The organism is Nocardia sp. NPDC051981, assembly GCF_040680715.1.
Lineage (GTDB): Bacteria > Actinomycetota > Actinomycetes > Mycobacteriales > Mycobacteriaceae > Nocardia.
Genome location: NZ_JBFAXK010000005.1, coordinates 1 through 112723, shown reverse-complemented (window position 1 = coordinate 112723; position 112723 = coordinate 1). Strand labels below are relative to the sequence as shown.

105 protein-coding genes, 8 pseudogenes and 1 riboswitch are annotated in these 112723 nt (G+C 68.3%); of the genes and pseudogenes, 49 read left to right on the top strand and 64 right to left on the bottom strand.

Annotated elements, in window-relative coordinates:
* The first annotated feature begins 225 nt into the window (after positions 1-225).
* Positions 226-588, top strand: coding sequence for a hypothetical protein (locus AB0L60_RS11840; RefSeq protein ID WP_364611220.1), 363 nt, complete (start codon positions 226-228; stop codon positions 586-588).
* Positions 589-712: 124 nt separating this feature from the next.
* Here the strand turns inward: AB0L60_RS11840 and AB0L60_RS11835 are convergent, their stop codons facing one another.
* Both AB0L60_RS11835 and AB0L60_RS11830 read right to left on the bottom strand, forming a co-directional pair.
* Positions 713-2581 (bottom strand): Na+/H+ antiporter, encoded by a 1869-nt coding sequence (locus AB0L60_RS11835; RefSeq protein WP_364611217.1) that lies wholly within the window; start codon positions 2579-2581, stop codon positions 713-715.
* Positions 2582-2699: 118 nt separating this feature from the next.
* Positions 2700-3017: a hypothetical protein gene (locus AB0L60_RS11830; protein ID WP_364611214.1), complete on the bottom strand. Its 318-nt coding sequence runs from the start codon at positions 3015-3017 to the stop codon at positions 2700-2702.
* A gap of 71 nt (positions 3018-3088) precedes the next feature.
* On the opposite strand from AB0L60_RS11830, the gene AB0L60_RS11825 reads away from it, so the two are divergent.
* Entirely contained in the window at positions 3089-3355 is a 267-nt protein-coding gene (locus AB0L60_RS11825; RefSeq protein WP_364611211.1) for a hypothetical protein, read from the top strand.
* A 71-nt stretch (positions 3356-3426) separates the two neighbouring features.
* Here AB0L60_RS11825 and AB0L60_RS11820 read toward each other — a convergent pair whose 3' ends face one another.
* The 5 genes from AB0L60_RS11820 to AB0L60_RS11800 form a co-directional block, all read right to left on the bottom strand.
* Complete coding sequence (locus tag AB0L60_RS11820) at positions 3427-4761, bottom strand: pyridoxal-phosphate dependent enzyme (RefSeq protein ID WP_364611208.1); 1335 nt, start codon at positions 4759-4761, stop codon at positions 3427-3429.
* Positions 4761-6182, bottom strand: a complete 1422-nt coding sequence (locus AB0L60_RS11815; RefSeq protein ID WP_364611205.1) for a decarboxylase — start codon at positions 6180-6182, stop codon at positions 4761-4763. Before AB0L60_RS11815 ends, AB0L60_RS11820 begins: the two co-directional genes overlap by 1 nt.
* On the bottom strand, positions 6179-7429 hold the full coding sequence (locus tag AB0L60_RS11810) for a heavy-metal-associated domain-containing protein (RefSeq protein WP_364612011.1): 1251 nt from the start codon (positions 7427-7429) through the stop codon (positions 6179-6181). The genes AB0L60_RS11815 and AB0L60_RS11810 overlap by 4 nt, the downstream gene beginning before the upstream one ends.
* A 2-nt stretch (positions 7430-7431) precedes the next feature.
* A complete protein-coding gene (locus AB0L60_RS11805) occupies positions 7432-8712 on the bottom strand; it encodes an aminotransferase class V-fold PLP-dependent enzyme (RefSeq protein WP_364611202.1) in 1281 nt (426 codons plus the stop codon).
* A gap of 128 nt (positions 8713-8840) precedes the next feature.
* Positions 8841-9416 carry a DUF2599 domain-containing protein gene (locus AB0L60_RS11800; protein WP_364611199.1) on the bottom strand — a complete coding sequence of 192 codons (576 nt, stop codon included), beginning with the start codon at positions 9414-9416 and terminating at the stop codon, positions 8841-8843.
* A 238-nt stretch (positions 9417-9654) separates the two neighbouring features.
* On the opposite strand from AB0L60_RS11800, the gene AB0L60_RS11795 reads away from it, so the two are divergent.
* Positions 9655-10113, top strand: coding sequence for a hypothetical protein (locus tag AB0L60_RS11795; protein ID WP_354833010.1), 459 nt, complete (start codon positions 9655-9657; stop codon positions 10111-10113).
* A gap of 89 nt (positions 10114-10202) precedes the next feature.
* Here the strand turns inward: AB0L60_RS11795 and AB0L60_RS11790 are convergent, their stop codons facing one another.
* On the bottom strand, positions 10203-11933 hold the full coding sequence (locus AB0L60_RS11790; protein ID WP_364611195.1) for a GMC family oxidoreductase: 1731 nt from the start codon (positions 11931-11933) through the stop codon (positions 10203-10205).
* A gap of 100 nt (positions 11934-12033) precedes the next feature.
* Here AB0L60_RS11790 and AB0L60_RS11785 point away from each other — a divergent pair, with 100 nt between their 5' ends.
* The gene (locus AB0L60_RS11785) at positions 12034-12711 is read left to right on the top strand and encodes a MerR family transcriptional regulator (RefSeq protein WP_364611192.1); all 678 of its coding nucleotides are present in this window, start codon (positions 12034-12036) and stop codon (positions 12709-12711) included.
* Positions 12712-12726: 15 nt separating this feature from the next.
* Here AB0L60_RS11785 and AB0L60_RS11780 read toward each other — a convergent pair whose 3' ends face one another.
* The 4 genes from AB0L60_RS11780 to AB0L60_RS11765 form a co-directional block, all read right to left on the bottom strand.
* The gene (locus tag AB0L60_RS11780; protein ID WP_364611190.1) at positions 12727-14094 is read right to left on the bottom strand and encodes a family 1 glycosylhydrolase; all 1368 of its coding nucleotides are present in this window, start codon (positions 14092-14094) and stop codon (positions 12727-12729) included.
* A gap of 321 nt (positions 14095-14415) precedes the next feature.
* A complete protein-coding gene (locus AB0L60_RS11775; protein ID WP_364611187.1) occupies positions 14416-15738 on the bottom strand; it encodes a family 1 glycosylhydrolase in 1323 nt (440 codons plus the stop codon).
* 7 nt (positions 15739-15745) lie between these two features.
* Positions 15746-15949, bottom strand: a complete 204-nt coding sequence (locus AB0L60_RS11770) for a hypothetical protein (protein WP_364611184.1) — start codon at positions 15947-15949, stop codon at positions 15746-15748.
* Between the two features lie 99 nt (positions 15950-16048).
* Positions 16049-16567, bottom strand: a complete 519-nt coding sequence (locus AB0L60_RS11765) for a hypothetical protein (RefSeq protein WP_364611181.1) — start codon at positions 16565-16567, stop codon at positions 16049-16051.
* Positions 16568-16696: 129 nt separating this feature from the next.
* On the opposite strand from AB0L60_RS11765, the gene AB0L60_RS11760 reads away from it, so the two are divergent.
* The 3 genes from AB0L60_RS11760 (at position 16697) to AB0L60_RS11750 (ending at position 18468) form a co-directional block, all read left to right on the top strand.
* The gene (locus AB0L60_RS11760) at positions 16697-17434 is read left to right on the top strand and encodes a hypothetical protein (RefSeq protein WP_364611178.1); all 738 of its coding nucleotides are present in this window, start codon (positions 16697-16699) and stop codon (positions 17432-17434) included.
* A gap of 116 nt (positions 17435-17550) precedes the next feature.
* Positions 17551-18000, top strand: a complete 450-nt coding sequence (locus AB0L60_RS11755) for a helix-turn-helix transcriptional regulator (RefSeq protein ID WP_364612008.1) — start codon at positions 17551-17553, stop codon at positions 17998-18000.
* Between the two features lie 84 nt (positions 18001-18084).
* Positions 18085-18468 carry a hypothetical protein gene (locus tag AB0L60_RS11750; protein WP_364611175.1) on the top strand — a complete coding sequence of 128 codons (384 nt, stop codon included), beginning with the start codon at positions 18085-18087 and terminating at the stop codon, positions 18466-18468.
* Here the strand turns inward: AB0L60_RS11750 and AB0L60_RS11745 are convergent.
* Both AB0L60_RS11745 and AB0L60_RS11740 read right to left on the bottom strand, forming a co-directional pair.
* A complete protein-coding gene (locus AB0L60_RS11745; protein WP_364611172.1) occupies positions 18465-19436 on the bottom strand; it encodes an aldo/keto reductase in 972 nt (323 codons plus the stop codon). The genes AB0L60_RS11750 and AB0L60_RS11745 overlap by 4 nt on opposite strands.
* Before the next feature lie 88 nt (positions 19437-19524).
* Positions 19525-20274, bottom strand: a complete 750-nt coding sequence (locus AB0L60_RS11740) for an IclR family transcriptional regulator (protein WP_364611169.1) — start codon at positions 20272-20274, stop codon at positions 19525-19527.
* Positions 20275-20479: 205 nt separating this feature from the next.
* On the opposite strand from AB0L60_RS11740, the gene AB0L60_RS11735 reads away from it, so the two are divergent.
* The 12 genes from AB0L60_RS11735 to AB0L60_RS11680 all read left to right on the top strand — a co-directional run bounded on the left by AB0L60_RS11735 (position 20480) and on the right by AB0L60_RS11680 (position 31982).
* Entirely contained in the window at positions 20480-21517 is a 1038-nt protein-coding gene (locus tag AB0L60_RS11735; RefSeq protein WP_364611166.1) for an NrtA/SsuA/CpmA family ABC transporter substrate-binding protein, read from the top strand.
* Between the two features lies 1 nt (position 21518).
* Complete coding sequence (locus AB0L60_RS11730; RefSeq protein WP_364611162.1) at positions 21519-22493, top strand: ABC transporter permease; 975 nt, start codon at positions 21519-21521, stop codon at positions 22491-22493.
* A complete protein-coding gene (locus tag AB0L60_RS11725; RefSeq protein WP_364611159.1) occupies positions 22490-23260 on the top strand; it encodes an ATP-binding cassette domain-containing protein in 771 nt (256 codons plus the stop codon). The genes AB0L60_RS11730 and AB0L60_RS11725 overlap by 4 nt, the downstream gene beginning before the upstream one ends.
* Positions 23257-24282, top strand: coding sequence for an ABC transporter substrate-binding protein (locus AB0L60_RS11720; protein WP_364611156.1), 1026 nt, complete (start codon positions 23257-23259; stop codon positions 24280-24282). The genes AB0L60_RS11725 and AB0L60_RS11720 overlap by 4 nt, the downstream gene beginning before the upstream one ends.
* Positions 24283-24379: 97 nt before the next feature.
* Positions 24380-25615, top strand: a complete 1236-nt coding sequence (locus tag AB0L60_RS11715) for an LLM class flavin-dependent oxidoreductase (RefSeq protein WP_364611153.1) — start codon at positions 24380-24382, stop codon at positions 25613-25615.
* Positions 25612-26781, top strand: coding sequence for an LLM class flavin-dependent oxidoreductase (locus AB0L60_RS11710; RefSeq protein WP_364611150.1), 1170 nt, complete (start codon positions 25612-25614; stop codon positions 26779-26781). The genes AB0L60_RS11715 and AB0L60_RS11710 overlap by 4 nt, the downstream gene beginning before the upstream one ends.
* Positions 26782-26827: 46 nt before the next feature.
* Positions 26828-27775 (top strand): ABC transporter substrate-binding protein, encoded by a 948-nt coding sequence (locus AB0L60_RS11705; protein WP_364611147.1) that lies wholly within the window; start codon positions 26828-26830, stop codon positions 27773-27775.
* A 394-nt stretch (positions 27776-28169) separates the two neighbouring features.
* Positions 28170-29699 (top strand): sensor histidine kinase, encoded by a 1530-nt coding sequence (locus AB0L60_RS11700; protein WP_364611144.1) that lies wholly within the window; start codon positions 28170-28172, stop codon positions 29697-29699.
* Positions 29696-30130, top strand: a complete 435-nt coding sequence (locus AB0L60_RS11695; RefSeq protein WP_364611141.1) for a roadblock/LC7 domain-containing protein — start codon at positions 29696-29698, stop codon at positions 30128-30130. The genes AB0L60_RS11700 and AB0L60_RS11695 overlap by 4 nt, the downstream gene beginning before the upstream one ends.
* Positions 30127-30474 carry a DUF742 domain-containing protein gene (locus AB0L60_RS11690; protein ID WP_354832974.1) on the top strand — a complete coding sequence of 116 codons (348 nt, stop codon included), beginning with the start codon at positions 30127-30129 and terminating at the stop codon, positions 30472-30474. Before AB0L60_RS11695 ends, AB0L60_RS11690 begins: the two co-directional genes overlap by 4 nt.
* Complete coding sequence (locus AB0L60_RS11685; RefSeq protein ID WP_364611137.1) at positions 30449-31045, top strand: ATP/GTP-binding protein; 597 nt, start codon at positions 30449-30451, stop codon at positions 31043-31045. The genes AB0L60_RS11690 and AB0L60_RS11685 overlap by 26 nt, the downstream gene beginning before the upstream one ends.
* A gap of 145 nt (positions 31046-31190) precedes the next feature.
* Positions 31191-31982 carry an alpha/beta hydrolase gene (locus AB0L60_RS11680; RefSeq protein ID WP_364611134.1) on the top strand — a complete coding sequence of 264 codons (792 nt, stop codon included), beginning with the start codon at positions 31191-31193 and terminating at the stop codon, positions 31980-31982.
* On the opposite strand, the gene AB0L60_RS11675 is transcribed toward AB0L60_RS11680, so the two are convergent.
* The gene (locus tag AB0L60_RS11675; protein WP_364611131.1) at positions 31983-32771 is read right to left on the bottom strand and encodes a helix-turn-helix domain-containing protein; all 789 of its coding nucleotides are present in this window, start codon (positions 32769-32771) and stop codon (positions 31983-31985) included.
* Positions 32772-33059: 288 nt separating this feature from the next.
* Here AB0L60_RS11675 and AB0L60_RS11670 point away from each other — a divergent pair, with 288 nt between their 5' ends.
* The 5 genes from AB0L60_RS11670 to AB0L60_RS11650 are packed head-to-tail and all read left to right on the top strand — an operon-like array spanning position 33060 to position 39567.
* On the top strand, positions 33060-34241 hold the full coding sequence (locus tag AB0L60_RS11670; protein WP_364611128.1) for a 2-deoxy-scyllo-inosose synthase: 1182 nt from the start codon (positions 33060-33062) through the stop codon (positions 34239-34241).
* A 7-nt stretch (positions 34242-34248) separates the two neighbouring features.
* Positions 34249-35550, top strand: coding sequence for a DegT/DnrJ/EryC1/StrS family aminotransferase (locus AB0L60_RS11665; RefSeq protein ID WP_364611125.1), 1302 nt, complete (start codon positions 34249-34251; stop codon positions 35548-35550).
* Complete coding sequence (locus AB0L60_RS11660) at positions 35547-36752, top strand: GNAT family N-acetyltransferase (RefSeq protein ID WP_364611122.1); 1206 nt, start codon at positions 35547-35549, stop codon at positions 36750-36752. The genes AB0L60_RS11665 and AB0L60_RS11660 overlap by 4 nt, the downstream gene beginning before the upstream one ends.
* 27 nt (positions 36753-36779) lie before the next feature.
* Positions 36780-37919 carry a cytochrome P450 gene (locus tag AB0L60_RS11655; RefSeq protein WP_364611119.1) on the top strand — a complete coding sequence of 380 codons (1140 nt, stop codon included), beginning with the start codon at positions 36780-36782 and terminating at the stop codon, positions 37917-37919.
* A gap of 28 nt (positions 37920-37947) precedes the next feature.
* The gene (locus AB0L60_RS11650) at positions 37948-39567 is read left to right on the top strand and encodes an MDR family MFS transporter (RefSeq protein ID WP_364611116.1); all 1620 of its coding nucleotides are present in this window, start codon (positions 37948-37950) and stop codon (positions 39565-39567) included.
* Between the two features lie 263 nt (positions 39568-39830).
* Here the strand turns inward: AB0L60_RS11650 and AB0L60_RS11645 are convergent, their stop codons facing one another.
* Both AB0L60_RS11645 and AB0L60_RS11640 read right to left on the bottom strand, forming a co-directional pair.
* Positions 39831-40019: a hypothetical protein gene (locus AB0L60_RS11645; RefSeq protein ID WP_364611113.1), complete on the bottom strand. Its 189-nt coding sequence runs from the start codon at positions 40017-40019 to the stop codon at positions 39831-39833.
* A 233-nt stretch (positions 40020-40252) separates the two neighbouring features.
* On the bottom strand, positions 40253-40462 hold the full coding sequence (locus tag AB0L60_RS11640) for a hypothetical protein (RefSeq protein ID WP_364611110.1): 210 nt from the start codon (positions 40460-40462) through the stop codon (positions 40253-40255).
* A 130-nt stretch (positions 40463-40592) separates the two neighbouring features.
* Here AB0L60_RS11640 and AB0L60_RS11635 point away from each other — a divergent pair, with 130 nt between their 5' ends.
* On the top strand, positions 40593-40922 hold the full coding sequence (locus AB0L60_RS11635) for a pyridoxamine 5'-phosphate oxidase family protein (RefSeq protein WP_364611107.1): 330 nt from the start codon (positions 40593-40595) through the stop codon (positions 40920-40922).
* Positions 40923-41024: 102 nt separating this feature from the next.
* A complete protein-coding gene (locus AB0L60_RS11630; RefSeq protein WP_364612043.1) occupies positions 41025-41177 on the top strand; it encodes a hypothetical protein in 153 nt (50 codons plus the stop codon).
* Here AB0L60_RS11630 and AB0L60_RS11625 read toward each other — a convergent pair.
* Positions 41140-41387, bottom strand: a pseudogene (locus AB0L60_RS11625) (MerR family transcriptional regulator). The gene AB0L60_RS11630 and the pseudogene AB0L60_RS11625 sit on opposite strands and share 38 nt — an antisense overlap.
* 239 nt (positions 41388-41626) lie before the next feature.
* On the opposite strand from AB0L60_RS11625, the gene AB0L60_RS11620 reads away from it, so the two are divergent.
* From AB0L60_RS11620 to AB0L60_RS11605, 4 genes and pseudogenes are all read left to right on the top strand, one after another.
* Complete coding sequence (locus AB0L60_RS11620; RefSeq protein WP_364611104.1) at positions 41627-42049, top strand: HSP20 family small heat-shock protein; 423 nt, start codon at positions 41627-41629, stop codon at positions 42047-42049.
* A gap of 639 nt (positions 42050-42688) precedes the next feature.
* Complete coding sequence (locus AB0L60_RS11615) at positions 42689-42928, top strand: hypothetical protein (RefSeq protein ID WP_364611101.1); 240 nt, start codon at positions 42689-42691, stop codon at positions 42926-42928.
* 40 nt (positions 42929-42968) lie between these two features.
* A pseudogene (locus AB0L60_RS11610) lies at positions 42969-43136 on the top strand (cold shock domain-containing protein); the annotation flags it as partial.
* Between the two features lie 154 nt (positions 43137-43290).
* Positions 43291-43998, top strand: a complete 708-nt coding sequence (locus AB0L60_RS11605) for a PAS and ANTAR domain-containing protein (protein ID WP_364611098.1) — start codon at positions 43291-43293, stop codon at positions 43996-43998.
* A 94-nt stretch (positions 43999-44092) separates the two neighbouring features.
* Here the strand turns inward: AB0L60_RS11605 and AB0L60_RS11600 are convergent, their stop codons facing one another.
* Positions 44093-45313: a helix-turn-helix domain-containing protein gene (locus AB0L60_RS11600; protein ID WP_364612005.1), complete on the bottom strand. Its 1221-nt coding sequence runs from the start codon at positions 45311-45313 to the stop codon at positions 44093-44095.
* Between the two features lie 277 nt (positions 45314-45590).
* On the opposite strand from AB0L60_RS11600, the pseudogene AB0L60_RS11595 reads away from it, so the two are divergent.
* Positions 45591-45920, top strand: a pseudogene (locus tag AB0L60_RS11595) (DUF4158 domain-containing protein); the annotation flags it as partial.
* Positions 45921-45957: 37 nt separating this feature from the next.
* Positions 45958-46107 (top strand): hypothetical protein, encoded by a 150-nt coding sequence (locus tag AB0L60_RS11590; RefSeq protein ID WP_364611095.1) that lies wholly within the window; start codon positions 45958-45960, stop codon positions 46105-46107.
* A gap of 98 nt (positions 46108-46205) precedes the next feature.
* Here AB0L60_RS11590 and AB0L60_RS11585 read toward each other — a convergent pair whose 3' ends face one another.
* Positions 46206-46403, bottom strand: a complete 198-nt coding sequence (locus tag AB0L60_RS11585; RefSeq protein WP_364611092.1) for a hypothetical protein — start codon at positions 46401-46403, stop codon at positions 46206-46208.
* A gap of 141 nt (positions 46404-46544) precedes the next feature.
* A riboswitch (M-box (ykoK) riboswitch) is annotated at positions 46545-46715 on the top strand.
* Between the two features lie 324 nt (positions 46716-47039).
* Here AB0L60_RS11585 and AB0L60_RS11580 point away from each other — a divergent pair.
* A complete protein-coding gene (locus AB0L60_RS11580; protein ID WP_364612041.1) occupies positions 47040-47225 on the top strand; it encodes a hypothetical protein in 186 nt (61 codons plus the stop codon).
* On the opposite strand, the gene AB0L60_RS11575 is transcribed toward AB0L60_RS11580, so the two are convergent.
* Positions 47213-47347, bottom strand: a complete 135-nt coding sequence (locus AB0L60_RS11575) for a hypothetical protein (RefSeq protein WP_364611089.1) — start codon at positions 47345-47347, stop codon at positions 47213-47215. The two genes, AB0L60_RS11580 and AB0L60_RS11575, sit on opposite strands and share 13 nt — an antisense overlap.
* Here AB0L60_RS11575 and AB0L60_RS11570 point away from each other — a divergent pair.
* Positions 47346-49097: an NRAMP family divalent metal transporter gene (locus tag AB0L60_RS11570; protein WP_364611086.1), complete on the top strand. Its 1752-nt coding sequence runs from the start codon at positions 47346-47348 to the stop codon at positions 49095-49097. The genes AB0L60_RS11575 and AB0L60_RS11570 overlap by 2 nt on opposite strands.
* 132 nt (positions 49098-49229) lie before the next feature.
* Here the strand turns inward: AB0L60_RS11570 and AB0L60_RS11565 are convergent, their stop codons facing one another.
* Positions 49230-49721, bottom strand: coding sequence for a hypothetical protein (locus tag AB0L60_RS11565; protein ID WP_364611083.1), 492 nt, complete (start codon positions 49719-49721; stop codon positions 49230-49232).
* A gap of 219 nt (positions 49722-49940) precedes the next feature.
* Between AB0L60_RS11565 and AB0L60_RS11560 the strand changes: the two genes are divergently transcribed.
* A complete protein-coding gene (locus tag AB0L60_RS11560; RefSeq protein WP_364611080.1) occupies positions 49941-52727 on the top strand; it encodes a cation-transporting P-type ATPase in 2787 nt (928 codons plus the stop codon).
* Between the two features lie 211 nt (positions 52728-52938).
* Here the strand turns inward: AB0L60_RS11560 and AB0L60_RS11555 are convergent, their stop codons facing one another.
* The 13 genes from AB0L60_RS11555 to AB0L60_RS11495 form a co-directional block, all read right to left on the bottom strand.
* Positions 52939-53544: a V-type ATP synthase subunit D gene (locus AB0L60_RS11555; protein ID WP_364611077.1), complete on the bottom strand. Its 606-nt coding sequence runs from the start codon at positions 53542-53544 to the stop codon at positions 52939-52941.
* A 15-nt stretch (positions 53545-53559) separates the two neighbouring features.
* Positions 53560-54948 carry a V-type ATP synthase subunit B gene (locus AB0L60_RS11550; RefSeq protein WP_364611074.1) on the bottom strand — a complete coding sequence of 463 codons (1389 nt, stop codon included), beginning with the start codon at positions 54946-54948 and terminating at the stop codon, positions 53560-53562.
* On the bottom strand, positions 54945-56672 hold the full coding sequence (locus tag AB0L60_RS11545) for a V-type ATP synthase subunit A (RefSeq protein WP_364611071.1): 1728 nt from the start codon (positions 56670-56672) through the stop codon (positions 54945-54947). The genes AB0L60_RS11550 and AB0L60_RS11545 overlap by 4 nt, the downstream gene beginning before the upstream one ends.
* Positions 56669-57235, bottom strand: a complete 567-nt coding sequence (locus tag AB0L60_RS11540; protein WP_364611068.1) for a hypothetical protein — start codon at positions 57233-57235, stop codon at positions 56669-56671. The genes AB0L60_RS11545 and AB0L60_RS11540 overlap by 4 nt, the downstream gene beginning before the upstream one ends.
* Complete coding sequence (locus AB0L60_RS11535) at positions 57232-57450, bottom strand: hypothetical protein (RefSeq protein WP_364611065.1); 219 nt, start codon at positions 57448-57450, stop codon at positions 57232-57234. Before AB0L60_RS11535 ends, AB0L60_RS11540 begins: the two co-directional genes overlap by 4 nt.
* A gap of 1 nt (position 57451) precedes the next feature.
* Positions 57452-57745: an ATP synthase subunit C gene (locus AB0L60_RS11530; protein WP_364611062.1), complete on the bottom strand. Its 294-nt coding sequence runs from the start codon at positions 57743-57745 to the stop codon at positions 57452-57454.
* Positions 57739-59037 carry a V-type ATPase 116kDa subunit family protein gene (locus tag AB0L60_RS11525; protein WP_364611059.1) on the bottom strand — a complete coding sequence of 433 codons (1299 nt, stop codon included), beginning with the start codon at positions 59035-59037 and terminating at the stop codon, positions 57739-57741. Before AB0L60_RS11525 ends, AB0L60_RS11530 begins: the two co-directional genes overlap by 7 nt.
* A complete protein-coding gene (locus AB0L60_RS11520) occupies positions 59021-59947 on the bottom strand; it encodes a hypothetical protein (protein ID WP_364611056.1) in 927 nt (308 codons plus the stop codon). The genes AB0L60_RS11525 and AB0L60_RS11520 overlap by 17 nt, the downstream gene beginning before the upstream one ends.
* Positions 59944-60393, bottom strand: coding sequence for a hypothetical protein (locus tag AB0L60_RS11515; RefSeq protein WP_364611053.1), 450 nt, complete (start codon positions 60391-60393; stop codon positions 59944-59946). Before AB0L60_RS11515 ends, AB0L60_RS11520 begins: the two co-directional genes overlap by 4 nt.
* Before the next feature lie 283 nt (positions 60394-60676).
* The gene (locus AB0L60_RS11510; RefSeq protein WP_364611050.1) at positions 60677-62290 is read right to left on the bottom strand and encodes an NRAMP family divalent metal transporter; all 1614 of its coding nucleotides are present in this window, start codon (positions 62288-62290) and stop codon (positions 60677-60679) included.
* Positions 62291-62421: 131 nt separating this feature from the next.
* Positions 62422-63756 carry a CBS domain-containing protein gene (locus tag AB0L60_RS11505; protein ID WP_364611047.1) on the bottom strand — a complete coding sequence of 445 codons (1335 nt, stop codon included), beginning with the start codon at positions 63754-63756 and terminating at the stop codon, positions 62422-62424.
* Positions 63757-64312: 556 nt separating this feature from the next.
* A complete protein-coding gene (locus AB0L60_RS11500; RefSeq protein WP_364611044.1) occupies positions 64313-65326 on the bottom strand; it encodes an AMP-binding protein in 1014 nt (337 codons plus the stop codon).
* A gap of 673 nt (positions 65327-65999) precedes the next feature.
* Positions 66000-66428 carry a response regulator gene (locus tag AB0L60_RS11495; protein WP_364611041.1) on the bottom strand — a complete coding sequence of 143 codons (429 nt, stop codon included), beginning with the start codon at positions 66426-66428 and terminating at the stop codon, positions 66000-66002.
* 158 nt (positions 66429-66586) lie between these two features.
* Here AB0L60_RS11495 and AB0L60_RS11490 point away from each other — a divergent pair, with 158 nt between their 5' ends.
* Positions 66587-66754, top strand: coding sequence for a hypothetical protein (locus AB0L60_RS11490; protein ID WP_364611038.1), 168 nt, complete (start codon positions 66587-66589; stop codon positions 66752-66754).
* Positions 66755-67524: 770 nt separating this feature from the next.
* Positions 67525-68706: an AI-2E family transporter gene (locus AB0L60_RS11485; protein ID WP_364611035.1), complete on the top strand. Its 1182-nt coding sequence runs from the start codon at positions 67525-67527 to the stop codon at positions 68704-68706.
* A 301-nt stretch (positions 68707-69007) separates the two neighbouring features.
* On the opposite strand, the pseudogene AB0L60_RS11480 reads toward AB0L60_RS11485, so the two are convergent.
* From AB0L60_RS11480 to AB0L60_RS11465, 4 genes and pseudogenes are all read right to left on the bottom strand, one after another.
* Positions 69008-70493, bottom strand: a pseudogene (locus AB0L60_RS11480) (biotin carboxylase).
* Positions 70494-71018: 525 nt separating this feature from the next.
* Positions 71019-71444, bottom strand: coding sequence for a hypothetical protein (locus AB0L60_RS11475; protein WP_364611032.1), 426 nt, complete (start codon positions 71442-71444; stop codon positions 71019-71021).
* A 194-nt stretch (positions 71445-71638) separates the two neighbouring features.
* A complete protein-coding gene (locus tag AB0L60_RS11470) occupies positions 71639-72208 on the bottom strand; it encodes a DUF308 domain-containing protein (RefSeq protein ID WP_364611029.1) in 570 nt (189 codons plus the stop codon).
* Positions 72209-72433: 225 nt separating this feature from the next.
* Positions 72434-72835, bottom strand: coding sequence for a transposase (locus AB0L60_RS11465; protein WP_364611026.1), 402 nt, complete (start codon positions 72833-72835; stop codon positions 72434-72436).
* 79 nt (positions 72836-72914) lie between these two features.
* Here AB0L60_RS11465 and AB0L60_RS11460 point away from each other — a divergent pair, with 79 nt between their 5' ends.
* Both AB0L60_RS11460 and AB0L60_RS11455 read left to right on the top strand, forming a co-directional pair.
* On the top strand, positions 72915-73235 hold the full coding sequence (locus AB0L60_RS11460) for a transposase (protein WP_364611023.1): 321 nt from the start codon (positions 72915-72917) through the stop codon (positions 73233-73235).
* Positions 73171-73341, top strand: a pseudogene (locus tag AB0L60_RS11455) (IS3 family transposase); the annotation flags it as partial. The gene AB0L60_RS11460 and the pseudogene AB0L60_RS11455, both read left to right, overlap by 65 nt.
* Before the next feature lie 181 nt (positions 73342-73522).
* Here AB0L60_RS11455 and AB0L60_RS11450 read toward each other — a convergent pair.
* Complete coding sequence (locus AB0L60_RS11450) at positions 73523-74101, bottom strand: recombinase family protein (protein ID WP_364611020.1); 579 nt, start codon at positions 74099-74101, stop codon at positions 73523-73525.
* 126 nt (positions 74102-74227) lie between these two features.
* On the bottom strand, positions 74228-75751 hold the full coding sequence (locus AB0L60_RS11445; RefSeq protein ID WP_364611017.1) for an FAD-dependent oxidoreductase: 1524 nt from the start codon (positions 75749-75751) through the stop codon (positions 74228-74230).
* Between the two features lie 110 nt (positions 75752-75861).
* On the opposite strand from AB0L60_RS11445, the gene AB0L60_RS11440 reads away from it, so the two are divergent.
* Positions 75862-76347, top strand: a complete 486-nt coding sequence (locus AB0L60_RS11440) for a MarR family transcriptional regulator (protein ID WP_364611014.1) — start codon at positions 75862-75864, stop codon at positions 76345-76347.
* Positions 76348-76375: 28 nt separating this feature from the next.
* Here AB0L60_RS11440 and AB0L60_RS11435 read toward each other — a convergent pair.
* The 6 genes and pseudogenes from AB0L60_RS11435 to AB0L60_RS11410 form a co-directional block, all read right to left on the bottom strand.
* Positions 76376-79386, bottom strand: a pseudogene (locus AB0L60_RS11435) (Tn3 family transposase).
* 294 nt (positions 79387-79680) lie between these two features.
* Positions 79681-81291 carry a bifunctional 3-(3-hydroxy-phenyl)propionate/3-hydroxycinnamic acid hydroxylase gene (locus AB0L60_RS11430; RefSeq protein WP_364611011.1) on the bottom strand — a complete coding sequence of 537 codons (1611 nt, stop codon included), beginning with the start codon at positions 81289-81291 and terminating at the stop codon, positions 79681-79683.
* Positions 81288-81644: a DoxX family protein gene (locus AB0L60_RS11425; RefSeq protein ID WP_364611004.1), complete on the bottom strand. Its 357-nt coding sequence runs from the start codon at positions 81642-81644 to the stop codon at positions 81288-81290. The genes AB0L60_RS11430 and AB0L60_RS11425 overlap by 4 nt, the downstream gene beginning before the upstream one ends.
* Positions 81641-83557 (bottom strand): acyl-CoA synthetase, encoded by a 1917-nt coding sequence (locus AB0L60_RS11420; RefSeq protein WP_364611001.1) that lies wholly within the window; start codon positions 83555-83557, stop codon positions 81641-81643. Before AB0L60_RS11420 ends, AB0L60_RS11425 begins: the two co-directional genes overlap by 4 nt.
* A complete protein-coding gene (locus AB0L60_RS11415; protein ID WP_364610997.1) occupies positions 83554-84492 on the bottom strand; it encodes a fumarylacetoacetate hydrolase family protein in 939 nt (312 codons plus the stop codon). The genes AB0L60_RS11420 and AB0L60_RS11415 overlap by 4 nt, the downstream gene beginning before the upstream one ends.
* Positions 84489-85622, bottom strand: a complete 1134-nt coding sequence (locus AB0L60_RS11410; protein WP_364610994.1) for a VOC family protein — start codon at positions 85620-85622, stop codon at positions 84489-84491. Before AB0L60_RS11410 ends, AB0L60_RS11415 begins: the two co-directional genes overlap by 4 nt.
* Before the next feature lie 132 nt (positions 85623-85754).
* Between AB0L60_RS11410 and AB0L60_RS11405 the strand changes: the two genes are divergently transcribed.
* The gene (locus AB0L60_RS11405) at positions 85755-86417 is read left to right on the top strand and encodes a TetR/AcrR family transcriptional regulator (RefSeq protein WP_364610991.1); all 663 of its coding nucleotides are present in this window, start codon (positions 85755-85757) and stop codon (positions 86415-86417) included.
* Position 86418: 1 nt separating this feature from the next.
* Here AB0L60_RS11405 and AB0L60_RS11400 read toward each other — a convergent pair whose 3' ends face one another.
* Positions 86419-88218, bottom strand: coding sequence for an FAD-dependent monooxygenase (locus AB0L60_RS11400; protein WP_364610988.1), 1800 nt, complete (start codon positions 88216-88218; stop codon positions 86419-86421).
* Positions 88219-88366: 148 nt separating this feature from the next.
* On the opposite strand from AB0L60_RS11400, the gene AB0L60_RS11395 reads away from it, so the two are divergent.
* Positions 88367-89050 (top strand): GntR family transcriptional regulator, encoded by a 684-nt coding sequence (locus AB0L60_RS11395; protein ID WP_364610985.1) that lies wholly within the window; start codon positions 88367-88369, stop codon positions 89048-89050.
* 178 nt (positions 89051-89228) lie between these two features.
* Here AB0L60_RS11395 and AB0L60_RS11390 read toward each other — a convergent pair whose 3' ends face one another.
* The 4 genes from AB0L60_RS11390 to AB0L60_RS11375 form a co-directional block, all read right to left on the bottom strand.
* Positions 89229-89603 carry a heme-binding protein gene (locus tag AB0L60_RS11390; RefSeq protein WP_364610982.1) on the bottom strand — a complete coding sequence of 125 codons (375 nt, stop codon included), beginning with the start codon at positions 89601-89603 and terminating at the stop codon, positions 89229-89231.
* A 184-nt stretch (positions 89604-89787) separates the two neighbouring features.
* Positions 89788-90360: a dihydrofolate reductase family protein gene (locus tag AB0L60_RS11385; RefSeq protein WP_364610979.1), complete on the bottom strand. Its 573-nt coding sequence runs from the start codon at positions 90358-90360 to the stop codon at positions 89788-89790.
* Between the two features lie 61 nt (positions 90361-90421).
* The gene (locus AB0L60_RS11380; protein WP_364610976.1) at positions 90422-91156 is read right to left on the bottom strand and encodes an SRPBCC domain-containing protein; all 735 of its coding nucleotides are present in this window, start codon (positions 91154-91156) and stop codon (positions 90422-90424) included.
* A gap of 2 nt (positions 91157-91158) precedes the next feature.
* Entirely contained in the window at positions 91159-91776 is a 618-nt protein-coding gene (locus AB0L60_RS11375) for a helix-turn-helix domain-containing protein (RefSeq protein WP_364610973.1), read from the bottom strand.
* A gap of 69 nt (positions 91777-91845) precedes the next feature.
* Between AB0L60_RS11375 and AB0L60_RS11370 the strand changes: the two genes are divergently transcribed.
* The 3 genes and pseudogenes from AB0L60_RS11370 to AB0L60_RS11360 form a co-directional block, all read left to right on the top strand.
* Complete coding sequence (locus AB0L60_RS11370) at positions 91846-91989, top strand: hypothetical protein (RefSeq protein ID WP_364610970.1); 144 nt, start codon at positions 91846-91848, stop codon at positions 91987-91989.
* Positions 91986-92516 (top strand): hypothetical protein, encoded by a 531-nt coding sequence (locus AB0L60_RS11365; protein ID WP_364610968.1) that lies wholly within the window; start codon positions 91986-91988, stop codon positions 92514-92516. Before AB0L60_RS11370 ends, AB0L60_RS11365 begins: the two co-directional genes overlap by 4 nt.
* 126 nt (positions 92517-92642) lie before the next feature.
* Positions 92643-93223 (top strand): annotated as a pseudogene (locus AB0L60_RS11360) (hypothetical protein); the annotation flags it as partial.
* 20 nt (positions 93224-93243) lie between these two features.
* Here AB0L60_RS11360 and AB0L60_RS11355 read toward each other — a convergent pair.
* Positions 93244-94467, bottom strand: a complete 1224-nt coding sequence (locus tag AB0L60_RS11355; RefSeq protein WP_364610966.1) for a site-specific integrase — start codon at positions 94465-94467, stop codon at positions 93244-93246.
* A 23-nt stretch (positions 94468-94490) separates the two neighbouring features.
* On the opposite strand from AB0L60_RS11355, the gene AB0L60_RS11350 reads away from it, so the two are divergent.
* Positions 94491-95708 carry an epoxide hydrolase gene (locus tag AB0L60_RS11350; protein WP_364610963.1) on the top strand — a complete coding sequence of 406 codons (1218 nt, stop codon included), beginning with the start codon at positions 94491-94493 and terminating at the stop codon, positions 95706-95708.
* A 111-nt stretch (positions 95709-95819) separates the two neighbouring features.
* Here the strand turns inward: AB0L60_RS11350 and AB0L60_RS11345 are convergent, their stop codons facing one another.
* Both AB0L60_RS11345 and AB0L60_RS11340 read right to left on the bottom strand, forming a co-directional pair.
* Positions 95820-96248 (bottom strand): nitroreductase family deazaflavin-dependent oxidoreductase, encoded by a 429-nt coding sequence (locus AB0L60_RS11345; RefSeq protein WP_364610960.1) that lies wholly within the window; start codon positions 96246-96248, stop codon positions 95820-95822.
* A 57-nt stretch (positions 96249-96305) separates the two neighbouring features.
* On the bottom strand, positions 96306-96500 hold the full coding sequence (locus tag AB0L60_RS11340) for a hypothetical protein (protein ID WP_364610957.1): 195 nt from the start codon (positions 96498-96500) through the stop codon (positions 96306-96308).
* 111 nt (positions 96501-96611) lie between these two features.
* Between AB0L60_RS11340 and AB0L60_RS11335 the strand changes: the two genes are divergently transcribed.
* Positions 96612-97484, top strand: coding sequence for a class II glutamine amidotransferase (locus AB0L60_RS11335; protein WP_364610954.1), 873 nt, complete (start codon positions 96612-96614; stop codon positions 97482-97484).
* Between the two features lie 29 nt (positions 97485-97513).
* Here AB0L60_RS11335 and AB0L60_RS11330 read toward each other — a convergent pair whose 3' ends face one another.
* The 3 genes from AB0L60_RS11330 to AB0L60_RS11320 form a co-directional block, all read right to left on the bottom strand.
* Entirely contained in the window at positions 97514-98311 is a 798-nt protein-coding gene (locus AB0L60_RS11330; protein WP_364610951.1) for a DUF2470 domain-containing protein, read from the bottom strand.
* A 36-nt stretch (positions 98312-98347) separates the two neighbouring features.
* The gene (dinB, locus tag AB0L60_RS11325; RefSeq protein WP_364610947.1) at positions 98348-99550 is read right to left on the bottom strand and encodes a DNA polymerase IV; all 1203 of its coding nucleotides are present in this window, start codon (positions 99548-99550) and stop codon (positions 98348-98350) included.
* A gap of 298 nt (positions 99551-99848) precedes the next feature.
* Positions 99849-100484 (bottom strand): TetR/AcrR family transcriptional regulator, encoded by a 636-nt coding sequence (locus AB0L60_RS11320; RefSeq protein WP_364610944.1) that lies wholly within the window; start codon positions 100482-100484, stop codon positions 99849-99851.
* 139 nt (positions 100485-100623) lie between these two features.
* Between AB0L60_RS11320 and AB0L60_RS11315 the strand changes: the two are divergent.
* Positions 100624-102074: pseudogene (locus tag AB0L60_RS11315) on the top strand (FAD-dependent monooxygenase).
* A gap of 118 nt (positions 102075-102192) precedes the next feature.
* On the opposite strand, the gene AB0L60_RS11310 reads toward AB0L60_RS11315, so the two are convergent.
* Positions 102193-104211, bottom strand: a complete 2019-nt coding sequence (locus AB0L60_RS11310) for a glycosyltransferase family 39 protein (protein WP_364610941.1) — start codon at positions 104209-104211, stop codon at positions 102193-102195.
* A gap of 86 nt (positions 104212-104297) precedes the next feature.
* Here AB0L60_RS11310 and AB0L60_RS11305 point away from each other — a divergent pair, with 86 nt between their 5' ends.
* The gene (locus AB0L60_RS11305; protein WP_364610938.1) at positions 104298-105536 is read left to right on the top strand and encodes a serine hydrolase; all 1239 of its coding nucleotides are present in this window, start codon (positions 104298-104300) and stop codon (positions 105534-105536) included.
* A gap of 56 nt (positions 105537-105592) precedes the next feature.
* On the opposite strand, the gene AB0L60_RS11300 is transcribed toward AB0L60_RS11305, so the two are convergent.
* The 5 genes from AB0L60_RS11300 to AB0L60_RS11280 form a co-directional block, all read right to left on the bottom strand.
* On the bottom strand, positions 105593-106264 hold the full coding sequence (locus tag AB0L60_RS11300; RefSeq protein WP_364610935.1) for a TetR family transcriptional regulator: 672 nt from the start codon (positions 106262-106264) through the stop codon (positions 105593-105595).
* A 200-nt stretch (positions 106265-106464) separates the two neighbouring features.
* Complete coding sequence (locus AB0L60_RS11295; RefSeq protein ID WP_364610932.1) at positions 106465-107616, bottom strand: oxygenase MpaB family protein; 1152 nt, start codon at positions 107614-107616, stop codon at positions 106465-106467.
* Between the two features lie 584 nt (positions 107617-108200).
* Complete coding sequence (locus AB0L60_RS11290; RefSeq protein ID WP_364610929.1) at positions 108201-109721, bottom strand: DNA mismatch repair protein; 1521 nt, start codon at positions 109719-109721, stop codon at positions 108201-108203.
* Positions 109712-111244, bottom strand: a complete 1533-nt coding sequence (locus tag AB0L60_RS11285) for a DNA mismatch repair protein MutS (protein ID WP_364610926.1) — start codon at positions 111242-111244, stop codon at positions 109712-109714. Before AB0L60_RS11285 ends, AB0L60_RS11290 begins: the two co-directional genes overlap by 10 nt.
* Before the next feature lie 98 nt (positions 111245-111342).
* A complete protein-coding gene (locus tag AB0L60_RS11280; protein WP_364610923.1) occupies positions 111343-112440 on the bottom strand; it encodes an AraC family transcriptional regulator in 1098 nt (365 codons plus the stop codon).
* Positions 112441-112723 lie beyond the last annotated feature (283 nt).

Here is a 112723-nt window from a genome sequence, read left to right as displayed (position 1 = left end):
CCTGACCGAATGCCGCGACGTCCCACCCGATGCGCCGACCATCCATTTCGCAACGACCCGCTCGCGACCACCCGGCCGAAGGCGGCCGACAGGGGAGACTGTCGGTTATGGCGGATACGATCGAGTGGGGGCCGGCGGATCGAGCGGCCGGAGTGAATCGGTTGTCGCTACGGTTCGTGATGGCGTTCGGTGTGGTGAGCATGCTCGCCGACGTCGTCTACGAGGGTGCTGTCGTTCCACCTGCAGGCCCGTCACGTGCTCCCCGACAGTGTGATCCCGCTCACCTACGCTGCCGCCATGGGTGCGGCCGCACTGGCCGCACTCGCCTCGGGACACCTCGACGACCGAATCGGGTTGCGGGGGCTGGTGATTGCGCTGCCGCTGTCGGCGGTGGTGCCGCTGCTGTCGTTCTCGACCCATGCCGGTCCGGTGTGGGCGGGAGCGATCGTGTGGGGCGCGGCGATGGGCATCCACGAATCCACCCTGCCCCCGCGGTCGCCGACATGGTCCCCGCCGCGCGCCGCGGCACCGGATACGGCGTGTTCACCGCCGTCTACGGTCTGGCATGGCTGGCCGGCGCCACCCTGATCGGTGCGCTCTACGGTCATTCGGTGACCGCGGTCGTCGTGTTCACCCTCGCCACACAGGCGATCGCACTGATGTTGTTCGTGCCCTTGGCCTTCGGCCGCTCATCCCGCCGTCGACCTCGCCGTCAGCCCAGCAGCTCGTCCAGGTAGCACCAGCGCCAGGACTCACCGGGCTCGACGCTGCGCATGACCGGGTGACCGGTGTTGTCGAAGTGCTTGGTGGCGTGATTGCCGGGGGAGGAGTCGCAGCAGGCGACGTGGCCGCAGTCCAGGCACATGCGCAGGTGGACCCAGACCAGGCCCTCGTCGAGACATTCACCGCAGGCGTCGGGGGTGTCGGGGGTACGGACGCAGGGGGCCTCGCGCAGGTGCTCGCAGGCGCCGGCGGTGACGGGGGAGCTCAGGGGGGTGCCATCGTCCGCGTCGGCCTCGGCGACCCGGTCGATGGTGGACTCCTCGATGTCGAGGGTGGCCATGACCGCCTGCAGGACCTCCTGATCGACCTGGCCCGAATCACGGATGCGCAGTACGGCTTCGCGTTCGGCGGCGAGCATGGCCAGGCGCAGGCGCCGGTACTCGCCGCTGGGGGTGACGCGCTGGGATTCGGAGCGGCCCAGCAACTCCCACGCCGCCTGGGCGCGCACCACCACGCGGTTGCGCAGGGCGTCGACCACGTCCGGCGGGGTTTCGGGAGCGATGTTCGCCTCGAGCGCCCCGAGTCCGGCGACGGTGGCCTGTTGCAGCAGATTCGCTTCCTGCAGGAGGTCTTCGGCCTGGCTGGGCCCGCGCAACCGCAGCAGCCGCACCAGCCACGGCAGCGACAAGCCTTGCAGCAGCAGCGTCCCGCCCACCACCACGACCGCCAGCAGCCGCAGCGTCGCCAGCTCCGGGGTGTCGCCGGGCAGCAGCAGCGCCGCGGCCAGCGTCACCACCCCGCGCATGCCCGCCCACGCCACCACCGCCGGACCGGTCCACTCCGGCTTGGGTTTCCCCTGCCGCCGCCCTTCGACCCGCCAGGCCGCGTAGGTTGCCGGGAACACCCACACCGGGCGCACCACGATCACCGTCACCAGCACCGCCGCACAGGTCCACAGCAGCGTCGAATGCGACAGCCCGCTGTGCCAGGCATCCTCGACCAGATGCCGCACCTGCAGGCCGATCAGCAGGAAAACCGCGCTCTCGAGCAGGAATTGGATGGTGCGCCAGTTGGTGTGCTCGGCGATGCGCGAGGCCGCGCTCTGCCACTGCGGGGCGCCGTGACCCAGGATCAGGCCACAGGTCACCACCGCGATCACACCCGAGGCGTGCACCCCTTCGGCGGGCAGATACGCGATCCACGGCGCCAGCAGCGACACGCTCGTGTCCAGCACCGGATCGCTGATGCGCCGGCGCAGGAACGCCAGCACCATCGCCGCCACCCCGCCGATGAGCGCGCCACCACCGGCCGCGCCGACGAAACTCGCGCCCGCCTCCCACATCGTCACGCTGCCGGCCATGGCGGCCACCGCGGTGCGCAGGGTCACCAGCGCGGTCGCGTCGTTGAACAGCGACTCACCCTCGAGCAGCGTCACGATCCGGCGCGGCATCCCGACTCGGCGCGCCACCGCCGTGGCCGCCACCGCATCGGGCGGGGCCACGATCGCCCCGATCGCCACCGCCGCCGAGAACGGCACCGGCAGCAGCCAATACACCACCCCGCCCACCGCGAACGCGGTGAACAGCACCAATCCCACCGACAGCAGGGTGATCGTGGTCTTCTTCGGCCGGAAGTCCACCAGCGACGTGCGGATCGCCGTCGTGTACAGCAGCGGCGGCAGCAACCCCAGCAACACCAGCTCGGGTGCGACATCGAACTCCGGCACCAGCGGCAGATACGAGCCGATCACCCCGGCGACGGTGAGCACGAACGGCTCACCCAGCCCCAGCCGGCGCGCACCGGCGGCCAATGCGACCGCCACCGACACCAGCAATACGAGTCCGAACGCCCACTCCACGAGATCATCGTGCCAGCCGCCATGACCGATTCCGGCACCGGCTCGCCACCAGCGAACAACCCCGCCCGCCATGGGCACGCACGGACCCGGCTGGACGCCCCCCGCCGGGCGACCGGAGCTACTCCGCGTGCCCGGACCGCGACCGGGTGATCGCGAAAACCCCGAACCGGGCGGCCAGCGCCACCAGCCACAGCACCACACCGACGAGGTTGAACACCGTCCCGGCATCGGTATAGGCACCGATCAGGATGGAGACGACACCCGCCGAGAAACAGACGACGGTGGCGGCATGACAGACGGTCAGGGTGATGCGCAGGTCGGTGTCCGGACCGGCGGCTGGCTCGATGTTGATGGTGAAACTCCTGGCAACGCTGGTGAATTCGACCCCCGGCACCTTAGCGCCCCGCACGCCGAAGTGCAGATTCCACGAGTTCACCGACTTCGCACCGGCACGCGGTCCGATCCCGGTTACCCTGTTGCTCAACACGATTCGCGGCCGGGGGACCGATGCACGTCGACATCGATCACCACCGGCCCCTGGCGGCCATCCTCGAGGCGGCACTGCTGGGCAGCTGGCTCGTCGTCGTCGCACGCACCACGGCCCCGGGGAACACCCAGGCCACACCGAGAACCACCGGGGCACGCGGAGAAGGCACTGAGCCACACGGAGATTGGGCGCTGGTGCTCACCCTGCTGCGTGGGCCGCGCTCATCCCCCGACATTCTGCCGGTCCCCAGCGCCAACCGGTCACGAAACTCCCCGGATTCATGCTGATGTACGGCGGCGCCGCGTTATTGGCGCGCGCAGCGGTGCGCACCCCGCCTGGGCTGGCCCGCTCTGCAAGCTCACTCGGGTCGCGGCGCGGATTCCATGGGTTTGCCCGCATCCCGCCACGCGGTGATGCCGCCCGCGAGGCTGTGCGCGTCGTACCCGGCGCGGCGGGCCAGGGCCGCGAAGCGCCGCGACACCTCACCGACCGGGCAGACGAAAACCACCGGGCGCGAACGCGAGAACGGGACGCCCTGGACGAGCATGTCGTCGAGGTGATCGTCGCGGATGTTCATCGCGCCCGGCACATGCGCGATCCGGTAGGCCATCGCGCCCCGGGTATCGACGATGGTCGGGCGGGCCGTGCGGTCGAGCTGCTCGAGCTCATCGGGGGACAGCACCGGGGTGGCCGACAATTCGGCCGCGGTCGGTGCCGGCGCGCGCCCGGGTTTGCCGAACAGTTCCGGACGGCGTTTGCGGATGTAGGACAGATACGGTTCCAGGCGGTCGCAGACGATGACCACCGCGACGAGCGGATCGGCCTGGGCGGCAGGCTGTTCCAGGGTCCCGAGGAACTCGAGGGCCGCGGCATAGGTCGCGCCGCTGGTGGGTCCGGCGAGCACACCGTGCCCCGTGGCCAGTGCGAGCGTCGCGTCGACCGCGCGCCCGGCCTCGACCGCCATGATGCTGTCGTAGAAATCGGGCTGGAACAGGCCCACATCCCACATCTCGGTCTCCGAGCGGATACCGGGAATGAAATCGGAGCGCTCCGACACCACCGCGATGGTCTTCAACTCCGGATTGTGCTTGCGCAGAAATGTCGCCGTGCCGCGCGTCGACCCCGTGGTGCCCAGCCCGCCGACCAGATAGTCGACCCGGGTGATGCCATCGCGCGCCAGATCCTCGTGGATCTCCCGCCCGGTCCCGTGGTGGTGCGCCTCGATGTTCTTCTCGCTGGTGTACTGCGACGGGTGATACCAGCCCCCGGGCGTGCGCGCCATCGTCGATTCGATGACCGAGTACACATCGTTGGGCGCGGTCGGATCCGGGCATTCCGACAAACCGGGCAGCTCCTCGATGTCGGTGCCCAGCAACTGCAACAGCTCCCGCACCTCGGCGACCCTGATCCGATTGGTCACCGCCCGCAACCCGATCCCGTGCATGGCCGTCAGAATGCGCAGCGCCTTGGCGGTATTGCCGCTCGAGGCCTCGATCAGCGTCTTCTTCTGCGCGACGATGTCGTCCAGATCATCGCGGATCATGCCCCACGCCACCCGGTCCTTCACCGACCCGAACGGATTGTAGAACTCCAGTTTCGCGTACAGCTCCACGTGCGCGAGCCCGTGCACGGCCGGATCCAGCCGCAGCAGTGGGGTATTGCCGATCAGCTCGGTGATGTGGTCGTAGCGCATCAGTGCACCTTGTGCCAATCAACGTCGCGGCCCACCGAAATCGTCCCGGACCGCTGCACCACCGCCAGTTTCGGCGGCACCGGATGCATGGATGCACGCGCTGCCGACAAATCCATGTGGTAGGCAGCGGTATTGGGGAAGACCACGAAGTCCCCGGGAGCGGGCAGCCGCGGCAGCCACACCTTGTGATTGGTGATCAGGTCCCGCTCCAGGCACAGACGACCGGCCAGGAACACCCCCACCGCACCGGAATTCGGGTCGGGGCAGTCGCGGGCGGGGACCAGGATCGGGTCCACCATCACCTCCTGATCGGCCGGGGTGACGGTGTCGCGGCTCAGATCCAGATTCACCAGCGTACTGCCGTCCGCGGTCTCCTTCACGAATTCCACCCGCGCCACCGTGATTCCGGCATGATCGACGAGCGCCTTGCCCGGCTCCAGCCAGATCTCGATCGAGTTCTCCCCAGCCACCTGTGCAAAAGTGCGGCCCCCGTGGGATTCCAGCCCCGTATCCAGCAAGTCTGCCAGCATCCGGTCGGCACTCACAATGTTGGCGTATTTGTGAAAAACCGGTGTCCCGTGCACCGCGCCGTCCTCGAGCTGGAACCCGAAGGTGTTGCCGCCCCACGTCATCGGCTCACCACGCCCCACCAGCGATTCCCGCAACGCGTGCACATACGCATCGAACGCATCCGCGTCCGCGGTGAACACCTGCCGGAACCCGCCCCCGATATTCAGCACCGACGGCGCGAGCCCGAACCCGTAGGCGCGTTCAGTTAACATCAGGCAACTCTCCACTGCCCGCACCCGCTCGGCCGGTTCTCCCGAATCCAGGTGAAAGGCGAACCCGCGGAACTCGATCCGCTCCCGCTGCGCCGCCAGCAGCGCCAGCACGGCATCGACGCGATGCAGCGGTACCCCGAACCGGCTGACCGGCGTCCCCGCGAACCCGCACACCCGTACCAGCACCGGCACCCGCGTCGGCGCCAGCGCCGCAATGCGTTCCAGCTCCCACGCATTGTCCACGTTGATCGTCACCCCGCTGCCCACCAGCTCCCGCACGAACCCCTCACCCTTGGGCCCGGTCACCTCGATCCGCTCGGGCTCGAACCCCGCCTTCAGCGCACTGACGATCTCCGCCGCCGAGGCCACATCGATCCCGGCGCCCGCCGCCCGCGCCGCCTCCACGAATGTCCGCGACTGATTCACCTTGTGCGCGTAGCAGATCCGGAAACCCGGCACCCGGGCGGCCAGCTCCGCGCGCAGCCGCTCCAGGTTCTCCGCGAACACCTGCGGAAACACCAGATGTGCGGGTGACCCGAACTCGGCCACCGCGTCGGCCACCGTGTGCGGCGCGGCCACGAACTCCCGCACCAGCGCGTGCATCTTTGCCGGCAGTCCCGGCGGTGCGGCAGCCGTCATACGGCGGATTCGCTGGTCGCGGGTGTGACCGCGGTCGGGTTGTAGCCGCTGTCGCGTAAGGCCTCGAACACGCGATGGCGGTTGCGGGGGCTGCGGAACTCCGCGACCACCCGCTTGCTGTTCAGGTCGATGTCCTGCACGCCCACGCTCATCGACTCCAGCACCCCGGTGATGGTGCGGATGCAGTGCTTGCAGGTCATGTCGGGCACATAGAACACCTGGTCCTCGGCGGCGAGTTCCGCGGTGTCCGAACCGGTGTCGGCCGCCACCTCGGCGACGGTGACCCGGTCCATGATCCGGGTGAACACATCGGTGAACGTGTCGATCACCACCGGCAGGATGCTGTAGTGCTCCCCGTCGAGCTGATGCGGCATGGCCGCCAGGCACGCCGGGCGCGTCCCGGGCGGCAGCAGCGCGTACTGGCGCGAGATCAGATCCAGCTCGTCGTGGTATTTCGTGATGGCCTCGGCCACGCTCAATCCCTCGGTGTGGGTGGCGCGGCGCATGACCCGGTGCGCGTCCTCGATGGTCATGTCCTTCATCGCGCGCAGCGTCGCCACCGTCTCGGCCGAATACCGTACGGTCCCATCGGGTTGGGTGGACAGCCTCACCGCGATCATGCCGCGCCGGTAGCTCGAGGCCTGCAGCTCCCAGAACCAGCGCGTCGCCACCGCGCCGTAGATCCCCGAATCCCGCATGCCGACCGCGAATTCGGCCGGCGTCCGATACGGCGTCCACCGCGCCAGCAGCGCGTGCTGGGCCAGCGCTCGACCCGCCGCCTCGATGCCCACCCGGAAGATCTCCAACGGCTCGTGGTCGGTGGTGGTGCCCTCGAGTACCGCCTCGTCGCGCGGCGTCAGCTCCGAGATGCGCCGGGCCAGTGCGGTATCGGCCTGCAGCGCGTGCCACAGCGTCAGTACCGTCTCGCGCATGGCGATGGGCACGATCGCGCCCAGACCGCCCACCCGGTAGTGCCCGGTATTGGGGATCCCGTCGCTGTCGGTCCAGGCGATGCGATGGGTCGCGCTGGTCACCTGGTCGGCGCGGCACGGGCGCATGAACCGTTCCAGGTACAGCCGCTGCGACAGCGTCAGGTGCGAGCCCGGTTCCGATTGCAGTGCCGCGCAGGTGTATTCGACGTGCCGCGGCGGCGGCAGCACCGGGAGCGCGCCCAGGCCGGGCCGGGCCAGCGCGGCCAGCACCCGGGAGGCGGCACGCCGGTCGTAGCGGGGTTCGGGGCCGGACATGGTCAAGAGACCTCCTCGGCAATCGTGGCGACACACTCGGTGAACCGGTCGATCTCGTCGGCGGTGTTGTAGATGTGGGTGCTGACCCGCACCGAGTCCTCGTCCATCGGCACATCGTCGGCGGGCACACAGTGCGCACCGGTGCGCACCAGGAACCCGAGCTCGCTGAGCACGAACCCGAGATCGGTGGCGGTGATCCCGTCCAGGGTGAAAGACACGATCCCGTAGCCGGTTTCGCACGGCGCGTGCGCCGGACCCGGCAGGAACTCCACGCCCGGTATCGGGCGCAATCCCGCGATCAGTCGCTGTGTCAGCGCCCGATTGTGGGCCGCGACGGCATCCAGGCCCAGGTCGTCGAGCACCTCGAGGGCAGCGCCGAGCGCGAGGATGCCGGGGATATTGTGGGTGCCGCCCTCCAGCAGCTGCGGCATGGAACCGGCCAGCAGCCCCGAATCACCCAGCGACACCGCCGAATTGCCGCCCGGCAGAAACGGCGTCAGCTCATCGTGGCGCCGGCGGCGGCAGTACAGCACGCCGGTCCCGGGCGCCCCGAACATCTTGTGCGCGGAGAACACCGCGAAATCCGCGTCCAGCTCCGCCACCCGCACCGGCAGATGCCCGCCGGACTGGCTGCAGTCGAAACACAGCGCGATCGCCGGATCGATGCGCCCGCGCAACTCCTCGAGGGTGGTCAGCGCCCCGAACACGTGATGCAGATGCCCCACGGTGATCAGCCGGGTGCGCGGGGTGATGCGCGCGGCAACATCCTCGACATCGGCCTCGCCCAGCTCGGTGACCCGGTAGGGTACCAGCCGGATCGTGCGCCCGAACCCGCCCAGCAGCCGCCGCAGGTGATGCCACGGATACACGTTCGAGGCGTGATCGCGTGGGCTGTAGAGGATTTCGTCGCCGTCGCGCAGCGCGGTCAGCCCCCACGACAGTGCCACCGCATTGAGACCGGCCGTGGACCCGCCGGTGAACACCACCTCATCCGGTGCGGCCCCGATGAATTGGGCCATCCGCTCGCGCACCCTCTCGATGCGATGGGTCAGGCTGCTCGCCCAGGGGTAGGTGCCGCGTCCGGCATTGGCGGTGCGTTCACTGTGATAGCGGTGCACCGCGCGGATCACCGGCAGTGGCTTCTGGGTGGTGGACGCCGAATCGAGGTAGATGTCGGAGGTTTCGGTCAGCGCGGGGAAGAGCCTGCGCAGGGCCGGGCGCGCCGGTCCCCGGGCCGCGGCGGGCGGCGTGGGCGTAGAGGTCGCGGCTGCGGAGGCGCGCACCGGAACCCTCCCTCCCAGGAGTTCGCGCTGGACGTCACCAACGATACGCACATTTGCCGGTGCGCTCGAAGGTTCTCGCGGGCAACCGCTTTCGTCGGTACGGCTTCGTTACCGCATCGAACGACCGCTCAGCGCTCGGGTCCGCCCGGATTGCACAGGGCCGCCACCGTCGCGTCGTACCCCACCGCGGGACGCCACGGTTCGAGATTCCAGCTGGTCTTGTCCGGTTGGACCACCCGTGCCCACTCCCAGTGGCAGCGGAACTGGTCGTACATGCCGGGGGAATCGGCATCGGGCGCGGAGGTGAGCACCTCCTGCCAGGCCCGATCCAGCGCGGCGGGGAAGGTGTCGGAGCGCCCGGCCTGGGTCGGATAGACCCGCAACCGGCGGCCGTCGGAATCGTCGGACCACTGGGTGTGGTCGATGAGCGGCTGATCCGGGAACGGATCCGCCGCCGGCACCCCGGGCGTGGTCGGCGACGGACTCGCGATCGGCGCGGACGAACCGGTGGGCTGGAGTGTGTCGGTGGCCTGGACGGAGGCGGTGGGCGGGGAACCGGCGACCGTCGAGGGGTGCGGCGCCAGCGTCAGCGAACTCACCACCACCGGCGGCGAATCCTCGGCCGCGCCGCAACCGGTCAGTACCAGTGCCAGCGCGAGCACAGGTGGGCCACCCGCGAGCTTCCAGCGCCGCCGCATGGGCATTCGCCCCCTTTCTTCCGATCCGTCGGGCCTGGATCCGACGCTACCAGCGGTGATTACGCACATACCGTACTCGCGAGTAGATAGGAACTTCGGCGTTCCGGATTCGCCCGCGCTGGTGCATTGGCCCAGACAGCACCTACGATGTCACGCGCAGGGCGGTTCATGAAAGAGCGGACCGTCCGGCACCCTTGGTACCGGATGGTTGCTGACTGGCAGGGGAACAATGAACGCCGCGACTGTGAAATTGCTTGTGTGGGAGTGCGACAACACCCTGTGGGACGGGGTGGTCTGCGACTCCACCGCAGGCGCGCTGCGCGCCGAGGCCGCGCGCTCACTGCGCATCCTCAACGAGCGCGGCGTCATGCACGCCGTCGCCTCCCGCGGCGAATGGGCCTGGACGGTAGAGCAATTGCGCCGCCACGGCGTGGCCGAGCGTTTCGCCGCCGTCGAGGTCGGCTGGGGCCGCAAGTCCGCGGCCATCACCCGGATCGCCGAAACCCTGGGCGTGGGCCTGGACCAGGTCGGCTACATCGACGCCGAGCCGCTCGAGCGCAGCGAGGTCGCCCACGCCCTGCCGCAGGTGCGCTGCTACGCCGCCCGGCACGTGGATGTGCTTGCCGCGCTGCAAGAATTCCGTGCCCCCGTCGGCGATGTCCCGCCGCCCACCTCCCCGATGGCCCACATCCACGCCCGCTGACCAGCGCTGCGTCACAGCACCGACCGGCGTGACGTCACAGGCCCGCCGATCGGAAACGATCGACGGGCCTGCGCTGTAGCCGGTGTGGATCAGGCGGGGGTGGATTCGGTCCCGCCGCTGCGGATCTCGACGACGGGCAGCACCAGCGCCGCCGGGGCGGTCGCCGGGACCATCGGCTGCACCGGTGCAACGGGTGCGATGCGGGCGTAGCCCGCGGCCTGCGACGGGCGGGTGTCGGCCTCGCCCTTGTTGGGCCACAGCGCCGCCGCGCGCTCGGCCTGCGCGGTGATGGTCAGCGACGGGTTCACGCCCAGGTTCGCCGAGACCGCCGCACCGTCGACCACGCTGAGGGTCGGATAGCCGTAGACGCGGTGGTAGGGGTCGATGACACCGTGGTCGGCGTCCGCGCCGATGGCCGCGCCGCCCAGGAAGTGGGCGGTCAGCGGGATGTTGAACACCTCGCCCCAGGAACCGCCCGCCACACCGCCGATCTTGTCCGCGACGGCGCGGGTGACCTGGTTGCCAACCGGGATCCAGGTCGGATTCGGTTCGCCGTGGCCCTGTTTGGAGGTCAGCTTGCGCCCGAACAGGCCCCGCTTGGTGTAGGTGGTGATGGAGTTGTCCAGATGCTGCATGACCAGCGAGATGATGGTGCGCTCGCTCCAGTTGCGCACCGACAGGAACTGCAGCAGCGTCAGCGGGTGCAGTAGCACCGTCCACAGGAACCGCAGCCAGCGCGGGATCTTGCCGCCGCCGTCGACCATGAGCGTCTGCAGCAGGCCCATCGAGTTCGAGCCCTTGCCGTAGCGGACCGGCTCGATATGGGTGTCGGGGGTGGGGTGGATCGAGGAGGTGATGGCCACGCCGCGGGTGAAGTCCACATCCGGGTTCACCTTGCGGGTGGCCGCGCCCACGATGGACTCGGAGTTGGTGCGGGTCAGCACGCCCAGCCGCGGCGAGAGCTGCGGCAGCACGCCCTTGTCGCGCATGGCGAACAGCAGCTGCTGGGTGCCGCGGGTGCCGGCGGCCAGCACCACGTGCTTGGCGGTGTAGGTCTTGGGCTGTTTGCGCAGCCAGGCGCCGGTGCGCTCGGTCTCCACGTCCCAGGTGCCGTCGGGCAGCGGGCGCACGGTGGTGACCGTGGTCATCGGGAAGACCTGCGCGCCACCCTTTTCCGCCAGGTACAGGTAGTTCTTGACCAGGGTGTTCTTGGCGTTGTGGCGGCAGCCGGTCATGCATTCGCCGCATTCGATGCAGCCGGTGCGGTCCGGGCCCGCGCCGCCGAAGAACGGGTCGGGCACGGTCTTGCCGGCCTCGCCGAAGAACACGCCGACCGGGGTCTGCACGAAGGTGTCGCCCACCCCCATGTCCTCCGCGACCTGCTTGAACACCTCGTCGGCGGGGGTCATGTGCGGGTTGGTGACCACGCCGAGCATCTTGCGGGCCTGGTCGTAGTAGGGCATGAGTTCGTCGTGCCAATCGGTGATCTCGCGCCACTGCGGGTCCTGGAAGAACGGGGCCGGGGGCACGTAGAGGGTGTTGGCGTAGTTCAGTGAGCCGCCGCCCACGCCCGCGCCCGCGAGGATCAGGACATCGCGCAGTGGGTGGATGCGCTGAATCCCGAAGCAGCCCAGCTTCGGCGCCCACAGGAATTTGCGCAGGTCCCAGCTGGTGTCGGGGAGCTGGTCGTCGGCGAATCGCTGACCGGCCTCGAGCACACCGACGGTGTAACCCTTCTCGGTGAGGCGCAGTGCGCTCACACTGCCGCCGAATCCTGACCCGACGATGAGCACGTCGAAATCGGTGTCGCGTTGGGTCATGGATTCTCCCTTGTCGTCGTCGACAGTGTGGCGGCGGTTACGCTAATGCGGACAGTTGTAACTGTCAACGTTCGCCGGTAGCGGTATCTATGCTGTTCGGGTGGATCGATACAGCCGTCTGCAACTCGCCGAACTCAGCGGCGTGGCCACCCGCACCATCCGGTACTACCACTCGGTCGGCGTGCTGCCCAGGCCCGGCCGAGCCGGCAAGGAAGCGGTCTACGGTCCCGAACACCTCGAACGGCTGCACGCCATCACCGCCATGCAGGCGCGCGGGCTGCGCCTGGACGCGATCCGCGAGGTGTTCGAGGCCGAGGTGCCCGGCGATGGCGACTGGCGTGAGGTCTTCGATCCGCGCTACAGCGCCGAGGCCGACACCGGCACGATCCTCGACGACGAGGCCCTGACCGAGTTGCTCGGCGATCGCCGCCCCGAGATCCTCGACGATCTGCTCGCCGCGGGCTATCTCGAGCGCATCGGCGAGCGCTGGCGGGTGCCCGAACCGGCCATGCTCACCGGCGCGCTCATCCTCTACGACGTGGGCACCGACATCGCCCTGTCGGGCGTGCTGCGCAAGCTGATCCGCACCCATATCGCCACCCTGGCCGACGAGATGATCCGGGTCATCCGCGAGGCCGCGGGCGCGGAGTACAGCGGCGAGGGCGTGGACCTGGATCTCGATCGCTTCCGCGACCGGTTCCGGGCCGCGGCCCGGGAAGTCGGCGGGGTCACCCTGGTGGAGGAGATCGAACGCGCGGTGCGTGAACGCGACCGCTGAACCCCGGTGGCAGTGTCAGGGCGCGGGGGCCGGGGCCACGCTGGGGACGGTGACGGGGGAGTCGCAGCTGGCGGGCGGATCCACCAGGTGACAGTCCGAGGGGAAGCGCACCGGTTCGTAGCCGGCGGGCACGCCGCCCGCGGTGATGATCTGGCGGTAGGTGCCCACGGCGTCGGTGGGCTTGCGGGTCAGGCTCGGATCGGTGAGCACGTCGACGGTGTAGAGGCCGAAACGCGGTGTGTAGGAACCCCACTCGTAGTTGTCGGTGAGACTCCAGTAGTTGTAGCCGACGAGGTTCATGCCGTCGGCCTTGGCGCGCTGCAGCCAGTAGACGGTGTCGCGCAGGTGATCCGAGCGGGTGTAGCCGTCGGCGCGGGCGCCGTTCTCGGTGGGCATCCCGTTCTCCACCACCCACAGCGGCTTGCCCGGGAATTTCTGCGAATAGTGTTGCAGCGCATAGTAGATGCCCTCGGGCCGGATGGGCAGCTCCCACATCCCGGGCGGCGGGGCGGCCGAACCGTCGGGCAGATTGACGGCGTTGGTCTTGGGCGGCTCGAGGCCGAAGTAGTAGTCCACGCCGATGAAGTCGAGCTTGTCGCCGATGCGGTCCATGAGCGGGCCGTTGACCTGCGACTCCGAACCGGCCACGTACCCGACATTGCTGGTGACCAGCGCCTTGGGCTGCACCTGGTGGATGTAGTCGTAGATCTGGTTGTGCACCTGGGCGACCTTGTCGAGCATCTGGTCGGCGTCGGTGTCGTTCTGGCGCACCTCGTGCATGATGTAGGCGACCGGCTCGTTCACCGTGACCCACACCGGATTTCGCGCGGCGTAGCGGTCGACCACCTTGCGGGCATTGGCCAGCCAGTCGTCCACCATGCCGGGATTGCGCCAGCCGCCGCGCTCGGCCTCCCAGCCCGGATACACCCAATGGTCCAGTGTCAGCATGGGTTCCATGCCGTTGGCCACGATGTCGTCGACGAGCCGGTCGTAGAAGGCGAACCCGTCCTCGTCCCAGACCCCGGGCTCGGGCTGCAGCCGCGCCCATTCGATGCCGATACGGAACACCTTCGACCCCAGGCTCGCGGCCAGGGCGACATCGCTGGGGTAGCGGGAGCGGAAGTCGATGGAGTCGCGGTAGCGGTCCCAGCCGGGGTTGGCGTCGATGTAGTGCATCCAGTTGCTGTCGGGCGCATGCCCCTCGGACTGGAAGCCCGATGCGGCCACGCCCCACAGGAAGTCCGGGCCCAGGCTGCCGCGCGTGCCGGCCGCGGCCGCGGGCGGGGGTGTGGCCGGGGTAGCGTGGGCGACGCTCGCCACCGGGAGCAGCATCGCGGCGGCCGCGAGCCCGGCCAGGACGAGGCGGTGCAGTCGTCCGCGCATCGGGGCTCCTCCTCCGGGACGGGTGGTCGGAATGTCCCGAATCGGAGCGTAGCTGTCGGTTAACTGAATTTCGGGGCAGCGGCGGGCGTGTCGCGCTGTGCGACCGGTCTCCGCAATCGCCGGTCGGTGTCCGGTCTTCCGGTCCGGAAAACCCGTTCAGGGCCGTCACCAGCCACTTTACCGCTTGCACGCGATCGGCGGCGTCGGTGCCGGTCGGTGGACGCCGACCGTTTCGAGTCGTACCGGCCTGTGGCCCAATCGGTTCCACGAGGGGGAGTCACAGTCCGGTGCAACCAATCGGCTGTCGAGCGTGCTGCGGAGTCAACGGGGCAGGGTGACCGGGTCGGCGCAGCTGTCGAGGGCGTCCACCAGCGAGCAGGACACGGGCGGGCGGGTCGGCAGGTAGCCGGCCGGCACGCCGGAGCCGTGGGTGATGGCGCGGTAGGCGTCCACGGCGTCGGTGGGGCGGCGCGTCAGGCTCGGATCGGTGAGCACGTCGACGGTGTAGAGACCGAAACGCGGTGTGTAGGAACCCCACTCGTAGTTGTCGGTGAGACTCCAGTAGTTGTAGCCGATGACGTTCATGCCGTCGGCCTTGGCACGCTGCAGCCAGTAGACGGTGTCGCGCAGGTCGTCGGCGCGGGTGTAGCCGTCGGCGCGGGGTGTGCCGTCCTCGGTGGGCATGCCGTTCTCCACGATGTAGAGCGGTTTGCCGGGGAAGCGGTGGGCGAAGTGGCGCAGCGTGTAGTACACGCCGTCGGCCTGCGGCGGCAGCTTCCACAGCGCCGAGGAGGCGAAATTGGTGTACTCGGCGGCTGTGTCGGGCGACAGACCGTAGTAGTAGTCGATGCCGACGAAATCCAGCTTGGCCGCGATCGCATCGAGCATGGCGCCGTTGACGATCGGGTCCGCGGCCGGCACGTAGGCGACATTGCTGGTCACCATGGCGTCGGTCTGGCGGGCATGGATGTAGTCGTAGATGCTGTTGTGTGCCTGCGCGAGTCGCGCCTGCATGGCAGGCACGTCGGCGGCGGGCAGCCCGCCGTTGCGGACCTCGTTCAGGAGGTAGGCGAAGGGCTCGTTGATGGTGACCCACATCGGATCGTCGCCGGCGTAGCGGTCGACCACCGTGCGCATGTTCGCCAGCCAGTCCTCGACCATACCCGGATTCGCCCATCCGCCGCGATCGGCTTCCCATCCCGGGTACACCCAGTGGTCGAGGGTGATCATCGGCCGCATCCCGGCGGCCCGGATGCCCGCGATCACCCTGTCGTAGAAGGCGAATCCGTCCTCGTCCCACACCCCCGGCTGCGGCTGCACCCGCGCCCACTCGATGCTGAGCCGGTAGGTGTCGACGCCCAGATTCACGGCCAGTGCGATATCGGAGGCATACCGGTCGTAGAAGTCGACGCTGTCGCCGTAGCGGTCGTAATCCGGGTGGGTGTCCACATACCGGCGCCAATTGCTGTCGGGCGCATGGCCTTCGTTCTGGAACCCCGCCGCGGCCACGCCCCAGTGGAAGCCGGCGCCCAGTGCGGGCAGGTCCGCTGCCGCGGGCGCCGCACCGGCCGGAGCACCGGTCGCGAGCAAGGCGGTGGCGGCGGCCAGGATGGCAACGGCATGGCGGCGGGAGTGCGTGCGCATGGGCTCCTCATTCGGCGGGCAGCGAATCGGGCAGGCGTCCGGCATTATTGCCGACGCGCGCCCACACAACCCGGGGTTCGACCGAATAGTCCGCTCCGGACGCGACGTCGAGATAGCGGGAGGCCAACGCGCACGCGGTCAGATCCGCCCAAACCACCCACCCGGTGTCGCGCAACAGCCGTTCGACACCGGTCGAAGCCTCCGGCCGCATATCGAAGACGATCTCGGCACCGCCAGGGCACTGAGCAGCCGCCGGCGCGCCCGGTCACAGCGGGCGCGCGGGTCCCGGTGGCGGACACGGCGAGGACGCTCACTCGGCGGGCTGGCCGCCGTGCGGATTCGGGCCCCAGTCCGGCCGGCCGGGGCCGCGGTGCTGCGGGTGGTCCGAACCACCCGGTTGCCCGGGCCCGCCGAAGGGCCGGCCCGGAATCTGCGGCATGCCGGGCATTTTCGCCCAGTCGGGCGGCTGCGGCATGGGTGGTAGCTGTGGCATCTCGGGCATGGGCGGGATAGGCGGCGCCGGCGGGATCTGGATGCCCGCGGCGGGCCCGCCGAAGCGCTGGAACGCGGCTTGGCGTGAGGTGCCGAAGATTTCGCCGATCTCGGCCCAGGTGCGGCCCTCCTCGCGGGCCTGGCGGACCAGGGAGCGCAGCACATCGTCGACGACGCCGTCGAGGCTGCGGGCCGCGCGCAGCGCCGCCATGACCGACGGCGCGGGCTTGCCGTCGCCGGGCCGCAGCACCTCGGCGACGAATTCGGCATTGGTGGACAACAGTTTTGCCAGGACCGCGCGTTCGTCAGCGGGGTCTCTGTGGCGGGGATCAGTCATGTGTAAATGCTGCCTTTACATGAAAGCCTCTGTCAAGGAACGATTTACACGCTCGCGGATACTGGCCATTAGCTGAAAGGGGGGCGGCGGGTTTGCCACACCTATAACGTGTGAGTCAGAGATCAGGAGGTGCTGGGTGAGGACACCGACGACATGACCGATCCCGAGAGATGCGCGGCCGAGTACGAGCTGTTCGAGCTGGTCCGCAAGGCCGAATTCGAGGGGCCGACCTGGAAACTGCTGGCGGACAGTCTGGTTCGCCACGCATTGGCGGTGCTGGGGCCATGGGTGCGCACCGGCTGGATTTTCTCGGTGGCCGAGCAGAAGCGCATGCCGCTGGGCCCGACCACGCAGGAACGACTGCTGGTGGAGACCCGCTTCGCCGAGGACTTCGTGCAGGGGACCATCACCCGCGCGCTCGAGCGCTTCCGCCGCAATGCCCGCGACGGCGACGGCTGGAATGCCGACGGCGGCCTCAGCCTGGGCAGGTACTTCATCGGCGCGTGTGTGCTGGCCTTCGTCGAGCACTTCCGCCGCAGCCGCCGCACCGGCGACCTCTATCAGTTCCAGGCCGCGGCCTCGGTGGCCATCGTGACCGAGGACGGCCCGGACCTGATGGAGGTGCTGGCCTCCACCGAGGACGTGGCCGGTGCGGTGGTGGACCGGCTGGCGTTCCGCAGCCGCCTGGCCGGGCTCGGCGACCGCGACCGCGGGCTGGTGTGGGGCAAGGCCATGGGCCTGACCGGCCGTGAAATCCAGCACCTGTTCGACTTCCCGTCCGTGAAGGCGGTAGAACAGCGCTGGGCCCGACTGAAAGGCGACCACGGCTGGATGACCGGCCTCGACGGCAAGGAGGCGGCCGAATGAGCCCCGACCACGCCCCGGACCCGGTGGCCCGCGTCGCCGAGCTGCTCGAGCGGTCCTCGCTGAACGAGCCCGCGCTGCAACGGCTCTACGCCCGCATCCCGCACCGCGCCGCCGAACTGCACGCCACCCCGACCACCGTCCCCGCGCCCGCGTCCGGATTCGCGGCCCGGCTCAACAGGCTCTTCGAGGTCGTTCATGCCCCGGGCGAGCGCCCGCACACCAACTCCGAGGTGGCCGCCCAGCTGACCGCGTGGGGCCATCCCATCTCCAAGCCCTATCTGAGCCAGCTGCGCTCGGGCGCGCGCACCGATCCCTCCCGCGAGACGATCGCCGCGCTGGCCCGCTTCTTCCGGGTCCGGTCCGCCTATTTCGCCGACGACGCCTACACCACCGCTGCCGACCGGGACTCGGAATTGATCGCCCGGCTGCAGTTCCACGGCCTGCGCAAACTGTCCACGCGGGCCTTCGATCTGAGCGAGGAGTCCCAGAACCTGCTGACCGCCATGGCCGATCGTCTGCGTGTCACCGAGGGTCTGCCCGAGGTGGGCGGCGGCGGGGTCGATTGATCGCCGAACCGGGCCGCGCCTGATATACGAAATATCTTGCGGCGACGCGGTCCTGCGCAAGCGCCGGTCTGGCACCGTGTCCGGGTGCCGAACCGCGACCGTCCGCTGGCCAACGCCATGTTCGACCGCACTCCACTGCAGATCGCCACCCACCATCGCGTCACCGGCGGCCACCTGCTCGGCGTAATCCTCGCCGCCGCCGGCTTGATCGCCGTGGGCCTCGCGGCCGCCCGCCACCGTCGCGGTGCGAGCGCCGCGGCCGTGGCCGCCTACCTCGGCTCGGCGATCTGGTTCACCAGTTCGGGTTCCTTCGCCAATCCCGCACTCACCGTGGGCCGCATGCTCTCCGACTCCTTCACCGGCATCGCCCCGGCCTCGGTGCCCGCGTTCGCCACGGCCCAGATCCTCGGCGGCCTGGCCGGCTCGAGCCTGATGACCCTGCTGTACCGGCCGACCGGGGCCGACTAGGGGTTGCGTGTGGTCGAGGGGACCGCGAAGGAGGTGCGGTCACCCGACCAGCCTTCGGGCGGGACCAGCTTGTCGAGCTCGGCAAGATCCTCGGCACCGAGCTCGACCGCGGCGGCCGCGGCATTCTCCAGAATGCGCGCCGCACGGCGGCTGCCGGGAATCGGCATGATGTCCGGTCCCTGGGCCAGCAGCCAGGCCAGCGCCAGCTGCCCGGCCGAGATGCCCAGGCGCGCGGCCAGCTCCCGCAGCGCCGCCACCTGTGCGAGGTTCTCGTCGAGATGCTCGCCCTGGAAGCGGGGGTCGTTGCGCCGGAAGTCGCTGTCGGCGACCGTGGCCGAATCCAGTGTGGCGGTAAGCAATCCGCGCCCGAGTGGGCTGTAGGGCACGATCCCGACCCCGAGTTCACGTGCCACCGGGACGATATCGCGTTCGGGTGCGCGCCACAGCATCGACCACTCGAACTGCACCGCCGCGATCGGATGCTCCGCCACCGCCTCCCGCAGTTGCTGCGGGGTGGCCTCGGAGATGCCCAGGTGCCGCACCTTGCCGGCCTTCACCAATTCGCCCATGGCTCCGACGGTCTCGGCCACCGGCACCTCCGGGTCGATCCGGTGCAGGTAGTACAGGTCGATCGCCTCGCGCCCGAGCCGCTGCAGCGATTCCTCGCAGTACCCGTGCACATGCTCGGGCCTGCCGTCGAGTCCCACGCCGGCCTCGGTCCGCACGATCCCGAACTTGGTGGCCACCAGGGCGTTCGTCCCCGCCAGCGCCTGCCCGACCAGCCGCTCGTTGTGCCCGCGCCCATAGCTCATCGCCGTATCGAACACGGTGATTCCCGCCTCCACCGCGTCCCGGATGGCCGCGGCGGACTCCGCGTCGTCGGCTGCCCCGTACCCCTGGGAGAACCCCATGCACCCCAGGCCGATCGCCGACACCGTCAAACCATTCCCGAGCCGCTGTTCACGCATGCCGCCCATCGTGTCAGCCGCGCCCGCCGTCCACCAATCGGGACTCTAATGAAATCCATTGATTGCCAGATGGATCGGTGCATCCGGGTCAGTCGGCGGCGGCGAAACGGGCGGCGATGTCGGCGGCGGTGATCTTGGCCAGATCGACCAGGAACGGGAGCCGTTCGGGAATCATGAGCGTGGTCGTTCCGCGCAGCCCCAGCGCGAACCGGCAGGGCGCGCCCGGCGTCAGGATGGGGACGGCCAGCGTGCGGAAGCCCGGATCGAGCTCCTCGTCGTTGTAGGCGTAGCCGCGTTCGCGGGTGCGGACCAGCTCGCGCCGGAGTTCGGCCGGGGTGGAGACGGATCGGGCGGTGCCCTCGTCGTAGGGCAGCGCGGCCAGCTCGGCGTCGCCGGTGTCGTTCCATGCCAGCAGGGTCTTGCCGAGCGCGCTGGCATGCAGCGGCAGCCGGACGCCCTGGAGCCGGTGGCCGTCGGTGTCGCGCCAGCGGCTGGTGGCCAGCAACACGGCGTGGATGCTGTGGCGCAAGGCGATCGAGACGCTGGCGCCGGTGGTCGCGGCGAGCTGTTCGAGCGCGGGTTCGGCCAGATAGATGCGGTGCTGGCGATAGGCGATCTGACCGTACCCGGCCAGTGCGCCCCCCATGCGGTAGCGGCCGGAATCCTCACTCTTGTCCAGGAATCCGGCCTGCACCAGCGCGGTGAGCAGCCGGTGGGTGGTGCTGACCGCCAACCCCTGCTGTCGTGCGACCTCCGAGACGCCGCGCTCCGCACCGTCGCGGAAGCAGTCGAGGACCGACAGGGCACGGGCGACGGTCTGCACTCCGGAGGCTTCCACGGTGGGGACGGTAGCACGGCGTGCCCGTCCGGTAGATCTGAGCTTTCCACTATTTGGAAAGCTGAAAGGCAAATGGCCATAAGACCTTCGGCGGAGGCCTGTCAACCCTTCCAATCCTCGGAATGGATTACCTCGCTCCGGTCGCGTGGGATCCCTACTGTCCCAGGGCATCGCTGGACCGTTCCGAATCGAAGAGGTGCCCACCATGTTCCGCACGCGCCGGCCACACCGTTGGCGTCACGCCCTCGTCCTCGCCCCCGTCGTCGCCCTGCTCGCCGCGTGTGGCTCCGGCTCGACCGACACCGGTTCCGGTGAAGTGGTGCTCAAGGTCGTCGATCCGGGCAATGCCGGGCCGCTGGCCGTCGGCAAACGCGACGGCACCTTCGACAAGGCACTCGCGCCACTGCACGCCCGCGTCGAATGGGTCACCACCACACCGGGTTTCAGCTCCATGCTGAAGCTGTTCAACACCAGGGAGCTCGACGTCTCCGACGCCGCGTTCAGTCCCGTGGTGGGCGCACTGTCCAAGGATGTCGCCGTGCGCATCGTGTCGGTGTCCGATCCGGCGGGCAAGGATCAGAGCGGCATCCTGGCCGCCCCGAACTCGGGCATCCACTCCGTCGCCGATCTGGCCGGCAAGCGGGTCGCGGTGAATCCGGCGGGCAAGGGCGAGTACATCCTGCTGCAGGCCCTCGCACAGGCCGGGGTGCCCGCCGACAACGTGACGCGAGTCCCCTTGCAGCAGAAGGACGCCGCCACCGCCTTCGCCACCGGCAAGGTCGACGCGTGGGCCTCGTTCCTGGTGCCCTATCAGGAGGCCAAGGCCAACGGCGGTGTCGAGATCGCCACCGAGCAGTCCATCGGATCCAAGGACAACACGGTGTTCGTGTTCCGCACCGAGGTCGCCGACAAGCACCCCGACATCGCCGCGAAATTCCTGCAGACGGTGCAGCAGCTCACCACCCGGCAGCGTGACAATCCCGCCGACTTCCAGAACGTCTTCGACAAGACCGGTCCCCGCGCGCTGAGCGGCCCGCGCCTGACCGACGCCATCCGCCTGGGCGGCGATGCGACCGTGCCGCACCTCCCGACCGACAGCGACGCCGCCGACCTCGCCACCATCGTCAAGCTCTTCCGCGACAACGGCGTCATCTCCCGCGACATCACCGCCGCCGACATCTTCTACGACCTGAAGTCCAAACTCACCCCGGACCAACTGGCCGGACTGCAGCCGGGGCGCTGACATGGCCACTTCCGCCGCGCCCGCCCCGCAGCGGGCGGGTATCGACGACCCGCCCGGCACGACCGAGCATGAGAACCGTTCGGCCGCAGCCGATCCCGCCTCGGGCGCGACCGGTGACGACACGGCCGGACGTGCGACCGCGGTCGCCCCGGACCTGGGCGCGGATCGGTCCGGATTGGCCCCGCCCCGGGCGCGGGTCGAACGGCACAGGCCCGCATGGGTTTCGCTGCCGCTGCGATTCGTGCTCCCCGCGCTGATCATCGCCGCCTGGTGGATCGGGTCGGCCACCGGGGCATTGTCGCCGCAGGTCCTCGCCGGTCCGCCCAAGGTGTGGTCGGCGCTGCTCGAGCTGGCCCGCAACGGCCAGCTGACGGACTTCGCGCTCGCGTCGTTCACGCGCGCCGCGCTCGGCGTCGCGCTCGGTGTGGCGGTCGGCATGGCGCTGGGCCTGCTGGCCGGATTGTCCAGTCTCGGTGAGGAACTGGTGGATTCGACCCTGCAGATCGTGCGCGCGGTGCCGTTCCTGGCGCTGGTGCCCTTGTTCATCGCCTGGTTCGGCATCGACGAGCTGTACAAGGTACTGCTGATCGCCGTCGCGACGGTGGCCCCGATGTACGCCTACACCTACCTCGGCGTCCGCAACGTGGACCGCAAGATGGTGGAGGCCGCGCGCGGCTTCGGGCTCACCGGAGTCCGGCTGGTCGCGGAGGTGATCCTGCCCGCCGCGTTGCCGGGGGTACTCATGGCCCTGCGCGTGTGCCTGTCCATCAGCATCACCGGCCTCATCGCCGCCGAACAGGTGGGCACCACCGAGGGCGTCGGCTATCTGGTGACCCTCGCCCAGGAATACAACCGCACCGACTACATGGTGCTGTGCGTGGTCCTGTACGCGCTGCTCGGACTGGTCTTCGACGGCGCGGTGCGGCTGGTCGAACGGCTGGCCATGCCGTGGCGGCGACAGGTGGCCATGCGATGACGACCCCGCACGCGACGACCACCCCGCACGACACCGCGTCGCCACTGGCGGTCTCGATCACCGGACTGCGGAAAGCCTTCGGCGAGAAGGTGGTCCTCGACGGTGTCGACCTGACCATCCGCCGCGGCGAGTTCGTGGTGCTGCTGGGCCCCAGCGGCACCGGCAAGACCACCCTGCTGCGTCTGTTGACCGGACTCGAGCAGCCCGACGCCGGCGAGGTGCTGGTCCCGCCCGCCCGCACCACCGTCTACCAGGAGCCGCGCCTGGTCCCGTCCAAGCGGGTGCTGGCGAATGTGACCATCGGGCAGCGCCGTTCGCGTGCGACACGCGAAGCCGGGCTGCGCGCGCTGGCCGAGGTCCAGCTCGCCGACAAGGCCCGCCAATGGCCCGCCACGCTCTCCGGCGGGGAGGCACAGCGGGCCGCCCTGGCCCGGGCGCTCGTCCGCGAGCCCGATCTGCTGCTGCTCGACGAGCCGTTCGCCGCACTCGACGCCCTCACCCGCCTGCGCATGCAGGATCTGGTCGGCGACCTGGTGGCCCGCCACCGCCCGGCGGTGCTCATGGTCACCCACGACGTGGACGAGGCGGTACGGCTGGCCGATCGGGTGCTCATCCTCGATCGCGGCCGCTTCGCCGTGGATCGGGCCATCGACCTGCCGCGGCCGCGCGACCGCACCGATCCGGCCGCCCTGCGCTACCGGTCCGCCTTCCTCGCCCAGCTCGGCGTCGACCGTCCGGACACCGAAAACCCCAGGAGCACTTCATGACCGACACCCTCTGGTACACCCGCTGCCCGGTCCCCACCGCCAGCGGCCTCGCCCACAGCCTCGGCTGGCTCGGCGACACCGCCGAACGCAACGGACTGGCCTTCGGCGTCCTCCAGGACGCCGCACCCGAACTGGCGATCCGCCACTTCGACCACGATCTGCCCGGCCTCATCCGCGAGGGCGGCAATGTGCCCGCCCTGGCCGCCCGCGCTCAGGGCTCGCCGACCCGGCTCATCGGCCTGACCTGGATCGACGAGGCGCAATCCATTGTGGTGGGCCCGGATTCGCCGGTCACCTCCGCCACCGAGCTGGCCGGGCTGCGCGTCGGCATTCCGGCCTGGGCGCGGGATCGGGCGCGCAGTTTCCCGCGCGCGATGGCGCTGCACGGTTTCGCCAGTGCCCTGCGCCTGGGCGGCCTGACGCTGGCCGACGTGCGCGTCATCGAGCTGGGCGTGGAGTCGAATCCCCAGGTGCGCACCGAGGTCCAGCAGCGCGACCGGAGCCTCACCTGGGGCGTGGCGGAACTGCTCGACGGCGGCGTGGACGCCATCTACGTCAAAGGCGCACGCGCACAGGAGGTCGCCCGGCAACACGGGCTGCGGATCGCGGTCGACCTCGACGCCACCGAGTCCAAGCGGCTACGCGTCAACAACGGCACACCCCGCCCGCTGACCGTCCACCAGCACCTGCTCGACACCCGCCCCGACGTGGTGATCGGCTTCCTCGCCCAGACCCTGCGCGCCGCCGACTGGGCCACCACCCACCGCGACGACGCCGCCGAGGTCCTGCAACGCGAAACCCTGTCCGGCCCCGAGGGTGTCACCGCCGCCTACGGCACGGACTTCAACATCGGCCTGCACCCGTCGCTGTCCGACGAGCGCCTCGAGCTGCTCGCCGTCCAACAGCAGTTCCTCTACACCCACGGCTTCCTCGCCGCCGACTTCGACCTCGGCTCCTGGACCGCCCCCGAACCCCTCGAGCAGGCGCGCGCCCTCGTCGCCGCCGGACAGGCCGCATCATGACCGAACCCCGATCGCGCTCAACCGCTCCCGCCGACCTCGCCGCGCGCCACAGGCGCGGCGCGCGCAGATCGACAAGCGCCGCCGCGGAGGTGCGGGCATGACCGAGTACCTGTGGCGGCTGCCCAGCCGTGGCGACGGCCGCCGCGCCGATGCCGGGCTGCGGCACCGCGGCCGGAGCGGCAGTTCGATCCCCGCCGTCGATGCCGATCGGAATCGTGCCGGGCGCAACGGGATCGGCGGCACGCCCGACAACGGCCGAGGACCCGCCCTCAGTGTGGTCGGCGCTGATCCGGCCGAGGTAGGCGGCTCGGCGAGCGTCGAGGCCCGCACGGTGGATCGTGCCGTGACCGATGTCCGGGCCGGGCGGTTCGGGCCGTTCGACTACCTGCACCAGGTGGTGCACGCCGCCGAGTTGTCCGGTCTGGACGGGGTACTCGCGCCCTACGACCCGGCGGGCGAAGAGTCGTGGATCGTCGCGGGCGCGGCGCTGCGGGCCACACGGCACACGCGCGTCGTCGTCGACTTCCCTCCCGGCTTCGGGACGCCGGTCTATGCGGCGAAAGTTTCGGCGTCCCTGCAACGGTTCTCGGCGGGGCGACTGGGCTGGCGGCTGGCGGTGGACACCGAGGCCGACGACGCGCGACAGCGCGGTGACCGCGTCACCGGCGACGACCGGTACGCGCGCGCAGCGGAATTCCTCACCGTGGCGCGCGGTGTCTGGAACGAGAACCCGGTGCCCGCGGCCGGATTCCGCGGCACCGGGTTCGACTACGCGGGGGAGTACTACGACGTCATCGACGGCGGATTCCGGGGGATCCTGTCCGGCCTGCCCTTCCCGACGGTGTACCTGAGCGGGGATTCGACCGCGGCGCTGGAACTTTCGGCACGTCACGGCGATGTGCACGTCTTCACCGAGAAGCCGCAGGGCCTCGACGCGTCCCTCACCGAACTGCGGGCGCTGTCCGCCGCGGCCGGGCGCACCGTGCGGGCGGGCGTCGAAGTGCCCGTCATCGCCCGCGAGACCAAGACCGAGGCGTGGGCCCGGGTCGAAAGGCAATGGCGCGAACTGTATCCGGACGGGCCGGGTGCGGAGGCGCTGGATCTCGGCGACGGGCGCTGGGCGGGCTTCACCCAGCTGGGATATCCGCAGGCCATCGGCTTGGTCGGCAGCTACGAGCAGGTGGCGCGGCGATTGCGGGCATACGCCACGGCCGGCGTCGACACCGTGGTGCTGTCCGGGCACCCGCACCTCGAGGAGGTCTACCGCGCCGGGGAACACCTGCTGTTCCTGGCCGACCCGACCGGCCGCACCCTGAAGGAGGCCACCGCATGACCATCGACATCTATTGGCGCATCGGCATGGAGGGCGATCACGCCTCGCTGCGCACCCCGCGCCGCTACAACCGCGGCCACGCGGGCGGCTACGGTCCCGGCAATATCGCCCCGGCCGTGCGCGCGGGCGAACTCGACGGCTACAGCTACCTCGATCACGCCGCGGCCGTCGCCCGCGCCTCGGAATCGGCCGGCTTCCTCGGTGGCCTGCTGCCGTCGTTCCCCATCACCGAGGACCCGTGGGCGGTGGCCGCCGCCCTGGCCCGCGAGACCACCACCTACCGGTTCATGGTCGCCTTCCAGCCCGGATTCCTGCACCCGGTGCAGGCCGCGCGCATGTCGGCCAGCCTGCAGCGCGCCACCGGCGGGCGGCTGGTCTACAACATCATCAGCGGCGGCGGGGGACCGGCCCAACTGTGGTGGGGCGACAAGGTTTCCCACGACGACCGCTATGCCCGTACCAGCGAATTCCTCGAGGTGCTGCGCGGAGTATGGGACGGCGAACCCCTCGACCACGAGGGCCGTTTCTTCCGCACCGAGGGCGCGGCACTGCCGCCCGCCCTGGCCGGGCAGCCGTTCCCGGAGGTGTACTTCTCCGGCTCCTCACCTGCCGCCGTGCAGGCCGCGGGCCGCCACGCCGACTACTACCTGTCCTGGCTCGAGCCCTTCGCCGACCTGCGCGCCAAATTCGACGGCGTGCGCGCACACGCCGAACGCACCGGCCGCACACCGAAGTTCGCCGTCCGCATCGACATCGTGGCCCGTCACACCGCGGAGGCCGCCTGGGCGGAGATCGAGCAGGGCTGGGCCTTCGTCGATCGGGACGCCGCCAACCGCGCCGCCCAGGGCGATTCGGTCGGTGCGGCCCGCATCCAGGGCTGGGTCCCCGAAACCATTACCGGCTACCGGGATCTGGAGGTCCAGCCCAATGTCTGGTGCGGGTTCAGCCTGATTCGCGGCGGCCCGGCCTTCGGCCTGGTCGGCAGCTACGAGCAGGTCGCCCAGCGCCTCGACGAACTCATCGACCTGGGTGTGGACGCGTTCATCCTGGCCGGGAACCCGCACCTGGAAGAGGCGTACCGGGTCGGTGAGGAGGTGCTGCCGCTGCTCGGCCGCTCCCGCCTCACCGTACCGGGCCCGGCCGCCACTGTCGCAGCCACCCGCTGACCACCGCGACCACATCCTCGAAAACACGCAATCACCAGGAGATTTCATGAGCGTCCGCGTCGGGTACTTCCCGCACAACAACTCCCTGTTCGTCCTGCGCCACCGCGGCATCCTCGAACGCGCCCTGCCCGACGTGGAATGGGTCGATCTGCGGGCACTGCCCGAGCCCGCACCCGTCGACGTGAAAGCCGCCCTGCCGTCCCAGCATTCGGACTGGCTGTTCGCCGAGGGCGGCTACGACTTCATCGGCACCGGCTTCACCCCGCCCATCACCGCCCTGGGCAACGATCGCGGCATCGTCTACGTCGGCATCTCCGGCCCGCGCATCGAGAACGGCCGCCTGGTCGCCCTGGCCGGTAGCGGCATCGAGACCGTCGCGGACCTGGAGGGCAAGCGGGTGGGCATCGCCCACGGCTCCTGGCAGACCACCCTGCTGCTGTTCGCCCTGGACCGCGCCGGCCTCGGCTGGGCCGATATCGAACCGGTCGACACCGATATCCACGATGGTGGAAACCTGCTGCGCACCGGTGAACTCGACGCCTGGGTCGGCGCCTACCCCGCGCTGACGGCGCTCGAGGCCACCACCGAACTGCACACTCTCGTCGACACCGAGTCGGTGTTCAGCCACCCGTCACTGTGGTTCACCCGCCGCGGCTTCGCCGAGCAGCACCGTGCGGAACTGGAGGCGATCATCGCCGCCCTGCAGGAATCCGACGCGTGGATCGCCGAGAACCCCCGCGCGGCCGCACGGTACTTCGTCGACGATATCGTCGCCCGCGGCGGCACCGCCGACCTCGATGCCTGGGAGGGCGCCCTGCGTGGCCGGCCCTTCGGCGTCGGTCCGGTGACCGCGGAGTTCCTCGATGAGCAACAGCGCGCGGCGGACCTGCTGAGCGCCAACGGCTTGCTGCCACGGCGGATCGATGTGCGCGCGGCGGTCGTTCCCTGGATCGCCGATGCGGTCACTGCCACGACGGCGGCCACCACCGGCTGAGGCCCGCGCGAACAGTGCCCGTTGCCGCGGCATCCGGTGGAGACGATTTGCTGATGCGGTCTCCACCGGGTGCCACGCGGGGTTTGCTGCGGGAACCGGGCGGTTGCTGGCGTGCAGGCAGGGCCGGGGGCGCAGGTGAGGGGCGGGGACAGCACGGAATCCGGGGCGGTGGTCGAGTGACCAACTGTCGGGCCGTGGACCTCGGGTTCGGATCGCCCGGGTGACCGGGTCCTTCCGCACCGGGGCTTCGGGGTGCAAATCGCGGTGAAATGCTGTGAGCTGCATAGGCTCCGGGTTGCGGTTTGCTCGGAGATACCGAAAGGTTAGGGGAGACAGAGGATTCTGCTATGGTGGCTCCGCCGATTTCAGGATCGGCCGGACGACAAGAGAATTGATGAATCAAGACAACGCCGTGCTGCTTTCCTGGGTTCTCGCTGCCGCGCTCCTATTCGCCGTGGTCGGGCTGCTGTTTCTGTGGCGTGCCATGCGCGCTGAACGCGGGCGGGTTGCCGCCCTGCGCGCGGAGCAGGCCAACCGCGACGTCGCGGTCGAGGACATGATCGTGAACCTGACCGAGAACGTCGTGCCCGCCATCGGTGCCGCCGTCCGACGCTCGGACCCCGACAACCCCACCGTGGACCTGCCGATCGTGCTCGAGCAGTCGCGCATCGCGGAGCTGGTGTGGCAGTGGACCGCCCGCTGCGGCGAGGAGCTGCAGAAGGTGGCCGCCGAGACCCGCGACCGGGTCCGGCGCGAAGCCGAGACCGAAGCGCAGCTCGCGGTCGCGCAGGCCGAATCCGAGCGGGAGACCGCGGTGGCCCAGGCCGAGGAGGTGGCCCAGCTGGCCATCGCCCAGGCCGAGGAGGCTGCCCGCGTCGCCGTCGCGCAGGCCGGGGAGGCCTCGCGCAGCGCGGTCGCCGAGGCCGCCGACGCCGCACGCGCCCAGGTGGAGGGCTCCGCCCGCGAGGCCACCTCGGCCGCGGTGCGTGCCTTCGGCGCCTCGGTGGTGAGCCTGGGCGCGGACGTCAGCCAGGTGCTCAGCGCCGCGCTGCGTCAGCACCGCAATGACGAGACCTTCGAAACGCTCACCCGCATCGACCATTCCGTGCAGCAGATGATCCGCCAGGCGCAGTCCTATGTGATCGTCTGTGGCGGTCTGCCCGGCCGTCGCTGGCCGCAGCAGACCCTCACCGACGTGGTGGGCGGTGCCACCGGCCGAGTCCGCGACTACACCCGGGTGCGCGCCACCGAGCTGGACCGCCCGGTCGTGAGCCGCGCGGTGGAACCGCTGGTGCACACCATCGCGACGCTGCTCGACAACGCGCTGCGCTACTCGCCGCCGACCTCGTACGTGGACATCGGTTTCCAGGAGGGTCACCACGGCATCACGGTGATCATCGACGACGCGGGTGTGCGGATGAACCCCGAGCAGCTCGAGGAGACCCGCCGCGTGCTCGCGGGCGACCAGCTCGTCGACATCCACGCGCTGGGCCCGACCCCGCGCGTCGGGTTCCCGGGTGTCGCCGCACTCGCGCGCCGCTACGGCTTCTCCGTCTACATCGACGGCCCCAACATGTACGGCGGCATGCGCGCCATGGTCTTCATTCCGGAGACCCTGCTGGCCGCGCCCGCCCCGACACCCGTGGCCGTTGCCGCCCCGACCCCTGTGCCGGCGCCCGCCCGGATCCCGGCACCCGACCCGGAACCCACGGTGGTGGCCATGGATTCGGCGCCTCAGGAACTCACCTCCGGTGGCCTGCCCAAGCGGCGCCGCCGCTCGGCGTCGGTGTCGGTGGCGGCACCCGTGCGCCCGGTCGTCGTGGATGAGACATCCGCGCGACCCGATATCGCCGCTGCCTGGCACAGCGGCTCCCAGCGCGGTCGAGCGGCCGCGTTCGACCACTCCGAAGGGATGACATCGTGACCGGTACGCCCGTGACGGCTGTCAGTGACACCAACCGGCTGGCCTGGTTGCTCGACGATCTCGAAGCGCCGGGGGTCCGGTTCGCCGTTCTGCTATCGGAGGACGGCCTGCGCATCGCGCACACCGGGGGCGTGAGCATCGACGACGCCGAGCGTTTCGCCGCGGCCGCCTCCGGCCTGCGGGCCCTGGGCAAGGCGCTCGCCGAGTTCTGCGGCGGCACCTCCGACAATGCGGTGCGCCAGAACATGACCGAGTACGCCGACGGCATGATCTTCATCACCGCCGCCGGAGCCGGTGCGCTCCTGGGTGTTTCGACCACCCAGGACGTGGATGTCAGCCTGGTCGCGCACCGGATGAACGAACTGGCCCTGCGGGTCGGGCGTGAGCTCGGCAGTATGTCGCGGACCAGGGCGGATCTGCCGCGCTCATGAGCCGGCCGCGGCGCGACCCCGATCTGGTCCGGGCGTATGTGCGCACCGGCGGCCGATCGCGCCCCACGCGGGTGCTGGATCTGGTCAGTCTGGTTGTCGCGGTGGCCGATCCGGCCCCCGGCGCGTCGGCCGACGCCCGCCGCATCATCCAGCTCGCCCGCCGCGGCGTGCTGACGCTGGCCGAGTTGGCGGCCTATCTGGACCTGCCGCCTTCGGTCGTGAAGATCCTGGTGGCGGATCTACTGGACAGCGGCCATCTGGCCGTCCCGACCCCGGTGGAAGCGCTGCCGGGCAAAGCCCTCTTGGAGGAGGTACTCGATGGACTCCGCGCTCTCTCCGCATGAGCGCGTCGTCGACTATGTGCCGCAGACCGTCACCCGCACCGTAAAGTTGCTGGTGGCGGGGAACTTCGGCGTCGGGAAGACCACGTTCGTGGGCAGCGTGTCGGAGATCCGGCCGCTGCGCACCGAGGAGACGATCACCGAGGCCAGCGTCGGCGTCGACGATATGGCCGGGCTGCCGGGCAAGACCACCACCACGGTGGCCATGGACTTCGGCCGCATCACCCTGAATCCGCAACTGGCGCTGTACCTGTTCGGCACGCCCGGCCAGCGCCGGTTCGTGCCCATCTGGGAGGACCTGGCCGTCGGTGCGCTGGGCGCGCTGGTGCTGGTCGATACACGCCGGCTGGAGAAGGCCGACGAATCGCTGTCCATCCTCGAGGAGCGCGGTGTGCCGTTCGCGGTGGCCGTCAACGACTTCGAGGGCGCGCCCAAGCATCCGCTCGACGAGGTCCGCGATGCGCTCGACCTCGACCAGGGCACGCCGCTGATGCGGCTCGACGCCCGGGACCGCAATCCGTGCCTGCATTCGCTGATCACCCTGGTGGAGTACCTGTTGGAGCCGCGCGTTTAGCCGTATTTTCCACGCGCAGAACATTATTCGTGGTGAAACGCCCGGCCGGGCCGCTCGCGTGACGCATCTCGCAACGCCATCCATCCGAGCTGGAATCTGCGCTACGGTGAGCGCTTCCTGCCGGGTGAAGCGAAAGAGTTTCGGAATGCCGTTTGCGAGCCGCGGATCGGTCAAGATCCACTACACCGATACCGGCGGGCCGGGGCCGGCGGTGGTGTTCGGGCACAGCCTGTTCATGGACCAGGAGATGTTCGCCCCGCAGATGGACGCGCTCGCGCCCGACTACCGGATCATCGCCATCGACTCACGCGGGCACGGGGCCAGCGAGGACGACGAAACCCCGTTCAGCTACTGGGATCTCGCCCGTGACGCGTGGGCGGTGGTGGACGAGCTGGGCCTCGAGCGCGTCGTGGTGGGCGGGGTCGCGCACGGCGGGTTCACGGCCGTGCGCATGGCGCTGCTGGCGCGGCCGCGGGTGGCGGGGCTGATCGTGATCGGGTCGAGCGCGGAGTCCATGACGCCGCAGCGGCGTGCCGGGTACCGCGAGGTGCTCGACATGTGGGCGAGCAGCGCGATCCCGGGGCCCACCATCAGAATGGTGTGCTCGCTCATGATCGGGGGCACCGCCGCCGATCAGCAGCCGTGGCGGGCGAAATGGGCCGCCGCACCGCGCAATCGGATGCGGTTGGCGGGCGAGTGCCTGGTCAACCGTGATTCGGTGCACGAGCTGCTCGGCGACATCGACTGTCCGGCGCTGGTGATCCGCGGGCTGGCCGATCAGGCCACCAGCGCCGAGGAGGTCGCGGAACTGGCTGCGGCGCTGGGCAGTCCGGCTCCGGTGCACACCGTCGCCGGGGCCGCCATGACACCGAACCTCACCCACCCCGGCGAGGTCAACGCGCTGCTGCGGGAGTTCCTCGCCGCCCTGCCGTCCTGATCAGGTCTCGACCAGTCCGAGGAACAGCTGGTGCGCCGGACCCGGCGCGGTCCCGCGATAGCGCTGCACCCGCACGTCGAACACGGTGGCGGTGCGCGGATCCCGCAGCGTGAAGGTGGGGTCGTGGCGGCCGATGTGCACATGTCCCGCGGTCCACAGCCGCCGGAAGTCGGATTGCTCGCCCAGTTCCCGTAGCAGCTGGTCGATCTCGTCGCGGTCGCGGGACCCGGCGGCGTAGGCGCGGAAACGCCCGACCATCAACTGAGCCTCGCGCTCCCACTCCTCGACCACGAGGCGTGCCCGCGGGTCGGTGAACATCCACCGCAGCACGTGGCCGTGCCGCGACAATCCCGGCAGCGCCGCGTCGAAGGCGCTGTTGCACGCCACCACATGCCAGCCGCCGTCGAGGGCCGCCGCCAGATGCGGCAGCAGCGCGTCCAGAATGGTGCGCACCGCGCCCACGGCCGGATCCCCGACGCGCATCGCCCGCGCGGACGAGGCGGCCGGACGCTGCTGGGCCAGGTGGTAGAGGTGAATGTGCTCGGCCACATCCAGCTCCAGCACCGCCGCCAGCGAATCCAGAATGGCCGGGCCGGGATTGAGCGCCTCACCCTGTTCGATCTTGGCGATGTAGCCCAGGCTGGCGTGGGTGGCCTCGGCCAGCTGTTTCCGGGTCAGGCCCGCCGGATGCCGGTCGGTGGCCCGGGCGCGCCGCTCGCGCACGAACTCGGCCAGCGTGGGCGCGCGCAGCCCCTCGGCGGTCGGCAGCCCGAATTCGTTGTCGGCCAACGGCATCCCCTCGAACAGATCAGCGTGCCTCCACCCTAGGTGCCCGCCCCCCGCCGGGTGTGGTGGAACGACGAGCCGGGGTGCCCGGATGCGGTGGTACCACCGCCGGTGGTCGCGGTGCGGAAACCTGTTTCGCGCAGTGGTGCTCGCGAATTCACCTGCTCATGACTGGGGTATCCGAGCGGTTGCCAAGCGGGGAGCTCGCATTCGATATTGGCCGTGCGAGGGACGGCAGCGGCGCCGGCCGGGGAGTCGATGGGCGGCGAATAGCGAGGAGCGGCACCGGAAATGGTCAGTACTTCATTGTCGGGCGACGAATCGGGGCTGCGGTCGCGCCCGATAGTGATCGGGGAACAATCGTTTCCCTATTATTTCGGCCGCGACTGCATCACCGAGATCGGTGCGGCCATCGCCGCGCTGGGCGCGGACCGGCTGGTATTCGTCACCGATGACGAGGTGCTGTCCCGCTACCGCCGTGATATCGACCGGCTGGCCGGATCGATTCCGTCCCTGATCCTTTCGCATCCCTCCGGCGAGTCGATGAAAACGCTGACCTGCCTGTCCGGCCACCTGGAAAACGCTTTGCGCGCGGGCATCACGCGACGGTCGGTGGTGGTGTCCTTCGGCGGTGGCGTACCCGGCAATCTGGCGGGGCTGATGGCGAATCTGCTGTTCCGGGGTGTGCGGCTGGTGCACGTACCGACCACGACCATCGCGGCGATGGATTCGGTGCTCTCGCTCAAGCAGGCCATCAACAGCGAAGTGGGCAAGAACCATCTGGGCACCTATTACGCGCCCGAGGCGGTATTCACCGACGTCGAGTTCTTCACCACCCTCCCCGAACGCGAATTGCGTTCGGGCCTGTGCGAAATGGCGAAGAACTGCCTCGCGATCGACCCGTCCGCATTGGCCGGGTTGCGGGCGGTGATCGGGAACATGACCGCACCGGATTCGCTACTATGGCTGCTGGACGCCAGCATTGCCGCGAAATCCGCGGTCACCCGGGATGACACCTACGAGCGCGGCGCGGGGCTGGTCCTCGAATATGGTCACACCGTCGGCCACGCCATCGAGATCTGCGATCATCGCGTGCGCGGCACGGCGGGTTTGCCGCACGGCGCCGCGATTGCGCTGGGAATGCTGGTGGCCGCGCACATCTCGCACGCGCGCGGGTGGCTGTCCGACGACGAGGTGAGCGTCCACTACGAGATCGTCACCGGTCTGGGGGTGGAACCCGCGCTGCCGGATTCGGTGCGTATCGATGATGTGCTCGCGGTGGTCGCCGGCGACAACAAGAGGGGCTATCTGCCGCCTCGGCCCGATGCGGTGCCGTTCGTGCTGCTGCGCGCCCTCGGCCGCCCGGAGTACACCGGCGACCTGCCGCTGGTGCCGGTGGCGGTGCGCGAGATCCGCGCCGCCCTCGACGTGATCGCCCAGCCGTCGGCGTCCGCGCCGGTCGTGGTCGGGTAGGCCCGCCGTGCTCGCGATACTCGGCGGCCCGCCGGTGCGCTCGGCGCGTGCGTGGCCACGCTGGCCCCAGTACGACAATCGCACCGCGGCGGAACTGCTTGCGGCACTGCACTCGTCGCGTTGGTCGGTCACCTGGTACAGCCCGAAGGGCGGCAAGTCCCGCGAGCGGATGTTCGGGGAGGCGTTCGCCCGCTACAACGGCGCGGACTACGGGGTCAGCGTCGACCACGGCTCGAGCGCCCTGGTCATCGCGCTCGAAGCGCTCGGCATCGGCCCCGGCGACGAGGTGATCGTGCCCGCCATGACCTGGGTCGCCCCGGCCACCGCGGTGCTGCGCGTGGGCGCGGTCCCGGTGCTCGTCGACGTCGATCCCGCCACCGGCTGCCTCACCGCCGGCCACCTCGGCGCCGCGATCTCACCACGCACCAGAGCGGTCATCGTGGTGCACCTGGCCTGTACCGCAGCCGAACTCGACCGGATCACCGCGGTCACCGACGCCGCCGGGCTCGCGCTGATCGAGGACTGCTCGCAGGCGCACGGCACCCGATGGGCCGGACGCGCGGTCGGCACCTTCGGCCAGATCGGCATCTTCAGCCTCGGGGCCGCCAAATCCCTCGCCGCCGGGGAGGCCGGGGCCGCGATCACCGGCAGCCACGAGCTCTACCGGCGAATGCTCATGCTGCGCGCCGACTCCCGCGGATACACCGACGACGGTCCCGCGCCCGGCGAATACGAACTCGTCGAGGACGGCACGGTCATGGGCGCGAACTATTGCATGTCCGAACTGACCGCGGCGCTGCTGCTCGACCAGCTGCCGCGCCTGGACGACCAGCACACGATCCGCGAGACGCGCGCCAAGGAACTCGAAGCGGGACTGCCCGCATTCCCCGGCCTGGCACCCATTCCGGTGCCCGCCCCGGTGGATCGGCGTGCCGTCTACGAATACGGAATCCGTTTCGAGCCCGACACTTTCGGTGACGCCACCGTCGACCAGGTGGCCGCGGCCCTCACCGCCGAACTGGGCACCAGGGTCTACCCGCCGCGCGCGCCCCTGCACCGCAGCGCCCTGCTGCGCCCGCACACCAAACCCCGCTTCGCGCGCTGGTGGGGCGACGCCGTCGAACGTGCCGCCGGTCGTCCCTTCACCGGAGCCGACCACTACCGCGACCACACCCTGCTGCTGCACCACAGCGTGCTGCTGGGCCGGCGCTGCGACATCGACGACATCCTGACCGCGCTCGACAAGGTGCGCACCCACGCCGCCGATCTGCCCGTGCACCCCGCTCCCGACCCGAAAGGCATGGCATGACATCGGAACTCATGGCGGACTGGGAGAGCCGCATCATCGACGGCATCATCACCCGCCGGGCCGTCGAATCGGACTGGGACGAGCTGCGCGGGCGGTATGCCCGCGCATTCGGCGGGGTGAAGACCCACGACTTCGAGGCGTGGAAGCGGCAGTTTCGGCTCGAGGACATCGCGGTGGTCGAGGACGTCTCGATCGCGCGGCAACCGCGCATCGTGGGGACCGCCGCGATCATCCGCACCACGGTGACCGTGCCGGGCGGCGCGCAGTTGTCGGTCGCGGCATGCGCGCAGGGCATGGTCGCCACCACCCACCAGAAGCGCGGCATCTACGCCAAGGTCCAGGCCGAGCTCATGACCATCGCCATGGAGACCGAAGCGGACGTGCTGGCTGCCATGCCCGGCCCGGGCGGCAGCTACGCCTATGTCGGGGTCACGACGCACACCCGGCACCTGCGCATCGACCGTGGACGCGCGAAACTGCGCGTCTCCGAGCGGGATTCGGCCTCGGTGCGCGAGGTCGGGCTGGCGGAATCGGTGGGGGAGCTGCGGCAGATCTACGCGTTGTGGCAGCAGGCCACCCCGGGCGCACTGGATCGCGGCGAATCCTGGTGGGCGAGTGCCATCAGCCCGCAGTCCTTCATCATCGTGCACCCGGACGGCTACGTGATCTACGACCTGGCCGGGAATACGGTGCTGGTCAAGGACTTCTGCGCGCTCACCGTCGCCGCGCACCAGGAACTGCTGCGGTGCCTGCTCGGGCAGGGCGAGTACACGGAGATCCGGATGGACACCGCGCTCGACGACCCCACCCAGCTGCTGCTCGAGGACTCCCGTGCGGCCGCGGTGACCGGGATCGACGCGGGCATGTGGATGTGGATCCTGAACCTGCCCAAGGCCATCGCGTCGCGGGAGTTCCGCGGCGACTTCCACGGGGTGGTCGAGGTCGCCGATCCGTGGGGCCTCAGTTCCGGCGCCTACCTGCTCGATATCGCGGGTGGTCGCGGCAGCTGGTCGCCCGTCGAGGAGGCCGGGGCCGATGTCCGCATCGGTCCGCTGGAACTCACCACCGCCTATTTCGGCGCCCATACCCTCGGCGAGCTCGCGCGCGCCGGCCGCGTGGAGGAGATCGCCACCGGAGCCCTCGAGGCACTGGACCGCGCCTTCACCCCCGCGCGGAAACCGTTCAACACCACGCCGTTCTGATCGAACTCCCCTGAGGACAGCACCGCCATGACAATGCCGCTCCCTCCGTCCATCTGCCCGGTGACCGGGGTCGTCGGATCCGGAGTCACCCGGGTCACCACGCCCACGGGCGATCCGGCCTGGCTGGCCACCGGTTACGAGCTGGTGCGCGACCTGTTCACCGATCCGCGGCTGGGCCGCGCGCATCGCACGCCGGAAACCGCGGCGCGGCTGGGGGAGTCGGCCTTCTCGGGCGGGCCGATCGGCAATTTCGACACCGAGCTCGAGGATCACGCGCGCATGCGCACCCTGCTGCAGCCGCACTTCTCGCCCAGGCGGATGCGGGAGTTGCGGCCGCGGGTCGAGCAACTCACCTCGGAGCTGCTCGACGCGATGGCCGACCAGGGCTCGCCCGCCGATCTGCAGGCCGCGCTGGCCCTGCCGCTGCCGCTGCTGGTGATCTGCGAGCTGCTCGGGGTGCCGTACGAAGACCGGAACCTGTTCCGGGACTGGGTCGACGCGGTCGGCAATGTCGCCGACCGCGCCAAGGTCGAGCAGGGTGTGGCCGAGCTGTTCGCCTACTGCCTGGAGCTGGTCGGGGAGAAGCGGCGCGATCCCGGCGACGACGTCGTGTCCCGGCTGTGCGCGATCGACGGCGTCGCAGACACCGAAATCGCCACGCATGCCATGGTTCTGCTGTTCGCCGGGCACGAGACCTCGGCGGTGCAGATCGGGGTCGGAGTGCGCATGCTGCTGGAGAATCCCGGCCAGTGGCGGCTGCTGCACGAACGGCCCGAACTGGTGGCCTCGGCCGCCGAGGAACTGCTGCGCGCCTGCGACGCCAGCAGCCTGCCCCGGTACGCGCGCAGTGCGCTCGAAGTCGCCGATGTGGAGATCGCGGCCGGTGATCTGGTGCTGCTGGGCATCGCCTCCGCCAATCACGACCGGGCGCTGTTCACCGATCCCGAGCGCGTGGACATCACCCGGCAGGAGGCCGCGCACTTCCTGTTCGGCTACGGCCCCCGCTACTGCCTCGGCGCGCCGCTGGCTCGGCTCGAATTGCAGATCGCCTTCGGGCAACTCGTGCGCCGATTCCCCACCCTGACCCTCGCCGTCGACCCGGCTACCCTCGCCGAGCGGGATGAGGTCTTCACCGGCGGACTGACCGCGCTACCCGTGCGCTGGTGACCACCCTTCAGCACCGAGGACTGACGAAATGGCTCTCGCCACCACCGCTTCCGCGCCCCTGGTCATGACACAGCGGCGCATCTGGCTCATCTTCGTGGCCCTGTCCGCCGGACTGCTGCTCGCCAGCCTCGATCAGATGATCACCGGCGCGGCCATGCCCACCATCGTCGGCCAGCTCGGCGGCGTCCCGCACATGGCCTGGACCACCACCGCCTACCTGCTGGCCACCACCCTCGTCATGCCGCTGTACGGCAAGTTCGGCGACCTGTTCGGGCGGCGCCGGCTCTTCCTGTTCGCCATCACCGTGTTCACGGCGGCCTCGTTCGGGGCGGCGATGTCGACCGGGTTCTGGGAGTTCATCGCCTTCCGGGCGCTGCAGGGCGTGGGCGGCGGCGGGCTGATGATTCTCGCCCAGGCCACCATGGCCGATGTGGTGCCCGCCCGGGAACTCGGCAAATATGGTGCGCCGATGGGCGCGATCTACGGGCTCACGGCGGTCGGCGGACCCATCCTCGGGGGCGAGTTCGCCGATCACCTGGGCTGGCGGTGGTGCTTCTGGATCAATGTGCCGATCGGGTTGGCGGCCTTGATCATCGCCGCACGACATCTGACCCTGCCCAGCAAGCGACCGGCCGTGCGGCCGGACTATCTCGGGGCGGCGCTGATGAGCGTGGGCACCACCCTGCTCATCCTGATCAGCGACTGGGGTGGCAAACGCTACGGGTGGGGCTCGCCGACGATAGTCGCCATGATGGTGACCGTGGCGGTGGTGATCTCGGTATTCATCGGCGTGGAATCGCGAGCCGCGGAACCGATGCTGCCGCTGCGACTGTTCCGCAACCGCACCTTCGCGACCACCTCGCTGCTCGGGTTCATCATGGGGCTGATCATGTTCGCGTCGGTGGCCTTCGTGCCGACATTTCTCCAAATGGCCACAGGCGTCTCGGCGTCGGCGTCCGGGCTGCTGTCGATCCCCATGACCATCGGCATGTTCCTGACCGTGTCCGTCACCCTGGGCGCGGTGACCCGCACCGGCCGCTACCGGGTCTACCCGCCACTGGGCGTGGTCATCATCGCCGCCGGCATGATCTGGATGACGCGCCTGGACGCACACACCCCGGCGTGGGTGGTGTCGGCGATGCTGTTCGTCATCGGGCTGGGGCTCGGCATGGTCATGCAGCTGCTGGTGCTGCTGGTCCAGAACGCCGTTCCCGCAACGGATGTCGGGACCGCGACGAGTGCGAACAACTACTTCCGTGAGATGGGCGGCGCGCTGGGCGTCGCCATCTTCGGTTCCATCTTCACCCACCGTCTCACCGGCAATCTCGACGCCGCCTTCCGGGCACACCCGCGCGAGGTGCTGTCCACCGGGGCCAACCCGGCGGCACTGCCGCCGGCGGTCGTCAACCACCTTCCGGCGCCACTGCGCGATGCCATCGTCGGGGCCTACGCCCATGCGCTGGTTCCGGTATTCGCCTACCTGCTCCCCGGCCTGGCGATCGCTTTCCTTGTGGCCCTGCTGATTCCACACATCCCGCTGGCGGACGTATCCGGCCTGGTGGCCCGCAAGGAAGCGGTCCACGACGCCGACCGCGATCCGCGCGACGAGAAGGAACCCACGACGATCCTGGGCACCCCGCCCGCCTGACCCTCTCCCGCCGCCCATTTCTGGGACCGCCTGATGGTGAACATCGGCATCGTCCTGATCCTCCCAGCCTTCTACCTCAGGTTCCTGAAGAGCTAGCAGAGCGGGTGTCGGGGGCGCCGAATCGCGCACCGAGACCCCAGGTCTGGAATCCGTCGACCGGCCACACCGAACCCGGTGCGGAGACGCCACGCCAGCACAGGACACACGCTGGACGACCGGCCCGGAAGTAGCCGATCGCCGGCAATCGAACCGACGAAACTCGGTCAGTCTGCGTGCGGGCCGAGTTCCTTGTCGAAGCCTTCCTCGACGCGGGTCAGGAAGTCGGCGATCAGAGTGAGTTCCTCGACCGTGTAGGCGGACAGGGCGCGCCGCCAGGTGCCGAGGAGGGGGCCGTAGAGGGGGGCGATGTCGGCCCGAGCGCGGGCATCGTTCAGGTGGATCAGGACACTCATCTCCCGCGGCGACACCGCCAAACTCGATCCCCCCGCCCAAACCTGCACTCAGGGCGATTCCGCTGTAACACTACGTTTCTGGACCATTGCCGACTCAGGCGATCACCAGATCTCGACCATGACCGGCGCCGACGCCAAGGGTGAACCCATCATGATCAACAGCGAGCTCACCCGGGACTGAGGGATGTTTTCACCCTCTCACGGCCCCCAACCGACCGGCGGCCACCCATAGATCAGACGAGTTCGACCTCGTCGAAGCGGACGGTGAAGCTGTGGCGGCGTTCGCGCAGGACGCCGCCCTCCCGGTGGACCAGGCCTTCGCTGAAGTCGATGCGTAGTTCTTCCCGGTGCTTGTCGACGGTGCGCACGACGCCGCAGATTCCGATGAACGGCCCCTCCTGGAAGTACACGACGTCGCCCGGACCGAATTCGGTAAAGCCCACGCGGCCACAGTAATCCACGCAGCTGTTCTTCGCGTGTGGGCGCGCTGGCGTGGTCGCCGCCGTTGCGGCCGACCGATGCGACATGGTGGACCGATGGCCACCTGGAGAGAGTTCGAGCAACCGCGCCGCCGTGCGGGCCAGGTTCGAGGCGACCAGACACCACGTGCTGGCGACCATCCGCCACGACGGCGCACCCCGGGTCAGCGGCACCGAGGTCGAGTTCACCGAGGAGGATCTGACATTCGGATCGATAGCCGATGCCGTGAAGGTCCGCGACCTGCAACGCGACGGCCGCTGCGCTCTGCACGCCAACCCCGGCGACGGTTCCATGGGCGGCGGCGACGGCAAAGTTTCGGGCATCGCGGTCGAAATCCCGGTGCGGGACGGCAATTCGTTCCGGCTCGATATCCGAGAAGGGGTCCCGGTAGTAGTCGTGCGGAAAACAACGACAATGGCTTGACCAGCAACGATGCGGAGCTTCCGGTTCGGGCTGCGGGGCATTGTGTTTGGTGCTCGGCTTGGCTGCCGATGAGGTTGGTCGGTGTGCTGGAGGTCGGGTTTCGTGGCGATGCAGGTGTTCGCGGACGAGGAGTTGCTGCGTCTACGGGAGTTCCCGGATATCAACCGCGAGGAGTTGTTCCGGTACTTCACCCTCACCCCGGCCGACATCGTATTCATCACCCCTGGCCGCGGAGTTGGTCGCGTTCGGCGGTGAGCGCGGGGTTGGTGTCGCGCAGCGCGGTGTTGACGTCTTCGAGGTCAAGGATCCGCGCGATCGCGACCAGGTTGATCCCCTGCCCGGCCAGTGCGGCGATACGCGCCAGGCGCGCCAGGTCGTCGTCGCTGTAGCGACTGTGCCACCCGCGCTGCGGGCCGGGGTCAGAAGCCCGTGCTGCTCGTACAGGCCCAGCGAATGCGCTCCCATCCCGGCCAGCTCGGCGGCCACCGAGATCCCGTACACCGCCTGCCCCGGACCAGGCCGGTGACCGGGCGGGTGATGGTCGGTCGATCCGGCAGCATCAGGCTCTCTCTCGTGCTCTCCAGATTACCTCACCACCATGCTTGCACTCTTCTCAGTAGAGTGCTAAAACAAATCTCAGCCAGATGACACAAGTTATCTGAGTTTCCTTCGATCGAGAATGGAGTGAATGGGAGGTGGCGACGATGCTGATGCGTACCGATCCCTTCCGTGACCTGGATCGCCTGACGCAGGCGGTGTTCGGCACGCCGGCGCGGCCGGCGGTGATGCCGATGGACGCCTGGCGTGACGGCGAGGAGTTCTTCGTCGAATTCGACCTGCCCGGTATCGATCCGGACTCTCTCGACCTGGATGTCGAGCGCAATGTGGTGACCGTGAAGGCCTCGCGTCCGGAGCTGGATCCGGGGCGGTCGATGATCGCCGCCGAACGCACCCGCGGGGTGTTCTCCCGCCAGTTGTTCCTGGGTGACAATCTCGACACCGACGCGATCCGCGCCGACTACCGCGACGGCGTGCTACGCCTGTCGATCCCGGTCGCGGAGAAGGCCAAGCCGCGCAAGATCGAGATCACCCGCGCCGAGCCAGACCGTCAGGCCATCAACGCCTGACCCCCGCACCCCGCACGGCGACGATGGGGGTCCGGTGATGGCTGCGCCGACCAGCACCAGCGCCACGGAAACCTCGTGGCCCGATGCGCGCCTGCTCGCGTTGGATCCCGACCTCGAGCAATTGTTCGCCGAGGTCGAGGAGATTCTGAGTGCCGCTGCACCCCGCGCCCCGCGCTCGGGGCCGAACCCGAACCCGGCGCCGCGGTCACGCCGGTCCGGGCGGGCGCGCGCGGGGCGGCCCGCCCGCCTGCACGGCCGCAGACCGGGCCCGGTCTCACCGGCTCCGCGCGGTCCCCCGGGCCCGGGCGCCGTGTCGTCCCGAATCCGAGATCGTCAGCGTTGCAGGAGGTGATGCCTGTCCCCAAAAGCACAACCGATCCGCGCGGGAGGCGGGAGCGCGTCGACCCCCGACCCTGCACCCGGCACCAGTCCCGGTCCGAGACAGTCAGGACGGGCGTGCACAGCCACTCGAGGTGGCATCGCAGGCACGGCGCGTCGTTCCCGCCCCGCGCGGGCTTCACAACACTGCGTCAAATTCCTTCCGTCGACGGGTGAGCCCGGTCAGTTCGAGTCTTCCGGGCTCACCCGGCCCTTTCGCCGAATCGACTCCAACGATGGACATCCGAGGAGGGGACCGCCATGACCAACACCGCGACCTTCGCCCCGGCAGGCAGCGACTTCGACCGCGCCGAACAGAACACTCCCGTCCATGACAGCGACCGCGACGCCGGCCCCGACACCACCGCGCTGCACCCGCCGGCCGAACGGGTGCGCGCCGCCCTCGACGCCGCCGAACTCACCGACCGTTTCGACCAAGCCTGGATCACCCCACTGGACCTCGATGACGACTATGACCATGACTGCGGCAACACCGACTGACCTCCCACACACCAGCGGCAGGGGAGAACGACCGCGCTGGCAGCACGGCCAGGTCGCCTGGTTCAACACCGAGAAAGGTTTCGGGTTCCTGACTCCCGATACCGATCCCGCGGTGTTCGTCGACTATCAGGTGATCGACGTCCCCGGCTTCGAAACCCTCGTCGCCGGACAGCCGGTGGTGTTCACCGCCGCCGACACCGGCCGCGGCCCGCCGATCATCGCCTCGACGTGGGCCACATGCTCACTACCGCAACCGATTCCGGCGACTCACCGGTGGTGCACTGTCCCGATCCCAGCCCCCTGCGATCCTGGTGGAACACCATCATGGCTCCCACCCAGCCGCCGAATGCGACACTGAGGCCATGACCGAGGACGACCGCGGCACCGGTGAAGCGGTGGCGGCGTCGGTGGAGAAGGTGGTCGGCGCCGGCAACGCACTGCAAGCGGGCTGGTTCCGGTTCCACTTCGCCGACCAACGCTGGGAATGGTCCGACGAGGTGGCCCGCATGCACGGCTACACACCCGGCGAAGTAACCCCGACCACCGAACTGCTGCTGTCGCACAAACATCCCGATGACCGCGACCGAGTGGAAGCGGCACTGGTCACCTCGGTGCACGATCACGCCCCGTTCTCCAGCCGCCACCGCATCATCGACACCCACGGCACCGAGCACCACGTCGTGGTGGTGTCGGACTCGATCACCGACGACACCGGCGCCGTGGTCGGCACCGAGGGCTACTACATCGACCTGACCGACCGCGACGCCGCACAAACCCACGCGATCCTCGACGACCTGCTACCGCAGATACTCCAACACCGGGTGGTGATCGAGCAGGCCAAAGGAGCGCTGATGCTCGCCTACGGCATCAGTGCCGAGCAAGCATTCCGGGTACTGGTATGGCGGTCGCAGGAAACCAACATCCGCCTGCGTGATCTGGCGACCCGGCTGATCGGCGAGATCGCCACCATCCAGATATCACCGGCGACACGCTCGCAATTCGATCACCTGCTGCTGACCCTGCACCAGCACACCTGTCGCCAGCCCGTCGAACAGAGCCTCGAACCCTGAACTCCGGCCCGCGCGGCGGTGTCCCGTTAACCGAACGGCCAACCGAACAGCTTCGGCGATGCCGCGCGGTCTGCGCGCGGGTTTGTCGCCGCGGTCAGTCCGAATTCGGCCGCAGTACCGCTGCGCCGTACCAGTGGCAGACCAGCAGCGCCAGCTCGACGTCCAACCGGTCGTCGTCGGTGATCGGCCGCCCGCGTCGCGAAACTGCCCGCCCGACCCGGTATTTCACCGAATTGGAATGTAGATCGAGCTGCGCGGCGGCGGCCTTGTAGCTGGATCCGGTGCGCAGGAACACCCGCAGCGTCTCGCGCAGCCGGGCATCGTTGTCGTTGTCGGCGGCCAATTCGCCGAGCACCTCGCTCACCCATTCGCCCACCTCCGCGCGGTCGCCGAGTAGCGCCGCGGTCGATAGCCCCGGATCGCTCGCGGCGATGATTCTCGGTTCGACGTTCCCGCGGGTGAGCGCGACCGAGCGTGCGCGCAGCGCATGCCGATGGGACCGGCGGAACCCTGATATCCCCTGGCCCATGATGCCGATCGCCAGACGCGGTGGGTCCGGCCGCTTGCTCGCGAAATCACGGACCTTGGCCACCGCATCGGGCTGCTCGGACCGATAGGGCAGCCAGGCCCATGCGCTCGTCCGGTCAGCGGCCCCGAACAGCGGCGCGGCCGCGGTGCCGACCGCCTCGGCCAGCTCACGGACGAAGCGTTGCAGCCGGGTCAGCTCGTCACTACCCGCGCCGGTGTCGGGATACCACAGAATCAGCGCCAGGTGATGCCAACGCAGCGGGTAGTGGATGGATTCGGTCGCGGCATCGATATCGACCGGCTTACTACCGGACAGCACCTCACGCACGAGCAGCGCGTGGGCGCTGTTGCGGATCTCGAGCCACTGCTCGCGCTCGCTCTCGTACACCGTGACGACCTGCATGGTGATCCAGTCGATGTATTCGAACGTCGCGGTGGTGATCGCCTCCGCGACCGTGACACCGTCGGCGGGTGCGATAGCGCTGGCCCGCAGTTCGGCGAAGACCAACTCGGTCATCCGCCGATGGCCGACCCGATAGGCACGCACCAGGGCCTTGACCGGAATTCCATGCTGGGCAAGGCGTCTGGCGTATTCGATGGCCGCCGTGGGAGCGTTGATCCGTGCGACGGGAATGTCGTGCTGCAACGCGTGCAGGATGGTGTCGACATTGCCTTCCACGCTGGCGCCCAGCAGTTCGACGGTGCGGGCGTCGCCCCGCAATTCGGGGATCTCGTCCTCGAGACCGCGCCGCAGGATCGCGGCGATATCCGTCACCCGCTCGTTCATGCGGGCGGCGATCTCCGCGACATAGCGGCCCACATCGACATCACCGCCGCGACGAGAAGTCGTCACACCCCAACGGTAGTTACTGCGCCGTTGCCGCGCGGGAAATCGCCAACCTGTTCTCCTGGCACAACACGGGGTTCCGGTAGTAACGGCGCAGAGAACGACGAAGTTCGTGTAGCTGCTGGTCAGGCGGCGTCGTGCGGTTTGTGGTGCGGGGCAGTGTGATTGGTGCTTGGCTGCTGGCGAGGGTTGATCGGCAGCGTGGAGGTTGGGGTTCGTGGCGACGCGGGTGTTCGCGGACGGGGAGTTGCAGCGTCTGCGGGAGTTCCCCGAGATCGGCCGGGAGGAGTTGTTCCGGTTCTTCACTCTGACCCCGGCCGATCTTGCGTTCGTGGCGCCGCGCGGGCGGGGGCCGGCGGTGCGGCTGGGGCTTGCGGTGGCCTTGTATACGTTGCCGTGGCTGGGGTTCGTGCCGGACAAGGTGGGCGCGGCATCGGCGGTGGTAGTGGCCCGGTTGGCTGATCAGCTGAATGTCGATGCGGCGCAGCTCCGTTCGTACGGGAGGCGGGCGCAGACCCGCACCGAACATCTGCGGCTGGTGGCGCAGTCAGATGCGCCGTGCGGGCCGGCGGATCGATGACGATGTGCTCGCACACATCAGCCCGGCGCACAGCGAGAACATCAACTTCTTCGGTGCGATCGAGGTCGACATCGAGGTCGACATCGACGCCGAACTCGCCCGCCTCGGGCCGACCGGGTACCGGCCGCTGCGTGTCCGCGACACCCTGTTCTGACCGGCTACCCGGGGCCGGGTCCACCGGGCCGGAACCCGGTTCCTAACCCGGTGTCGGCGCGGATCAGCCGTGTGCGAAGACGACCGGGTGAGCCCAGATCACGTGCTTGATCTCGGCGGGTGTCGCTGTTTGTGGCGTGGCCGTCGACTTCCTCGCCGGTTCGTCGACAACACCCACACCAGCAGCCCCGCCAGGATTGCGAGGCACAGCCCGGTCCCGACCCAGATCTCGGTCTGGCTGTAGGCGGGGACGGTGTCGGGGTGTTCGGCGGCCCAGTTCACCGCCATGGTCGTCATGCCTCCCAGTGTGCCTGTATCGCGCCTGCGCGCGAATACTGAAGTGAAAAAACATGTACGGAATCGGCTTTCCGGCAATGACATCCATCACGACATAGCCTGGATTTGACTTGACGCGCTTCAGGGTTCAATATTGGTCGGTCAGCACCTCGCTAGGCGAGGCTCCTGTACGAATACAGGCCACTGATCCGACGACGTCGAGAGACGCCCAGGGTTAGGACAGATCTCCCCGGATTAAGGGGTGATCCGAAGTGGCTTCCCGCGCAGCGGGATACGTCGTGCAGTGCCGAAGCTCTGAGAGAGGGGTGCCCGCAACGTCGCTGGTCGCGATATTGTTTCCCCTCCGCTTGGTGCGGCGCCCCGTAGGTGTGGTCGACGCGCGCGTGCGTCCTGGCGGCAAGGAGGTGAGGGACGAATGAGTTCCGGCGATAGTCCGTATCCGAGCCCGGTTCGAAAACCATTGTCGTTCCCGGCTTGCCGCGTGCTGAGCGCTTCCTGATTTCTTTATCGTTCGTCGGCTGATTCGGCGACCGTCTATTTTCGTGTGCCCGAAATGAGGGGGCCGACGAGCATTCGAGAAGTCTGGTGGCCTTCGGATATTTCGTGGCGGGCCGATTCTGTGAAAAGAGTTTCCTCATGGCCGTCATCGCATTCCCGCGTACCCGTACCCCGCTGACCGTGTTGTCGGTGCTCGGCGACTCGGCGCGCCGAGTTCGCGCCCGCCACACCCTGACCGAGTCCGAGCGCGCGAACCTGCGTGTCGCTCGCTCCCGGGTCGCGGTCTACACCGCCTCGCTGGGCGGTCACCCCTACCACGCGTAGGGCTCTTCGCGGTCGCGGGTCAGCGACCGCAGCTGTTTGTTCTCGGGAACTCCGGTCGCCGCCGCGCGCCGGAGTTCCCGTCCTGCCTGATGAATGATGAGGAAAGCGAGGGAAGAGGTCATGGCCTTCTTCTCCCACGGCGCTGGACGCCGCACGACCACAGCCACCACCGTGGACACGGCGTCACCGCCCCCCGGCGCGGTCATGGACAGCGCACACGTCGGCGATATCGTCGGCGCGCTTGGCTCCATCGGCCAGCACGACACCCTCGAAGGCCGCAGCCGCTGGCAGCGCTTCAAGATGCTGCTCGCCGTCATTGGCCCCGGTCTGATCGTCATGGTCGGCGACAACGACGCCGGCGGTGTCGCCACCTACGCCCAAGCCGGACAGAACTACGGCATGGCCCTGGTCTGGACCCTGGCGCTGCTGATCCCGGTGCTCTACGTCAACCAAGAGATGGTGGTCCGACTTGGTGCCGTCGCCGGTGTCGGCCACGCGCGCTTGATCTTCGACCGCTTCGGCAAGTTCTGGGGCGCGTTCAGCGTCGGTGATCTGTTCATCGTCAACGCGCTGACCATCGTCACCGAGTTCATCGGTGTGTCCATGGCCTTGGGGTATTTCGGTCTGCCCAAGGCGATTTCGGTGCCGTTGGCGGCGGTGTTGTTGTTCGCCGTGGTCGCCGGTGGGTCGTTCCGGCGATGGGAGCGGTTCCTGTTCGGGCTGATCGCGTTGAACATCGTCATGTTCCCGCTGGCGTTCATGGTGCACCCGAGCGTGAAAGACACCGCGCACGGATTCATCCCGTCGTTCCCGGGCGGGCTGAACTCGACGCTGCTGCTGCTCATCGTCGCCATCGTGGGCACCACCGTCGCGCCGTGGCAGCTGTTCTTCCAGCAGTCCAACATCGTCGACAAGCGCATCACCCCGCGCTGGATCCGCTACGAGCGCATCGACCTGTGGGTCGGCATCGTCGTGGTCATGGCCGGGGCGATCGCCATCATGGCCGCCGCCGCCTTCGGTCTCGGCCCCGACACGATGGGCACCTTCACCGACGCCGGTGCGGTCGCTACGGGCTTGAGCGACAACATGGGCAAGACCGTGGGCGCGCTGTTCGCGATTCTGCTGCTGGACGCCTCGCTCATCGGCGCCAACGCGGTCGGGTTGGCCACCACCTATGCCCTCGGCGACACCCTCGGCAAGCGGCACTCGCTGCACTGGAAGATCACCGAAGCACCGGTCTTCTACGCCGGATACGCCGCACTGCTGGCCATCGCCGCGGCGGTGTCGTTCAGCCCCGACCACGTGCTGGGCCTGCTGACCCAGGGCGTGCAGGCACTGGCCGGGGTGCTGCTGCCCTCGGCCACGGTGTTCCTGGTGCTGCTGTGCAACGACAAGGCCGTGCTGGGTCCGTGGGTGAACACCGTCAAGCAGAACATCGTCGCCGGGGTCATCGTGTGGTCGCTGGTACTGCTGTCACTGGCCCTGACCGCGGCCACCTTCTTCCCCGACCTGACCACCACGACCCTCGAAATCGGGTTCGGTGCCGGGGTTCTCGTCGGCGTGCTCGGCGGAACGGGCATGCTGATCTCCTGGCAGCGCGGCAAGCGCCGCGAAACCGAGCGCACCGCAGCCGAACTCGGCAACCTCGACCCCGACCAGGTCGAAGAGCTCGACTCGACCCCGCTGACCCGCGCCGAACGCAAGGCCATCCTGGCGGCCGACCGCGACACGTGGCGCACCCCGGCACTCGACACCCTCGAGCGGCCGGTGTTCTCCACCGGGCGCATGGCGGGCATGCTCGCGTTGCGCGGCTACCTGCTGCTCGCCGTGATCCTGGTCGGCGTCAAGGTCTTCCAGTCCATCACCGGATAGCCAGTACCATCCCGGCCTCGGTGTCGGCATGCTCTGCCGGGAGTGTGCCGACACCGAGGCCGGGTACCACCGAATCAGCCTCGGCTGAGCTGAATAGCCTTGACCGCCAGCAGGATCGGGAAACCATGGCCTTTACAGCTCGGGTTGGCTTCGCGATTCCCAGGTCCGCTGGGCATCTCGGATCGTCTCCAGCAGGTCGCGAATCTGCTTGTCCTGCTGTTCGAGGTGTCGATGGATGTCCAAGGTGGTGGTCAGGATCGCGTCACTGTCGTTGTAGGTGGCCTCGGCCCGTTTGTCGGCGGCCGCGGCCAGGATGTTCTGGCCCACGATGATGATGCTCAGGAGCACGAGCTGCAGGAACGTCTGACTGATCCACGAGACCAGGATGACGGGATTGCCCGAACCGATCGCGGCGGGCAGCGACACGAAACTGAGCGCGGCGAATGCGTACGCACACCACATGGTGCCGACGCCCTTGGTGATCACGACCGCCAGGTTCGCGTTGAACCGTGTGTACCACGCGGAATCCGGTGGCGCCGCGGCCACATCGGTGGTCTTCGGCGGTCCGGCCTGCTTGCGTTCGGCGATGCGCGGATGCGGGGTGTAGTGCAGGGGTTCGGACATGCCCCACAGCCTCGCACGGCGATGCAGAGCCACCGGATCCGATTCGGCGACGGCCGCTGGCCGCTACCCAGCGGTGGATCCGATCTTGGCATGGGTTGGTTTCCGGTCCGGGTGATCCGGTCTTCGAAGGTCAGCGGGCTTTCGTGGTGTCGTTGGTGCTGCGGCGGGCTTGGAATGCTTCTGTCGACTTGTGCTTACCGCGGGGTGAATATGGAGAGGGTGCGCAGCGTCCATGCCGAATGGGTGACGCCGGCTGGGTTGAATCCGGAAGAGGCGGCGGATCGGCTCCTGCGTGATCTGCGTAGCGGCCGTCGGGGGTTGACGAGCCGGGAGGCGGAGCGGCGTCTGTTGCAGTACGGGCAGAACGTGCTGCGCAGGCGCGGCGGCCGGCAGTGGCCTGGTGCCCTGGCCCGCCAGCTGACCCATCCGCTGGCACTGTTGCTCTGGTTGGCAGCGGGTTTGTTGCTGATCGTGGGCTCGCATGTGGTGGCTGCTGCGGTGGTGCTGATCATCGTGCTGAACGCAGCGTTCTCTTTCGTTCAAGAGGTTCAGGCCGAGCGGGCAGTGGAGGCCCTCGCCAAATATCTGCCTCAGCGTGCAAAGGTCTGCCGTGACGGTGAGGTTCGCGAGATAGACGCAGCGCAACTGGTTCCCGGGGACATCGTTGTGATCGAGGAGGGGGATCGCATAGCTGCCGACATCCGCTTGCTCGCCGGTGCTGTTGAGGTGGACATGTCGGCGTTGACCGGGGAGTCCGTGCCGACGGTGCGTTCGGCAGCGATGGTCGAGGTGAACGTCCCCCTGCTCAGTGCGCACGACTTGGTCTTCAGCGGCACCAATTGCACCGGCGGGCAGGCTCGGGGGGTCGTGTTCGCCACCGCAATGTCAACCGAGATCGGTCGGATCGCCGCGCTGTCCGAGCGCGTCAAACCGGAACCGAGCCCGCTCGAGCGCCAGGTTCGCCGTGTCGCGTGGCTGATCGCCGCGGTGTCGGTGATCCTGGCGGTGGCATTCATCCCGGTCGCGACGCTGGCAGCCCATCTGACCCTGGTCGACTCACTCGTGTTCGCCGCCGGCCTGCTGGCTGGCATGGTGCCAGAGGGGCTGCTGCCGGTCATCACGTTGGCCCTCGCGGTCGCGGTGCGGTCGCTGGCCGCGCGCGGGGCATTGGTCAAAAGGTTGTCCGCGGTCGAAACGCTCGGCTCGACCGATGTCATCTGCACCGACAAGACCGGAACGCTCACCCAGAACCGGATGACCCCGGTGGCCGTGTGGACCGCTCTGGGGCGGCTGGACCTCGACCCGAATGATCCCGGTCGTGGGCTGGATCGGCAACTCGGGTCGTCGCCGCTGTTCGGGGCGCTGGCACGGACCGCGGCCGCATGCAACAACGCGCGACTCGACCACGAGTCAGGACCGACAGGTGACCCCACCGAACTCGCGGTACTGTCAGCGGCGCGCGCCTTCGGCATCGACATCGACACTCGACGACGTGAAGCACACCGGCGCTGGCAGTTTCATTTCGACCCGGAACTGAAGCTGATGTCGACCATCGACGAACGCAGCGACAAGGTACTGGCCGTGCACACCAAAGGCGCGCCCGAGGAGCTGCTGCCTCGGTGCACCCGATTCCTCGACCAGCACGGACAGACCACAGCACTCGATGCAGACCAGCGCGAGCGTGTGAACAAGGCGGTCAACAGCTTTGCCGCCGAAGGACTTCGCGTGCTGGCGTTCGCCGAACGCGAACTTCCCGGTGACCGGAGGCCACCACATCGCCGCCCGGACGCCGAACATGATCTGTGCCTGACCGGGCTGATCGCCATGCTCGATCCGCCGCGCCCCGGTGTCGCCGACGCTGTCGCGCACTGCCGCACCGCGGGTATCCGCATCATCGTGATCACCGGTGACCATCCGCTGACCGCGGCCGCGGTCGCCGCACGCATCGGAATCACTGGCGCACATCCGACCGTCGTCACCGGCGATCAATACGACGAACTCGGCGAAAACGACCTCGCCGCACTCATTCGAGAGCAACCGGAGATCATCTTCGCCCGCGCCTCACCAGAAGCCAAACTTCACATCGCCGAGGCACTGCGCCGGGACGGACACGTCGTCGCCATGACAGGCGACGGCGTCAACGACGCCCCCGCACTGCATCGAGCCGACATCGGTGTGGCGATGGGACGGTCCGGCACCGATGTCGCCCGTGAGGCTGCGACCATGGTGCTCACCGACGACGACTTCAGCTCCATCGTCGCCGCGGTGCAGTCCGGGCGCCGCATCTACGACAACGTCCGCAAATTCATCATCTACATCTTCGCCCATGCCACACCCGAAACCGTGCCGTTCCTGGTGTTCGCGCTCGGCGGCGGCGCGATCCCGCTGCCACTGACAATCATGCAACTGCTGGCTTTCGATGTCGGCAGCGAAACCCTGCCAGCTCTGGCACTCAGCCGAGAACCGGCCGAACCCGGGATCATGTCCCGCCGCCCTCGTCCCCGCACCGAAGGCGTCATCCGCCGGCCCATGCTCATCCGCGCCTGGCTGTTCCTCGGTCTGATCGTCGCAGTACTGCAAATGAGCGGGTTCTTCTACATCCTCCACACCGCAGGCTGGCATCCCGGCCTACCCACCGGCCCCGGCACTCCGCTGCACCACGCCTACCAACAGGCCACCACCATGACCTTCCTCGGCATGATCGCCGGACAGATCGGCACCGCCTTCGCCGTCCGCACCCAACGCGCCTCGCTTCGCTCGATCGGCGTGTTCAGCAACCGCTACCTGCTGGCCGGCATCGCGGCGGAGATCACCCTCGCCGCCGTGTTCGTCTACGCCCCACCAATGCAGTCGCTGCTCGGTACGACCCCCCTCCCCGCCACCGACCTGGCGTTACTGCTGCCCTATCCGCTCGTCGTCTGGGGAGCCGACGAAATACACCGCTACCTCCTACGGCGGCGAGACCGCCGCCGGAACGACCCAGCCACCGACGGATTCGTCAGATAGGACAAGCATCAAGGAACTCCTGACAACGACAACCAAACGCCAAGCCGAATGCCCGACCGACCGACCGGATCGTGCGGGCGCAGCCGGCCGGCTGCCTCCATCTCGATCGTCATCGTGGACTGCCCGGTGTTGCGGAGCGAATCCGCCGAATCGAGTGCCCGGCGGTAGTGTCCACTTGGTGATAGGCCCATGGCGAACTGCCCTCGGCCGATTATCGGGTTGCGCGATTGCCCTCGAGGACGCGGCCCAGGCGCACGCGGTCGGCGCGCTCCTGTTCCTCGAGCGCGAATTCCAATTCCGCCTCGGCGGTTCGCAGCGCGGGGATGCGGCGGTAGCGCAGACCGCGCACCCGGATCCGGGTCGCGAGTACTTCGCGGTCGATGGCCCGGACCGCGGCGGCGGCGGCCGCGTAGCGGACCCCGGCGGCCAGCGCCTCGCAGTGCGCGGTCCGGGCGGCGACCAGCGCGGCGCTGCCGGTGATGGTGTCCCGGAAGTCCTGTGGCAGCAGGCAATCCACCCGATCCGGGTACCGGGCTCCGGCCAGCACCGTGGTCGACACCTCGACCCGCGCCGGGGGAGCGGCGGCCAGCTCGAGGGAGCCCCGGCCCCCGAGCAGGACCGCGCGCGTGTGCCGTCGCACGGCCTCGCGGTGGGCGGACTCCCACTCGTGACGGGCTTCGTCGCACAGTGCGGTCAGTCGCGCAGCGGCCTCGTCGAGGGCGACGAGCTTGCGATCCAGCAATGCCGCACCGCGTTCGGCGACGGCCAATCGCTCCCGTAACCAATAGCGACCGGCCCTTCCCGGGGGGATACGCATGGCGGACACCATCTTTCACTCGGACTCGGCCGCGAGCCCATGGGCGTCGAGCAGCTCGCCGGGCAGCATGGTCAGCGCACCGCGCGGCAGCCGGGCCAGCACCCGCCAGGCGCGGTCGAGCGAGTCCTCCAGCGGGCGCGACTCATCGAAGCCCTGTCGCATCAGCTCGGCGGCGAACGTCTCCTCGACTTCGAGATGGGCGCGATCGAGGTCGCCGAGCGCGTCCGGTCCGATCAGCTCGGCCAGCTCCCGCGACTGGCGGGCGTGGGCGAGCACGGCCAGCAGCTGCGCGGCCAGCGGCAGATGATCGGCCCGAGTCCGGTGCGCCCCCGCGCCATTGCGCATCAGGCGCGAGAGGGAGGACAGCACATCGACGGGCGGATAGACCCCGCGCGCGTGCTGCTCGGCCGACAGGATCAGCTGGCCCTCGGTGATATAGCCGGTCAGATCGGGTACCGGGTGGGTGATATCGCCACCCGGCATCGTCAGCACCGGCACGATGGTCACCGAGCCGGGCTGCCCGATGATCCGGCCGCAGCGCTCGTAGAGCGAGGCGAGGTCGCTGTACAGATAACCCGGATAGGCACGGCGGCCGGGGAATTCGCCGCGCGCGGCCGACACCTCACGCAGGGCGTCGGCGTAATTGGTCATATCGGTGAGCACCACCAGCACGTGCCGTCCGCTCTCGAAGGCGAGGCGCTCGGCGATGGTCAGCGCCAGGCGCGGGCTGAGCAGCCGCTCGATGACCGGATCGTCGGCCAGGTTGAGCAGCAGCACGAGTTCACCCGCCGCGGAACGCTCTTCGAGCGCGTCGCGGGCATAGGCGGCGTCGGCGTGGGTCAGACCCATACCGGCGAAGATGACGCAGAACGGTTCCCCGCCCGCGGTGGCCTGCGCGGCGATCTGACACGCCAGCCGCAGATGCGGCAGACCGGGCATCGAGAACACCGGCAACTTCTGGCCGCGCACCAGGGTGGCGAGTACATCGACCACCGACACCCCTGTGAGCACCGGGTCGGCGGGCGGGTCCCGGCGGACCGGATTCAACGGCGACCCGGTGATGGGTTCGAGCCGGCCGGGCACGGGCGGGCCGCCGTCCAGCGGTACGCCGCGGCCGTTGCACACCCGGCCGAGCCAGCCCTCGCCGACCGCGACATGCACCGGGCCGCCGGTGAATTCGAGCGCGGTGGCGGCGGGATCCACGCCGGCGGTGCCCTCCAGCACCTGCACCACTGCGAGATCACCGTCGACCTCCAGGACCAGGCCGTTGCGAATCGTGCCGTCGTCGAATCGGATGCGCACCGACTCGTCCCAGCCGACGCCCTCGACACCGGCCACCACCAGCAGCGGGCCGTGCACTTCACGAATGTCGGTGTAGCGCATCCACTGTGCCGCGGTGTTCACGACAGTTGCCCCAGCCGTGCCAGCATGTGGTCGCGCAGCTGCCCGACCGTGCTCGTGTCGTCGGGCCCGGACGCTTCCCGCGCGCGCACCAGCGGGCCGAAGTCCAGGCTCTCGATCCGCTCAGGTACGACGCCGGCGGCGACGAGTTCACGGCAGCAGCCCACCACGGTGAGGACAGCATCGACCAGGGCGGTGGTCTTGGCCATCGAACAGCGGGCGTCATTGTCGGACAGGGCGTTCTGCTGCAGGATCGCCTCGCGCAGCAGCCGCCCGGCCAGCACCACCATGCGCTGATCGGCCGGCAGGGAGGCGGTGCCGACCAGTTCGGTGAGCGCGCTGAGCCGGTCGGATTCGGCCAGCAGCCCGGCCGTGCGCTCGCGCCGCTCGCCCCAGTCCGGATCGCCCGCGGCGGCGTAACTCGCGGCCACTACCTCGGCATCGCGGGAGAACGACGAGGACCAGGAGACAGCGGGATAGTGCCGAGCGTAGGCCAGTTCGCGGTCCAGCGACCATCGGCAGCGGACGAACCGCTCGGTGTGGCTGGTGACCGGTTCCGAGACATCACCGCCGGGCGGCGACACCGCACCCACGATCGTAACCGACCCTGACCCGCCGCCCAGCGTGGTCACCGCCCCGGCCCGCTCGTAGAAGGCGGCAAGCGCCGAGGCCAGATCGGCCGGATACCCCTCCTCGGCGGGCAGCGCCCCGGTGCGAGAGGCGAACTCGCGCAAGGCTTCCGCCCACCGCGAGGTCGAATCCGCCACCAGCACCACGTGATAGCCCATATCGCGGAAATGCTCGGCCACCGTCACACCGGTGTACACGCTGACCTCCCGCGCCATCATCGGCATATTGGAGGTATTGGCGATGATGACCGTACGCTCTCCGAGCAGCCCACCGGTGCGCGGATCGGTCTGGGCGGCCAATTCCGCCACGATCTCGGCCATTTCGTTGCCACGCTCCCCGCAGCCCACGTAGACGATCACGTCGGCGTCGCACCATTTCGCGAGCTGCTGCAACAACATGGTCTTGCCAGTGCCGAAACCGCCTGGCACGCTGACACTGCCGCCGCGCAGCACCGGGAACAGCAGATCCACCGCACGCTGGCCGGTATGCAGGGGTTCGGCGGCGGTCGAGCGGTTGCGGCACGGTCGCGGCGTGCGCACCGGCCAATAGGCGGTCAGACCGACCGGCGTGCCGCTGACGGTCGCCACCGTATCGTGCTGGCCGTAAACACCGGCGGCTGCGAGGGTTTCGACCCGGCCGCCGGTGTCGGGCGGGACGAGGACCCGGTACTCGAGCGGGCCCGCGTCTGTCACCACGCCCAGAACGGTCCCCGCCTCGACGACGTCCCCGACCGCCACGACGGGACGGAAACTCCAGCGCCGCCCGTCGATTCCCGGCGCGGCACCGGGATCCAGCCACACGCCCGCGGTTGCGAGGGGCCGCAGCAGCCCGTCGAAGACGCCGCCGAGCAGACCGGGATCCAGGTGCGCCGACAGCGGCCGGTGCGTCGGCGTGGCGAGATCGCCCGGACCCAAGCCGCCGGTGTACTCGTATGCCTGAACGGCGGCGTGCTGCTCGCCGATCGCCACGATCTCCCCGGGCACCGCCTGCGGTCCGAGCGCCATGAGGTCGTTCATGGCCATACCGGGGAAGGCGTCCACCTCGACCAGCGGTCCGGCCACGCGGCTGATCCGGGTCCGCACCAGTGTCGCGCTCATGTCCACAGTCCCGTCAATTCGGGCTCGACCGTGTCGAGCGCACGGGCGGCAACGGTACTCAGCCGCAGGTCCAGGCGGCGGCCCCCGTACCGCGCGACAAATCCCCCGGCCGGATCCGCCACGATCTCGGCCTCCGGGCCGAGCAGCTGGATGGCCTTGGCACGCAGGAGGTCTCGCAGATGCTGCCAGTCCGGTTCGGCGCTCAGCCGGAGCACCGCGGCTGCGCCCTGGCGTCGCCACTGGTCGTACACGTCGCGCTGGGCCGCGAGTAGCGCCGCGCGCTGTTCGCGGCGCAGGCGGCGCTGCTCGGCTGCCCGGTGCGTGGCGGCGCGGGCGACTCCGGCCGCGCGGGCCCGCTCGGTGATGGCCGCGGCCTGCTCCTGCGCGTCGGTGACCGCCGCCCGTGCGTCCGCACGCGCCGTCGCCACGATGGCGTCGGCGTCCGCGGCGGCGCGCCGGAGCAATTCCGCGCCGACCGGGCGCAGCGCCGCTTCGGTGTCCTCCTCGCCCCGGCGGACGGCGGGCCCGATGGACGGTGCTGTCGTGCAGGCGAGTTCACTCACGACGGCATCACCGCGGTCAGCAGGCTGGTGTCGGCGAGTTCGGCGGCGAGGAACCCGGATGCCCTCGTGCTCATGAGCACGACCGCGACCTCGGAATCCAGGCTCGCCCATGCCTTTCGCGCAGCCTCGGCGTCCTCTACCGCCAGCACCGTCGCCCCGGCCAGGCAATAGCCGGATACCTGGCTCGCCTCACCGAGTACCACCACCGTGCCCATCTCAGGCCTTCCCGATCAACAGGACCGCCACCACCAGGCCGTAGATGGCGATGCCCTCGGCCAGACCGACGATCACCATCGCGCGGCCGAACAGTTCGGGCCGTTCACTGACGGCGGCCAGAGCGGCCGCACCGGTGTAGGCGATCGCGATGGCCGCGGCCAGCGACGAGGCGGCGACGGCGATGGCGGCCCCGAGCAGCGCGGCCCAGTTGCCGCCCGACCCGCCACCGCCGGCCGCGAGCGGATCGGCGGCCGCGGGCGCGACCGAGAGCACGAAAAGGATCAAGGTCAGCATGATGAACCCTCCGGGTTCTCGATTCGGATTCGCCACGGCACGAAGGGTCTCCCCGCACCGGTGAACAAATGGGAGAACAGCTCGTAGAACTCGAGCCGCAGCGCCTGCACGCCCGCCACCAGCGCCTCCAGCGCGAAGGCGACCGCATTGCCGAGCACGAACACCACGACCGCCAGGACCGGACCGGCCCTCCCGGACCCGGCCGCCGCGACAGTGCCCGACCAGACCACCCAGCCCAGCGCCGCGTGCGTCATGCCGAACGCGGCCAGGCGGGCGAAGGACACCAGGTTCGAGCCCAAGCGCACCACCAGGTCGAACACACCGATCCCGGCCGCGGCCGCACCGACCGGACCGCCACCTGATTCGGTGAAAGTCCCTGCCAACGAGAGGATCACGCCGACCACCGCCAGCCCGATACCCGCGCCCGTGAACACCGCCGAGTGGACGAGCGCACCGGCCGTGATCAGCGCGACCCCGAGAAACAGTGCCGCGCCCGCGATTCCGGTGGCGGAATAGAGCGCCAGGCGCAGACCACCCTCACGCCAGCGATTCACCGCGCCCGCCACGTGCGCCAGCGCCAGCAGCGCCGCGCCCACCGCGACACCCGCTCCCAGCAGGGGCAGTGGCGCATCCAGTGGGCTCAACCACACCACCGGCAGAACGCCGGTGGGACCGAAGAATTCGCCGTAGAGCACACCGAACAGCGTCGCGGTCAATCCCGCACCGGCGACGAACGGCCACAGCGGGCGTGCCCGGACCACCCGCCGCACTCGCCCGCTGGCCAGCACCGCTGCGGCGGCCAGCAGGAGCAGCCCGTGCCCGGCGTCGCCGAACATCATGCCGAACATGACCACGTAGGCGATCCCGGCCGGAACGGTCGGATCGAGATCGCGGTACGGCAGCACCCCGTACACACCGACCAGGGGCGCGAATGCCTTGCGCAGCGGCCGCTGTGCCGTCAGCAGTGTCGGCGGGTCGATGCCGGGCGGGGTCGGCAGCGGGACGACCCCGGCCCCGAGCGCCGTCAATCGTGTGGTGAGCCCGACCAATTCGGGTTCCGGGCACCACCCGGCCAGCGCGGCCACTCCGCGTCGGCGCACCGCGTCGGCGACTCGCGTATCCAGCTCGGCGTTGTCGGCACCGGCTCCGGCCGGGGTACCCGTCGCGGGATCGTCGAGTTGGACGACCCCGGCGGCCGAGGTCTCGATCAGCATGGCGCGCATCGCATCCGAGGGCGCGATCAGGGCGACGCGGCGCATGCGGACGGGTGCGAGGTCATCCCGCAAGTTCATCGAAGTCCTCCCCGGCCGGCCCCTGGCCCGCCGCGACCTGCAGCGCGGCCCGCACCCGCCAGGCGTCCGCGGCCAGCAGCGCCACGGCGCCAACCAACGTGGGCGCGCCGAATCGGCGCTCGCGCACCAGTTCTCGCCCGTCCTGCTCTAGTCGCCGCCACCAGCCGAACTCCGCGCGCCACAGGTCCTCAGCGTGTTCCACGCCATCGAGCGCCCAGCGCGCCGACGCGGGCAGGGCAGTCTTGAGGGCATTCAACTCACGGCTGGTCGCGGCGGCGGATCCGAGCAGCCGCGTCACCCGCCGCGCGGTCGGTTCGGGGAAGGGGCGGCCGTCCAACAGGCGACGCCGGGCGGTCAGCAGCGCCAGCACGCCCAACGCCCAGCGCTCGGCGTCGGAAACGGTGCTCGCCACGCGGGCCGCCCAGCCGACCGCCACACCGTCGGCGATATCGGAGACGTCCTCCGCGCCGGGATCGCCCCAGACGGTCCGGGCCAGCGCCGCCCGCAGTTCGCGCGGTGATCCGCAGTCACGCACCCGGCCCCACGCCGTGGCGAGCGCGCCGAGCTCGTAGGGCGCGCGCGGTGCGGCTCCAGCGAGTGCGGCGGCGAGCGCGGCGATATCGGCGACCTCGAACGCTCCGGCCAGCAACCGGATCACCGTGACCCCGGCGCGCGGCTGCCATCCGGCCAGGACCCGCAGCCGCCACACGGTTTCCGCGCCGATGGCACGCTCGGTCTCGATGAGCGTGGCGCCGACCCGGATACGGTGGCCGTAGGAACTCTCGGCCAGCCGTCGTTGCGCGGCCGGCAGCGACCCAGAGGCGGCGATCTCGTGCACGGCCGCGGTGTCAAGGCGTCGCACCAGCATCCCGGTGGCGCGTACATCGCCCGCCACCCAGACCACGTTCACGACGCTGCCGTTGGATCGGACGCGGACAGGACATCCAGGTCGGCGCGCGCGCGAGCCACGACCCGCTGGACGTATCCGGGCAGACGCTCGTCCGCGCGTGCGCGCAGTGCCGCGATGGCCACCGTCGCGTCATCCGGCGAGTCGGCGGCGGTCCGTGCCAGCGCTGCGGCCATGGTCGCATCCGATACGGATTCGGTTGCGGTGCTAGCAGTTTCGACGATGGATCGGGCCTCGGCGAGACCGTCGGCGCGAATGCGCTCGGCCTGGTGCTGAGCCTCGGCCCGCAGCCGATCGGCTGCGTCCTGGACCGTATCGAGCCGACGCAGCAGCGGCGTGAGCTCGGCAGCCGCTTCGGCAGCCCGATCAGCAGGCACGCCGTGCGGTCCCGCCGCTCCGGGCGCACCCGCCGGGCGGAATCGATCGAGGAAATCTCGCCACCGCAGCATGAATTCGATGGTCGCGTTCAGTGCCCCCGCTTCACAGGGGCACAGGTCGATATGTCGCATGCCATTGGTCCCGACGCCTCATACCCGACACCGCTGCGATCGCTGTCGAACAGGATGCGGTCGCCGGTATCACGGCCCGTGATACCGGCGGGATCGTGTAACCAACTGTCGCCACTTCGTGGTGTCCAGCCCACACCAGCCACGCGGCAGCACCGCTGGGGGCCGGTCCGGCCACGGCCGTTCGTCTCGATGACACTGCGGGTGCCGGCCCTGGGGCGTGCGATTAGCCACGCGCCAGTTGAACTGCCTTGACGACGAGCAGGATCGCGCCGATCACGAGGTAGCCGCGCAGGGCGAGCATGCCGAGTCTGGTTCCGGCCGACCAGGTCACGGGTTCGAGCAGGGCCAGTGGCGGCATGCGCCAGGTGTCCTTCTCGGATTCGTCGATCTTTGCCACAGGCGGTGGCGCAGGCGAGCGGCGGTGCATCAGGCGGAGCGCCACCAGCGTCGCCACGGTGAGCACCACGATGCCGGCCGCGAGGTACTCCGAGGTCGCCACCACGTCCAGATCCGGGAACAAGGTGGTGGCCATGAGGATCCCCGACAGCAGCAGCAGCACACCGACGATGACTCCGGCCACCATATTGAGCCAGGTGCGGTTCACCCACGGACCCAGCACCTGCGGGTCGTTGCACAACAACAGCAGAAACACACTCGCGCTCGGCAGCAGCAAACCGGCCAGCGCCTGCACCGCGGTGGTGATCAAACCCAGCGGCGCACCCGGAATCAGCACGATGACCGCGGCGACCACCACCATGGCGATGTAGGACAGGTAGAACTGCTTCGCGTCGCGGAACCCGCGGTGCAGCGAGTGCTTGATACCGAACACGTCACCGAAGGCGTAACTGGTGGCCAGGGTGACCGCGGCCGCGCCAATGATGGACGCGTCCAACAGTACGATCGCGAAGACCGGCCCCAGCACGTGGTGCGCCTGCCCGAGCAGGCGGGCGATATCGCCAGCGTCGGTGAACCTGCCCACCGAGCCGGTGGCCCGCGCGGCGTAGTCTGCCGTCATCACCAGCGCCGTCGCGCCACCGACGACCACGAACGCGCCCAGGGTGGTGTCGGCGCGCTCATACCCGATGAACCGTGGCGTGATGCGCTTGTCGACGATGTTCGACTGCTGGAAGAACAACTGCCAGGGCGCGACGGTGGTGCCCACCATGGCAATGATCAGCAGCACCGCATCGGAGGTGTAGCCACCCGACACACCGGGAACCACGAAAGCCTTTGCGGCGCGGCCCCAATCGGGATGCGCCAGCAGCAGCATCGGGACCTGTAGCAGGGTGACCGCGATGAACGCGAACATCGCCCGCTCCCACCGCTGGAAACTCCCCGAAGCCATGATGGCCACTAGCGCCACCGCCGCAGTGGGCACCACGATGTACTTGGAGATGCCGAAGTACTCGGACGCCAAACTGACACCGATGAACTCGGTGACGATGGTGAGGAAGTTCAGAACGAACAGATCACCCACGGAGAACCAGCCCCAACCGCGGCCGAAGCGCTCATTGATCAGCCGCGCATGCCCGACACCGGTGACCGCGCCGAGCCGCACCACCATCTCCTGGTTGACGATCAGCACAGGAATCAGCAACAGCAGCACCCACAGCAGGCTGTAACCGTAGTTCTGCCCGGCCTGGGCGTAGGTCGCGACACCGCCGGCGTCGTTGTCGCCGACCATCACGATCAGGCCGGGCCCGATGATGGCCAGCAGCGTCAGCATGCGGGTCTTGAAGGTGCGCGGATGGTCGGTGTCGGTGAGCTTGATCTTGCCGAGTGCGCCCTCGATATCGCCTAGGTGCGCCGAATCCAGCACCGCCGAGGCGCGATTCACGGTCGCGGGATGCGACTGCGGCGACGCGACCGCAGGCTTCGATGCCGGCCCTGACGAATGCTGCTGAACGGTCTGAGCCGGTGTCGTCTTCGGTGATCCGTTGGAAATCGAACGGTTTTCGTCGGTATTGGTCATAGCTGTGCCGGGCCATCCGCGTTCTCGCCGGAGTTGGTCGATGCCGGGGCAGGTTCGCGCACCGGCCGCGGCGCGGGCTCACGGCGACGCCAGTCTTCGGGAATGATGTCCTCGAGCACATCATCGACGGTGACCACGCCGAGGACCCGGTCGTCCTCATCGACGACCGGCACCGCATACAGGTTGTAGTCGGCCATCAGCAGCGCAATGTCTGTGAGGTCGGCGTCGGGGGCCACCCGCACCGGATCGGCATCCATCAGCTCGGCGACCGCGGTCGCCGGTTGCGCCTGCAACAGCGCAATCACCGATGCGACGCCCACCAACTGCCCGGCATCGAGCACATGCACCTTCAGCAGCGCCTCCGGCTGCAACACTTGCGCACCCGCGATCACCGACAAAGCCTGCGCTGCCGTCGACTCCATCGGGCAGGAGACGAAGTCGACGTTCATCAATCCGCCAGCGCTGTCGGGATTGAAGCCCATCAGCGTGACGACCTTGGTCCGTTGCCCGGCCGGCATCAGATCCAGCACTCGACGTCGGCGCGACTGCCGCAGTTCCATGATCGAGTCCGCCGCGTCGTCGGCGCGCATACGACCCAGCAGGGCCGCCACCTCACTATCGGGCATGTCGTTGAGCAACCGGCTGGACTGATCGGAATCCAGCTCCTCGAACACGTCGGCCTCGAGCTCCGGATCACCGTGCACCTGGTCGAGGATCTCCCCGCGCTCGTGCTTGTCGGCCTCCTCGAGCAGGTCGGCGATCTGCGCGGGCTTGAGTCCCCGCAATCGGACGCTGATTCCACGTACCGCCGAGGACTGACCGTGACCGACCAGCGGCTCGAACGCCTTCCAATCCCGCGACGCGTGCCCGCCCGAGGACTTCAACAACCCGAACAACCGCGCCGGCGGGCGGGTATCGAGCCGCGCCAGCACCCAGCCCTCGCCGGTCCGGTCGAGCTCGACGTCATAGGCGCGCACCAGCTCCGCAGCCGCCACGTCGATGAGCCGGTGCCCGAGGATATCGGCCTTCAACAGCACCTCACCCTCGCGCCGCTCGAACGAGCGCAGATCTACCTTGTTGACCGACAACACGATTCGCTGCCCGCCGAACTCGCCGATGTGCTCCGCGGAGACGAACACATCCCGGCCACCCACACCCACGACCACGCCCGTGACCGGCGGATAGGCATCCCCGCCGGACAAACGCACGATCAGATCATCCACCCGGCCGATCGACTCACCGGAACCGGCGACGACGGGAGCCTTCAGCAACCGCGACAGATGAACGGTCGCCACCGACTCCGGCGACGAATACGGTGCGGTTGTACTCATATGCCCTCCTGGCTCGGTGTCCCCGCAAACCGGCGGCCACGGCCACACCCTGCACCGCGGCCGGTGCCATCACCGGAACAATGACCCAACAACGGGCATCGGGCAGGCGAACGAAACGGCGACGTCACCGTCTGCGACGGAATCGCTGCAACCTCCCAGGTAGCCCCGGATAACAGGCTATTATCCCGCATATCATCAGCGATGGCCCGCGACGACCCCACCGCGGCGCTGCGCGAACCGGCCCTGTTATCCGAGGCAAGCCAGGGAAGGCTGAACCCATGGCCACGACAATGCACCGGATCCACCCGGCCGCGCCCCGCACCTTGCGCAGATCGGCCGAGCAGTTCCTCGACACGATCGGACCGGCGAACACCCGCCGCGCCTACAGCATCGCGATCGTCACGCTGACCAGCAGCTACACGAACTTCGTTGGTTTCTGCGCCATTACTACTTCCAACACCGGCGGCGAACTTCGTCGATCACATCGACCGGCTGCATACCAACATGCGGACCCGATATCGCCACGATGTGGACTCCTTCGGATCAGCGGTTCGAGTCAGCTGGCCCGGCGGGAATATTCCGACGGTGTCCATCGTGCAGGTGACGGTGGGCGGCGTGCTCGCACCGGAACTTCGGAGACATAGCCGTCGATGATCGGAATTCTGTAGCGGCGTTCGAATTTGGTCAGCAATTCGACGTCGGCCGGGGCTGCGCCGCAGATGGCGAATCGTACTGATGAGGTGTTCGGCCGGATTTGGTCGGGCAGATCCGACAGCAGTGCGTACGTGGTCGGGGCAGCGGAGATGTATGTGGCACGGCTGCGCTCGATCCGGTCGAAGAACGTCTTCGGGCTGAAGGCCACGGTGGCGCGGCCATCGGCGAGCAGCGGCGACAAAGTGCCGACAACGATGCTGTTGACGTGGACCAGCGGCAGATTCAGCAGGCTGTGGTCGGCTGCGGTGAGTTCGAATGCCTCGATCGCCAGTGAGCACATGGCGTCGAGATTGGCGTGATCGATCGTCACGCTGTGGGGTTTGCCCGTGGTGGCGCTGCTGGGAAACAGCAGCGCCAGTGTGTCGTTGCGGGGCCGTGCGGGTTCGGTGACATCGGGGTCCGCGGTGGTGAGATCGCCGGCGGGTATGACGACGTGGACCCCAGTGTCGGGGGTGGGCCGCTGCTCGGTGATCAGGACCGTGGCGCCCGTATTGCTCAGCTGATAGTCGGCTTCTTCGGCGGTCAGCGACGGGTCTATAAGGGTGACCGTGGCACCCACACGCCAGATAGCGAACAGGGATACGACATAAGCGGCAGTGTTGGGCAACATGATCGCAACCACATCGCCGCTCGAGACTCCCGCGGCGCGCAAAGTAGCCGCGGCACGCCGCACAGCGTCGAGGAATCCTGCGTTGTTCAGATCAATGCTGTCGTCGGCGACCGCGGCCGCCTCCGGTGCAGCAGCCGCACGACGGTCCGGCAGAGTAGAGAAAAGGTTCATCAGCGGTCCTCTGAACGGGTACAGGGAATGCCGACAACGGTAGAAATCACGCCGCCGCTGGACACCGTCGTGCATCAACGAAATTCGCCGCGGGCATTGTCACCGCAGGACAATTCCGACCTCGCATCCGCCGCCGTAGTAACCGGGATGTAACCATCGCCTCCGCCACTTCCTCGCTTCCCCATGTTCGAGCCAGGTGCGGGAGTTGATGGCGTGACCATCGACAGGGGCATTATCCGGGATTCGTTCCCGGGTGAGGTCCACGTGGGTGTCCATGTCGTGCCGGAACCGGCCGTAGGGTTGATGTCGACCAGAACAACGGGCTCACGGCGCGGCGTTCGTTGTCGCCGACCAGATCATGGAACTTCCGATCCTCCAGAACGGCTTGCAACAGAAGGGTATTGATGTGCACCATCGCCGATTGCAGCAGGCGCAAAGGAGCATCGACATCTCGGCGTGCTCGCGGTCGGCGCCCTGATACCACCGATACAGTCCTGAAGGCGAGTACCGAACCTGGCGTCGACGACTGAGGCCGGTCGGCCGCCAGGAGCACTCTCTACCGCGTCCTCGCCGCTCCGCGGATGCTGATCGCAATCGCGTTGACTACCAACCACATCGGCCATCTCGAGGGTCTGGATATCGAACCCGGCGGGCGCAGCCTGGCCGCCGAGTCCCCATTGTGGCGGTGCTTACCGGGCCCTGCGCAGTGACGTGTTGGCCTGGCGACACAGCGGAATTGAGAGACGTTTCAGGCCGCCTGCGGTGCTGTGAGATGGACACGGATGTGGTCGAGCAGTTCACCGTTTCTGAGCGGTTTGGGCAGGTAGTCACACGCACCGGCCGCATAGGCGTCACCGATGGCATCGGGACTGCCGTCGAGGGAGACCGCGATGATCGGAATCGGTGAACGATTCCGCAGCTGTCGGCACAGGTTCGCGCCCGGCAGGTCTGGCAGGTCCAGCTCGAGCAGCACCAAGTCCGGATTCCATCGCCGAGCCAGGGCCAAAGCGCGCTGCGCGTCGGGGGCAGACATCACCTCATGGCCGGCATTGGCCAGCACGAGTACCTCAATCTCTGCCATCGCCGGGTTGCTCTCGACGACAAGGACCTTGCCGGGTTGAGCCACTGGGGTCGGCGGCAGCGTGAATTCTGTTGCAGAGCGCGGGAATTGGCTCATGGTGGATCCTTCGCAGACGGGTCCCCGACCGTCGAATCCGCAGCGTAATGGAGCTAAGTGGAGGCCGCCCTGCGCTCGCAATATCGGTACCGCGATCGAAGAACTCCAACACTATGTCAAACCGCAATCCCTTAGCAACGCATCTGTGAACTGTTTTCATGGCGCTGAAGTTCGCCGCCGCGGACACGACGTTCTTCGAGTTTGCGACCGGACATTTCCCGATGCTCTCCACGCCCGCCGAGCTCGCCGAGGTGCTGGTGCGCGCTACTGCCGGTGAGGGCACACACCTGCAGCAGCCTGCCGATACCCCTCCGCTTTCACGGTAGCCCGGTCCGTCAGCCCAGATGAGATGGCCCCAAGGCCCAGAGCCGACATGCGGGCCTTAGCGGGGATCGGACATCCTGCTACACGCCTGCGCTGGAGCCTCATCCGGGAATACTCCGGCGGCACCAACTCACCTCGCGGGCGGTCACTCGGTGGGCGATGTTGCTGTGGGGTGAAGCTTCGCCCCCGCGCGGGGGGCGAAGCTTCACCCCTGGATCGGCTGCGATACCGGCCGCGTATCGGACGCGGCAACTCCGACGCTACCGCCACACCGTCACCACATCCGGCAACCAGGCCGCAGATGATCACGCGACGACTGCCTCGGGTGAGCATCCTCGGCCACCGAGATCGCGAACGTGCACACCTGAGGTCGCGCCGGGGACGAGGAACTCCGCGCAGAATGAGATCGCAAGCCCGCAGGGGGATGTATCCGGGGCCCGCGCGGAGCCCTCGCTGTCCCACCGCGGGCTGGGGCTGACGCCCGGCACCGGGCCGCCGTGCCTCGGTCACATTACCGCGTACAGGTCGTTCAGCCGGGGGAGCACAATGCTTGCTGCCCAGGCGCGGATGAGGACATACACCCGATACGTCGCAGCGCGACTCGCGAAACGGCACCCAACACTATCCCCGAATCGGATCGCCGACACGGTGCGCGAGCGCAAGGTCGGTTCATCGACATCGAGGTGTGCGTGTTGGTACCGTTGCTTGTCGAACGCAGAGTCAGAAGCGAACTGGCGGCAATGCATGGGTAAACCCGAACAGGGTCGGAGCATTGGACGAAGACGAGCACAGTGAGGCCGACGATTACCGCCTTGCCGAACAAGGACACCACCGCCGCGTAGGCCGCCCGCACAGTTATGACGAAGGCACGATCGTGGATGCGGAACGCATCGCGGCACAACTACGGTCGGATAATCCACCACTCGGCGCACGCGGCCGGCGATTGGATCGGCATGCGCCATTTCATATCGGATTGATGGCGTCGGCGGGTGTCGCCGTCACCTACGGCGTGGTGCGACTCCTCGGCACGGCATCCTCGGTGCTGATATTGGTAGCCGCAGCAATGTTTTTCGCGCTGGGATTGGAGCCCGCGGTGTCTGGGCTGGTGAACCGCAAAGTCCCCCGCGGTGCGGCGGTGAGCCTGGTGATCGCGGCGGTCTTCGGCGTCCTTGCTGCAATGATCGTGGCTGCCATACCGCCACTGGTGCAAGAATCACGCCAGTTCATCGAACAGGCCCCGCACCTGCTCCAAGAGGCCCAGAACCATTCCAGCGCGATCGGCAGACTAAACGAGCGCTTTCATATTCAACAGCGAATTACGGGCATGGTCGACAGCCTGGGCACTTCCACCGTTTTGAGGGCCGGACAGACGGTGTTCGGGGCGTTGTCGGACGTGGGGATCGTGGCCGTCCTCACTATCTATTTCCTCGCCGATATGCCGCGAATCCGAGCGACGACGTATCGGTTCGTACCCAACTCCCGCCGCCCACGCGCGATCCTGCTCGGCGACGAAGTGATGGCCAAGATCGGTGACTACGTCTTCGGCAACATACTGACCTCGCTCATCGCCGGTGCGGCGACGTTCGCGTGGTGCTTTTTCCTCCATGTGCCCTATGCGTTGCTGCTCGGCGCGTTCGTAGCGATCATCGATCTTTTTCCCTACGGCTCCACCGTCGGCGGATTCGTCGTCGCCCTGGCGGCGTTGACTGTTTCGGTTCCGGTTTCCGTTGCCACGGTGGGGTTTTACATCGTGTTCCGGCTGGCCGAGGACTACTTGTTGACACCTCGGATCATCGGCCGGGCGGTGCGAGTGCCGGGCGGTGTGACCGTGGTGGCCGTACTCATCGGCGCGGCGCTGCTCGGCGTCGTCGGAGCACTGGTAGCGATACCGGTCGCCGCCGCACTACAGCTACTCGTATCGGAACTGCTGTTTCCCACGCTCGATGACGCATAGCCAGATCGCGATGCCGGTCCAGATCGACCAGCGTGCCGACACGTCGGCGGCGAGCTGGACACGACCGGGTAGCCCAGGTGCGATTGTGTTGGCGGTATCGGTTGGCGCATAAAAACTGAGGCGAAGCTGACGCGACGGTTTCTGCCAGCAATAGCCGATGACACCGTCGGCGGGGTGATAGACGGCGAAGTACGCCGTCCCATGCCCGTCGCGATAGCGGGTATGGCGAAGGTGTGGACGCGGAAACACCGGGATGGGGCTCGCGTTCGATGGTTGTCGAGCATTTCGTGCGGCCCGCTGCTCACGCTCGTGCGACGAGCCGCGAGACGATCGGCGTGGCCGGCGCCAGGGGTGTCGAGGCGAACTGTGCCTTGATGCCCTCGATCCAGCACCGGCAGCGCTCGGTGAGTCGGTAGTCGTTGGTCTGCAGGTGCCCGCGGGTGACGAGCACGCCGAGTTGGGCGCCCTCGCAGCGTAAGTCGCCGGGTGCCCGCGACACGCATGTAGAAGGCCTCGGACTCGTCGATCAGCGAGTCCCAGTCGCTGTCCCGGCGCGCGAACGAGATGCGCCGGTCGTCGTCGAGGTGCCACACACCTGTGCGTGGGGTCGCGGTGAAGAGCTCGAGATCCGGTGAGGTCTCTGTGATTATCAGCTGACCCCAGACCTCGTCCTCACCATAGCCGCGCTCCCAGCGCGAGTTGATCTCCTCGATGTCGAGTTCGTACTCCACATCCATGTACTCGAGCAGGTGGAAAAGGAACAGTGGCACGTCGGCGTAGGCCTCGGTGGTCAAGTTCGTCATCGGGCTTGCGCCGCTCAGGCGCGGATTCACCTCGCCGAGGTAGAGTTCGCCGGAGTCCAGGTCGTGCAACAGGTCCACCTCGAAGTAGCCGCGGTATCCCTCGCGTCGAAGGATATCGCCCAGCTTTCGTACGATCTCTCGCGCGGCGTGGGTCTGTGCGGGCGGCAGCACCTCGCGCCAGATGTCGTTGCCGCACCAGCCGCCCTTGCGCGGAGTCAGCTCTGGGTAACCGACGAGACTGGTCATCGGGGGGCCGATCACGGTGCCGTGGCGGGTCACAGTGCCCTCGAGGCACACCTCGACATTGCGGATGCGCTTCATGACCTTGACTTCCCGCTGCCCCACCAGGTCACCGGCGCAATGGTCCCAGTCGTGCTGACCGCGCACAAAGAACGTGGCGGTGCCAGCGTCGCCATAGGCGGCCTCGACGACGAGGTCATCTCCCAGCCCACCACTTTCCGCGAGCGCCAGCAGCTCGTCGTAGGAGCCCACGCGCCCCATCGCGTGAGGCACGCTCGGCACGCCTGCCTCGTCGGCCAGGCGCGTCATGACGATCTTGGAGCCCAGGCGATGGCGCAGCTCCGCCGACGGGTGCATGACCTGGAGCCCCGCCTCGCGCGCGAGGGCCTGGGTCTCCTCGGCGAGCATCACAAAGCAGGCCTTGCCGCCGGGCCCTCGGTGCGCGATGAACTCGAGTGTCTCCGGATCACGCAGGAGGTGGTTGCACACGTCCCCCATGGACTCGAAATCCCTGCGATCGCGCCGCCGGGGCACGAATACGCGCGGATGCGCACCCTCGAAAGAATCAAAGTATGTCAGGTAAAAGAAGTTCCGTACCCAGCGGTCGATACCCAGCAGATTGAACGGGGTTGGCGAGATGAAATACAGCGGCACGGCATTGGTGTGAAAGAACGCGCGTACTTCCGAGATGCCGTTCAGCGAGCGGCGCAGCTCGGGTTCCCGCCCGCCAGCCGGCATGATCACACCGGCTGTGGTGACGTCGGCACCCGGGCCAGGCGCGCTGACCACGGCGCTGCGGTCAGCGCGACGGCGGTCAACCCGCACAACTCCATGCCACAAGTGTGCGCCTTCTCATGGTCGCGTGGTATGCCGATCGAGCTGTGGGCAGGGGACACCGACCTCGACCACAGTGGGACAGCGACAGTGTGCACCGAATCATGTGGTGTTCCGGCGCTGGACGGACGGCGATTGTAAGGGATCTGATCGGTCGTTTCGGGCCGGATCAGGCTGCCCCCGTACGGTTGCCGGGGCGTTCTCGAAGCCCTCGACGCCGGGGTTGCGGATCAACTCTATGGTCGGCGGGGGCCGCGACCTGCATGACCGGGTCGAGGTGCTGCAGTCGGGTGAATCGCGGTGCTGGAGGCAGCGGTTCCGTTCCAATACCGGCCGCCCCGTTCGCGGCCGCGTTTCTGCTGGCCGACCAGCTCGGTGAACGGTTCGCCACCGATTCGCCGAGCGTGCAAACGAACCCCTGCCCTACGTGTGCGCTCAGTGCGCAGCGGCAAGTTCGTTCGCCTTTTCGCGCCGGAGAACCGCTTCGAGTACGGCGTAGTCCGCCTCCTCGATGGCGGCCATGGCGATGTCGATGGCAAACGCGGCGTCGTCCTCGGCCAGGTCGGCCCGGACGGACGCCCTCTTGGCATCCTGCTCTTCGCGTTTCGCTTCGATGTTGGATCGGATCTGCTGGACCTGTCTGTCCCACTGCTGCTGGACGTCACGCCACCACGACGAGGCATCCGACTTGGCCTGGTCGGCGCGTGCCCGGAGTTCATCGTTGCGCTCCTGGGCCGAGGCCCGCGCTCGTGCGACTTGCTCCTCCAACTTGGCGTGCTGGGACGTCTGGGCGACGTGGAAGTCGTCCTCTGCATGCTTGGCTTTTGCGGACATGGCCGCCAGTGCGTCTGACAGAGCCATTCTGGCTACTCCTTTCTACTGACCGTACGGTCTTGTATCTGAGCCCGCTGACGCTGGCAGCGGGAGCCTGCCCAGGAGCTCGACCCACGAGGGAATCGGCGAGTCGGTGTCAAAGACCCTCTCCTCACACCAGTTGGGGAGCTGGCGTCCCAGCCCACCCGTGAATCGGGTTGCTTGGGTCCGCAGGGTCATGATCAGATCCGGTTTCGGTCGGGTTGAGCGGGCACACCGGTCGCTGCGGCGAAACGATCCTTCTGCGCGCCTTTCAACTCGAACGCGACCACGATCTCTGTGATCCCCCGGAAGAGCGCCAGGAACCCGACGTAGAAGATCAGCAGCGCTGCACGTGACGAGATCACCTGCTGCGAGGACCAGAAACCGATGAGAATCTCGAGGGCACCGGCGACCACCCCCAGCCACCAGACACTGTTCACGACCTTGGACTCGATGGACGTGATCAGAACGAGAGCCCCCTGCAGGATGAATAGCACGCCAAGGGCGGACGCCAGAGCCCAGAACGCGTCGAACGGGCTGATGAACGCCCACATCGCGCCGACGAGAAACAGGACACCCATCAGCACGCGTGCCCACCGCCAGGGAGACCACACCGACGCAATCAGGAACTCGTTCACCATCGCCCCGAGGAAGACCACCCCCATGAGAACCCCGATGGTGACCACCGAAGTCGTGGTGAAGCGCAGCACCACCATAGCGATGATCAGCCAGGCGATCCCGGTCAGGAGAAAGACCCACCACGGGCCCACGAGTCGCGCCAGACCCCCACGGAGTGCGAAACTTTCCGCCGAGTCAGTCGGCGGTGATGCGGTGTCTGGCGACTGAGTCTGCGGACTACCCATCGACTTCTCCAAAGTCTCGTAGGTCGAGCCTAGTTAGGTCGCTGGACGTTTGCCAATGTTCATGATTCTCGGCAGTTCGCACCTTCCGACAGACCCGAACTCAGTGGTCCCGGCCGTAAGTTCTTCGAGGGTTCACGCGGCTGCTGGTCGTGAGGCAGGCTGGTAGTCGCAGCCGGTGCGCTGCTCGGAGTGCTCGTTCTGTTCGTGCCGCTCGATCCGGGCCAATAGGTCCTCGAGGTCGGCCGGGGTGAACTCCCATTTGAAGGGCCGAGCGGTCTGGTTGTATCGGCGCTCGAAGGCGATGAGCCGGTCTTCGGCTTGGTCAAGGCTGGTGAAGTCGTTGGGAGAGAAGACTTTTCGCTGCACGATGGAGAAGAAGATTTCCACCTGGTTCAACCAGGAGGCGTGGACGGGGGTGTAAACCATGATCGCGTTGGAGCACCGTGCGGTCAGCCGGTCGCACGCGGCTTTGCCGCGGTGGCTCGAGCCGTTATCGACTACCCAGAACAGGACCGCCCCGGGTTCGAGGGACACCGTTGGATCTGGGCAGGATCAACGGTAGGGCTGGGAATCGGAGATATCCGCAGGGGTTGCGGAACGGGCGGTAGCGCTGGTGTTGCGGTACGAGCGTGAGCAGGGTGAGGCGCCGGGTGCGACGGCTCGTGTCGCGCGTGATCTGGGCGTCGACAAGGAAGCGTTGCGGCACTGGGTGAAACAGGCGAAGGCGTCGCGAGCGTCGGCCGGTGAGGTTGTACCGGTTCCGGAGTCGACGGAGGCGAAGGATGCCCGGATTCGGGAATTGGAGGCGCGGAACCGTGAGCTGGAGCGGGCGAATCAGATTTTGAAGGCGGCGTCCGCTATGGTCGACGTTCGAACACGAATGCTGCTACCGTCATACCTACGCCACCAAAGCGGAACTCAGTGCCGCAGTTGACAATTGGATGCATTTCTACAACCGTCAACGACGGCACTCAGCGATCGGAATGCTCGCACCCATCGACTACGAGTACACGCTCAATGCTGCTCCTGAAGCAAGCTAAACCCCGTCCACTTTTTCGGGGGTACCCCAGGGGAGTGGTCCAGGTTGCGTCGAGTGACTCTGGCGATTGCCACCGAGATGGTGCGATCGACTGCCTGCTCAACTAAGTCGGGGTTCCGGTAGTAATCGCCGAAAATCCAACGAAGTTCTCGTAGTGCCTGGTCAGCTGTGGTGCGGCGAGGCTACGTGGTTGACTTTTCGAGGTGTCGGTAGATGGTGGGTCGGGTGACGCCGAATTCGGCGGCTATCTGGCTGACGGTGTAGCGGCGCTTGCCGTGTTCGTCGAGTTCGTCGTACATCTGCCGGGCCAGCGCGACCTGCCGTGGTCCGAGTTTGGGTTTCTGGCCGCCGGTGCGTCCGCGGGCGCGTGCGGCGGCAAGTCCGTCGCGGGTTCGCTCGGACATCAAAGCGTGCTCGAATTCGGCTATTGCGCCGAGGATTTGGAAGAACATGCGGCCGACCGCGGTGGAGGTGTCGATGCCCTGATCGAGGACCACCAGGCCCACGCCGCGATCCTGCAGCGTCTTGGACAGTTCGATCAGGTGCTCGAGGGAGCGGCCGAGCCGGTCGAGTTTGGTCACCACCAGTTGATCTTTGGGCCGGTTGGCGACCAGTAGCGCCTTGCTGAGCTCGGGGCGGGAGGCGAGTTTGCCGGAGGCCTTGTCGATGAAGATCTGTTCGCATCCGGCCGCAGAGAGGACGTCGTGTTGGGCTTCGGGGTGTTGGTCGCGAGTGGAGACGCGTCCGTAGCCGATTCGCATGGCCCGGGAGTGTATTGCGAACCCCCGACAGGTTGACGTTGACACGTACACGGCAACCTTTACAGTTCTGGCCTGCGGAAATCTGCTGACCCCGAGGGTGTCTCGTGAACGAACGTTATCGATTCATCACCCGGCTGCCGGTTCGCGGGTGGCGATGTAGCCGTCGGGGCGGACCAGAAGCGTGGCGGGGCCGGAGACGTCGAAGTTGCGATGGATGCTGCCGTCGCTGTCGAGGATCGTGGCGGGCCCGGTTGTGTTGGGGTCGCGCGTGATTCGAATGGTCCGCACCGGGCCGAGGAGGGGGTCGTGGGCGGGCTTCGCGGTGGCCGGGGTGCCGTCGTCGAAGGTGAGCAGTGTCCACTGCGGGCCGCGCAGCAGATCGAACACCCGGACCCGTTCGCCGGTGGAGGCGTCGACGCCGATGGCGTCGGGAGCGCGGTCCCCGGCGCGAACGCGGGCGTCACCGGGCTCCGCTGCGGTGAGCGGGCTTTCGCTGTAGGAGATGGTGAGTCCGGTGGTGAAATCGTCGGTGAGTCCGGCGACCGCGGTCGCTCCGGAGCCGTTGCCGGCGGAGCGCATCAGGGCGTGTAGGCGGGAGGTGCTGTCATCGAGCACCGCTTGCGCGACGGGGCGGCGTTCGAGTTCGTAGGTGTCCAAGAGGCTTTCGGCGGCCCCGTCGACAACCGCGGCGAGTTTCCAGCCGAGGTTGTAGGCGTCCTGGATGCCGGTGTTCATGCCCTGCCCACCCGCGGGTGAATGCACATGGGCCGCATCCCCGGCGAGGAAGACCCGGCCGACCCGATACCGGTCGACCAGAGCGACGTTGATCCGGTACAGCGACAACCAGCCCGCATCGTCGATGGTGACGTCGGTCAGCCCGGTGTGTTCGGTGAACAAGCGCCGAAACAGTTCGAGGGTCGGTGCGGCCGGATCCGAGTCGTCGGCGGGAATGGAGGCTTGGAACTGCCACAGGTCGGTGCTGGGCAGCGGGAACAGTGACAGGATCCCGTTTTCCGGGCTCATCCATACGTGCTGGCAGTGCCGGTCCAGGCCGGTGATGTGCACGTCGCCGAGCCACCAGCGGTGCTCACCGTAGGAGACGCCCTCGAGCGCTGCGCCACTCTGCTTGCGCACCACGCTGCGCCCGCCGTCGCAGCCCACGACGTAGCGGGCACGCACCGACTGCTCGCCGGCTGCGGTGCGCAGGCTCGCTTCTACGGCGTCGGCGGTCTGGGTCACGGCCGTCACCTCGGTGCCCCACTCGATGCGGCCACCGAGCTCGGCCAGCCGGTCGCGCAGGATTTGTTCGAACATCGGCTGCGACAACCACACCGGCGCGTACGGCACGCCGGGGTCCGGCATCCCCAGCGCGGTCGATACCGCCTCGGAGAGCACGCGGTCACGGTCGTAGTGGCGAGTCGGCACATGCACCTTCCCCAGCTCCAGGACCCGGTCGATGACACCGAGGTCGTCGGCGACCTCCAGCGCTCGCGGCTGGATCGTCTTGGCGCGCGAGGCCGTGCTGGGGCTCTCGGCGCGTTCGATGATGCAGAAGTCGACGCCTCGGCGGGCCAGATCGATCGCCAGGGTGAGTCCGGTCGGGCCGGCGCCGACGATCAGAACATCGGTCGAGATCAGAGTGTCCGTCATCTTCATCTACCTACCTTAGGTATCTATTATTTGTCCGACGCTGTTCCGGTTCGGCAGTTTGGATTCCTGTATTGTATACCTAACTTAGGTAGATAATCAAGGGAGTGAGAATGAGCAGCGACAACGATGCCCTGAAGGGACTGCTGCCGCGCATGACTGCGCTCAGCGCCACGCTGGGCCGCGGGCAGTTGTTCGAAACCGCTACCGCCGCAGCCGGAATCACGCTGGAGCGGCCCGCGGTGACGATTCTGGTGATCCTCGAATCCGCGGGACGTCCCCTGCGGGTCGGGGAGATCGCGACACGGATGCAGGTCGCCGGACCGCACGTCACCCGCCAGCTCAACGGTCTCGAGCGGCGACGGCTCGTGCAGCGCGTGCCGGACCCTGATGACCAGCGCGCCCGCCTGATCACCCTCACCCCCAACGGCGAGCAGACGATCCGCCGCTACCTGAAGGTCATCAACGACTGGTTCGACCAAGCCCTGTCCGAGTGGTCCGAGCTCGACCAGCGCGATCTCGTCCGCCTACTCGGCCGCCTCGTCGACGACCTCACGGCACACCTGGACACCCTCGTCGGCGACATTCCCGCCGAATAGCGGTGCACTACGCGGTATTCCGTAGCTCTCAGAACAGGGTGTCGCGGACCCGCAGCGGTCGGTAGCCGGTGGGGCCGAGCTGGGCCAGCTCGGCGTCGATGTCGACATCGATCGCGCCGAAGAAGTTGATGTTCTCGCTGTGTGCGGGCGAGACGTGGGCCAGTACTTCGTCATCGATGCGCCGTCCCTCGCGGCGCATCTGTTCGACCGCCAGTCCGTAATACTCTGCCGTCCAGGCGATCACGGCGTTGGTGGCCAAGGTCAAACACCATGCCTGTTCGGTCTGGGACTCCAGATGCCGGGCGCGGATCATGCCTTCGTGGGCGTAGAGCAGGTCGCGGCGCAGGGCGTGCAGGGATTCACCCTTGTTGAGCTGGCGGGAGATCTTGCGCCGATAGTCCGGGTCCGACAGATACTTCGCGGCGTAGATCGTCCTGCGCAGCGCCCCGTACTCCTTGAGTGCCGCCGCGAGCGCATTCTGTCGCCCGGACGCGGACAGCTTGCCGACCAGCAGGGAGGCGGTGGCGTGCCCGAACTGCAGTGATCCGGCCAACCGGAGCAGGTCGTCGTAGTGCTCGGCGATCAGATCCAGATTCGGCTTCCGCGTCAGCAGCGGGCCTGCGTGAGGAAACCGCGACTCGGCTTCAGCGCGTGGCCCCGGCCGATACAGGGTGATGCGGCCCAGGTCGCGGATGCGCGGTGAGAGCTGCATCCCTAGTAGATCGAACAGCCCGAAGTTGACCAGCGTGACGCCGTGCGTATCGGTCGCGTGTTCTGTGATCGGCAGATCGGTTGCGTTGCCGAGGATTTCGTCGAGCACATAGTGGGCTTCGCGTTTGGTGGCGACGATGACCTTCGTGCCGTAGGTGGCGTGCTGGTCGGTGACATGGGTGTAGGTGGAGAGCCCTTCGTTGGCGAAATAGCGGTTCAAGGCTCTGCCGGTGATCGACTTGCCGCGTGTGGGGAACCGCTGGCCGTCGCTGGAGGACAACGTGCCCGCACCGAAAACGGCTGTCAGCGGCAGGCTTTGGTGGTAGCCGATGAGTGTCGTATTCGCCGCGCGCAGTGTCTCCTCCCGCACATACCACTCGCAGGTCCAGGCGAGGATGTCGTAGGAGATCCCGGAGGCTTCGGCCATCCTGGTCAGTCCGAGGTTGGTGGAGAAGGCCAGCAGGACCGCGATCAGGTTGCGTTTCAGCTCAGGACTGCGGGTTTGCTTGCCGGAGGCGTGGGTGAAGCAGTCCAGGTAGCCGGTGCGTTTGTCCAGCTCGATCAGCAGCGACACGATCGGCGCGAACGGCAGCATCTCCGTGAGCTCGGCCTTGAGCGCCTTCGCTTCATCCGGCACGTCTTCGGCAGTCAATGGTGAGATCACCAGATCGCCGTCCTCGTCGAGACGGACAGGGCCTTCGCCCTCGGCCAGCACCGCCTCCAGCTCGCCGAGAGCCTCGTATAGTTCGTCGGTGGCGGCCGCCAGCGCGCGGGCCGGATCAGCGGATTTGCTGACCAGGCGGCAGAATTCAGCGCGTTGGGGCTCCCACTGCTCGGGTGTGAGCAGGTAGGCGGCCGGGTCGGCGTAGCGACGTGAGCCGGGCACATACACATCGCCACTGCGCAAGCCGTCCCGTAGGCCGAGCAGTACACACAGCTCCCAGTAGTGCCGGTAGGCGGTCGCGCTACCTGACTTCCGGGCTTGGTCGAGATAGCCGCGCCATTTGGTGGGCACGAACCCGGTCGGCGCGTCGTCGAAGACCTTCCGGCCGCCGGTGGTGTTGAGTTCGCGCAGCATGTTCACCGCGATCAGCAACTCGGTGGCCGCGGTGCCGCCGGCGAACCGCACCGACGACAACACCGCGGAGTGAACTGCCGCAGATAAGAATACGAGGCATCGAGGGCAGCCAGGTGGCCGTGATCGCGAGGCAGCCGTGGCTTGGCCTGCGCTATCGCCGCATGCAACCTCTCCCATCCGATCTTCTCGCCGCGGATCAGTCCACCGATCTCCTCGTCAGGGATCTGCAAATCGGTGATGATCGAGAGCAGATCGTCCAGCAGCGCTTGCCGGTCCTCACCAGTCTTGCCGCGTTCGGCCAACTCCTCCTGCATCCGCCTCTCGGCGGTGCTGAATTTCGCCGAGATCGCCTGGTCGAACAGCTGCACCACCTCGTCGAGCACATCGGTGGCCGACTGCGCCAATAGCGTGAGCAGGATCGGATACCGCCGCTGCGGATCACGCCGTTCCAGCGCTTGACCGGTCAGGCGACGGCCCATCGTGGCCAGAAACCGTCGACGCTCCGCGGGCAGCACCGAGATGTCCTCGGTGTCGGCACCCAGCCCGCGCAGGAACCCCAGCTTGTCGACCTCGGCCTTCACCGCGGCCGCGGACGCCTCCACCGGGCCGGTCGACAACCACGTCAGCCTCGACATCCCCAGTGACGGATCGACGACCAGCAGCGTGTCCAGTTCCTGACAGCGCTGCGGTGTGAGCTCGTGTGCCAGCCGGTCGTACGTCTCGGCCTGAGCTTGGTTGCGTGCGTGCGCGACCCGCTCCACGAGCGTGACCGGACCTGGCCGGATCACCCGCGCCGAGATCAGGTATTCGCAGGCCAGCCGGAACAACAGTGTCGGCGAATCGTGCTCCATCACCCGCGCCAACAGGAACTCATCCAGCTCCTTCAGCTCGATTGCTCCGCCCGCGCGCCAGCCCAGATATTGGGCCACGAGCCGCACATGCTCACTGCGCGTCTGGGCACGGCGACCGTACGAACGAAGCTGCGCCACATCAACATTCAACTGCTCAGCCAACCGTGCCACCGCCACCGGCGGCGCGGCAGCCACCTTGTCCGGAACGACCCCGAGCCACGGCAAACTGCACAGGATCACCGCCAAGCCCAAGCGCACACTCGCCCCGCGACCCTGCGGCGCGACGAAGGCCAAATCTGATGGGCTGAGAGTGAAGTACCGAAACAGCTCCTCGCGGCTGATCTCCGGGAACTCCCGAAGCCGCTGCAACTTCTCATCCGCGAATACCCGCGTCGCCACGAACCCAGCCCTCCGGCACACCGACCGACCTCATCGGCAGCCAAGCCAAGCACTAACCGCCCTGCTCCGCACCCGGAACCGACGAACCACCTTCTACCAGGGCACATCCCGAACTTCGTTCGATATTCGGCCAGTCCGGAACCCCAAGTCGTTGAGTGCGTCGACATCACCTTCGGAGCGAAGATGTCGGGGTGGCTTGGCATGGATCCACATCCAGGCATACAGCCCCACCGTCTGCTGCGCGATGCTTCCCGCAAAAGTACCCTGCAGTCCTCCGACTGCTTTCCTGGGCATTCAGGTATCAGGATTCGCCGTTGTTCCGGCGGATTCCCGGGTTGAAGGCGGCCGCTGGGCCTGGGGTTCGCGCTGTTCGAGCGGTGGCCGGTTCGCGGCGCTCCAGTGGAGGTTGACCATGTCGGTGCACAGCTGTGTGAGCTTGCTTCCGGTTCGCTGGATGGTCCCATCCGGGCGGACCAGGGCGGCGGTGGTGCGTGCATCTCGAAGCCAGCGGTGCAATTCGCCGTTGCGCTCGGCGATGAGCAGAGTTCCGCCGCGTTGTTCGATGCACTCACGTTGCGCGGTTGTCGGTGCGGCGGTGGTGATGACCGCGTAGCGACCGGCGATGGCGTCGTCGACACGGCGACCATCGGCGAGCCGGCAATTCGGGACGAGTCGGCCGGCCAGACCACGCCGGAGCAAGGGCGCCGTGACCAGGCCGCCGCGGCGCAGCGGTGGTGTTTCGCCGCTGGTGATCTGTGCGGTGAGGCCGGGAATCCGGTGCAGATGCGGGGCAAGCACGCCGCGCAGTCGGTTGCCCAGCTCACCGCCGTCGGTCATGATCATGCCGATCAGTTTGGCGAGGCGGATCATGCTGCGCGCGTGTGGTTTTCGCTCGGCCTCGTAGGTATCGAGCAGGTCGGCGGGCAGGTTGCCGCCCAGGACCGCGGCCAGCTTCCAGGTGAGGTTCGCTGCGTCGCGGAGTCCAGCGCACAATCCCTGGCCGATGAACGGCGGGGTGAGGTGGGCGGCATCGCCGAGGATGAAGACTCGTCCGCGCTGCCAGCGATCGGCGGCCTGGGCGCGGAAGGTGTATTCGGCGACCCGGACCACATCCAATTCCTCGACGGGGGTGTCTGCGGTCCAGGGGCGGATCAGTGGGTGCAGCCGGCTGACATCTGGATAGTCGTCGGCGGTTTCGCCGGGCCGCAGGCGGAATTCCCAGCGGTAACGGGTTTTCCCGATGCGCATGTAGGTGGCGGCACGTTCGGGATCGCAGACTTGGTGGACCCCCTCCCATTGGCCGAGTTCGGCTGTGGTGGCGACATCGACGACCAGCCAGCGTTGTTCGAATCTCATGTCCTGCATGCGTGCGCCGATGGCGGCGCGGACCAGGCTGTTGGCGCCGTCGCAGCCGAGCAGGTATCTCGCGTGGACAGTTGCCGCCGATCCGGTGAGGCGGTCGGTGTAATCGATTCGCACGCAGTCAGTTTCGTCAGCGATAGCGGTGACTTCGACGTTGCCGTGCACGGTGACGGATCGGTGGTGTTCGAGATTGGCGCGCAGGAGCGCTTCCAGCTCGGGCTGGTCGAACAGGTTCGCTTCGGGGTAGCCATTGCGCCCGCCCGCCGGGTCGCGGTCGATCTGGCCGAGCACTCGCTGATCGCGGTCGAGCAGGCGCAGTCCCAGCGCGGGCCGGGTGATGGCGTCGAAGGCGGTCCCGATTCCGAGTTTGGCCAGGATGCGGCGTATTTCGCCGTCGAGGTGCACCGCGCGGGGCTGCGGGAAGACACCGTCCCAGCGTTCCAGCACGAGGACCTCGATGCCGTACTGAGCCAGCAGGGTGGCCGCGGTGAGCCCGGTCGGGCCCGCGCCGACGATGACCACGGGAACGATCGAGCTGTTCATCGGTTGGCTCCGATCCATGTCGCGAGGTAGGCCGCGCAGATCAGCCCGGCGACCACGGCCGGTGCCAGCTGCGGGAGTGGGTCACCGGTGCGCGCGTGCACGATGGCGGCGCCGGCCATGAGCAGGATCAGACCAGCCGCGGCTGCCACACCGATCGGCCACCACACCAGTGCGGCCAGCACGCCCAGCGCAGCGGCTAGTTCGAGCACACCGATGGCCCGATACGCGGCGACCGAGAAGCCGACATGGGCGGCCCGCTCGCGCATGGCCGGTACCGCGAGCACTTTGGCCGCTCCGGCGGAAACGAAACACAATATGAGCAGACAGGCGAGTGCGATCGCCGCGATCTTCATTGATCAACCTGGACTTTCCATGAAATTGCGTATCGACCGAGCACGGCTTCCACGGCCGGGGCATCCGCGGTCGCAGCGAGTTCGACCGTGGCCAGCACCGATCCGTCCTCGATCGACACCGACACGGCACCGATTCCAGCGGTCGTGTCGAGTGCGTCGAGCAGCTCGCGGCGGGTGGCGTCGGCGCGTAGCGCGAGCTTGTAGGGTTTGCCGACGTCGGTAGTCGGCAGCGAGTCGAGCACGGTGATCGATTTCGGTGCGGCGGCGCGCTCGGGAACCCGCTCGCTGGCCCAGGCGAGCAGATCGGTCTCGGTCACTTCGGCGCCCGCGGCCAGCGTGACATAGGCGACGGGCACCTCACCGGCGTGGGGGTCGGGCCGCCCGACCGCGCCGGCACCGGTGACCTGTGGATGAGCCAACAGGGCGTCCTCGATGGTGGCGGGGTCGATATTGTGGCCGCCGCGGATGATCAAATCCTTGGCGCGGCCCTGTAAGTAGATGTAGCCGTCGTGGTCGACGCGGGCGAGATCACCGGTGTCGAGCCAGCCGTCGACCAGTTTGCCCAACCCGTCGAGCAGATGACCGTGTTCGCCACGCCCGCTGACATAGCCGGCGAACAACGTGGGACCGCTGACCGCCAGCACTCCGAGATGATTGCGCGGCAGGTCGTTCCAGCTCCCATCGGGCCCGATGCGGACGACCTTGACCCGCTGATAGGGCATGCGCTGGCCGACCGCACCCGGCCGGGGAGCGCTGGGGAAGGTACGTGCGCTGGCGCAGGTCGCCTCGGTCAGGCCGTAGCCTTCGATGAGCGTGATTCCGGTGTGGGCCTGGAAATTCTCGCGGACGGCCGCAGGCAGCGGCGAGGCGCCGACCATGGCGTATCGCAGGCTGGAGATGTCGGCGGTGACCGGGCATTGCGCCAGCGCCGCGTACACGGTCGGCACGGCGCTCATCGTGGCGATCCGGTAGTGCTCGACCAGGTTCCAGAACTGGCCGTACAGTGCGGGGTCGCGGTAGCCGAGCGGCCCGGCCCAGACCACCGGCTGTCCCTTGAACAAGGGTGCCAGCAGCGTGACCACCAGGGCGTTGACATGGAACAGCGGCAGCCCGGCGAATACCGCCGAATTCGTGTCCAGCAGGGAGTTCGCGGCGATCATCCACGCGTTGGCGACCTCACCGGAGTGGGTGTGCGCGGCCAGTTTCGGTACGCCGGTGGTGCCGCCGGTGTGGAAGAGCGCCGCCAGATCCGTGGCGGTCGGCGGCCGGCCGGCGAAGCCGGTCGAATCCTGGTCGGCGGCAAGGTCGGTGAGGTATCCCACCTCGATCCCGTCCAGGCGCGGGAGCGGGTCCGCGGCGGCGTCCGAGGCGGTCGGGCGCAGCACCAGCAGCGCCTCGATGTGGCCTCCCAGCACGGATTCCCTTGTCGAGCGCCAGGTTTCGGCGGCGAGTTCGGGACCGGCGGTGATCACGATCCGCGCGCCGGAGCGGCGCAGTAGTTCTGCGATGTGTCGCGGGGACAGACCGCCGTTGATCGGCGCGGCGATTCCGGCGAGTTGGGCGGCCAGGGTCGCCGGGATCAGCTCGGCGCAGTTGGGTGCGATGAGCGCGACCGCGTCACCGCGCCGTACGCCCAGCCGGTACAGCAGATTCGCGTAGCGGTGGACATCGGCCAGCAGCTCGGAGAAGGTGCGGCACACCGGTTCTCGCCATCGGGTCGCGTCCGGCAGGACGGTCAGGGCGGTGCGGTCGGGCCACAGGCGCGCCGCCCGGGTCAGCAGCGCGTAGGTCGATTCCGGCAGTCCGCGTGCGGCCAGCGGGACGGATTCGATCTCGGCCAGGTCGGCCGGTGACTCGTACCGCGGCCACATCCGGTCCGGGCCGACGGGTGGGGCGGGTATCGTGCCGGTCATCGCGCGTATCTCACGACGGTGCGCTGGCGTCCAAGATCGAGTGCGCCGTCGTCGGTGCCGATGGCCGCTTCGACGACGTCCCCGTCCTGCAGGTACTTCGGGTTCTTGGCCTGGCCGGCGAAGAACAGCTTCCATTTCACCGCCGGTGGCAGCAGGTTGGTGATCAGCGCGACCGGCTTCGGCGGAGCGCTGATGGCGGTGCCGATCGGGGTGCCGGTGAGCAGCAGGTCCCCGCTGTCCATGCGCTGGAAGCGGGTCAGCTCCCGCAGTGCCTCCACCGGCCGGTAGATCATGTCGGCCACCGTCATGTTCTGGCGGAGTTCGCCATTGACCCACAGCCGCAGCCGCAGATCGGTGAACCGCTTGAGCTCATCGGCGTCCAGCAGCACCAGCACCGGCCCGACCGGGGTGAACGTCGGATACGACTTCGCTTCGTAGAACTGGGTTTTCGGCAACTGCACATCCCGGGCGGACACGTCATTGGTGACGACCAGGCCGGCGATGTAGTCGGCGAGGTTGTCGGCGGTGATCTCGGAGCCGACAGGCATCGGTTTGCCGAAGACCAGGCCGATCTCCACCTCGTAGTCCAGCAGTCCCACATGAGCGGGCCGGATCACGTCGTCGTAGGGTCCACTGATCGATCCGGAGGTCTTGCGGAAGAAGGTGAGCGGCACCGTCTTCGGATCGCCGCCCGAATCCCGCACGTGGGAGGCGAAATTTGTCATCTGCGCGACCACCCGGCACGGCGCGGTCACCGGCGAGCACAGCCTCAGCTCGGCCACCGGCGTGGTGTCGCGGCTCGCGGCTGCGGCGGTGAGGGCCTCGCGATCGGCCAGCAGTTCACCGGTGGTCGTGGCAGTGGTGTCCACGCGGGTGGCCCCGGTGGCGGTCTGCACCCACCAGGCGTCGGCGGTGCGGAGTACGGAAATGCTCATGAGCGGGCTACTTTCATCAGGCCGCGCAGGCGGCCGAGGTCGAATTCGTTGTCCTCGCGCAGCGCGGAGGCCATGGCGCGCAGTTCGCGCAGCGCTTCGCGGCCGGGCGCGATGCCGAGGAAGTCCTTGGTCGCGGGGGGACCCCATTGCGCGAGCCCGGATGCCGACATCGGTGCCCAGCCCGGTTCGAGGGTGTTGTCGAACAGGTCGCCGTCGCTGAAGTGCTCGACGATGAACCCGTCGGGGTCACGCCAGTAGTCGAAGATCTGGCTGCCCTGGATGTGGCGGCCGATACCCCACGACCGGTGATATCCCTGCTCGCGCAGGTATTCCCCGCCTGCGGCGAGCGCGTCGAGGTCGGCGACCTGGTAGGCCGAGTGCACGTAGCGGTTGGACGGTCCGAGCATCAGTGCCAGGGTGTGGTGGTCGGTGGGGATCGAGCCCTGGTCGCAGCGAATGAAACTCATCGCCGGTCCGCGCTCGCGGTGGCCGGGGTGGTACAGGAAGTCGCTGACGATCAAGCCCAGATGCTCCAGATACCAGTCCAGGGTCTGCCGGTATCGGGTCGTCTGCAAGACCACGTGCCCCAGCCGCTGTACCCGAGTCGGTTCGCGGGGCGGGCGCTGGGTGCTGTTGGTCCGGGCCGTGCTGTGCCCGAAGTTGAACGTGTGCGGTTGCTGGGCGGGCAGCGCGCCGAGCACCTCCATACCCGCGGTGACGCGCACTCGCAGCCCGTTCGGGTCGGCGAGATCGACGACGAGCCCGCCGAGACTCTCCGGCAGCGGAGCCACCCGGGACCCGGTGCGATCCGCGAGCCTCGACAGATCGGCGGCTTCGGTGGCCCGGAAGGCCGGGCCGAGAAAACTCGAGCGCGGTCCGCGGCGGATCAGCACGCACGGCGCGCCGGGATCGGTTCCTCGCAGCCACAATTCGTCCACCGACCGTGCGGCGGTGGCGAATCCGAAGGCGTGCGCGAAGGTCTCGGCCTTGCGCAGGTCCGGTTTCTCGAATTCCAGCCACGCCAGGTCCGCGACCTTGATCACCGGATTGCGGGCCCGCCCGGGATGTTCACCGGGCAATGCCCCTTGCTCACTGTGGAGACCGACGTGGACGTCGTGATGGTCGTTCATCGATCACTCCCTTCAACTTGCTGAAGATATCGTCACTTACGCTGCTATCCTCAGTCAAGGGGTTCTGAATAATTCGTCAGCATTGACACTCTGGGCTACCATGGCCGGAAATTGGCGAGACAGGGGACGGCAATGGCCACACCGACCGGTTCGGAACCCACCCGCCTCGAGCGCCGCAAGGCGCGCACCCGCGCCGCACTGGTGACCGCGGCGCAGGCGTTCATGGCCGAGGGAAGGCTGAACCCGCCGATCCTGGAGATCACCCAGGCCGCCGACGTCGGAATGGGGTCGTTCTACAACCACTTCGCCAGCCGGGACGAACTGTTCCGGGCCGCGGTCGAGGACGCGCTGGACCGGCTCGGCGCGGCCTTGGACGTGCTGACCAAGCGAATCGACGATCCAGCGCAGGCGTTCGCGCAGAGCTTCCGACTCGTCAGCCGCCTGCACCGACGCGCGCCGACGCTCAGCAAGAGCCTGCTCGCCAACGGGCTCGGCCTCACCGAGGTGACCACCGGCATCACCCCCCGCGCCCGCCGCGACATCGAGTCCGCCGTCGAGGCCGGACGATTTCAGGTCCGGGACCTCGACCTGACCATGACCCTCGTCACAGGCGCGGCCCTGTGCCTCGGGCAACTGCTGCACGATCACCCCGACCGCGACGATGCCGAGGCCGCCGACCAGGTGACCGAGGACCTGCTGCGCATGCTGGGCCTGCCCGCCGACGAGGCGACGCGGATCGCCTGGTCCCCGCTGCCCGGACTCGACTCGCTGCCGCAGGAAGCAGCAGTCGGCTGAATCACGCGCCGATACCGGCGCCGAGCCCGCCGACGGCGAGAATCCGCTCGAGGGCCGAGGACAGCACCGCCAGCGGATCCTCGACCGCGCCGACAGCCCGAAATCCCACGAAACGATCGGGTCGCACCAAAACCGCACCGGCACGCGTGATTTCGCGTTTGCGCAGCCAGGCGAAGCGCACGTCGGCCAGCTCGGCGTCGTCCGCGCCGACGGTCACCGCGACCAGGCGGATGCCGGTGCTGTCGGCCAGTTTGCGGGCCGCGTCCACCCAGGCCGCTCCGTCCTCGCCGGCGATCAGGACGAACGCGCCGCCGTAGGTGAGCTCCTGCAGCGGGAACCTCACGCCCGCACGGGAAACGAATGCGTGAGGCAGCGGGTGACCGGGCCTGGTGCTCGGCTCGTACAACCGGACGGCGTCGATCGGCACGGGCGCCGGGCTGCCGTCGTCGACGACCGCCGTCGATGTGTAGGTGAACCCGAATTCCAGTCCGTGATGGCGGAATTCGCCCGACTGGGCGGCCAGCGCGTTGTTGAGCAGATCACGCCGTTCGGCGTAGTCCGGATGCGACGGATCCCAGATGACCTCGATGGCCCGCCAGTTCTCCTCGGCCGATTTGTCCATCGAGATGCCCAGCGCCGCGTCGAGCCGGAACCGGTCCATCGCGCACTTGACCGAGTTGGCGATATTGCGCTGCACCACCGGGCGGCGTTCGGCCTCGTAGGTGTCGAGCAGAGCGTCGCCGGCCTGCCCGGCCAACACCTGGGCCAGCTTCCAGCACAGGTTGTGCACGTCGTGGACCGCCGAATTCAATCCGAGTCCGCTGGTGGGCGGATGCCGGTGGGCGGCATCGCCGGCCACGAAGACCCGGCCGGCCCGGAACCTGTCGGCCAGGATGCCCTCCATCGTCCACTTCGACACGGCGTGGACCTCGGCGTCCAGATCGGGCAGACCCAGCACCGCCTTCATCCGTGCGATGACCTTGTCACGGTCGCCGGCATCGGAGTCGCCGTACGGGTAGCCGATGTGGAAGACCCATTCCTCCGACTTCGTGCCCCAATGATCCGGGCCCATCGGACACAGCGTTCCCCCGGTCATCGTGCCGCCGAAGTCGGGATTGGCCAGCCACCGCAACAACACCCCGTCATCGGAGAGCACCTCGGACAGATCGGCGGTCATGTGCACCGATGCGACATCCATGATGTTGCGGTCGCCCTGCAGCTCGATGCCCACCAATTTGCCGACGGTGCGGCCGCCGTCCGCGGCGATCACGTACCGGGAGCGGACCCGGTACTGCTCACCGCTGGCCTTGTCGCGGATGGTGCTGGTGACGCCGTCGGCATCTTGTTCGAGAGCGATCAGCTCGTGATTGAATCGGATCCTGCCGGGATTGAGTTGCTCGGCATGGGCTTTCAACACGGGTTCGAGCCGGATCTGCGGAAGATTGGTCGTCGGGCACGGACTGGCGTCGATGTACTCCGGATCTCGATTCCCGGCGCCCCAGATCTCGAGCTTGCCGATCTCACGTCCCGTGTTCGGGTTCGCACCGCGCACACCGGCGTAGAAGCCGGTCTCGACGAGATTCTCCTGCGGGGTCCCGCGCTCGTAGATCGCCTGGGCCACACCGACTTCGGTGAATATCTCCATGGTGCGCTGCCCCAGCACATGCGCCTTGGGCAGGACCGATGTTTCGGGCAGGGCGCTGACGAGCAGGGATTCGACCCCGAGCGTGGACAGGATCATCGACGCGGACAACCCCGCGCCGCCTCCGCCGACGATCAGAACGGGAACCGTGGTGGTCATGTGGTGATCAACCTCCTGAGCGCGATACCGGTCGCGCATGTGAGTGACGAGCACCACAAGTTCTACGCGCAGAATTTCGACATTGCAAGAGAATTTCGAAATTTTCTCGAATGACGTCATTCCCTCGGGGTCGCGATACCATGCGAGAGTGCCGACCCGTACCGTCAAACAGACCCGGGCCGAGGTCGTCTACGACGCGATCCGATCCGAAGTCCTCTCTGCCCGCGTTCCGCCGGGCACGAAGATGAAGCTCGCCGACTACAGCGAGCGCTTCGACGTCAGCCTGTCCGTCGTACGCGAGGCCATGAGCCGACTCGCCGAACAAGGCCTGCTGCAAGCCAATCCACAGCGCGGCTTCGCCACCCTGCCGCTATCCGCAACCGACCTACGCGAACTGACCCGAGCCCGCGTCTTGATCGAGACCGCCACGCTGCGCGAGTCCATCGCCAACGGAGACCTGATGTGGGAGGCGCAGGTCGTCGCCGCCCACCACCGACTGGCCGCCACGCCGATGTTTCTCGAAGATGCCGTCCCCAACCTGGATTTCGTGGACGTCCACCGTGCCTTCCATGTGGCCCTGCTCGCCGGCAGCGGCAATGGCCACCTCGAATCGATCGCCACCTCGCTCCGGGTACGCGCCGAGCTCTACCTCGCATGGTCTCGCTTCCTCGGCGACGACCCGAACCGCGACACCGCCGGTGAACACCGCGAACTGGCCGAACTGACCGTCGCCCGCCGGGCCGACGAGGCCACCGACGCCCTGGCACGGCACATTCAACGCACTGCCGATTCCCTTGCCGACTACGCCCGAACCGTGGGCAATGGTGAGTAGAACGGTGTCAAAGCGATGTTCGAAGACAGGTCTGGAATCAGCGACCTCCTCACCCGACTCGGCGCCGCCACACCCAAGCAGATCATCGAACTCACCCCAACCCGCTGACCAGCACCGATACCCGCGCCTAGAGACACGCTCCCCGGGCGCAATTCTCCATGTCACCCCAGGTCAGGCCCTAAAACGCGACTCCAGGCGCTCCGAATTCTGCGGAACCCCGGACCCCGTTCTCGGTCACGAGAACACTGCCGGCGTACGGCACGAAATCACCGCCGTAAAGATGCTGGATACTGCCGGTGATCGCTCCCGGCAATTCGATACCCCCCGACTCTCGCAGCGTCAGCAATGCCGTGCGCGCCTTCGCCACCGCAATCCGGCTCGTCATCGGCATCCCGCTGTCGGCACGCCGCAACACGATCACCGACCCGGTGACATCGACAACTGCTACAGCAAGTGGCGGAAACTCACGCTCGGCCCCCACTCGCAGTGCAGCAGCAACCAACCAATCAGCATCAGCCAAAGCCAAACCCGGCAACCGGGGAGTCTCACCCATCCCCACACCCCCCGCGCCCGGGAACATCCGTTCGCCCGCTGGCTCGAATTCGCCTCGTAGTCAGCATCTTCGGCGAAATTCGACGCCAGGTCCGAGCGATCGTGGAGTGAGGGCTGGTCGGCCGGGTAGACCACGGGCCAACCGGCGAGTCCTCCAGGGAACTGCCGGATCCGGGCCGGATGCCTCAGCGGACGACGTCGAAGATGTTCTTCTGAATTCCGTTGGAATAGGTGGCGGCCTCGACCAGCTTCAGCTTCTGGGCGTCCTTGTCGGACTCGGAGAACAGGCGCTTGCCCGCGCCGAGCAGGACCGGGAACACCAGCAAGTGGTAGCGGTCGATCAGGCCCGCGTCGGAGAGCGCGCGGTTGAGCGAGGCGCTGCCGTGGATGATGATCGAGCCGCCGTCGGTGTCCTTCAGGGCGGCCACCTCGTCGAGGGAGCGCAGGATGGTGGTCTCGCCCCAGTTCGTCACCAGGTCGGCATCGGTGAGGGTGGTGGAGGCAACGTATTTCGGCATGCCCTTGTACCCGGCGAAGTCCGCCATGTCCGGCCACACCGGGCTGAACGCCTCATAGCTGACGCGACCCATCAGCATCGCGGTGGCTTCCTCCTGCTCGCGTCCCTTGAGCTCGTAGGCCTCGGGAACGAATTCGACGTCCTTGAAGGTCCAGCCGGAGTTCCGGTAGCCGGGTTCGCCACCCGGGCCCTCCACGACGCCGTCGAGGGAAATGAAGGCGGTGCTGATGAGAGTGCGCATGCTCTGCTCCTTGATATGTGGTGTGTCGGTTGGTGATTCGAATGGTTCGGCCGGGGCTGCTTCAGCCCAGCAGGTTGGTGAGCCACCGTTGCCAGGCGGCCTCGGCCCCGGCGGTGTCGGGACCGAAGAGGTGATGGAACATCAGCGCGAGTCCGGTGGGCGCGTGGTGGAAGGTGTAGAGCCCGTCGGCGGTGCGGATCTCGAACCGTTCGTCGTCGGACCAGACCACCTCACCGTCCAGCGCCGGCAGGCCCGTCGGTTCAGCCTGTACTCGCGCGCCCACCGTGACCGGGTCCGGTAGCGCCAGCGCCCGGATGAGCGCCGACCGCACCGCCTGCCCGGAAGAGCCCATGGCGAAGGCGAATACGGGAGCTGCAATCCGGCCCGGGAAGTGCGTCAGGTATTCGCGCAGTGTGTTCAGGTGGAACGGCCAGCCGCGGCGCAGGGCGTCGTATTCGTCCCGCCAGTCGTCGCCCAGCATGCCGCTGTGGACCACCCGCAGCACGGTGCTGCCGCCCTCGCGCCCCTCGAGCAGATACTCGAAGGCCATGAACCGGCCGTCCTCGTCGGTCCCGGTGCGGGTGGCGAAGTGCTTGCCCGGCTCGTATGCGGTGATCACCGATTCTTCCCGCCGGCCACCGGTATCCATGGCGGCGATCCCGCCGATCCGTGCCTCGACCTCGTTACGCCCCATGAACCAGGAGTTGATTCCCGGCCCGGTCGCGATCGCCTCCCAGATCTGGTCCGGGCTCGCGGGCAGGGTCGCCTCCAGCTCGATCTCGAACGGATGCCCCATTGTCAGTTCTCCCGTCCTGCTTCGGATTCGGTGTCTTTCCGGGCGGTGGGTATCTGGTGCATGCCGATGACCACCCGGTGGTCGCGCCCGCCCGGGGCGGACTCGTCGTGGTAGCGGCTGACCAGCGTCGTCACCGCCTGCGCCAGCTCCTCGGCGAACGCCGTCCGGTCGGCCGCGGAGGCGAACCGCACCTGCGCGTCGATCCCGAATGTCGCGACCCGCCGCTGCGCCCGGACCGCGCCGGTCAGCAGCGCCCCGACCTCCTGCACCAGCCGCGCGCCCAGCGCCACCAGCCACCGCGCCGACAATTGGTCGGGCGAGCGCGCCGGATCCGGACTGACCGCACCCAGCGCGCTGGGGGAGATCACGTAAGAGGCTGCCGTGGCCCGGAATACACGCTCGGTGACATTGCCCTTGCGCCGTTCCTCGACCAGCTCGACCAGCCCGTGCCGCTCCAGCTCCTTGAGGTGGTAGTTCACCTTCTGCCGCGGTAGCCCGAGCCGACCGGCGAGCATCGCGGCCGAGCCCGGCTCGGCGAGAGCGGCGAGGATCCGGGACCGGATCGGGTCCAGGGAAGCCTCGGCCGCGGCGGGTTCTTCGATGACAGCGACGTCCAGCACCACCCCAGAGTCTCACCGACAAAAATATTTGTCAAGGAAGACGGAGTTGTCGGTTGTCGAGTCCCGCGGGTGCCGACCACGGTCGACCGGGTTTCCGGCATTGACACCGGCCGGGTCGCGCCGCACGCTGCGCCGGTGACGTTTTTCTTCCTGACAGCCATCCCGACAGCGGCGGTCATCACCGCGGCGGCTCCATCGAGTGACGCGCGATGACCGTTCCTGCCGACTTCGGTCCGGACGCCTACGTCGTACGCACGGGATTGTGGCGGTGGCGCCGCGCATCACACGGCCGAGTGGTCTTTGCCGTCCACGGTGCGGGTGTCTACTTCGCTGCCGACGCGTTCGGCCCTCCCCAGACCGTGCCCTGGTCGCGAATCTGCGCGATCGAGCTGTTCACCGAAACCACCTCGACACCGCGAAATCAGTTCCGCCACCGGTGTATCGGCGTGCGGGCCCGCGGCACCACCCAACCCTCCCGAGGCGGTCCGGCGGCCCGCCCGGTACCCGAGTCGTCGGCGCGGCTCCTGCGCGACGCCGGTCGCGCCGACCTGATCCCCGGCGCCGACGGCACCATCCGCTGGGCATACCGTCGCATGACGGGCTGGCGCGTATCGCGTGAGAACCTGACCGCGGCCGTCACCCGCCACGCTCCGCACATTCCGGTCATCGACGGTCCGCCCTGGCCGCCCGCCCTGACCTGGTCCGAGGCGCTCACGGCCCGCAAGCGACGGCCTCGGTGACGTCGGTGCAGCGATGAGCCGCGTCACCCGACATGCGCCGCGATGTCACACATCGGGCTCGAATGGTGTCTTCATGTCCGATACCACCAACGGTGAGGGAGGGCGGACATGGAACACGTCGTCAGGGTCGTCGTGGTCGGCGGCGGATATGCGGGGATCATCGCGGCCAACCGGCTGCGGACTCGGGAGGACGTGGCGATCACGGTGTGGACGGCCGGTTTCGACGCCCGGACCTGGCCGCCCGCAGCGGCCTGAGCACCGACGCCGTCGGCCGCCTGCTCACCGACGAAACCCTCACCAGCATCGACGATCCGCGCATCCTGGCCGCCGGTGACGCCGCCGCCCCCTCCGGCCAACCCCTGCGCATGAGCTGCCAGGCCGCCATCCCGCTCGGCGCCCATGCTGCCGGAACCATCCTGAGCCGCCTCGCCGAATCCGAGCCCGCCGCAATCGATATCGCGTTCATCGGCCAGTGCATCAGCCTGGGCCGCAAACGCGCGACCATGCAGCTGGCCCACTTCGACGACACCGCCCGTCGGGCCTACCTCGCCGGCCGCGTCGCCGCCACCGTCAAGGAGGCGATCTGCAAATCCACCGTGTGGGGCCTCGCCCGCGAAGCCCGCAAACCCGGCTCCTGCACCGCCATCAAGGGCGGCAAACGTCAGCGGCGCATCGCGGCCGCCGCAGCGATGGCCGATCAGCGGTAGACCGCCGGTCGAAATCGCCGCTACAAGCCCAGTTTCGTGACGGCGTTGTCCTCGAGCGGGTTGGCGGTGCGGATGTAGCCGTGGACGGTGCGGGGGTTGGACCAGCGGCCCTGGCGCATGATCTCGCGGTCGCTGGCGCCGCCGAGGGCGGCCTGGGTGGCGAAGCCGGCGCGTAGGGAGTGACCGGAGAACAGGGCGGGGTCGAGGCCGGCGCGGGCGGCGTAGCGCTTGACGAGTTCGGCGACCGCGCGGCCGGACATGGCGGTGGCGGCGATGCCACCGTGGCGTGAAATGGCCGGGAACAGTGGCAGATTCGGGTCGGTGAGGGTGGTGCCGGTGAAGCCGTGGCAGCGGTGGATGTGGGGGTCGGGCGGCGGGGTGGCGTCGAGCCAGGCGCGCAGGTCGGTGGCGGCGTGCGCCTCGCGCAGGCGGGTCCAGTCGGCGAAGGCGCAGACGGGGCAGGTGTGCGGGCGCTGGCCGCGGGGCAGGGCGACGCGTTGTTCGTTGACACCGGTGGCGTCGGTCTTGGTGGCGGGCAGCTGGATCAGCAGCAACGGCTCGCCGGTGGTGTGGTCGGTGGTGACCGCGACATCGGCGACCCGCAGCGCGGCGATCTCACTGCGGCGCAACGCCCCCGCGAATCCGACCAGCAACAGCAGGGTGTCACGGCGGCGGGCCGGTTCGGTGGGCCACTGCGCGGCCGGCAATTCGTTCAGCAGCTGATCGAGGGTGTGCAGCAGCACCGGCCGCTTCCGCTTGGGACGGGTGCGCCGGATGCGGCGGATACCGCGCAGGGTCAGACGCACCACGTCGGCGCGGGTGGGTGAGGGCAATCCGTTGGCGGCGTGCACGGCGGCCAGCGCCGCGGCCTTGCGCTCCAAAGTGGCGGCGCTGAAGGCCCATTCGCCGTTCTCCCGCCGCGCGTCCGCCGCCGCGGCCAGATACACCGCCACATCCAGGGCGTCCGCCGGTAGTGCCTGCCGCGCTTCCGCCGCGCACCAGGCCGCCCACGCGATCCAGTCGGTCCGGTACGCGCGCAAGGTATTCGCCGACTGCGACGCTTCGAGGTACCGCCGCAGCGATCCGGCCTGCACCTCGTCGAAGCGATCTCGTACCAGCCGCAGCGCCGCCGCGTCGACCAGCACACTGCGTACCCCGCGTCGCAATTCGCCGCGCACCTCGTCGGGTACCGCGATCACCGCGGCCTGTTCCACCGGCTCGGTGACCTCCGTCGGATCTGGCATGTCCCCGACCCTAGATTGACCATGTGCTCCCGTTGCAGCAGACCCCGATTCACGTGTCCGACGACATCCTCGACGACCTCCGGCAGCGCCTGGCCCGGACCCGCTGGTTCGACGACGACGGCAATGCCGACGGCCACTACGGCGTGCCCACCGCCTATCTGCGCGAGCTGGTCGACCACTGGCGTACCGACTTCGATTGGCGTGCACAGGAAAAGGCCATGAACGCCTACGAGCACCACCGCGTCGAGGTGGACGGCGTCCCCATCCACTTCCTGCGCAAACCCGGCGTCGGCGACAACCCGATCCCGCTCATCCTCACCCACGGCTGGCCCTGGACCTTCTGGCACTGGTCCAAAGTGATCGACCCGCTGGCTGATCCGGCGGCGCACGGCGGTGATCCCGCCGACGCGTTCGAGGTCATCGTCCCCTCGCTGCCCGGTTTCGGCTTCTCCACCCCGATCCCGTCGCGCCCGGATCTGAACTTCTGGAAGATCGCCGACCTCTGGCACACCCTCATGACCGATGTGCTGGGCCATCGCACCTACGCCGCCGCCGGATGCGATGTCGGCGCCCTGGTCACCGGCCAGCTCGGCCACAAATACGCCGACGCCCTCTACGGGATCCATATCGGCTCCGGTCAGCGTCTGGATCTGTTCAACGGCGAACGCGCCTGGGACATCACCGGCGGCCGCCCGATTCCCGAGGGCCTGCCCGGCGACGTGCACGCGCGAATCATCGAGCTGGAGAAGCGATTCGCCGTCCACCTGTCCGCCCAGATGCTCGCCCCCGCCACCCTGGCGCACGGCCTGTCGGATTCACCCGTGGGCATGCTGGCCTGGATCCTGGAGCGCTGGATGCGCTGGAGCGACCACCGCGGCGGCGACTTCGAATCCGTGTTCAGCAAAGACGAGGTATTGACCCACGCGACCATCTATTGGGCCACCAACTGCATCGGCAGCTCGATGCGCCTCTACGCCAACCACAATCGCTACCCCTGGACCCCGTCCCACGACCGCTGGCCCGTGATCGAGGCGCCCACCGGCCTCACCTTCGTCGCCCACGAGAACCCGCCCGGTGTCACCACTGCCCAACGCGCCCAGCATTTCCGCGACAGCGACCGCGGCGCGTGGTATCACCTGGTGAATGTGACCGCTCACGATCACGGCGGCCACTTCATCCCCTGGGAGGTCCCGGCCGAATGGACCGACGACCTCCGCCGCACCTTTCGCGGCCGACGCTAGCCTTCCGTCACCTCCGCGAAGGGCTTGCGGGGAGGTCGCTCGCAAGTCCCACGGAACGCCGGCGGAAATCGTGTCAGGGGTCTTGCCGTGATCCGGCGAAGCGCGACATTTTCACGCTGCGGCCGTGCGGGTCAGCACGACGACGGGGATCTCCCACTCCACTTTTGCTTGGAAATCGGCCATGAACGGTGTCATCTCGAGCTGCCGGTCCCACAGCCGGACCCGCTCGTCCCCGCTCGCGACCTCGGCGGTGACCGACCAGGTCTCGGTGCCCACCTCGACCGTCCCGGCCGGGTTCGCCACCAGGTTGTGATACCAGCCCGGCCGGTGCGGCCGGCCGCCATTGGCGGCGAAGACCACCAGGCGGTCGCCGTCGCGCTGATAGGCCAGCGGCCAGGTACGGTCCTGCCCGGTGCGGGCCCCGGTGGTGGTCAGCAACAGGAGATCACGCTCGGCGAACTGCCCGCCGACCTGTCCGCCCCCGGCCCGGAATTGCTCGATCACTTCTTCGTGCAGTCGCTGACGCGCAACGTCGGTCATGGTCGGCATCAACTGTGTTGCCGCCGTGGGTATTCCGCTCCCGGCGGCGAATCCGCCTCAGTGCTGCAACCGCCATTCCGCATCCGGTTTGGGAAGCGGCCAGGTCCACCCGTTCTTCATGCGCAGCTCCAGTAGCTGCTGTCGGCGACCACACGACTGCTCGGTGTCACCGTCGCCCTCGACGCAGTTGCGGTGGATCCACAGCATGGCTTCCACCGTGCCCGAGAGGCGCATGGCGTCATGCTCGGGCATACGATGATGCTCGAGTACCGACGGCGTGTCCGACATGGCCCAATCATCCCTCAGCCCGGCCGTGCTGTCGTGCAGTCCGCGCGTCTCCGCCTCTCGTGAGAGGAGTTGGTCATGTGTCGTCTGTTCGGACTCTCGGCCGCGCCGCAGCGGGTGCACGCCACCTTCTGGTTGCTGAAGGCGCCGGACAGCCTGTCCCAGCAAAGTCACCGCGAACCCGATGGTGTCGGCCTGGGCACCTTCACCTCCGCGGGCGCGCCGCTGGTGGAGAAGCAGCCGATCGCCGCCTACGAGGACCGGCTCTTCGCGCAGGAGGCCCGCGAACGCGAATCCGAAACCTTCGTCGCTCATGTCCGCTTCGCCTCCACGGGCGGGCTGATGATGCGCAATACCCATCCGTTCGAGCAGGACAGGCGCCTGTTCGCGCACAACGGGGTGCTGCAGGGACTCGACGAGCTGGATGACGAACTCGGTGACTATCGCCGACTCGTCCACGGCGACACCGACTCCGAGCGCTTCTTCGCCCTGATCACCGCCCGGATCGATCATCATGCGGGCGATGTCACCGCGGCCATCACCGACGCGGTCGGCTGGATCGCCGACCGGCTGCCGCTCTACGCGCTCAACCTGATTCTCACCACCGCGACCGAGCTGTGGGCCCTGCGCTATCCCGACACCCACGACCTGTATGTCCTCGAGCGCGCCGCCGGTGGCGCACAGGGCGATCGGCGGCTCGACCACGCGAGTCACCGTCATCGCGGCATTCGCACCAGCAGTGGCGCGCTGACCGACTATCCCGCTGTCGTCATCGCCAGCGAACGCATGGACGACGACCCCGGATGGCGGCTCCTCGCCTCCGGCGAACTGCTCCACGTCAACGGGCATCTGGACGTGCGGTCCAGCATCATTCGGGATTCCCCACCCCGCCACCTGCTTTCGCTCACCGACCTCGACGAGACCGCCGCCGCCTCCCAGACCGCGCACTGACGATCACCGCTGCGGCATGGTCCGGTCGGTCACTCCGGTCGCGAGACCCGGGCCAGATCGACAGTGGCCGTCCGCAAGTCGGCGATGCTGTCGATCGGCGCGAGATAGCCGATACGGGTGACCGCGATGCCGCGCGGGGTGGTGACCCGCAGGTCGAGGCCGAAGCGGTCGGCGCGTTCACAGACCGCGGCGGTCGCGTCCGGATAGCCGCCGCGGGCGTGGGCCATGTCCAGCAACGAGTCCGCGTGATCGTCATTGAGGTGTGCGATGGCGCGGGCCGCACCGGGGATGATCGGATCGGCCTGGGCGGCCGCGTATTCGTCGGCGGTCGCGGAATCCATACGGCCGTACCCGCCGACCCAGCGGGCGCGCTGCACACGCAGCACCCACACCGTGAAATCGCTGAAGTCGATGTAGGTCTTGGCCGCCGGGACGGCGGCCAGGTGGGCCTCGCGGGCCGCTACCGCCTCCTCGCCCCGCGGTCGTTCCGCGACACCGGCGAGCGTCAATCGCGTTCCGGCCAGCGGGTCCGCCGGCAACTCCGGGGTCACGATGGACAGGCTGGCGCGCGGATCGGCGGCCAGGTTGCGGCCGTGCTCGGCCATCCGGGACACACACAGAACCGGTTGTCCCGCAAGCAGTCCATACGTCACGAAACTGGCCCAGGGGCCGCCGTCGGCCGACAGGGTGGCCAGGGTGGCCGTATTCGTCGCCGCGGCAACGGTTCTGGCCTCATCCGCCGCGGACGGCCGGGTGGTGATCGCGATGGGTGTCAGCGGCGGGGGAGTCGAGGGCGCGTCGCCCGGGTCGCCGTGGTCGAGAGCCATGCGTCACAGGCTACCCGCGCGGCCGAAGGGGGCCGATCAGTCGGGAAGGATTGGCACCGACAGCCCTTCGCCCTTCCGCAGCAGGGCCGCACGTGTGACGGTGCCCGCGCCGAAGCGATCGCGCAGTGCGTCCAGGGTCGAATCGAGGGTGGATTCCGCACGCGGCTCGAACAGCAGCGACAGCTGCATGGTGTCGGCGTCGTCCAGATTGGTGAGGGACAGGCCGATGAGAGTGAGGCCGCCGCGCTCCCGGATCAGCGGCATGGTCGCGGACAGCAGAGTGCGTGCCGCCCGCAGAACGGTCTCGCCGCTGTCGGTCGCCTCGGCCAGCGTGTGCGAGCGGGTGGCGCGCGTGAAATCGTCGAAACGCATGCGCAGCACCACCGTTCGGCACACCCGCCGGGCTTTGCGCAGCCGGTGCCCGAGCCGGTCGGCCAGTCCGTGCAGGTACGCCTCGAGCTCCTCGTCGCTGCGATGGCGGCGGCCCAGTGCCCGCTGCGCGCCGATCGAGCGCCGACGCCGCCCGGTGTCCACCCGGCGCGGGTCCCGCGCCCACGACAGGGCGTGCAGATGCCTGCCCGTGGCCGGACCGAGCACCGCCGCGAGCGGCCCCTCACCCAGGTCCGCGAGCTGCCCGACCTTGGTGATGCCGCGTTCACGCAGCTCCCGCGCGGTCACCTCGCCGACACCCCACAGGCGTTCCACCGGCAGTGGATGCAGGAATTCCAGCTCCCGGTCGGGCGGAACCTCCAGCAGCCCATCGGGTTTGGACACCGCGCTGGCCACCTTGGCCAGGAATTTCGTGCGCGCCACCCCGACCGAGATGGGCAGTCCGACCTCCGCGCGCACCCGCGCCCGCAGCCCGCGCGCGATATCGACCGGAGTGCCGGCGATCCGCCACAGTCCGGCCACATCGAGAAACGCCTCGTCGATGGAGATGCCCTCCACCTCGGGCGTGGTGTCGCGGAAGATCTCGAAGACCGCCTTGCTGGCCGCCGAATACGCCGACATCCGCGGCGGCACCACGATCGCAGTGGGGCACAAGCTCAGTGCCTGACGCACATTCATGGGCGTCCGCACCCCGAACGCCTTCGCCTCGTAACTGGCGGCCAGCACGACCCCGCCGCCGACGAGCACCGGCCGCCCCCGCAGCCGCGGACTGTCGCGCTGCTCCACCGACGCATAGAAGGAGTCCAGGTCGGCATGCAGAATCGCCGCCCGCTCGGGGCGCGCGCTCATCCTCGTGATCGAACCGGACACGAACATATGTTCGCATACCCGATGGTCGGACGGTGTGGGTGCGCCGCGGCGTTCTCAACGCCCGCCGGGGGCGCGCCCACGATGCCCGGGTGACGGTGTCTGGCCCGAAGGCGGCGCTTGTCGGGTGCTGCCGACCCCGGGCAGCGCCGGGGAACTCGCCCGCTCGGGTGCCATCGCCCTCGACGGTGACGTGACCGCACTCGGCGAACTCGCCACGCCGCTGGACGATTTCGAGCCGACCTTCCCGATCGTCACCCCCCGATCGGGCGATACTCGGCTACCGGCGATCCTCGCGGACCGTCCCCGCGAGGATGGCGGTGAGGCCGGCGGTGAATCTGCGGTCGCGTTCGCCGGTCATGATGGAGATGGTGTCGCCGGTGGGGTTCGGGCGAGGGGCGTCGGCGGTGAGGGCCGAGACCAGCGGCTGCCATTCGCCGGACCGCTCGAGTTCCAGGTAGGCCTGTTCCTCGATGACGAAACCGGTTGTGTAGGAACGCAGGACCGATTGCAGGTCGCCGGGTTCGAAGGGCGGGACGACGATGCCCTGCAGGAGTGCCATGAGGGTGCCCGACAGCTTCACCGTGGCCGCGAAGGGGGAGTAGGAGCCCGCGACGATGCGGCCGCCGTCACGGAATCGGAGCATCGCCGCGCGCATGCGCTCGCAGCAGGCGATGACCTGGGCGAGCGTCGGGGCGTCGAGGTCGATATCGGACAGGTCGATGGTGGCGTAGACGGCATCGGACATGGCGCGCTGGAGATCTCGGCGATCCTTCAGATGCTTGTACAGCGCGCCGGGAGACACCTCGGCGGCCGCTGCCAGTCGCCGCATGGTGAGCGCGTCCAATCCGTTCGCCGACACGTACTCGTGGGCGATCTCTACCAGCCGATCCCGGCTCAATCCGCGTTTGACCATCGGTTCAGAGCCTAGCGGTGGGCATGCGGCGGCCGGGTTTGCGTGGTTGACGACACGGATCACCTCCCTTAGCCTTCGTTTGGTGAACAGTGTTTACCAGGCTGGCGTCGTCATCGCCGGAGCCGGTCCGACCGGGCTGATGCTCGCCTGCGAATTGCGGCTCGCGGGAATCGAAGTGGTCCTGCTGGATGCTCTCACCGCGCGCACCGGACAGTCGCGAGCGGGCGGCATCAACGCCCGGACCATGGAGATCCTCGATCAGCGCGGGCTGATGGAGCGAGTGCTGCCACACGGCTATGTGTTCCGCGGCCGGGGTCCCGGGCATTTCGCCGGGCTGCCCATCGAGTTCGGCGATCTGGCTACCCGGTATCCGGCCGGACTGGTCATCACCCAGGCCGACCTCGAGACCCAACTCGACCGGTATGCAACAGAATTGGGTGCACCAGTCAGGTGGGACTCACCGGTTGTCGACCTCGAGCAGGACTCCGATGGTGTCGAGATCCGGGTCGGTGGTGCGCACGGCCGCCGCGTCCGGGCCGCGTATCTGGTCGGCTGCGACGGTGGCCGCAGTACGGTCCGCAAACTGGCCGGGATCGGGTTCGCCGGGACCGACGCGACCATGGTCGGCATGATCGCCGATGCCGAACTGGCGGACCCGCCGCCCGGCTGGATCCTGACCGAGCGTCGCGGACCGGGTGATTTCTCGATACTTCCGTTGCGGCCCAGCTGGTTCCGGCTCATGGTCAACCGGCACGATCGCGTCCTCGACCACGCGGCCCAGCCCTCTTTCGAGGACTTCCGGGCATCCTTCCGCGAGGTGGCCGGCACCGACTACGGGATGCACAGTCCCGCTGGGTGTCGCAGTTCGGCGACGCGGCCCGCCTGGCCGAACGCTACCGTTCGAACCGTGTACTGCTGGCGGGCGATGCCGCGCACATCCATTTCCCCGCCGGCGGACAGGGATTGAATACCGGGGTGCAGGATGCGGCCAATCTGAGTTGGAAGCTGGCCGCCGTTCTGCACGGCCGCGCACCCGATACCTTGCTCGACACCTACGAATCCGAACGCCGGCCGGTCGCCGCGCGCGTCCTGCAGAACACCCGCGCCCAGACCGCGCTCATGCGCCCCGGGCCGCACACCGAGGCGCTGCGCGAAACGCTCGCCGGACTCTTCGATATCGACGAGGTCCGAAACCGCCTCGGCGGCATGCTCTTCGCCCTGGACATCCGCTACGACGTCGGCGACGGCCACCCGCTGTCCGGCTATCGCGTCCCCGACGTCGACCTCACGCTGCCCACCGGCCGTACGCGCGTCCACGAACTGCTCCGCAGCGGCCGCCCGGTCCTGCTGTCCCTGAACGGAACCCGCCCGCGAATCGGCGACTGGCAGGGGCAGATCGACGTCGTCCACGCCCGCTACGATGCGGGCCGGTGGTCGGTACCCGGCCTCGGCGACATCCCCGCGCCGACAGCGGTCCTGGTCCGGCCGGACGGCTATGTGGCATGGGCCGGGGATGAACCCTGCGACACAGGTCTTTTCGAAGCGCTCAGCGCCTGGGTCGGTCCGAGGGCTGCTGCGCACCGGGTCTGACAGGCGCGGAGCGAGTTCGCGAGGCTTTCCATAGCCGGTCCGGAAACACCTCGGCGGCGTCCCCGGATCGACGGGACTCGGTGGGCCGAGCCGGAATCCGGGAACGCCGCCGTAGGGATCAGTGCGGCTGGACCGTCAGGTCGTAGGCCGCCATGTAACCGAAGTGCTGGGTCGCCGTGTAGTGGGCCGTCACCCAGTCGAGGATCTCCTTGTTGCCCGTCGGACGCCAGATGCCCTGCTTCGCACCCGATTGCGCGGGCGCGGCGGTGTCGCCGGGCTTCGGATCCACCCGCCAGGAGTCGGGCAGCGGAACCTCGGGAGCCAGGTAGTAGGTGATCTCGTGGTTGCGGACCATATCCTCGAATTGGGGCAGCGTCGGCACCGGGTCCTCGGAGGTGAAGCCGCCGATGGCGAGGACCGATGTGCGGCTGGCCAATTCGAGCCCGGCCGCGGGCGACGAACGGTCGATGGCGGCCGACCACTTGGTATTGGTCTGCTGCAGCAGCGTGACCAGCTGCGGATCGGTCTGACCCCCGAACAGCGTCTCGAGCTGCTTGCGGAACTGGTCGGCCGGTCCGGCCTTCTTGGGCTGGGGCGGGCCCACGGTCGGGCCACCACCGGTGTGCGACTGCGGCAGGGTCGCGGCCGCATACGCCGTGGAGCCGGTCAGGCCCGCGATCACACCGACAACGAGCAGCACCGTGGTCGCGCGGCCGCGCAGCCGGTCCCAGCGTGCCGCAACCGGCAGCGCCAGCACGAGCAATCCCAGCGCCGTGATCACCGTGACCGCCAGCACCGTCCAGCGCAGCCACGGCTGCCAGTCGGAATTGCGTTGCAGCAGCACGAAACCCCAGATCCCCGCCGAGAGGATCAGCCCGGCGCCACCCACGCCGCCGAACGCCTCGGCCCGGCGCCGCCACACCTCGTACGCGCCGATGGCGAAGCAGCCCGCGATCGCCGGGGCCACGGCGAGGGTGTAGTAGGCGTGCATGCCCGACTTCATCGCCGAGAACAGCACCCCGTCGATGACCAGCCACAGACCGAACACCAGCGCCGCGCCGCGGACCAGATCGGTGCGCGGCCGGCGTCCCCGCGAGACCAGCACCAGCACGAACGCGAGCAGCGCGGCCGGCAGCAGCCACGAGATCTCGAAACCGATCTCACCGGTGAACATCCGGTCCGGACCGTTGCCGAACCCGCCACCCTCGAGCGCCTTCGGAATCTGGTAGCCCTCGGGCAGTTCGAAGGGGTTCTTGGCGTTGCCGCCCATGTGGTTCTTGCCCAGGTAGCGGGCGAAACCGTTGTAACCCAGCACCAGGTCCATGAAGGTGTTGTCCTTCGATCCCGCCAGGTAGGGGCGCGAATCGGCGGGCCAGACAATGGTGAGCAGCACGTACCAGCCGGAAGAGACGATCAGCGCGCCCAGCGCGGCCAGCGAGTGCAGCAGCCGGTTGCGCAGCGTGGTCGGCGCGACGATCACATAGGCCAGCCCGAGTGCCGGCAGCACCATGAGGCCCTCGAGCATCTTGGCCAGGAACGCGAATCCCAGTGCGACACCGGTCAGCACGATCCATTTCAGGCTCGCCCGCGGCAGCGCGCGCACGGTGCAGTAGGCCGCGGCGGTCATGAGCAGCACCATGGCGGCGTCCGGATTGTTGAACCGGAACATCAACGCCACCACGGGCGTCACCGCGAGCACCAGACCCGCCAGCAGGCCCGCGCCGCGGCTGCGGGTGACCCGGGTGACCGCGCCGTACATGAGCGCGACCGCGCCCACCGCCATGATTGCCTGCGGTGCAAGCATGCTCGCGCTGCTGAACCCGAACAGCTGCCCGGACAGGCCCATGACCCACTGCGAGACCGGCGGCTTGTCGACGGTGATGAAGTTGCCCGGGTCCAGCGACCCGAACAGCAGCGCCTTCCAATTCTGCGATCCGGACCAGGCGGCCGCCGCGTAGAAGCCGTTGCCCATCTGGTTGACCGTGATGTTCCACAGGTATGCGACGGCGGTGCCGATGAGCAGCAGCGCCAGCGCCGGCCGTTCCCAGCGGCGGGCAGGGGAGAGGCCTTCCGATGATGGCTCGGATGGCGGGGCGGTCGGTTCGGACGGGGCCAGCTCGGCAGTGGTCACGCTCACCGCGGGAGTGTGTCGCGCCAGCCGGTGAAGACCCTGACTCCTTGCTGGGAGCTTCCTGTGAACCGGGATCTCCCTATGCTGGTCGGATGAGCCCAGGTATGACAGCGCTGGTGCGGATCGACCCGGACCTCGACGCGGTGACCACCCTCGGACCCGAAGCCGACCCCGCCGACGCCGGACTCGCGCCCGGCGATATCGAGGCGATCTGGCGGTCCGTGCAGGACTGGTACCGCATGGGGACCACACCCGCCATCCAGGTGTGCCTGCGCCGTCACGGCCACATCGTGCTGAACCGGGCCATCGGCCACGGCTGGGGCAATGCGCCCAAGGATTCCCCCGACGCCGACAAGCGCCCGGTGACCCCCGACTCGCCCTTCTGCGGATTCTCCACGGCCAAGGGCGTATCCGGCGCCCTGATGTTCATGCTCATCGAACAGGGCGCCTTCGCGCTCACCGACCCGGTGCGCGACTACATCCCCGAATTCGCCGGCCACGGCAAGGACCGCATCACCATCGGCGAGGTCCTCTCCCATTCCGCGGGGGTCCCGTTCATCACCCCGCCCCACCGCGGCTCCGATCTGGTCCTCGACGAGGAACTCGCCGTGCAGGGCCTGGCCGACCTGGTTCCGAGCTGGCCGCCCAATCGGTTTCGCGTGTATCACGCACTGACCGGCGGACTGATCCAGCGCCTGCTGGTCCAGCGCGCCACCGGCAAAGCCATGCGCGATCATCTGCGCGAGCAGGTCCTCGAGCCACTCGGCTTCCGCTGGACCAATTTCGGCGTCCGCCCTGAGGACGTCGACCAGGTGGTGCCCAGCGTCAAGGTCGGCCCCGGACCCTCGAAACTCTGGCGCCACCTGGCAGGCCGAGCCCTCGGCGGCGGCCTTTCCGGCCCGACGGACCCGGCCGCCGCCCGCGCCTTCCTCACCGCCGAACTCCCGTCCGGCAACCTGGTGACCACCGCGGCCGAACTGTCCCGCTTCTATGAAATCCTCACCCGCGGTGGAGAGCTTGATGGAATCCGCATCATGCGCCCCGAAACCCTTTCCGCCGCAATCCATCCCGCCCCCTGGCTGCCAGGCATGGCGGGCCGCGTCTCCGTGGCGGGCTACGAACTGGGCGCCCGCCGCTCGAAGTTCGGCCGCAACACCGAATCCCACTTCGGCCGCAGCGGCCTCACCACCCAATACGGCTGGTCCGATCGTGCCCGCAACCTATCGGGCGCCATCCTCACCAGCGGCAAGGCCCAGGCCGACGCCGACCGCCCCTGGCGCCTGGTCGCTCAGATATCCGCGACCATGAATCCCCGCACCGATCGCGGATGACGGTTCGGCCACCGTGACAAACCGGACTTCGCAAGACGATCGCCGGTGTTCGCGTGCTATTGCCCGTGCGGGCCGAGCATGGGGACCAGGAATTGGCGGGCGATGGCGGCGAGTTGTTCGTCGTCGTCGAGGTCGACGACCTGGCTCGGAATTGCCAGGAACGAGGCGCAGATTCGCACCATCAACTCGGCGACCAGCTCGACCTGCAGGTCCGGGGGGATGGTGCCGGCCCGCTGTTCCTGGCGGAGTTGATGGGCTACGAATTCCCGGACCATGGCGACCGCTCGTCCGTCGTCGCCGACCAGCGAGCCGACGAAGTGGTCGGGTTCGGCGGTGATCAGTGCGCCGATGAGGGGGTTGCCGCGCAGTGCGCGCAGAGAGCTCACGAATCCGAGGACGACGCGGTCGCCGACATTCGTCGCCGCCGCGATATCGACGAGGAATGTGTCGAAGTACCGGCGGAATTCACGCAGGATGACGCGTTCGACCAGTTCTTCTTTGGTGGCGAAGCGGCGGTAGACGGTGATCCGTGAGATCCCCGCGGTGCGCGCGACATCCTCCATGGTCGAGCGCTGGATACCCCACCGCCGGAATTGTTCCTCGGCCGCGTCGAGGATGCGGGTGCGCATCGGGTCGGTGTCGTCGACCTGCTCGACAGCCTGCAGGTAGGCGCGTTCGAGCAAGGATTTCCCGGCGGGGAACTCGTTCGCGGGCGGCGCAGATTCCACGGTGTCCTCCTGAAACATCTTGTCCTGCCTCAGTTCTCGGGCTGCGCCGCGATCGCGCCTCGCCTGATGTTCGCGTTGGCACACACTCCACATCGTTGTTGATACGCGGGTACGTTAGCTGTTTCACTGAGTCCAGCGGGGTATCCCGTGCCGGGCCGAGTGTCGTTCGTACCGGAATGTCCCTGGGCGAGTACAGTGAATCATCGGTTGGTCAGCGGGATTTCGATGCTCAGGGGCATCCGCAGTTCGGCTACGTACCACAGGGCGAACTGGCGCAGGAACTCGTCGAACATCCAATAGGGTGCGTCCACCACCGGTGCCACCGACAACACTCCTTCCCGAACCGCGACGAACGGACCCCACGCCACCTCGAGCAGCGGGCTCCAGACCGGTTCCCGAGGAATGTCGAGCCAGTCGGCGACCTTGTCTCCCATGATGAATCGGGTGAACGCGCCCAGAATGCCGCGGCTGAGCAGCGTCAGGTCGAGATCGGCGCCGAGGTTGAGCAACTGGTTGGCCAGATCGTTGCCCTCCGCGGTCGGTGCCAGGATCGGGTCGAGTTGCTGGCTTGCCTGCGCGTCGGCCTGCTCCCAGGTCGCCGGGATGTACTCGTCGCGAATACCGAGCAGATGTGCGGCCAGCTGCCAACTGTGCAGGTAGCCATCGGATTCGGCGACCGGGATGGGCACCTTCCACGCGGTGAGGGTCCGCATGATGGTGGTGGCCAAGCTGTGCCAGGTGACCATCATGTCGTCCTGGCTGATCGGCGTGACACCGGCGGGCCAGTGCGGCGACCGCGGCAGCAGATGCCGCACGGACGCGTGGATGATCCTGGTCTTCACACAGGTCACGATCATCTCGCCGCCGTCCCCGTAGGCATTGACCGTGCCGATGTCGTACCCGAATTTCGCGGTTTTGGCGATGCGCCCCTTCAGGTGCGATCCGCCGCGTGAGTAGTACACCGCGAGGGCCTCGTGCGGGATGACCGTGGACATCATGCCGCTGGCGAACGCATACAGCACGCCCAGATACAGACCGCGCTTCTTGTTGAACTCGAAGGAACTGGCCAGCTTGCCCTGGTCGGTCCACGAGGGCAGCTGACGAGCGGATTCGATGAAGTCCGCCAAGCCTTTCGGCAGGCCGACGGGCAGGGGCTGGTTGTTGTAGACCCAGGTCGCCAGCAGCCTGTTGACCTCGGGCACATCGGCGTGGTTGATCACATCCGCCAAGACGGAATCGGCATCGGGGTCGTACACGGTCAACGGGTCGGCGCCGCCACCGGCGCCGACCACCGAATCGGCGGGCGACCACCTCCATGGCTCCGCCCTCGTGGTACGGGCGGTCAGTGCCATCGCACCGACGACGCCCAACAAACCGCTGCCTGTCCTCAATGCGTCGCGCCTGCTGAGACGGTGTGCATACATGCCGATTTCCTGTTCCCGAGTCTGATACACAGACACATGAGATGTATCTGTGTATCTTGATGAGAGCACACCGTGACGGCCGTCACAACCAGTTGGCACGAATTGCCAGACGAAGGACCGGTCGATGAATCCGTATGTCGTTATCCAGAATCTCCTCAACCACCTGGACCTGGGGTCGGCCGGAAGCGGGGTGCCGGTGGTAACCGCGCGAAGAACAATGAAGTTGCCTTGACCAGCGGTGGAGATGCCGAACACCGCCCGGCTGCATCGTCGCTCCCGGCACAGGCAAACGAGTAAGTCGGGTTTTCGCCCGTCCTGGTCGCCTGTCTCCGGCTGGCCTTCGACATGTGTGTACCGCGTGATGTTGTCGGGTCGTTTCGCCGATGCCGCCCGACAGGCCGGTGCCGGGCATCTGGTCACCTATCCCACCCGACAAACAGTGGCCGCCGCTGGTCGGTATCGACCAGATCCTCGTCGCCGAGGGGCGAACGGTCACGGTGGAGACAGCGGAGCTACCGAGCTCGACCACCGCGTCCTGGTAGCGCAGATCCGTCTGAACCGTGGAAGACAGTAGGAGCGTCGAAGATCCGGCGGAAGACGTCGTCGGCGTGGCTGGTGGGTTCCGGGGGTGCCGATGTGAAGGAGAAGGTCCGGGTGCCGTCCGGGTGGTGGCCGGCGCGGAGGAAGAGATCGGTCGGGTGGGCGGATTGGTAACGGCGGTGGGCGAATTCGTAGAGGTGGGTGACGAAGGCGATTGAGATGCCGGTTTCGAGGAGAGCGTCGACGAGTGGGGCGCCGATGTGGGTGGCGTCGTGTTCGCCGGTGGAGGAGAACGACTCGTTGCACAGCAGCAGGGAGTTCGGGGTGATGCGGTCGACGATGCGGCTCATGCGGGCCAGCTCGTCGGCCAGCTTGCCGTGGGACAGGGTGCGGTCCTCGTCGGTGACGAAGTGGGTGAAGACGCCATCGTGGACGTCGGCTTCGAATGTGTCTGCGACGACGTACATTCCGGCCTGCATCATCAGCTGGGCGGAGCCGATGCTGCGCAGCAGGGTCGATTTGCCGCCGCTGTTGGCGCCGGTGATGACGATCAGGGAGCGGCCTGCGGCGTCGATGTCATTGCCGACCACCGGGCGGCCGGAGGTGAGGCACAGTGTGACGTCGCGCAGGCCGGTGCAACGCAGGCGCGCCCGACCGGCGGGATGCGGGGTCGGCAGGCACACCGGTAGCCCGGCATTGCGGAAGCGGTCGTGTAGTGCGAGACAGCCTACGTAGAAGGCGAGTTCGGTGCGCAGCCGCCGGAAGAAGTCCTGCACGTGGACGACCGCGTCGTTCACGACATCGGCGATCACGGACACGGCTCGGTCGCGCAGCTGCATGACCGGGTCGAATTCGGGGTCGGGTTCGTCGATGACGCGAAAGGCGTGGCGGCTCGGTCGATCGAATCCGAAGCGGCGACGGCGGATCGGCTCGTGCAGCACGATGCCCGCGATGCGGTTGCCCGTGCCGAGCCCGGCACTGATGTGCAGACCGCGGTCGAAATCCATTGCCGCCAGCTGTGCTTCGACACTGTCGAGATATCGGTCGTCGAGTTCAGCCACGATGACAGCCATCAGATCGGTGAGTCCGGGCGCTCGGAACCGGTGGCCGTCCCGATCGCAGAGGGTGCGCAATTGCCGGAGGAAGGTGACCAGCTCGGTCAGAGGTTCCAGCGCGAGCAACAGTTTCCCGCTGGCGCGGTGCAATGGACCGGCCTTGCGGCGCCTGACTTCGGTTGCCTGGGACGCGATCCGGTAGAGCTCGCCCACCACTGTCGGATGAGCCTGGCAGTCGGCGAGCACGGCGTGCCGGTAGCCGATCACCTCCGGATCGGACACCGGTGCCGTCAGCCCGGCCCGGACGGCATCACGGATGACTGGATCGTCGGAGGCCGCGGTGCACAGCGACTCGAGACCGAGATCATCGAAGGTGTTGTCCCCGTTGCCTGCTGGACGAGGTTCGTGGTCGGCAGGATGGAGCAGGTTCACCTGCATGCGGTGATCCTGGCGGTCACGAGGTCGTAGGTCAGCCCGAAGCGCTCGGCGAGCACCACGGCGTGGGCATGGCCGTCGGCCGGTCTGCGCTCGATACGGAACGTGCGCCGGGACGGATCACCGGGGTCGGTAGCCGCCACCATGCTGACCGTGGCCGGTCCGGACCGGGCCAGTTCGTCGAAGAAGGTGACCCACACGGCCATCGCGCCACGCTCGACGATCCGATCGAGCACATCGCCGCCGATCCGCACGGCATCGGCGGTACTGGTCGCGCTGAAACTCTCATTGAGGATGATCACGCTGTCCGCGGTCGCCTCCTCGAGGGTGGCGCGGATGCGCAGCAGCTCCTCGGCGAGGCGCCCATCGGGATCGGTTGCCTGCTCGGCACGTTCGAAATGCGTTAACAGCCGGTCCGCCAACGGCAGGCAGGCACTGCGGGCCGGGACCGGACAGCCGAGCGCGGCGAAATAGATCAGCTGGCCGGCCGTGCGTGCGAAGGTCGTCTTGCCGCCCTGGTTGGGACCGGTCACCACCAGCACTCGTTCCGGACCCGACAGCCGCAGATCGTTGCACACCACCTCGGTGTCGGCATGCCCGCGACGGGTGACCAGTGCGAGGTCGAACGCGCCTTCGGCGTGAATCTCCGCGCCCCGGGTTGCCAACTGCGGCAGGCACATCGCCCGGTCCGTTCCACTGACCCCGCGAACGAAGGCGAGATATGTCAGATAGAACTGGATCTCCCGATCGAACGCCATCACCGTGGTGTCGGCGAACTGCCGATGGTCGCGGCCGAATTCGGCGAGCTGTTCGAAGGCTCGCGGGTGCAAAATGGCGACACGATCGAGGATCTGCTCCTCCATGTGATTGATGTCGTCCCACTCCGAGCGCGGCCGCCCCGGCCGCGGCGCACCGACACCGAAGCGCGAGAACAGCTTCGCGATCGCCGTACTGTAATCGGCCTCGGCACCGACTGGCCCCACCTCGAGGGTGCGGTCGACGATCCGCAAGCTGTAGCGCACCGAGCTCAACGCCTGCTGCACCTGGTGCACCGCGTTGGCCAAACGGCCGAAATCGGTCCCGGCGACGTAGTCGGTGATGAACTCCCGCCATCGGGTCAGCGCACGAGCGGACAGGGGGAGTGCGGCCAACGCCTCAGCGAACCGGGCTACCGCGTCGACGTATTCGGCAGCAGCACTGAACTGCCACCACTGTCGCTGATGCGGATGTTGCAGGCGTTCCTGCCAATCGAGCCGTTTCCGGGTGCCGCGCATGCCGGCGGAGAACGCGTCGAACACTTCCCCCACCGAATCATGCGCGAGCTCGGCGAAGATCTCCTGTCGGTACCGCACCGTCTCCGGGTCCCGGACCGGTTCGGAAAACCATGCCCGCAACCGGTATTCATCGGCCCCGACGACAGCGGCGATGATCCGATCGATATGGAGATCGGTCACCGCCTCGGCATCCATCATCAAGCGGTCGCCCAATGCCACTGAGTCCGGCCACAGCATGCTGACGCCCGGCATACGCCCCACCTCCATCAGGTATGCCAGCCCTCGGCAACAGCGGGCGAGCCTCGGACGGACCTATTGCACGGTAGAGAAATACCTTACCGGCCGTCAAGCTATCTGTCGGATTCCGGTTCCGCCACCGCATTCGGCGCGGGTCGATGACGGTGACCCTCCAGATCCTGGTGGGTGTCATGGACTTTCGGGCGCAAGGTGGGCTTGCCCTGGGCACGCCAGGTTCTCGGGCTGCAGCCGTGACGTTTCGTGAACCAGCGGGAGAAATTGCTGGGGGAGGAGAAGGCCAGCATTTCGGCGATCTCGGTGAGGGAGTGGCGGCGATTCGTGACCAGGTGCTGGGCCAGTTCGGCGCGGGTGGAATCCAGTAGGGCGGTGAAGGTTTCGCCTTCCGCGGCGAGGTGCCGGTGGATGGTGCGGCGGTCGACGCCGAGGCTGCGAGCGACCTGTTCGACCGAACAGCGGCCGGCCGGCAGCAGGAGTTCGATCAGTTCCCGGACGCGGTCGATGGTGGTGGCCGTGGCGGTGAGGTCGGGGGAGCCGAGGAACTGCTGGGCATAGGTGCGTAGCAGCGGGTCCGACATGGCGTTGCGCGCATCGAGATCGGTTGTGTAGATGATGATTCCGTTGAAGTCCTGACCGAAGGTGATGTTCGGCCCGAGCATGCGGTGGTGGGTGCTGCGGTCGGACGGCGCGGCGTGGGCGAATCGGATCTCCACCGGCTGCCAGCCGCTGCCGAGGAATCCGCGCAGCAGGCCGTGCAGCACTCCGACGGCGAGTTCGATGGCCTGGCGGGTTTCGCCGGGCTGTCCGATATCGAGCCCGAGCCGGATGGTGGCGAGACCGTTGCGTTCGGTGAGGCGGGTGTGCAGCGCCTCGTTGTACATGTGCTCGTGCCGGGACATGACCCGCAGCGCGCTGCGCACATCCGGTTCCTCACGGATGACCAGGCTCAATGGGCCGAGGTTCGCGAAGCGTCGCCGCTCGGCCAGGCGCAGCCCGAAGTCCTCGCACTGCGCGGCGGCCGCTGAGCGTTCGAGCAGATCGGCGATGGTGGCGGCTGGCACCCAGCGGTCCTGCAGGGTCAGGCTCGCCGGGTCGAGTCCGGATTCGCGGACCAGACGGACCGGATCGAGGCCGACGGATCGGCCCAGCTCCACGTAGTTACTCAACGCGGCATAGCGGGCGAGCGGCTTCACCGGGCATCCTCCTGTGTCTCGAGGTGAATGGATTCCTGTCCCGAGAGGATAAGCAATCGAGTGTGATCCGGCTTACTCTAGGTTCATCGCAACGAGTTGACCAGCGGAAAGAGCAGGGCTTCGCGGTCGGTGAGCGCACCCGGCCCGGATTCTGCTGCTGGTCTGTCGTTCTCGATAGCCCGGGCCTCCGAGCGTCCCCGCAGCGGGCACGCGACGGGTCGGTGCCGGGTACCCCTGTCGGACCCAGAACGCCGATCGGCGCCCCGGCGCGGTCGCGTCGAAA

Excerpts from the sequence above, each read along its gene's own strand:
- AB0L60_RS11445 (WP_364611017.1), bottom strand. The coding sequence starts at position 75,751 with ATGACGGACACTCTGATCTCGACCGATGTTCTGATCGTCGGCGCCGGC.
- AB0L60_RS11710 (WP_364611150.1), top strand. The coding sequence starts at position 25,612 with ATGACCATCGACATCTATTGGCGCATCGGCATGGAGGGCGATCACGCC.
- AB0L60_RS11505 (WP_364611047.1), bottom strand. The coding sequence starts at position 63,756 with ATGAGTACAACCGCACCGTATTCGTCGCCGGAGTCGGTGGCGACCGTT.
- AB0L60_RS11425 (WP_364611004.1), bottom strand. The coding sequence starts at position 81,644 with ATGAAGATCGCGGCGATCGCACTCGCCTGTCTGCTCATATTGTGTTTC.
- AB0L60_RS11295 (WP_364610932.1), bottom strand. The coding sequence starts at position 107,616 with ATGGCACTGACCGCCCGTACCACGAGGGCGGAGCCATGGAGGTGGTCG.
- AB0L60_RS11650 (WP_364611116.1), top strand. The coding sequence starts at position 37,948 with ATGGCTCTCGCCACCACCGCTTCCGCGCCCCTGGTCATGACACAGCGG.
- AB0L60_RS11725 (WP_364611159.1), top strand. The coding sequence starts at position 22,490 with ATGACGACCCCGCACGCGACGACCACCCCGCACGACACCGCGTCGCCA.
- AB0L60_RS11320 (WP_364610944.1), bottom strand. The coding sequence starts at position 100,484 with ATGGTCAAACGCGGATTGAGCCGGGATCGGCTGGTAGAGATCGCCCAC.
- AB0L60_RS11735 (WP_364611166.1), top strand. The coding sequence starts at position 20,480 with ATGTTCCGCACGCGCCGGCCACACCGTTGGCGTCACGCCCTCGTCCTC.
- AB0L60_RS11800 (WP_364611199.1), bottom strand. The coding sequence starts at position 9,416 with ATGCCCATGCGGCGGCGCTGGAAGCTCGCGGGTGGCCCACCTGTGCTC.
- AB0L60_RS11515 (WP_364611053.1), bottom strand. The coding sequence starts at position 60,393 with ATGCTGCGGTGGCGAGATTTCCTCGATCGATTCCGCCCGGCGGGTGCG.
- AB0L60_RS11825 (WP_364611211.1), top strand. The coding sequence starts at position 3,089 with ATGCACGTCGACATCGATCACCACCGGCCCCTGGCGGCCATCCTCGAG.
- AB0L60_RS11340 (WP_364610957.1), bottom strand. The coding sequence starts at position 96,500 with ATGCCCGAGCATGACGCCATGCGCCTCTCGGGCACGGTGGAAGCCATG.
- AB0L60_RS11700 (WP_364611144.1), top strand. The coding sequence starts at position 28,170 with ATGAATCAAGACAACGCCGTGCTGCTTTCCTGGGTTCTCGCTGCCGCG.
- AB0L60_RS11685 (WP_364611137.1), top strand. The coding sequence starts at position 30,449 with ATGGACTCCGCGCTCTCTCCGCATGAGCGCGTCGTCGACTATGTGCCG.
- AB0L60_RS11405 (WP_364610991.1), top strand. The coding sequence starts at position 85,755 with ATGGCCACACCGACCGGTTCGGAACCCACCCGCCTCGAGCGCCGCAAG.
- AB0L60_RS11605 (WP_364611098.1), top strand. The coding sequence starts at position 43,291 with ATGACCGAGGACGACCGCGGCACCGGTGAAGCGGTGGCGGCGTCGGTG.
- AB0L60_RS11490 (WP_364611038.1), top strand. The coding sequence starts at position 66,587 with ATGGCGCTGAAGTTCGCCGCCGCGGACACGACGTTCTTCGAGTTTGCG.
- AB0L60_RS11615 (WP_364611101.1), top strand. The coding sequence starts at position 42,689 with ATGACCAACACCGCGACCTTCGCCCCGGCAGGCAGCGACTTCGACCGC.
- AB0L60_RS11715 (WP_364611153.1), top strand. The coding sequence starts at position 24,380 with ATGACCGAGTACCTGTGGCGGCTGCCCAGCCGTGGCGACGGCCGCCGC.
- AB0L60_RS11535 (WP_364611065.1), bottom strand. The coding sequence starts at position 57,450 with ATGGGCACGGTGGTGGTACTCGGTGAGGCGAGCCAGGTATCCGGCTAT.
- AB0L60_RS11790 (WP_364611195.1), bottom strand. The coding sequence starts at position 11,933 with ATGACCCAACGCGACACCGATTTCGACGTGCTCATCGTCGGGTCAGGA.
- AB0L60_RS11730 (WP_364611162.1), top strand. The coding sequence starts at position 21,519 with ATGGCCACTTCCGCCGCGCCCGCCCCGCAGCGGGCGGGTATCGACGAC.
- AB0L60_RS11645 (WP_364611113.1), bottom strand. The coding sequence starts at position 40,019 with ATGAGTGTCCTGATCCACCTGAACGATGCCCGCGCTCGGGCCGACATC.
- AB0L60_RS11680 (WP_364611134.1), top strand. The coding sequence starts at position 31,191 with ATGCCGTTTGCGAGCCGCGGATCGGTCAAGATCCACTACACCGATACC.
- AB0L60_RS11450 (WP_364611020.1), bottom strand. The coding sequence starts at position 74,101 with ATGCGAATCGGCTACGGACGCGTCTCCACTCGCGACCAACACCCCGAA.
- AB0L60_RS11600 (WP_364612005.1), bottom strand. The coding sequence starts at position 45,313 with ATGAACGAGCGGGTGACGGATATCGCCGCGATCCTGCGGCGCGGTCTC.
- dinB (WP_364610947.1), bottom strand. The coding sequence starts at position 99,550 with ATGAGCGCGCGCCCCGAGCGGGCGGCGATTCTGCATGCCGACCTGGAC.
- AB0L60_RS11420 (WP_364611001.1), bottom strand. The coding sequence starts at position 83,557 with ATGACCGGCACGATACCCGCCCCACCCGTCGGCCCGGACCGGATGTGG.
- AB0L60_RS11500 (WP_364611044.1), bottom strand. The coding sequence starts at position 65,326 with ATGCACGACGGTGTCCAGCGGCGGCGTGATTTCTACCGTTGTCGGCAT.
- AB0L60_RS11705 (WP_364611147.1), top strand. The coding sequence starts at position 26,828 with ATGAGCGTCCGCGTCGGGTACTTCCCGCACAACAACTCCCTGTTCGTC.
- AB0L60_RS11415 (WP_364610997.1), bottom strand. The coding sequence starts at position 84,492 with ATGAGCATTTCCGTACTCCGCACCGCCGACGCCTGGTGGGTGCAGACC.
- AB0L60_RS11820 (WP_364611208.1), bottom strand. The coding sequence starts at position 4,761 with ATGCGCTACGACCACATCACCGAGCTGATCGGCAATACCCCACTGCTG.
- AB0L60_RS11775 (WP_364611187.1), bottom strand. The coding sequence starts at position 15,738 with ATGCGCACGCACTCCCGCCGCCATGCCGTTGCCATCCTGGCCGCCGCC.
- AB0L60_RS11580 (WP_364612041.1), top strand. The coding sequence starts at position 47,040 with ATGGCCGTCATCGCATTCCCGCGTACCCGTACCCCGCTGACCGTGTTG.
- AB0L60_RS11810 (WP_364612011.1), bottom strand. The coding sequence starts at position 7,429 with ATGTCCGGCCCCGAACCCCGCTACGACCGGCGTGCCGCCTCCCGGGTG.
- AB0L60_RS11815 (WP_364611205.1), bottom strand. The coding sequence starts at position 6,182 with ATGACGGCTGCCGCACCGCCGGGACTGCCGGCAAAGATGCACGCGCTG.
- AB0L60_RS11765 (WP_364611181.1), bottom strand. The coding sequence starts at position 16,567 with ATGACTGATCCCCGCCACAGAGACCCCGCTGACGAACGCGCGGTCCTG.
- AB0L60_RS11495 (WP_364611041.1), bottom strand. The coding sequence starts at position 66,428 with ATGAGCCAATTCCCGCGCTCTGCAACAGAATTCACGCTGCCGCCGACC.
- AB0L60_RS11670 (WP_364611128.1), top strand. The coding sequence starts at position 33,060 with ATGGTCAGTACTTCATTGTCGGGCGACGAATCGGGGCTGCGGTCGCGC.
- AB0L60_RS11330 (WP_364610951.1), bottom strand. The coding sequence starts at position 98,311 with ATGGCTCTCGACCACGGCGACCCGGGCGACGCGCCCTCGACTCCCCCG.
- AB0L60_RS11525 (WP_364611059.1), bottom strand. The coding sequence starts at position 59,037 with ATGAACTTGCGGGATGACCTCGCACCCGTCCGCATGCGCCGCGTCGCC.
- AB0L60_RS11345 (WP_364610960.1), bottom strand. The coding sequence starts at position 96,248 with ATGACCGACGTTGCGCGTCAGCGACTGCACGAAGAAGTGATCGAGCAA.
- AB0L60_RS11390 (WP_364610982.1), bottom strand. The coding sequence starts at position 89,603 with ATGGGTGAGACTCCCCGGTTGCCGGGTTTGGCTTTGGCTGATGCTGAT.
- AB0L60_RS11770 (WP_364611184.1), bottom strand. The coding sequence starts at position 15,949 with ATGCGGCCGGAGGCTTCGACCGGTGTCGAACGGCTGTTGCGCGACACC.
- AB0L60_RS11570 (WP_364611086.1), top strand. The coding sequence starts at position 47,346 with ATGGCCTTCTTCTCCCACGGCGCTGGACGCCGCACGACCACAGCCACC.
- AB0L60_RS11355 (WP_364610966.1), bottom strand. The coding sequence starts at position 94,467 with ATGCCAGATCCGACGGAGGTCACCGAGCCGGTGGAACAGGCCGCGGTG.
- AB0L60_RS11575 (WP_364611089.1), bottom strand. The coding sequence starts at position 47,347 with ATGACCTCTTCCCTCGCTTTCCTCATCATTCATCAGGCAGGACGGGAA.
- AB0L60_RS11440 (WP_364611014.1), top strand. The coding sequence starts at position 75,862 with ATGAGCAGCGACAACGATGCCCTGAAGGGACTGCTGCCGCGCATGACT.
- AB0L60_RS11475 (WP_364611032.1), bottom strand. The coding sequence starts at position 71,444 with ATGGCTCTGTCAGACGCACTGGCGGCCATGTCCGCAAAAGCCAAGCAT.
- AB0L60_RS11430 (WP_364611011.1), bottom strand. The coding sequence starts at position 81,291 with ATGAACAGCTCGATCGTTCCCGTGGTCATCGTCGGCGCGGGCCCGACC.
- AB0L60_RS11385 (WP_364610979.1), bottom strand. The coding sequence starts at position 90,360 with ATGCGCACTCTCATCAGCACCGCCTTCATTTCCCTCGACGGCGTCGTG.
- AB0L60_RS11780 (WP_364611190.1), bottom strand. The coding sequence starts at position 14,094 with ATGCGCGGACGACTGCACCGCCTCGTCCTGGCCGGGCTCGCGGCCGCC.
- AB0L60_RS11745 (WP_364611172.1), bottom strand. The coding sequence starts at position 19,436 with ATGCGTGAACAGCGGCTCGGGAATGGTTTGACGGTGTCGGCGATCGGC.
- AB0L60_RS11400 (WP_364610988.1), bottom strand. The coding sequence starts at position 88,218 with ATGACCACCACGGTTCCCGTTCTGATCGTCGGCGGAGGCGGCGCGGGG.
- AB0L60_RS11290 (WP_364610929.1), bottom strand. The coding sequence starts at position 109,721 with ATGCAGGTGAACCTGCTCCATCCTGCCGACCACGAACCTCGTCCAGCA.
- AB0L60_RS11690 (WP_354832974.1), top strand. The coding sequence starts at position 30,127 with ATGAGCCGGCCGCGGCGCGACCCCGATCTGGTCCGGGCGTATGTGCGC.
- AB0L60_RS11530 (WP_364611062.1), bottom strand. The coding sequence starts at position 57,745 with ATGCTGACCTTGATCCTTTTCGTGCTCTCGGTCGCGCCCGCGGCCGCC.
- AB0L60_RS11410 (WP_364610994.1), bottom strand. The coding sequence starts at position 85,622 with ATGAACGACCATCACGACGTCCACGTCGGTCTCCACAGTGAGCAAGGG.
- AB0L60_RS11365 (WP_364610968.1), top strand. The coding sequence starts at position 91,986 with ATGACCGTTCCTGCCGACTTCGGTCCGGACGCCTACGTCGTACGCACG.
- AB0L60_RS11585 (WP_364611092.1), bottom strand. The coding sequence starts at position 46,403 with ATGACGACCATGGCGGTGAACTGGGCCGCCGAACACCCCGACACCGTC.
- AB0L60_RS11720 (WP_364611156.1), top strand. The coding sequence starts at position 23,257 with ATGACCGACACCCTCTGGTACACCCGCTGCCCGGTCCCCACCGCCAGC.
- AB0L60_RS11380 (WP_364610976.1), bottom strand. The coding sequence starts at position 91,156 with ATGGGGCATCCGTTCGAGATCGAGCTGGAGGCGACCCTGCCCGCGAGC.
- AB0L60_RS11555 (WP_364611077.1), bottom strand. The coding sequence starts at position 53,544 with ATGCGTATCCCCCCGGGAAGGGCCGGTCGCTATTGGTTACGGGAGCGA.
- AB0L60_RS11285 (WP_364610926.1), bottom strand. The coding sequence starts at position 111,244 with ATGCCGGGCGTCAGCATGCTGTGGCCGGACTCAGTGGCATTGGGCGAC.
- AB0L60_RS11305 (WP_364610938.1), top strand. The coding sequence starts at position 104,298 with ATGAGCCCAGGTATGACAGCGCTGGTGCGGATCGACCCGGACCTCGAC.
- AB0L60_RS11335 (WP_364610954.1), top strand. The coding sequence starts at position 96,612 with ATGTGTCGTCTGTTCGGACTCTCGGCCGCGCCGCAGCGGGTGCACGCC.
- AB0L60_RS11660 (WP_364611122.1), top strand. The coding sequence starts at position 35,547 with ATGACATCGGAACTCATGGCGGACTGGGAGAGCCGCATCATCGACGGC.
- AB0L60_RS11620 (WP_364611104.1), top strand. The coding sequence starts at position 41,627 with ATGCTGATGCGTACCGATCCCTTCCGTGACCTGGATCGCCTGACGCAG.
- AB0L60_RS11565 (WP_364611083.1), bottom strand. The coding sequence starts at position 49,721 with ATGTCCGAACCCCTGCACTACACCCCGCATCCGCGCATCGCCGAACGC.
- AB0L60_RS11655 (WP_364611119.1), top strand. The coding sequence starts at position 36,780 with ATGACAATGCCGCTCCCTCCGTCCATCTGCCCGGTGACCGGGGTCGTC.
- AB0L60_RS11545 (WP_364611071.1), bottom strand. The coding sequence starts at position 56,672 with ATGAGCGCGACACTGGTGCGGACCCGGATCAGCCGCGTGGCCGGACCG.